The organism is uncultured Methanospirillum sp., assembly GCF_963668415.2.
In the GTDB taxonomy this organism is placed as follows: domain Archaea; phylum Halobacteriota; class Methanomicrobia; order Methanomicrobiales; family Methanospirillaceae; genus Methanospirillum.
The window spans coordinates 3,228,072-3,343,414 of sequence record NZ_CAXXDL010000001.1 but is presented as its reverse complement, the minus strand read 5'-3'; the positions used below and the strand labels follow the sequence as shown (position 1 = coordinate 3,343,414).

The 115,343-nt window shown below is 48.4% G+C and carries 98 protein-coding genes, 2 tRNA genes and 4 rRNA genes (2 of these 104 cut by a window edge); 44 read left to right on the top strand and 60 right to left on the bottom strand.

Going from position 1 to position 115,343, the window contains the following annotated elements; all coding sequences use genetic code 11:
• Both mtxX and ACHZA2_RS15725 read right to left on the bottom strand, forming a co-directional pair.
• Nucleotides 1-627 carry the 5' portion of a methanogenesis marker protein Mmp4/MtxX gene (mtxX, locus tag ACHZA2_RS15730; protein WP_319580484.1) on the bottom strand. 129 nt of this gene lie to the left of the window's left edge, so only the first 627 of its 756 coding nucleotides appear in the window; its start codon is at nt 625-627; its stop codon lies off the left edge, out of view.
• A complete protein-coding gene (locus ACHZA2_RS15725; RefSeq protein WP_319580483.1) occupies nt 609-1,625 on the bottom strand; it encodes a methanogenesis marker 2 protein in 1,017 nt (338 codons plus the stop codon). Before ACHZA2_RS15725 ends, mtxX begins: the two co-directional genes overlap by 19 nt.
• Before the next feature lie 74 nt (nt 1,626-1,699).
• Between ACHZA2_RS15725 and ACHZA2_RS15720 the strand changes: the two genes are divergently transcribed.
• Nucleotides 1,700-3,256, top strand: coding sequence for a replication factor C large subunit (locus ACHZA2_RS15720; RefSeq protein WP_394698604.1), 1,557 nt, complete (start codon nt 1,700-1,702; stop codon nt 3,254-3,256).
• Here ACHZA2_RS15720 and ACHZA2_RS15715 read toward each other — a convergent pair.
• Entirely contained in the window at nt 3,240-3,641 is a 402-nt protein-coding gene (locus ACHZA2_RS15715) for a UPF0146 family protein (RefSeq protein WP_319580482.1), read from the bottom strand. The genes ACHZA2_RS15720 and ACHZA2_RS15715 overlap by 17 nt on opposite strands.
• Nucleotides 3,642-3,658: 17 nt before the next feature.
• Between ACHZA2_RS15715 and ACHZA2_RS15710 the strand changes: the two genes are divergently transcribed.
• Nucleotides 3,659-4,207: an archaemetzincin family Zn-dependent metalloprotease gene (locus ACHZA2_RS15710; RefSeq protein ID WP_319580481.1), complete on the top strand. Its 549-nt coding sequence runs from the start codon at nt 3,659-3,661 to the stop codon at nt 4,205-4,207.
• A 124-nt stretch (nt 4,208-4,331) separates the two neighbouring features.
• The gene (locus ACHZA2_RS15705) at nt 4,332-6,272 is read left to right on the top strand and encodes a hypothetical protein (protein ID WP_319580480.1); all 1,941 of its coding nucleotides are present in this window, start codon (nt 4,332-4,334) and stop codon (nt 6,270-6,272) included.
• 138 nt (nt 6,273-6,410) lie between these two features.
• Here ACHZA2_RS15705 and rpl12p read toward each other — a convergent pair whose 3' ends face one another.
• The 8 genes from rpl12p to ACHZA2_RS15665 all read right to left on the bottom strand — a co-directional run bounded on the left by rpl12p (nt 6,411) and on the right by ACHZA2_RS15665 (nt 11,986).
• Nucleotides 6,411-6,719, bottom strand: coding sequence for a 50S ribosomal protein P1 (rpl12p, locus tag ACHZA2_RS15700; protein WP_319537950.1), 309 nt, complete (start codon nt 6,717-6,719; stop codon nt 6,411-6,413).
• Nucleotides 6,720-6,765: 46 nt separating this feature from the next.
• The gene (locus ACHZA2_RS15695) at nt 6,766-7,614 is read right to left on the bottom strand and encodes a 50S ribosomal protein L10 (RefSeq protein ID WP_319537951.1); all 849 of its coding nucleotides are present in this window, start codon (nt 7,612-7,614) and stop codon (nt 6,766-6,768) included.
• Nucleotides 7,615-7,616: 2 nt separating this feature from the next.
• Nucleotides 7,617-8,261, bottom strand: coding sequence for a 50S ribosomal protein L1 (locus ACHZA2_RS15690; RefSeq protein ID WP_319537952.1), 645 nt, complete (start codon nt 8,259-8,261; stop codon nt 7,617-7,619).
• Between the two features lie 63 nt (nt 8,262-8,324).
• Nucleotides 8,325-8,801, bottom strand: a complete 477-nt coding sequence (locus ACHZA2_RS15685) for a 50S ribosomal protein L11 (RefSeq protein ID WP_319537953.1) — start codon at nt 8,799-8,801, stop codon at nt 8,325-8,327.
• Between the two features lie 100 nt (nt 8,802-8,901).
• Nucleotides 8,902-9,381, bottom strand: a complete 480-nt coding sequence (locus ACHZA2_RS15680) for a transcription elongation factor Spt5 (protein WP_319537954.1) — start codon at nt 9,379-9,381, stop codon at nt 8,902-8,904.
• 2 nt (nt 9,382-9,383) lie between these two features.
• Nucleotides 9,384-9,575, bottom strand: coding sequence for a protein translocase SEC61 complex subunit gamma (locus ACHZA2_RS15675; protein ID WP_319537955.1), 192 nt, complete (start codon nt 9,573-9,575; stop codon nt 9,384-9,386).
• Between the two features lie 6 nt (nt 9,576-9,581).
• Nucleotides 9,582-10,670, bottom strand: a complete 1,089-nt coding sequence (gene ftsZ, locus ACHZA2_RS15670) for a cell division protein FtsZ (protein WP_319540885.1) — start codon at nt 10,668-10,670, stop codon at nt 9,582-9,584.
• A complete protein-coding gene (locus tag ACHZA2_RS15665; RefSeq protein WP_319580479.1) occupies nt 10,670-11,986 on the bottom strand; it encodes a D-aminoacyl-tRNA deacylase in 1,317 nt (438 codons plus the stop codon). Before ACHZA2_RS15665 ends, ftsZ begins: the two co-directional genes overlap by 1 nt.
• Nucleotides 11,987-12,052: 66 nt before the next feature.
• Here ACHZA2_RS15665 and ACHZA2_RS15660 point away from each other — a divergent pair, with 66 nt between their 5' ends.
• Nucleotides 12,053-12,226 carry a hypothetical protein gene (locus ACHZA2_RS15660; protein WP_319537957.1) on the top strand — a complete coding sequence of 58 codons (174 nt, stop codon included), beginning with the start codon at nt 12,053-12,055 and terminating at the stop codon, nt 12,224-12,226.
• 17 nt (nt 12,227-12,243) lie between these two features.
• Here the strand turns inward: ACHZA2_RS15660 and ACHZA2_RS15655 are convergent, their stop codons facing one another.
• Genes ACHZA2_RS15655 through dmpI form a run of 4 tightly spaced genes read right to left on the bottom strand, consistent with a single transcriptional unit; the run spans nt 12,244 to nt 14,019 of the window.
• Nucleotides 12,244-12,390 (bottom strand): hypothetical protein, encoded by a 147-nt coding sequence (locus ACHZA2_RS15655; RefSeq protein ID WP_394698603.1) that lies wholly within the window; start codon nt 12,388-12,390, stop codon nt 12,244-12,246.
• A 27-nt stretch (nt 12,391-12,417) separates the two neighbouring features.
• Nucleotides 12,418-13,239, bottom strand: coding sequence for a nitroreductase family protein (locus ACHZA2_RS15650; RefSeq protein ID WP_319580478.1), 822 nt, complete (start codon nt 13,237-13,239; stop codon nt 12,418-12,420).
• A 26-nt stretch (nt 13,240-13,265) separates the two neighbouring features.
• On the bottom strand, nt 13,266-13,832 hold the full coding sequence (locus ACHZA2_RS15645) for a flavodoxin family protein (protein ID WP_319580477.1): 567 nt from the start codon (nt 13,830-13,832) through the stop codon (nt 13,266-13,268).
• 1 nt (nt 13,833) lies between these two features.
• Complete coding sequence (gene dmpI, locus ACHZA2_RS15640) at nt 13,834-14,019, bottom strand: 4-oxalocrotonate tautomerase DmpI (RefSeq protein ID WP_319580476.1); 186 nt, start codon at nt 14,017-14,019, stop codon at nt 13,834-13,836.
• A 172-nt stretch (nt 14,020-14,191) separates the two neighbouring features.
• On the opposite strand from dmpI, the gene ACHZA2_RS15635 reads away from it, so the two are divergent.
• Nucleotides 14,192-14,599, top strand: a complete 408-nt coding sequence (locus ACHZA2_RS15635; protein ID WP_319537961.1) for a helix-turn-helix domain-containing protein — start codon at nt 14,192-14,194, stop codon at nt 14,597-14,599.
• Here the strand turns inward: ACHZA2_RS15635 and ACHZA2_RS15630 are convergent.
• From ACHZA2_RS15630 to ACHZA2_RS15615, 4 genes are all read right to left on the bottom strand, one after another.
• The gene (locus ACHZA2_RS15630; RefSeq protein ID WP_319580475.1) at nt 14,584-15,312 is read right to left on the bottom strand and encodes an epoxyqueuosine reductase; all 729 of its coding nucleotides are present in this window, start codon (nt 15,310-15,312) and stop codon (nt 14,584-14,586) included. The genes ACHZA2_RS15635 and ACHZA2_RS15630 overlap by 16 nt on opposite strands.
• A gap of 16 nt (nt 15,313-15,328) precedes the next feature.
• On the bottom strand, nt 15,329-16,945 hold the full coding sequence (locus ACHZA2_RS15625; protein WP_319580474.1) for a tetratricopeptide repeat protein: 1,617 nt from the start codon (nt 16,943-16,945) through the stop codon (nt 15,329-15,331).
• Between the two features lie 115 nt (nt 16,946-17,060).
• Nucleotides 17,061-17,774, bottom strand: coding sequence for a DNA alkylation repair protein (locus ACHZA2_RS15620; protein ID WP_319580473.1), 714 nt, complete (start codon nt 17,772-17,774; stop codon nt 17,061-17,063).
• A 58-nt stretch (nt 17,775-17,832) separates the two neighbouring features.
• Complete coding sequence (locus tag ACHZA2_RS15615; protein WP_319580472.1) at nt 17,833-18,429, bottom strand: hypothetical protein; 597 nt, start codon at nt 18,427-18,429, stop codon at nt 17,833-17,835.
• Between the two features lie 549 nt (nt 18,430-18,978).
• On the opposite strand from ACHZA2_RS15615, the gene ACHZA2_RS15610 reads away from it, so the two are divergent.
• The 4 genes from ACHZA2_RS15610 (at nt 18,979) to ACHZA2_RS15595 (ending at nt 23,546) form a co-directional block, all read left to right on the top strand.
• The gene (locus ACHZA2_RS15610; protein WP_319537966.1) at nt 18,979-19,794 is read left to right on the top strand and encodes an ATP-binding cassette domain-containing protein; all 816 of its coding nucleotides are present in this window, start codon (nt 18,979-18,981) and stop codon (nt 19,792-19,794) included.
• A 58-nt stretch (nt 19,795-19,852) separates the two neighbouring features.
• Complete coding sequence (locus tag ACHZA2_RS15605; RefSeq protein ID WP_319537967.1) at nt 19,853-21,031, top strand: proteasome-activating nucleotidase; 1,179 nt, start codon at nt 19,853-19,855, stop codon at nt 21,029-21,031.
• Between the two features lie 15 nt (nt 21,032-21,046).
• Nucleotides 21,047-21,532 carry a hypothetical protein gene (locus tag ACHZA2_RS15600; protein ID WP_319580471.1) on the top strand — a complete coding sequence of 162 codons (486 nt, stop codon included), beginning with the start codon at nt 21,047-21,049 and terminating at the stop codon, nt 21,530-21,532.
• Between the two features lie 307 nt (nt 21,533-21,839).
• A complete protein-coding gene (locus ACHZA2_RS15595) occupies nt 21,840-23,546 on the top strand; it encodes a histidine kinase N-terminal 7TM domain-containing protein (protein WP_319580470.1) in 1,707 nt (568 codons plus the stop codon).
• 206 nt (nt 23,547-23,752) lie between these two features.
• On the opposite strand, the gene ACHZA2_RS15590 is transcribed toward ACHZA2_RS15595, so the two are convergent.
• The gene (locus tag ACHZA2_RS15590) at nt 23,753-24,991 is read right to left on the bottom strand and encodes a proteasome-activating nucleotidase (protein WP_319580469.1); all 1,239 of its coding nucleotides are present in this window, start codon (nt 24,989-24,991) and stop codon (nt 23,753-23,755) included.
• A gap of 50 nt (nt 24,992-25,041) precedes the next feature.
• Between ACHZA2_RS15590 and ACHZA2_RS15585 the strand changes: the two genes are divergently transcribed.
• The 9 genes from ACHZA2_RS15585 (at nt 25,042) to ACHZA2_RS15545 (ending at nt 33,794) form a co-directional block, all read left to right on the top strand.
• Nucleotides 25,042-25,542, top strand: coding sequence for a multiprotein bridging factor aMBF1 (locus tag ACHZA2_RS15585; RefSeq protein ID WP_319580468.1), 501 nt, complete (start codon nt 25,042-25,044; stop codon nt 25,540-25,542).
• A 352-nt stretch (nt 25,543-25,894) separates the two neighbouring features.
• The gene (locus ACHZA2_RS15580) at nt 25,895-26,689 is read left to right on the top strand and encodes a 2-amino-3,7-dideoxy-D-threo-hept-6-ulosonate synthase (protein ID WP_319537971.1); all 795 of its coding nucleotides are present in this window, start codon (nt 25,895-25,897) and stop codon (nt 26,687-26,689) included.
• A gap of 1 nt (nt 26,690) precedes the next feature.
• Nucleotides 26,691-27,464, top strand: coding sequence for a 2-amino-3,7-dideoxy-D-threo-hept-6-ulosonate synthase (locus ACHZA2_RS15575; protein ID WP_319580467.1), 774 nt, complete (start codon nt 26,691-26,693; stop codon nt 27,462-27,464).
• Nucleotides 27,464-28,450: a 3-dehydroquinate synthase II gene (locus ACHZA2_RS15570; protein WP_319580466.1), complete on the top strand. Its 987-nt coding sequence runs from the start codon at nt 27,464-27,466 to the stop codon at nt 28,448-28,450. The genes ACHZA2_RS15575 and ACHZA2_RS15570 overlap by 1 nt, the downstream gene beginning before the upstream one ends.
• Nucleotides 28,450-29,274: a prephenate dehydrogenase/arogenate dehydrogenase family protein gene (locus ACHZA2_RS15565; protein WP_319580465.1), complete on the top strand. Its 825-nt coding sequence runs from the start codon at nt 28,450-28,452 to the stop codon at nt 29,272-29,274. The genes ACHZA2_RS15570 and ACHZA2_RS15565 overlap by 1 nt, the downstream gene beginning before the upstream one ends.
• A complete protein-coding gene (locus ACHZA2_RS15560) occupies nt 29,271-30,101 on the top strand; it encodes a prephenate dehydratase domain-containing protein (RefSeq protein ID WP_319580464.1) in 831 nt (276 codons plus the stop codon). The genes ACHZA2_RS15565 and ACHZA2_RS15560 overlap by 4 nt, the downstream gene beginning before the upstream one ends.
• On the top strand, nt 30,101-31,402 hold the full coding sequence (aroA, locus tag ACHZA2_RS15555; protein WP_319580463.1) for a 3-phosphoshikimate 1-carboxyvinyltransferase: 1,302 nt from the start codon (nt 30,101-30,103) through the stop codon (nt 31,400-31,402). The genes ACHZA2_RS15560 and aroA overlap by 1 nt, the downstream gene beginning before the upstream one ends.
• On the top strand, nt 31,378-32,793 hold the full coding sequence (locus ACHZA2_RS15550) for a shikimate kinase (protein WP_319580462.1): 1,416 nt from the start codon (nt 31,378-31,380) through the stop codon (nt 32,791-32,793). The genes aroA and ACHZA2_RS15550 overlap by 25 nt, the downstream gene beginning before the upstream one ends.
• On the top strand, nt 32,790-33,794 hold the full coding sequence (locus tag ACHZA2_RS15545) for a chorismate synthase (RefSeq protein ID WP_319580976.1): 1,005 nt from the start codon (nt 32,790-32,792) through the stop codon (nt 33,792-33,794). The genes ACHZA2_RS15550 and ACHZA2_RS15545 overlap by 4 nt, the downstream gene beginning before the upstream one ends.
• Before the next feature lie 54 nt (nt 33,795-33,848).
• Here the strand turns inward: ACHZA2_RS15545 and ACHZA2_RS15540 are convergent, their stop codons facing one another.
• The gene (locus tag ACHZA2_RS15540; protein ID WP_319580461.1) at nt 33,849-35,087 is read right to left on the bottom strand and encodes a hypothetical protein; all 1,239 of its coding nucleotides are present in this window, start codon (nt 35,085-35,087) and stop codon (nt 33,849-33,851) included.
• 106 nt (nt 35,088-35,193) lie between these two features.
• Here ACHZA2_RS15540 and ACHZA2_RS15535 point away from each other — a divergent pair, with 106 nt between their 5' ends.
• The 3 genes from ACHZA2_RS15535 (at nt 35,194) to ACHZA2_RS15525 (ending at nt 38,130) form a co-directional block, all read left to right on the top strand.
• Entirely contained in the window at nt 35,194-36,177 is a 984-nt protein-coding gene (locus ACHZA2_RS15535; RefSeq protein ID WP_319580460.1) for a hypothetical protein, read from the top strand.
• 91 nt (nt 36,178-36,268) lie between these two features.
• Nucleotides 36,269-36,766 carry a MarR family transcriptional regulator gene (locus ACHZA2_RS15530; RefSeq protein WP_319580459.1) on the top strand — a complete coding sequence of 166 codons (498 nt, stop codon included), beginning with the start codon at nt 36,269-36,271 and terminating at the stop codon, nt 36,764-36,766.
• Complete coding sequence (locus ACHZA2_RS15525) at nt 36,763-38,130, top strand: MATE family efflux transporter (RefSeq protein ID WP_319580458.1); 1,368 nt, start codon at nt 36,763-36,765, stop codon at nt 38,128-38,130. Before ACHZA2_RS15530 ends, ACHZA2_RS15525 begins: the two co-directional genes overlap by 4 nt.
• 41 nt (nt 38,131-38,171) lie before the next feature.
• Here ACHZA2_RS15525 and ACHZA2_RS15520 read toward each other — a convergent pair whose 3' ends face one another.
• A complete protein-coding gene (locus tag ACHZA2_RS15520) occupies nt 38,172-39,266 on the bottom strand; it encodes a cache domain-containing protein (RefSeq protein ID WP_319580457.1) in 1,095 nt (364 codons plus the stop codon).
• 243 nt (nt 39,267-39,509) lie between these two features.
• Here ACHZA2_RS15520 and ACHZA2_RS15515 point away from each other — a divergent pair, with 243 nt between their 5' ends.
• The 3 genes from ACHZA2_RS15515 to ACHZA2_RS15505 all read left to right on the top strand — a co-directional run bounded on the left by ACHZA2_RS15515 (nt 39,510) and on the right by ACHZA2_RS15505 (nt 46,314).
• Complete coding sequence (locus tag ACHZA2_RS15515; RefSeq protein ID WP_319580456.1) at nt 39,510-42,254, top strand: PAS domain S-box protein; 2,745 nt, start codon at nt 39,510-39,512, stop codon at nt 42,252-42,254.
• Nucleotides 42,255-42,334: 80 nt separating this feature from the next.
• The gene (locus tag ACHZA2_RS15510) at nt 42,335-45,496 is read left to right on the top strand and encodes a DEAD/DEAH box helicase (protein WP_319580455.1); all 3,162 of its coding nucleotides are present in this window, start codon (nt 42,335-42,337) and stop codon (nt 45,494-45,496) included.
• A complete protein-coding gene (locus ACHZA2_RS15505; RefSeq protein WP_319580454.1) occupies nt 45,496-46,314 on the top strand; it encodes a hypothetical protein in 819 nt (272 codons plus the stop codon). The genes ACHZA2_RS15510 and ACHZA2_RS15505 overlap by 1 nt, the downstream gene beginning before the upstream one ends.
• A 24-nt stretch (nt 46,315-46,338) precedes the next feature.
• On the opposite strand, the gene ACHZA2_RS15500 is transcribed toward ACHZA2_RS15505, so the two are convergent.
• Both ACHZA2_RS15500 and ACHZA2_RS15495 read right to left on the bottom strand, forming a co-directional pair.
• Nucleotides 46,339-47,028 (bottom strand): TRIC cation channel family protein, encoded by a 690-nt coding sequence (locus ACHZA2_RS15500; RefSeq protein ID WP_319580453.1) that lies wholly within the window; start codon nt 47,026-47,028, stop codon nt 46,339-46,341.
• Nucleotides 47,029-47,165: 137 nt separating this feature from the next.
• Nucleotides 47,166-47,867, bottom strand: a complete 702-nt coding sequence (locus ACHZA2_RS15495; protein ID WP_319580452.1) for a DUF4013 domain-containing protein — start codon at nt 47,865-47,867, stop codon at nt 47,166-47,168.
• 303 nt (nt 47,868-48,170) lie between these two features.
• On the opposite strand from ACHZA2_RS15495, the gene ACHZA2_RS15490 reads away from it, so the two are divergent.
• A complete protein-coding gene (locus ACHZA2_RS15490) occupies nt 48,171-49,598 on the top strand; it encodes a hypothetical protein (protein WP_319580451.1) in 1,428 nt (475 codons plus the stop codon).
• A 203-nt stretch (nt 49,599-49,801) separates the two neighbouring features.
• Here the strand turns inward: ACHZA2_RS15490 and ACHZA2_RS15485 are convergent, their stop codons facing one another.
• Nucleotides 49,802-50,902, bottom strand: coding sequence for a response regulator (locus tag ACHZA2_RS15485; protein ID WP_319580450.1), 1,101 nt, complete (start codon nt 50,900-50,902; stop codon nt 49,802-49,804).
• Between the two features lie 254 nt (nt 50,903-51,156).
• Between ACHZA2_RS15485 and ACHZA2_RS15480 the strand changes: the two genes are divergently transcribed.
• Both ACHZA2_RS15480 and ACHZA2_RS15475 read left to right on the top strand, forming a co-directional pair.
• Nucleotides 51,157-51,534: a hypothetical protein gene (locus ACHZA2_RS15480; RefSeq protein WP_319580449.1), complete on the top strand. Its 378-nt coding sequence runs from the start codon at nt 51,157-51,159 to the stop codon at nt 51,532-51,534.
• Nucleotides 51,535-51,576: 42 nt separating this feature from the next.
• Entirely contained in the window at nt 51,577-52,158 is a 582-nt protein-coding gene (locus ACHZA2_RS15475) for a flavin reductase family protein (RefSeq protein ID WP_319580448.1), read from the top strand.
• Here the strand turns inward: ACHZA2_RS15475 and ACHZA2_RS15470 are convergent.
• A complete protein-coding gene (locus tag ACHZA2_RS15470) occupies nt 52,155-55,535 on the bottom strand; it encodes a PAS domain S-box protein (protein ID WP_319580447.1) in 3,381 nt (1,126 codons plus the stop codon). The genes ACHZA2_RS15475 and ACHZA2_RS15470 overlap by 4 nt on opposite strands.
• A 122-nt stretch (nt 55,536-55,657) precedes the next feature.
• A complete protein-coding gene (locus tag ACHZA2_RS15465; RefSeq protein ID WP_319580446.1) occupies nt 55,658-56,128 on the bottom strand; it encodes a hypothetical protein in 471 nt (156 codons plus the stop codon).
• Nucleotides 56,129-56,279: 151 nt separating this feature from the next.
• Here ACHZA2_RS15465 and ACHZA2_RS15460 point away from each other — a divergent pair, with 151 nt between their 5' ends.
• Entirely contained in the window at nt 56,280-57,437 is a 1,158-nt protein-coding gene (locus ACHZA2_RS15460; RefSeq protein WP_319580975.1) for a TIGR04083 family peptide-modifying radical SAM enzyme, read from the top strand.
• Between the two features lie 18 nt (nt 57,438-57,455).
• Here ACHZA2_RS15460 and ACHZA2_RS15455 read toward each other — a convergent pair whose 3' ends face one another.
• Nucleotides 57,456-57,974, bottom strand: coding sequence for a DNA-deoxyinosine glycosylase (locus ACHZA2_RS15455; RefSeq protein ID WP_319580445.1), 519 nt, complete (start codon nt 57,972-57,974; stop codon nt 57,456-57,458).
• Nucleotides 57,958-59,124 (bottom strand): alcohol dehydrogenase-like regulatory protein ErcA, encoded by a 1,167-nt coding sequence (gene ercA / locus ACHZA2_RS15450; RefSeq protein ID WP_319580444.1) that lies wholly within the window; start codon nt 59,122-59,124, stop codon nt 57,958-57,960. The genes ACHZA2_RS15455 and ercA overlap by 17 nt, the downstream gene beginning before the upstream one ends.
• A gap of 201 nt (nt 59,125-59,325) precedes the next feature.
• Here ercA and ACHZA2_RS15445 point away from each other — a divergent pair, with 201 nt between their 5' ends.
• The 3 genes from ACHZA2_RS15445 to ACHZA2_RS15435 are packed head-to-tail and all read left to right on the top strand — an operon-like array spanning nt 59,326 to nt 63,522.
• Nucleotides 59,326-60,168: an AAA family ATPase gene (locus tag ACHZA2_RS15445; RefSeq protein ID WP_319580974.1), complete on the top strand. Its 843-nt coding sequence runs from the start codon at nt 59,326-59,328 to the stop codon at nt 60,166-60,168.
• A 7-nt stretch (nt 60,169-60,175) separates the two neighbouring features.
• Nucleotides 60,176-62,632, top strand: coding sequence for a chemotaxis protein CheW (locus ACHZA2_RS15440; RefSeq protein ID WP_319580443.1), 2,457 nt, complete (start codon nt 60,176-60,178; stop codon nt 62,630-62,632).
• Between the two features lie 38 nt (nt 62,633-62,670).
• Nucleotides 62,671-63,522: a protein-glutamate O-methyltransferase CheR gene (locus tag ACHZA2_RS15435; protein WP_319537998.1), complete on the top strand. Its 852-nt coding sequence runs from the start codon at nt 62,671-62,673 to the stop codon at nt 63,520-63,522.
• A gap of 4 nt (nt 63,523-63,526) precedes the next feature.
• On the opposite strand, the gene ACHZA2_RS15430 is transcribed toward ACHZA2_RS15435, so the two are convergent.
• The gene (locus tag ACHZA2_RS15430) at nt 63,527-63,793 is read right to left on the bottom strand and encodes a hypothetical protein (RefSeq protein ID WP_319580442.1); all 267 of its coding nucleotides are present in this window, start codon (nt 63,791-63,793) and stop codon (nt 63,527-63,529) included.
• 110 nt (nt 63,794-63,903) lie between these two features.
• Here ACHZA2_RS15430 and ACHZA2_RS15425 point away from each other — a divergent pair, with 110 nt between their 5' ends.
• Entirely contained in the window at nt 63,904-65,139 is a 1,236-nt protein-coding gene (locus tag ACHZA2_RS15425) for a hypothetical protein (RefSeq protein ID WP_319580441.1), read from the top strand.
• Nucleotides 65,140-65,155: 16 nt separating this feature from the next.
• On the opposite strand, the gene ACHZA2_RS15420 is transcribed toward ACHZA2_RS15425, so the two are convergent.
• The 4 genes from ACHZA2_RS15420 to ACHZA2_RS15405 all read right to left on the bottom strand — a co-directional run bounded on the left by ACHZA2_RS15420 (nt 65,156) and on the right by ACHZA2_RS15405 (nt 68,734).
• Complete coding sequence (locus tag ACHZA2_RS15420; protein ID WP_319580440.1) at nt 65,156-65,755, bottom strand: molybdenum cofactor guanylyltransferase; 600 nt, start codon at nt 65,753-65,755, stop codon at nt 65,156-65,158.
• The gene (locus ACHZA2_RS15415; RefSeq protein ID WP_319580439.1) at nt 65,752-66,222 is read right to left on the bottom strand and encodes a methylated-DNA--[protein]-cysteine S-methyltransferase; all 471 of its coding nucleotides are present in this window, start codon (nt 66,220-66,222) and stop codon (nt 65,752-65,754) included. Before ACHZA2_RS15415 ends, ACHZA2_RS15420 begins: the two co-directional genes overlap by 4 nt.
• Complete coding sequence (locus ACHZA2_RS15410; RefSeq protein ID WP_319580438.1) at nt 66,219-68,237, bottom strand: ATP-dependent DNA helicase; 2,019 nt, start codon at nt 68,235-68,237, stop codon at nt 66,219-66,221. Before ACHZA2_RS15410 ends, ACHZA2_RS15415 begins: the two co-directional genes overlap by 4 nt.
• 92 nt (nt 68,238-68,329) lie before the next feature.
• Nucleotides 68,330-68,734 carry a bacteriohemerythrin gene (locus ACHZA2_RS15405; protein ID WP_319580437.1) on the bottom strand — a complete coding sequence of 135 codons (405 nt, stop codon included), beginning with the start codon at nt 68,732-68,734 and terminating at the stop codon, nt 68,330-68,332.
• Nucleotides 68,735-68,753: 19 nt separating this feature from the next.
• Here ACHZA2_RS15405 and ACHZA2_RS15400 point away from each other — a divergent pair, with 19 nt between their 5' ends.
• The 4 genes from ACHZA2_RS15400 (at nt 68,754) to ACHZA2_RS15385 (ending at nt 73,267) form a co-directional block, all read left to right on the top strand.
• On the top strand, nt 68,754-68,915 hold the full coding sequence (locus ACHZA2_RS15400; RefSeq protein ID WP_319580436.1) for a hypothetical protein: 162 nt from the start codon (nt 68,754-68,756) through the stop codon (nt 68,913-68,915).
• A 118-nt stretch (nt 68,916-69,033) separates the two neighbouring features.
• The gene (locus tag ACHZA2_RS15395) at nt 69,034-69,411 is read left to right on the top strand and encodes a hypothetical protein (RefSeq protein WP_319580435.1); all 378 of its coding nucleotides are present in this window, start codon (nt 69,034-69,036) and stop codon (nt 69,409-69,411) included.
• Complete coding sequence (locus tag ACHZA2_RS15390; protein WP_319580973.1) at nt 69,369-71,246, top strand: NosD domain-containing protein; 1,878 nt, start codon at nt 69,369-69,371, stop codon at nt 71,244-71,246. Before ACHZA2_RS15395 ends, ACHZA2_RS15390 begins: the two co-directional genes overlap by 43 nt.
• A gap of 158 nt (nt 71,247-71,404) precedes the next feature.
• Nucleotides 71,405-73,267, top strand: coding sequence for a PAS domain S-box protein (locus ACHZA2_RS15385; protein WP_319580434.1), 1,863 nt, complete (start codon nt 71,405-71,407; stop codon nt 73,265-73,267).
• A 22-nt stretch (nt 73,268-73,289) separates the two neighbouring features.
• On the opposite strand, the gene ACHZA2_RS15380 is transcribed toward ACHZA2_RS15385, so the two are convergent.
• Both ACHZA2_RS15380 and ACHZA2_RS15375 read right to left on the bottom strand, forming a co-directional pair.
• Nucleotides 73,290-74,282, bottom strand: a complete 993-nt coding sequence (locus ACHZA2_RS15380) for a hypothetical protein (protein WP_319580433.1) — start codon at nt 74,280-74,282, stop codon at nt 73,290-73,292.
• A 203-nt stretch (nt 74,283-74,485) separates the two neighbouring features.
• Nucleotides 74,486-75,508 carry a hypothetical protein gene (locus ACHZA2_RS15375; RefSeq protein WP_319580432.1) on the bottom strand — a complete coding sequence of 341 codons (1,023 nt, stop codon included), beginning with the start codon at nt 75,506-75,508 and terminating at the stop codon, nt 74,486-74,488.
• A gap of 171 nt (nt 75,509-75,679) precedes the next feature.
• Here ACHZA2_RS15375 and ACHZA2_RS15370 point away from each other — a divergent pair, with 171 nt between their 5' ends.
• Nucleotides 75,680-76,666, top strand: a complete 987-nt coding sequence (locus tag ACHZA2_RS15370; protein WP_319580431.1) for a hypothetical protein — start codon at nt 75,680-75,682, stop codon at nt 76,664-76,666.
• 61 nt (nt 76,667-76,727) lie between these two features.
• Here ACHZA2_RS15370 and ACHZA2_RS15365 read toward each other — a convergent pair whose 3' ends face one another.
• The 4 genes from ACHZA2_RS15365 to ACHZA2_RS15350 all read right to left on the bottom strand — a co-directional run bounded on the left by ACHZA2_RS15365 (nt 76,728) and on the right by ACHZA2_RS15350 (nt 81,437).
• Nucleotides 76,728-77,507, bottom strand: coding sequence for a PHP domain-containing protein (locus ACHZA2_RS15365; protein ID WP_394698602.1), 780 nt, complete (start codon nt 77,505-77,507; stop codon nt 76,728-76,730).
• Between the two features lie 112 nt (nt 77,508-77,619).
• Nucleotides 77,620-78,009 carry a tetratricopeptide repeat protein gene (locus ACHZA2_RS15360; RefSeq protein WP_319580429.1) on the bottom strand — a complete coding sequence of 130 codons (390 nt, stop codon included), beginning with the start codon at nt 78,007-78,009 and terminating at the stop codon, nt 77,620-77,622.
• Nucleotides 78,010-78,114: 105 nt separating this feature from the next.
• On the bottom strand, nt 78,115-80,646 hold the full coding sequence (locus ACHZA2_RS15355; RefSeq protein WP_319580428.1) for a CARDB domain-containing protein: 2,532 nt from the start codon (nt 80,644-80,646) through the stop codon (nt 78,115-78,117).
• Nucleotides 80,647-80,768: 122 nt separating this feature from the next.
• On the bottom strand, nt 80,769-81,437 hold the full coding sequence (locus tag ACHZA2_RS15350; protein ID WP_319580427.1) for a hypothetical protein: 669 nt from the start codon (nt 81,435-81,437) through the stop codon (nt 80,769-80,771).
• A gap of 144 nt (nt 81,438-81,581) precedes the next feature.
• On the opposite strand from ACHZA2_RS15350, the gene ACHZA2_RS15345 reads away from it, so the two are divergent.
• Nucleotides 81,582-82,505, top strand: coding sequence for a DNA glycosylase (locus ACHZA2_RS15345; RefSeq protein ID WP_319580426.1), 924 nt, complete (start codon nt 81,582-81,584; stop codon nt 82,503-82,505).
• A 24-nt stretch (nt 82,506-82,529) separates the two neighbouring features.
• On the opposite strand, the gene ACHZA2_RS15340 is transcribed toward ACHZA2_RS15345, so the two are convergent.
• The 8 genes from ACHZA2_RS15340 to ACHZA2_RS15305 form a co-directional block, all read right to left on the bottom strand.
• Nucleotides 82,530-85,091: a U32 family peptidase gene (locus ACHZA2_RS15340; RefSeq protein WP_319580425.1), complete on the bottom strand. Its 2,562-nt coding sequence runs from the start codon at nt 85,089-85,091 to the stop codon at nt 82,530-82,532.
• Nucleotides 85,092-85,180: 89 nt separating this feature from the next.
• Nucleotides 85,181-85,462, bottom strand: a complete 282-nt coding sequence (locus ACHZA2_RS15335; protein ID WP_319580424.1) for a DUF1294 domain-containing protein — start codon at nt 85,460-85,462, stop codon at nt 85,181-85,183.
• Nucleotides 85,463-85,553: 91 nt separating this feature from the next.
• On the bottom strand, nt 85,554-85,991 hold the full coding sequence (locus ACHZA2_RS15330) for a GtrA family protein (RefSeq protein ID WP_319580423.1): 438 nt from the start codon (nt 85,989-85,991) through the stop codon (nt 85,554-85,556).
• A 310-nt stretch (nt 85,992-86,301) separates the two neighbouring features.
• Nucleotides 86,302-87,723 carry a PEGA domain-containing protein gene (locus tag ACHZA2_RS15325; RefSeq protein WP_319580422.1) on the bottom strand — a complete coding sequence of 474 codons (1,422 nt, stop codon included), beginning with the start codon at nt 87,721-87,723 and terminating at the stop codon, nt 86,302-86,304.
• 531 nt (nt 87,724-88,254) lie between these two features.
• On the bottom strand, nt 88,255-89,436 hold the full coding sequence (locus ACHZA2_RS15320) for an FtsX-like permease family protein (RefSeq protein WP_319580421.1): 1,182 nt from the start codon (nt 89,434-89,436) through the stop codon (nt 88,255-88,257).
• Between the two features lie 2 nt (nt 89,437-89,438).
• On the bottom strand, nt 89,439-90,116 hold the full coding sequence (locus ACHZA2_RS15315) for an ABC transporter ATP-binding protein (protein WP_319538020.1): 678 nt from the start codon (nt 90,114-90,116) through the stop codon (nt 89,439-89,441).
• Between the two features lie 12 nt (nt 90,117-90,128).
• Nucleotides 90,129-91,412 (bottom strand): hypothetical protein, encoded by a 1,284-nt coding sequence (locus ACHZA2_RS15310; RefSeq protein ID WP_319580420.1) that lies wholly within the window; start codon nt 91,410-91,412, stop codon nt 90,129-90,131.
• 376 nt (nt 91,413-91,788) lie between these two features.
• Nucleotides 91,789-92,253, bottom strand: coding sequence for a hypothetical protein (locus tag ACHZA2_RS15305; protein ID WP_319580419.1), 465 nt, complete (start codon nt 92,251-92,253; stop codon nt 91,789-91,791).
• 286 nt (nt 92,254-92,539) lie between these two features.
• Here ACHZA2_RS15305 and ACHZA2_RS15300 point away from each other — a divergent pair, with 286 nt between their 5' ends.
• On the top strand, nt 92,540-93,082 hold the full coding sequence (locus ACHZA2_RS15300) for a hypothetical protein (RefSeq protein WP_319580418.1): 543 nt from the start codon (nt 92,540-92,542) through the stop codon (nt 93,080-93,082).
• Between the two features lie 145 nt (nt 93,083-93,227).
• On the opposite strand, the gene rrf (ACHZA2_RS15295) is transcribed toward ACHZA2_RS15300, so the two are convergent.
• The 8 genes from rrf (ACHZA2_RS15295) to ACHZA2_RS15260 all read right to left on the bottom strand — a co-directional run bounded on the left by rrf (ACHZA2_RS15295) (nt 93,228) and on the right by ACHZA2_RS15260 (nt 100,727).
• Nucleotides 93,228-93,349: ribosomal RNA gene (gene rrf, locus ACHZA2_RS15295) — 5S ribosomal RNA — on the bottom strand.
• Between the two features lie 80 nt (nt 93,350-93,429).
• Nucleotides 93,430-93,551, bottom strand: a 5S ribosomal RNA gene (gene rrf / locus ACHZA2_RS15290).
• 3 nt (nt 93,552-93,554) lie between these two features.
• Nucleotides 93,555-93,626, bottom strand: a tRNA-Cys gene (locus tag ACHZA2_RS15285).
• 66 nt (nt 93,627-93,692) lie between these two features.
• Nucleotides 93,693-96,623 (bottom strand): 23S ribosomal RNA (locus ACHZA2_RS15280).
• Nucleotides 96,624-96,741: 118 nt separating this feature from the next.
• Nucleotides 96,742-96,814 (bottom strand) — tRNA-Ala (locus ACHZA2_RS15275).
• A gap of 75 nt (nt 96,815-96,889) precedes the next feature.
• A 16S ribosomal RNA gene (locus ACHZA2_RS15270) occupies nt 96,890-98,356 on the bottom strand.
• The 16S, 23S and 5S rRNA genes sit together here with 2 tRNA genes alongside, the layout of an rRNA operon.
• A 732-nt stretch (nt 98,357-99,088) precedes the next feature.
• A complete protein-coding gene (locus tag ACHZA2_RS15265) occupies nt 99,089-99,847 on the bottom strand; it encodes a dihydroorotate dehydrogenase electron transfer subunit (protein ID WP_319580417.1) in 759 nt (252 codons plus the stop codon).
• Nucleotides 99,840-100,727: a dihydroorotate dehydrogenase gene (locus ACHZA2_RS15260; RefSeq protein ID WP_319580972.1), complete on the bottom strand. Its 888-nt coding sequence runs from the start codon at nt 100,725-100,727 to the stop codon at nt 99,840-99,842. The genes ACHZA2_RS15265 and ACHZA2_RS15260 overlap by 8 nt, the downstream gene beginning before the upstream one ends.
• Nucleotides 100,728-100,783: 56 nt before the next feature.
• Between ACHZA2_RS15260 and ACHZA2_RS15255 the strand changes: the two genes are divergently transcribed.
• Genes ACHZA2_RS15255 through ACHZA2_RS15245 form a run of 3 tightly spaced genes read left to right on the top strand, consistent with a single transcriptional unit; the run spans nt 100,784 to nt 105,515 of the window.
• Nucleotides 100,784-101,659, top strand: coding sequence for a lactate dehydrogenase (locus ACHZA2_RS15255; protein ID WP_319580416.1), 876 nt, complete (start codon nt 100,784-100,786; stop codon nt 101,657-101,659).
• 11 nt (nt 101,660-101,670) lie between these two features.
• A complete protein-coding gene (locus tag ACHZA2_RS15250; protein WP_319580415.1) occupies nt 101,671-104,154 on the top strand; it encodes a DNA-directed DNA polymerase in 2,484 nt (827 codons plus the stop codon).
• Between the two features lie 5 nt (nt 104,155-104,159).
• Entirely contained in the window at nt 104,160-105,515 is a 1,356-nt protein-coding gene (locus ACHZA2_RS15245; RefSeq protein ID WP_319580414.1) for a cobyrinate a,c-diamide synthase, read from the top strand.
• A 27-nt stretch (nt 105,516-105,542) separates the two neighbouring features.
• On the opposite strand, the gene ACHZA2_RS15240 is transcribed toward ACHZA2_RS15245, so the two are convergent.
• A complete protein-coding gene (locus tag ACHZA2_RS15240) occupies nt 105,543-107,162 on the bottom strand; it encodes a putative manganese-dependent inorganic diphosphatase (RefSeq protein ID WP_319580413.1) in 1,620 nt (539 codons plus the stop codon).
• A gap of 95 nt (nt 107,163-107,257) precedes the next feature.
• Between ACHZA2_RS15240 and ACHZA2_RS15235 the strand changes: the two genes are divergently transcribed.
• Together ACHZA2_RS15235 and ACHZA2_RS15230 are read left to right on the top strand one after the other, a co-directional pair.
• Nucleotides 107,258-107,905 carry an SHOCT domain-containing protein gene (locus ACHZA2_RS15235; RefSeq protein ID WP_319580412.1) on the top strand — a complete coding sequence of 216 codons (648 nt, stop codon included), beginning with the start codon at nt 107,258-107,260 and terminating at the stop codon, nt 107,903-107,905.
• Nucleotides 107,906-107,969: 64 nt separating this feature from the next.
• The gene (locus ACHZA2_RS15230; protein ID WP_319580411.1) at nt 107,970-109,445 is read left to right on the top strand and encodes an RNB domain-containing ribonuclease; all 1,476 of its coding nucleotides are present in this window, start codon (nt 107,970-107,972) and stop codon (nt 109,443-109,445) included.
• A gap of 41 nt (nt 109,446-109,486) precedes the next feature.
• Here the strand turns inward: ACHZA2_RS15230 and ACHZA2_RS15225 are convergent, their stop codons facing one another.
• The 3 genes in view from ACHZA2_RS15225 to ACHZA2_RS15215 are tightly spaced (at most 20 nt apart) and all read right to left on the bottom strand, a layout consistent with a single transcriptional unit that may run on beyond the window.
• Complete coding sequence (locus ACHZA2_RS15225) at nt 109,487-110,845, bottom strand: hybrid sensor histidine kinase/response regulator (protein ID WP_319580410.1); 1,359 nt, start codon at nt 110,843-110,845, stop codon at nt 109,487-109,489.
• A 20-nt stretch (nt 110,846-110,865) separates the two neighbouring features.
• Nucleotides 110,866-113,286, bottom strand: coding sequence for a response regulator (locus ACHZA2_RS15220; RefSeq protein ID WP_319580409.1), 2,421 nt, complete (start codon nt 113,284-113,286; stop codon nt 110,866-110,868).
• A 7-nt stretch (nt 113,287-113,293) separates the two neighbouring features.
• Nucleotides 113,294-115,343: the 3' portion of a Cache 3/Cache 2 fusion domain-containing protein gene (locus ACHZA2_RS15215; RefSeq protein WP_319580408.1), read on the bottom strand. The gene runs 338 nt beyond the window's last position; the window shows 2,050 of its 2,388 coding nt (coding positions 339-2,388); its start codon lies beyond the right edge, outside the window — the gene reads right to left on this strand; it ends in the stop codon at nt 113,294-113,296.

Genomic DNA, 115,343 nt, shown 5'->3' with positions numbered 1-115,343 from the left:
GAGCAGTGTCCTGAAGATCAGGTTACCAGTTATACCATCAGGAGCGATGATTAGACCGCATTCGGCGATAGCATCCTCGATCAGGATCTCATAGTGTCTGGCCCCGGTGATTCGTGCGACAAGTTCAGCATCAGCCATACTCCGGTCCACTGCAGGATGCCTCCCTGCATCACCGAGTCGTCCACCAGAGAGGATACCGACGGTGCCTGAGAGCCCTGCGCCGACTGCTATCTCCTTTCCCTTTCTGATGAGTGATACCTTCTGGCTGATGGTCCATCCTTCATCAATTCCAACCGGGGCGAGGAAGAACTGCTTTCCGGCTGCAGACTCCAGGAGCACAATTCGTTCAAGATCCTGCACACCATATGCATGTTTGAGTGCTGAGAGGGTCTTGCTGGCAGGAAGGGTACCCCTGACCGCTGCAACGATCTGACCAGATGCCAGATCTGATACCAACATCTCCCCGGGAGAGTCTGCTGTTCTTACCTGGCAGGGAAAAGAAAAGTGTGATGCAGTGTCAGGATCTGTGTAACAGACAATGTTGTCTGCAACAGATGAGTTTGCGATACTCCGGGCAACCCGTTCTGGATCAACTGCAGCACCAATGCCTATGAGACCCTGGTGCATCTCTCCTCTGAACCCAGATGGGTTATCCCACCACATCCGGAGAAGTCAAACACACTTGTGTCTTCGTCCCCATGTACAATTCTGAGATCCTTTGAGTCATTCACTGTGCCGATAACCTGCGCCGTCATCCCAACATCAGAGAAGAGTGCGATGACTTCATCCCGATGCTGCTCTTTCAGCGTAAGTACAAAACCCATCCCGGGGTACATCCTGACCCACTGCTCAAAGGGAATATTGTGACTGTCATCTGGCCGTGGAATAGCAGCAAGATCCACTCGTGCCCCCATTCCTGATACCTCGAGAAGCATACCGAGTGTCCCGATGATACCAGGGTTCGAGATATCCTTCCCGGCAGTCACCAGGTGACGTGTACCGAGCACCTCAAGCACATGGATCTGTGCCCGAACCTCTGCTGCTGTCCGTAGAGTTGCACTGTCCCAGTTCAGGGCGCAGGAAGGATGAACCCTCCCGTCCATATCGATGGCAACAACAATCAGGTCACCCGCCTGTGCGGTACTGCTGTAGATGACCCCGTCGAGAGGTGCAACACCCAGAATTGCAATATCAATGACACTGTACGGTGTGTCAGGGTGAAGATGGCCGCCGACTATCGGGACACCAAACTGGGCTGATGCGTCACGCATCCCTGCAATAACGGCATCACGAATCGAACCAGATGATATTGAAAAGACATCAACCATCGCCAGGGGACGTCCACCCATTGCGGCTATGTCGTGAATATTAACAAGAACAGCACAATACCCTGCCCAGTATGGATCCGCATCCATGAGTCTGCTCCAGATACCGTCTGCAGCAAGGAGAAGGGCATCCCCATTATTTTGTATAACTGCAGCATCTTCTCCGAATGAAGCAATTACACCAGGACAGTCAAGCTTGAGATCATGTACCATCGCACCGATCTCACTCTTGCGTCTGACGCCTTCATACTCCCTGACTGCTTTGGCAATCAGTTCGGTGGAACAGGTGTACTCTCCCATGGCATCTAAGCTCTCTTTCCCGTTTCTGTCTCATCTGAAATAAACTGTCTGATTCTAGCATGTTTCCTCAGGAAATGGTAGATGTCGCAGTTAGAACACTGGCATGCGACGCTGCAATCCCCTGGAGGAGCGCTTTATCTGGTGCCATGCTGAATGGATCAGGAATGGACTGGGCAGAGAAATATCGTCCACGGCATCTTGCTGACCTGGTCGGAAATAAAGAATCCATACGCCAGATGGTTACCTGGGCGCAGACCTGGACACCAGACTCAGAGGCACTCCTCCTGTATGGCAAACCCGGGATCGGAAAGACATCAGCGGCCAATGCACTTGCCACCGACATGAACTGGGAGGTTGTTGAGCTCAATGCGAGTGATCAGCGGACCAAATCTGTCATCGAACGTGTTGCCGGTACAAGTGCCAGCACAGGTTCCCTGCTTGGATCAGGAAGAAAACTGATCATTCTTGACGAGGCCGATAATCTGCAGGGTAATGCAGACCGCGGCGGAGCACGAGCCATAGTTGACGTCATTAAAAAAGCAAGTCAGCCGATCATCCTCATTGCCAACGATCTCTACGGACTTGATAGCGCCATCAGGTCGCTCTGTATGAAAGTCCAGTTCAGGGCTGCCCAGGCAAAGACCATAACACCCAGGCTGAAAGAGATCTGCATCAAAGAGGAGATCTCCTGTGATATACATGCGCTCAGCGATATTTCAGACAGGGCAGGCGGGGATATCAGATCTGCTGTCACAATGCTCTTTGCAGCCACCATCGGGAGATCAGAGCTTAAGGAAGATGACCTCGCGACATCACGCAAAGATAACAGGTCTACAATTTTTGATCTGGTTGCTGCCACATTGCACCAGAACCCTTCACGTCCCCTGACAGATATCGCCTTTGAGGTGGATGAGACACCGGATACCGAGATGCAATGGATTGAGGGCAATATCGGGCTCATGAAAGATCAGGCTGCCATCTGCAGGGCATATCAGGCGGTATCAAGAGCGGATGAATATTTAGGCAGGACTTTCAGGAGCCAGTATTATACCCTCTGGCGGTACGCAACCGCAACCATGCTTCTCGGGGTGAACGACGCAGCCTGTGGATCGGGAGGGTACATGAAGATCATGCCCCCCGAGCGATGGAGACGGATGTCCACAGCTAAGCGGCAGAAGTCAGCGCGTGAACAACTCCTCTCACGACTCGGCAGGACCATGCATATGGCTGCAGGTACGGTCCGGAGCGGGTACCTGATGCCGGTCTCATTCCTTGCACAACAGAACCCTGACGAATACGCGGAAGAGTTCTCACTTGATCTTGATCAACTGGACCTCCTGATACAGGATTCAGAGATCGCCAAATCTGTTATCAAAAAGATTGAGGATCGCAGGAAAGAGGTAGAGAAAGAACTTAAAAAGAGACAGAAAGAGGAAGCAAAGACAGCACAAAAAGCGAGGAAAATCGCAGAGAAACAGGCACCTCTCCCTCCAGCTGCTCCCGCGAAGATAGAGGAGCAGACATCTGCAGATCTCAAGGAAGAGCAGAATACAGGAAAAACACCAGAAGAGAAGAGCGGAAAAGCAGAGAAATCACCATCACAATCCACGCTCTTCAGCTTTGGCGGGTAACATACAGACTAAGGGGCACTCCGCAGTCGATGATCCGGTGTGGGTGAGAATATCCTTCAAACCCAAGATGATACACCAGCAGATCGGCGTCACACCGGGATGCAAACCTGATGAGAGGTCCCATCATCTCTTCTATCGGCCTGATGGCAATGATGCATTCGACATCTGTGATGTTCTCATTAACCGCACAGACATCGAGAATCATGAATGGAACCAACAGGATTCCTGCTGGAATTGTAAGGTCGCTGCAGGTCACAGATACCCCTGCTCGTTGGATCAACTCAGCAGCATGGGTATTATGACCTGAACCGATCTCAAGAACTGAGCGGTATCGCCCCGCAATATATCGGGCAATTGACGTCTCAATATGTTTATACCCGCTCATTACTCAGATTATTGGGAATGGATATCCAAATATTCTGGGATCGGGGAGCACCACAGGGCCTTGAGATCCCGGTGGGACGTACCATCACCCAGATCCTGGATATCCCGGTGCAGGTATTTACCAATCCTCTCCTCTATAACGGATTTTCTATCAGCAGGCATCAGTTTGATGCTACTGCCATCCTCTCCTGTATTGATACCTACAAACGGAGGAACAATATCGAGGCACCCCTCCTCCTGGTGATCAATGACGATATCTTCAGGCCCGCATCACGGTACGTCTTCGGGCTTGCACGTCCCAGGACAGGATCAGCAGTGGTATCGGCAGCCAGGCTCAGGAATGAGTTCTGGGATCTTCCAGCCGACGATAAAGTACTGTGCGATCGAATCGTCTCCGAGGGTGCACACGAGATCGGGCATCTTTTCGGCCTTGAGCATTGTACTTTAGATGAACGCTGTGTTATGGCAAACCCTGGATGCCTTGATGATCTGGATCATAAAAAATCCTGGCTCTGCGACGAGTGCAAAGCCAAGCTACAGAATGCACAAACGATCTGCGTCAGGTAATATTCTCCAGACAATACCCTGGGGGCCGGAGATTATTCTGCCAGATTATCTGAATGGTATCTGCCAGAGCAAAGGCTATATGACGGGCTACGGCTAACAATTCTTCTAATACGGTGGGAAACACGTGAAAAATAATCCCCTGCCTTCAATTACCCAGAGCCAGGTCATCTGGTCAGCAGTTCTGATCATCCTGTGTGCATTCTACCTTATCTGGACACTCGGGCTGATGAACGGTGCACGGCTCGACGTACCCTACACCTATGATGGAGATGGTCTTGAGTACAATCTTCTTGTAAAGACAACCATTGAGAACGGCTGGTGGTTTGAGAACCCGATGACCGGGGCGCCCGGAACCCTTGAGATGTATGACTACGCAATCGGGAGTAACCTTGATCTCCTGATTATGAAGATCCTCAGTCTCTTTTCAGGCAACTATGCCGTGGTGATGAATGTATACTATATCCTCGGTTTCTTCCTGACTGCGCTTTGTTCACTCTATGTCTTCAGGCAACTCAGGATATCATACCCAATCGCAGTGTTTGGTAGCCTGCTCTTCTCGTTCCTGTATTATCACTTCTACCGGATCGGACACTACAATCTGATATCTTATTACATGATTCCCCTGATGGTGCTGGTGATCCTCTGGGTGTGCCAGGGAGAGCCACTCTACTTCCGTCAGGGAAGAACCGGTTTATTGTCAGGACTTACTCTCACTCACAAGGGCCTGATAGCAGCAGTGATCCTGCTCATCACCTCAACTCATTCTTACTACGGATACTTCGGTCTCCTGCTCCTCGCAGTTGGGGTTCTCTGGGCATACTCACGGACCTATCATGCCGCTGACTTTCTCAACGGGGCAATAGCATGTGTTGTGTTGATTGCAGGCATTCTTCTCAATAAACTTCCCTCGCTCGTGTACGGACTCTTCAACGGGCCGTCATTTGTGATGTCATACCGGTACGCATTTGAGTCAGAAACCTGGGGAATGAAACTGATTCAACTGCTGCTCCCGGCCCAGGGGCATCGGATCCCATTCCTTGCCGATATTGCCCAGAAGTATACAGAGTACCGCCCACTTGTGAATGAGAACGTGAGTGCATCGCTCGGTATAATCGGGAGCATCGGACTTGTCATCCTGCTCGGGTGGATCTTTCTCAGAGGATTCCCACTTATTCAGGCACGGCTCGCAAACAGGGCCACACTGGTGGATCACCTCTCACTGCTCACCATCGCATCGATATTTATCGGAACTATCGGTGGAATCTCTGCAATTATTGCACAGGTATTTCCTGAGGTCCATTCATACAACCGCATCAGCCTCTATATCGCCTTCTTTGCTATCCTGACAGTGCTGCTACTGCTGCAATTGATCTTCGAGCAGTACAGGACACAGCATCTCTTCTGTCCGGTATTTCTCATCCTGCTCCTGGCTCTCCTGACATTTGGTATCTTTGACCAGGTTCCAGCCGGATATGCACTGACTGCAGGTTCAGATCGTGAGAAAGAGTTTCAGATGCAGGCAGACTTTTTTGGCCAGATAGAAGAGAAGATGCCTGCCGGATCATCAATCTTCATACTCCCCGATATCGGAGGATTTCCTAACTCCAACCCACCGGGTAAGATCAAAGGCCTTGACAGCCTGAAGCCATATCTGCATACCCATACCCTGAAGTGGAGTTATCCGACCATGAAAGGAAGATTCTGGGATAACTGGCAGACAGCTGTCTGTGCCTCATCACCTGAAGATATGATGGGTCACCTCTTTGCCACCGGGTTTTCCGGACTGCTTGTTGACGGATATGGATATGCCGATGGCGGCGGAAAAACGGAAGAAGCCATCACCACTCTTACCGGAACCAAACCCCTGATGAGCAGCGACGGAAGGTATGCATTCTATGACCTGCGGAGTTACATGGATCAGAAGAAGGCAGGTATGAGCGAGGCACAGTTTGAATCTGCTAAACAGGAGTACATCAAGACGATGATGGCACGTCCTGAACTTCAGGACCCGGTATTCGGATCAGAAGTCAGAGAAAAACTGACAACACCAAAGACCGCACAGTAACCACCCTCTTTTTTCCTGAATCACAAACACACCAGAGATCAGGATAATTAAAAACAGACGCTTTAAAAATAGACACTGATTACAGATAGCGAATTTAAAAGTTCAGAATAACCGGAATTTCAGGAAAAGAAGAGAGGTTTATCCGAACAGGGCACCAAGCCCTGCCATACCGCTCTCTTCCTCTGCCTTCTTGTCTTCTTTTGGCTCCTCTTCTGCTGCAGCGGGGGCTGCGCCTGCTGCTGGTGCTGCTGCGGCTACAGCGACTGGTGCAACTGCTGCCTTGCTGATAGCGTCCTCGATGTCGACTCCATCAAGTGCTGCTACCAGTGCCTTTACACGGGATTCGTTAACTGCGATACCAGCGGCAGAAAGAACTGCCTGAACTGCGGATTCGTTGACATCCTTACCTGCCTTGTGCAGGAGGAGTGCAGCGTAGATATACTCCATTTATTGTTCACCTATAATTATTTGCGTATGACGATATTACTCAGTTTCATTGAACCACAGACTGCAGTGCCATAGCCTGTGACTGTGCCTTTCCGATGATTGCATCCATGACATCGTCGCTGACAACAGCAGCCTCAACTGCAACGTTACGTGCCTCACGAACTGCCTTGGTAAGCAGGTCAGCTGCAGTATCCTTTGTCGGGATTGAAGCGTTGAGTGAGAGGTTGAATGCCTGTTTAGCAGCGGTGATGATGTTGTTGTAGAACGCAACCTCGTCGATCGCGAGGACATCAGACTCGTAGACTGTACCTTCAAAGAAGGCTGCCTGCAGGAGCAGACCGACATCCATCGGTTTGACATCCAGCTTGGCAAGGGCGTCTGCAAGTTTCTTTGATATCTCCTGGCCTTCCTTGACGACCGTCTTGGTCTCACGGATGGTAACCTTGCCTGCCTCGATGGCTGCCGGGATACCTGCCTGCTGGAGTTCTCCTACGATCGGACCTGGTTTGAAACTGGTTGGACCTTTTTCGACGACGATATCGGTTGGTGCGAGTTCACCCGGACGTGCAGCCATCTTCGTCTTGGTCTTCTCAAGCATACTGTAGAGCTTGAAAGGATTGACATTCGTGAAGATGAGTGCAGAGTGTCCGTCGAGCTTGCCACCGAGATCCTTGATCTCCCCGCCCATCTCTCCGAGGGCGTGTTCGATCAGGGTGTTTCTCGTCATTCGAAGTTCTGCCCTGCCTTTCAGATTGCGACGGATGTCCTGCACCTGACGTGCGGGGATACCGTACATATCGACGAGGCCGGTAAGCTTGTACTCTTCCGAGAGCTTTTTGATCTCAGAGATCTCGTCCTTTTTCCACTTGGGAAGGTGTGCAGTGTACAGTGGCATTCTTACATCACCTTAACTGCCGGACCCATGGTGGTCTTGACATAGACCGAGCGGACCTGGAACTCACCTGATTCAAGTCTGTCCAGAACACGCTTGAGTACCGCGTCGATATTCTCGCCAATCTGTTCATCAGACATTGCCGTTGTTCCGACCTTCAGTGAGAAGGCCATCTTGTCTTTCGTCCGAACCCGTACTGAGTTACGAAGACGCTCGACAATCGGGCGGATGTCTACTCCGTCCGGAACTGGCTGTGGCATTTTACCCCGTGGACCGAGTCGCGGACCGAGCCAGCGACCGACAAGGGCCATTACCTTTGTCTCTGCAAGGAAGAACCGGTATTCTGATGCAACCTTTCTTGCCTCACGGGGCTCTCCTCCGAGTCTTTCGATCTCGTCAGGGCCCATGATCAACTCAGCACCTGCATCTCTGGCCTGGGTGACGATATCACCACTACCGAGGACAGAGATCTTGGCCTTGCTGCCATTTCCATGAGGAAGGAGAATTGTCTCGTCAATACGGTTTTTCGGTTGAGACATATCGATATTCTTCAGATTGATAGTTATATCGACACTCTCAGTGAACTTCCGTTCAGGCGCCGTCTCCTTAGCCTTCTGTATCGCGTCAATTATGACGCTCTTCTCTACCATTACGTTCCTCCATAGTTCTGCGACCGTGAATTTTAGCACGATCTTCTATGGCTCATAGCGAACCTATCCCTTGAGAACCGCGTCATGAACGCCCGTGTTGATCTCAGCTATGACATCTTTGGGCTTTTTGCCTGAAACAGTGACACCAAGACTGACACAGGTCCCAACAACTTCCTTGACGGCGTTCTTGAGATCATATGAAAGCATGGACTCCAGTTTCATGTTGGCAATCGTGACAGCGGCCTCCAGTGGAATGTTCCCCACGGTTTTGGTGTTGGGTTCTCCTGAACCCTTCTCAATGCCAGCCTCTTTCATAATGAGGGCAGTTGTTGGCGGAATACCGACCGAGATGGTGAAGTTCTTCTTCGCATCCACCTCGACACGGACAGGAACCTGCATCCCGTTGAAGGTTGCAGTCTTCTTGTTGATCTCGTCAACAACAGCTTTGACATTGATACCGAGGGGGCCTAGTGCAGGTCCAAGTGGTGGACCTGCAGTGGCTTTTCCACCGGGTACTAGTACCTCGACCACATCTGCCATTGTTATCACCCTGATGGGGCATGGTATGCCCTTTTGGGTTCATTAAGGTCGAAGGATAAGAATAAAAATACTTTGCGAACTGTGGAAAAAGAGTACGGAATTAATCATCCTCGCCACGGTCAATTATTCTGACGTGATCGCCTCTGACTGTGATCGGAATTGGAAGAACACTCTCGTACAGTTCAACAGTAATCTCCTCTTTTGAAGCGTCCACACGCTTTACAACCGCTTTTTCACCCTTGAACGGCCCGGCAATCAGTTCAACAATTGTCCCTTCATCAATACCGCTTACTGCCGGTTTTGGTGTCAGATAGTGACCGACCTCTTCGAGAGAGGTTGCACCTGGCAGGACAATACGCGCACTTGGAACCTGTTCCATAAGTTCCTGAACGCGCGCGAGAGGTTCTGTTGTCTCGACGAGGACATACCCTTTCAGCTCATCCGGGGCGATGACTGACATAACCTTGATCGTATTGCGGATGTCCCGGACTGCCTTGTCAATGTTGTCTGCTACACTACGCTCAGCCCGGTTTGTCGTCTTGACCGCGTAGATTCGGGTGAGGCGAGGTTCAGTTTCCATGATCAGTGCGGGAGGTATACAAAGAGCAGGTATACAATGAAACCTAACAGTCCGACAACCAGCACACCGGCTGCTGCCACGAGGGCGATCTTGGTATATTCATCGCGCTTCGGGAAGCGTGCAAGTTTCAGAACCCGCCAGTATTTGCGAAAGAGTTCTTCATTCAGATTTAGATTTATCTTAGGGGTTTCCATATGATATCACTTCAGAAAGTCTATCTCAAAGTGTCTCTGAAATTTCGGGTTACTTTTCTCATTTCTCCCATATATTTGTGGCGACCGTACGCCGGTCAGGATCAGGAGAGTTCTGATCGTACCCTGCATCGTGTTATCGATCTGGGCTCCCCAGATGATACGTGCATCAGGGTCAATCAGGTTGTATACCTCTTCTACAACCCCCTCTGCCTCTGCCATGGTCATGTCTGCACCGCCGGTGACGTTGACGAGGGCAGATGTCGCGCCCGATATATCGATATCCAGCAGGGGGGATCTGATGGCCTTGCGCACAGAATCAGCAGCCTTGTCAGTGGTGTCACTCTCACCCATCCCGATCATGGCAACGCCCCCCTTCTCCATAACTGCCCGTATATCAGCAAAGTCGAGGTTCACTAGACCGGGCACTGTGATCAGTTCGGTGATACCTTTGACTGCCCGCATCAACACTTCATCAGCAACCTTGAACGCTGCAGAGAGGGGAAGCTTGGGAACAACCTCCATGAGACGGTCATTTGGAACAACAATCACGGTATCAGCAACCTCACGGAGTCGTTCAAGTCCGGCTTCTGCATTCTCTGATCTGATGGCGCCTTCTGCCGTGAAGGGAAGAGTGACGACTGCTATAGTCAGAGCACCCTCTTCATGAGCCGCCTTGGCAACCACCGGAGCACACCCGGTCCCGGTTCCCCCCCCGAGCCCGGCAGTTATGAAGACCATGTCAGCATCATCGACAGCCCGGTGAATCTCGTGTTCACTCTCAAGAGCAGCCTCCTCACCAACCTGAGGATATGACCCTGCCCCAAGCCCCCGGGTCCGTTGCCTTCCGATGAGGATACGATGATCAGCACGGACAGTGGCAAGATGCATGGCATCGGTGTTCACTGCATACAGGGTGGTTCCAGGGATCCCTTCATCATGCATCCTGCTGATGGTGTTTGATCCCCCACCCCCGCACCCGATGACCGCTATCTTGGTCATCATGGACTTGAGAACCGCATCCAGATCGCTGTTGTTCTGCGGCGGTTCACTCTCTGCCTTTGCCCTGTTTAATGCCTCTTCGACAATTGATCTCATCATGTGCCCCATCCCGGTATGCAGATCCTCTTTTCTGTCACCCTCATCACCATCGAAGAAGTTATCTCCCTGCCCTCATGCAGCACTGTCTCGCCGGCCATAAGTTTTCCAAACGCAGGTCCGGGAGAAATACCAATATTTGCTGCTTTTCCTGGATCAAACCTTTTTCTGGAGATGATCAGACAGTCCCCATCAAATCTGCAGGTACAGTTCTTATGTAAGATTGATACGCAGAGATGTATTAATTCATTCGTAATCCAGGAGGCATTTTCCTGATTGGTAATGAATGTGGGGTAATAAGCAATGCCCTTCCCGGACAGATGAACTACCGGAAGAGTCTCAAGGCCTGAAGATAACCCGTCAGAATCTACTTTTGCTGCTTCCGCAATGAGTTCTGAAGGTATTGCCACCGTTGTTAAAGAGTTCCCGTTGTGAATGCCATGAACTGTAACTGAGGAACCAGAGAGTATCTCTTCTGCCAGTTTCCTGATGATGCAGTACTCATGAAACGAGAGGTTCCGCATGTTCTGCAGATCTGATTGCCCTACCACGATCATATCCCGCCCTGCAGCATACTCTTCGATTCTCCTGATATCATCACGGGAGATGGATTTTTTATCGATGTAGATGGCATCTGCACCGGTTCCGGAAATAACGGCATCGAACATAGCCAGATCAAGATGAACCAGATCCCGGGTCGGCATGATATGACCAAAACCACCCTTTGTGGTGAGTGTGATCTCGGTCTGCCGCTGTGCATAGTGGGTCCCACCAAACCCTGCAAGGTTAACGACTTCTTCAGGCTCTGCACCAATCACCGCACGAGCGACCGCAACAGCAGCATTACGATCCTGCCACTCATGCTCTGTACTCCCAACCTCGACAAAACAGGATGGAACCGGCAGATTTGTCGGACCATGATGAGTCGCCTCGTATGTTACTTCGTATCCTTCAGGAACTTCCCTGGCCAGGCGGTTCATGATCGCATGCATCATAGCGGTTGCGGCAGGAGTGAGCGTTCCCGGGCTGCCACCGAATACAGCTTCTCCATAGTTACCGGTGACATGGACTGTGAGCACCGATCGCGGCTCTTTACTTGCGTGGCGGGAGAGAAAGATGATAATATCTGCATCGGTGGAGAACGACGGTCCATCCAGATATATCAGTCGTTCATCAAACTGTCTGTGCTGGTACCTTCCCTGAAACTGGGGATTCCCGGCAAGCAGCAGCCGGACTTCCTCGTGAATCAGACTTCCGGCCTGATCGGCCAGAGAACTTACCAGCAGAATCTGGAATTGCTTTTTCCCGTTCTTCATCAGCATATCAATCCTGGGATCGGGAGATCCACAATTTTCTTCACGCTATGTACGCAGTATATACACATGAACACTGAGGAGATCAGATCCATTCTGGAGAAAGAAGGTATTACAAAAGAACTCCCCTGTGGCAGGGCATTTGAGATCTCTGAGAAGTACGGTGTCTCAAAATCTGACATTGCAAAATTTTGTAACGAGCAGAATATAAAGATCCGCGCCTGCCAGCTCGGTTGTTTCTAATTGGAGAATCTGTCAGATCAGGGACTATGAGCCCCTCGTCTACAGATACAGGCAAAGAGGGAGGGCTTAGTATCAGACATACCAACCATATCGCTGATGATGAGCCACTGCTTTGATGCATACAGGATGAATAGGAGGATATGGAGTCCGGGATTATCAGGCATGTGACAACCGACCGGCCTATCAAATAATTATTTCCAGGTTACCTTCACAGTATTGCGCTTTGGTACTCTTCTGAACCTGTACTTTGGATATCCCACCATCATAGCATAATGCGGGACATGCCCGTCCGGGATACCGATGCTCTTCCTGATCTCGGTAGATGACCTGAGAGCTCCCTGTACTATTCCGGCCCAGCATGTGCCAAGTCCAAATGTTGGTGCGATGAGATCAAGGTGTGTCATAGCGATCATGGCATCAACGAACCCGATGGGATTTTCTGCCGGGCTGTGTGCGATAACCACGTGCGGGGCACTATGACAAATTTTGTCAAGCCCATGTTCATACGCACTGACAAAGATAGGCAGGATCGGTGCGAGAACTTCTTCCGGATGTGTACTGATAATCTCGCGGGCCCACTCGATCACTTTTGCAACCAATGTCGCAACTTCATCAGGATCATATATGACCAGCCACTGTACAGACTGACCATTCATCCCGGTCGGAGCATACCTGGTGATATCAAATATCTGTTCAAATGTCTCTTTTGGGACCAGGTCCTTCCGGTAATCACGGACTGATCTACGGGTTGTGATGAGTCGTGCCATCTCTCCGGAGGTCGGGATCCGGTCACCGGAGAAATCAGGAACCGGCCCTGCATTTTCATACGACACCGTGATCGCCCCTTCAGGACAGATCGCCTCACACTGCCCACATCTGCCGCAGAACTCTTCAGTTCCTGGTTTAACTAGTATCTTTCCGTCAGACCCGATGTCGAGGATACCGTAGGCACATACGCCGGCACAGATAGCACATCCGGAGCAGGATTCAGAATTAATCAGAATATTTGTCATGTTTATCTTTCAAAAATGTAACCAGTTCAGGGGATCAGATCGATACCTGCCTGCCAGGCCTGTCTCATGAGTTCAGGATATTCGGTAGCCATCGCCTTATTACCGGTATCCAGGTCGACGCCGATAACCCGGTTTTTTGTTGAGAAACCGATCAGACCGAGGGCAAATTCAAAGGCATTCATGGCTCCGGTAAAGTAGGAGGCATCAGGCTGGTTCTGTGTATAGATACAGATGAGCGGGATCTTCCGTGGCAGAAGGCTGCCAAGATCCATGGTCAGGTACGGGAAGAGACGGTCGAGCCAAAGTTTGGTTTGAGCAGTAACACCACCGAAGTAGATCGGTGTTGCCACAATGACACCGTCAGCACCATCCATGAGCCCGTAGATTCGCTGCATATCATCCTGGAGTGGACAGGAAATATTATCCTCCTGTTTGCAGGCATAACAGGCCTGGCACCCTGCGATAGAGAGATCATTAAGCATGATAACTTCGGTTGATATTCCCTTGCTGTGGAGTGCTTTCTCTGCCTCCTGTGCAAGAATGAGGGTGTTCCCCTTACGAGGGCTCCCGATAAAAATGGGGACAGAAACCATTTTATCGCCGTTTTGAGAGGGGAGTTCCTCCCACACCGATAGCATCGGCCGGGTATTCTTTCACCAGTACGACAAAACTCTCTTCAGGTATCTTTGTGATCGCTGCAGTTGTTTTGGTGAGCGATCTGATCAGTTCTTCTTTCACCTCGGTTGCAAGTGGTGCAATTTCGACCGAGATCACTGGCATGTCGTCACCTCAGTACAGAATGAGATACTATTCCCGACAGCCATGGAAGATATTATTCTCTTACATTTGTCTGAAACGCTGTTTCTTGTCATAGAATTCAACTATACAATATGTAGTGACTATATTAATACACTGCAGATACGATACGTATAGTTAGTATCAATCAAATGCTATGAATCAGAAAGAAAATGAGTACCACTGCCCTGTCGAAGCTGCCCTTGTGGTGATTGGTGGAAAATGGAAGGCACTTATCATATGGCAGCTCAAATCAGGAACGTTGCGTTTTACAGAGATCATGGAGCGTCTCCCTATGGTCACCCCAAGAATGATGACCAAGCAGCTCAGGGAACTTGAAGAGGATGCTGTGATCACCAGGACGATATATCCTGAAGTCCCTCCACGCGTTGAATATGCCCTGACTCCTCTTGGGAGTTCAGTGGTGCCAGTCCTTGAATCACTCTGTGCCTGGGGTGCAGAATATCTTACCAGCCACGGGTGCCCGATCCCGAAGAAAAACTGTAAAAGTCAGGTACGTGTGGACGAACCTGAAGAGCAGGATCCAGTTCAGGACGACCCCTGAACATACCGTCGTGTATAAGGACAGGCCGCAATGCATACCCCACATACCTGGGCACTCGTGAGGCTGGTCGTTTGTGTCTCTTCACAATGAAGAAAACAGGCGTCTGCATCCCAGAACTGATCACGGTGAAGAACAGGTTCCCAGTTTTTGCCTGAGGGGGCTTTTACAGGACATGAATCCACACAGATGGCGCAGTCTCCACAGTACGAGTGAACAACCGGCTTGCCAGTAGTGAGCGGGGCATTTGTGCATACGGTAGTAAGCCTGATCGCTGAACCATATGTGCGGGTGACGAGGAGTGCACACTTCCCAATCCACCCGATGCCAGAACGTGTTGCAGCAGTCTTGTGTGGAAATTCAGCATGCAGATGATTCCGTTCAACCAGCGGGAGCGTGGGATCAATTGCAACAGCATGGTATCCCTGATCGCGAAGGTACCGGACACAGACCTCTGAAATCTGTGAGAGTTCCTGGTTCACCCGGGTGTATTCGAGAATATACTCATCAGTCGGACCACACCTGATCTCACGGACAACAACAGGGTTGAGTTGATATCCGATAGACACAGCAACAGGCAGATCAGGAAACGGGTACCCGGCAACTCCATCAAGAACTGCTGCACCGGTCGTTGCAGCGCCTTTACCTTTGAGAAGAACAAACAGTCGGGAGGTCAGCAGATTAGGCAGTTCACCTGCATTATTTCCCATTCTCATACAATACCATCTCAACTTACTCAGGAGACATCTCAGAGAGATCTCTGGCCTTCTGCTCTGACTCCGCTGCTTCCTTCTCTCTGCCAAGAGCACGAAGGATAACAGCTTTCTGATCAAATGCCCGGGGATCATCTCCGGACCGCCTGATAGCCTCATCGATCTCCATGAGTGCGGCATCATACTGTTTCCAGTCTAGATGAATCCGGGATTTCATGATCCAGGCCGCTGAGTGCTCAGGATAATGTGAACAGACCAGATCAAAATATTTTAGCGCTTCGTCATGGCGGGAGAGCTGATAGAGGGCAATACCCTTGTTCATTAGGGTTATCCCGTCACTCGGGTTAATCCAGAGAGCACGGTCAAGGTACTGGAGCCCTTCCTCAAACCTTCCGAGATCCAGAAGACAACGCCCTTTCTGGATGAGATATGTCATGTTATCAGGCTGGGCCTGTAGCGCAATATCAAAATTAATCAGTGCATTCTCGAGCAGATCACGTGACTGGCTCTTATCATAGAGGGAAAGCAATGCGATACCCTTGTTATACGATGCCTCTTCATCGGTCTGGTTAAGTAAGAGGAGGTGATCAAACACATGTAGTGCTTTTTCATACTGCTGCTGCTTCAGATGACTCATCCCCGCAGTTCGCAGCGACGGTATCGCCAGGTCCATCTCGCCGGACTGTTCCAGAAATTCAGCCTTCTTCTCCATCGCGTCACCGAAGAACCGGTCTTGCACTGGTACCTGTTCGTATACCTGTAGTGCAAGGGCATCGCGACCTACCGCCTCCAGAGTGGCTCCTTTCTTCATCAGGATAAGGCCAAGTCTCATCGGTTCATCGGCCGAGTAAGCATACGAACGGTCATATGCGGTTATGGCCTCGTCGTACCTGCCGAGACTCTCCAGGATCCCGGCCTTGTTAAACCACATAGCAGCCTGGTCAGGCTTTATCGCGAGGGCACGGTCACAGGCTTCAAGAGCATCAGTCAGATCTTCATGGTTGTCGCTCCCGGTTGCAATGAGGACAGAAACCTTCAGCTGCCAGGCATCGTAAAAAGCAGGGTTGACAGCAATCGCCTTGTCAACGTAGGATAAAGCCTCCTGCATCAGGTCAGGCATCTCATGATATGAGGCCTGACCAAAGAGCGAAAGTGCCCGGTTCAGGAACTCCTCTGCCTGATCGCCTGTGGGAGAAGAAGTTGACGATTCCGGAGCGGAGTGAGTATAGAGAGGTGGAGAAGCATCTACAAAAACCAGAGGATCTACAGGTTTTTCAACGATTTTACGTGCTTTTTCAATTATGGCTTCTGGAGAAAATCTATCTTCAGGAACGGCTGTTGCAGTTGCTATAGGCTTTTCTTCCGCAAGAGGAGTAATCCTGACCCCGCCGAATCGTTTCGCCTTAGCCCGGTCAAGGTTCTTCAGATAGGTCTGGTTTGCAGAATCAAGAAGAAGTGCATTTTCAAAGCAGACAATGGCCTGGTCGATATCTCCCGTTCTGGACAGGGCCACGCCAAGGGCATTCCAGGCTTTATGGTTGGTATGCTCCGCACTAGCTACTGCATGCAGTTTTTCAACTGACTCAGCAAACCTCCCCTCTTTAAATAACCTGATCCCGTCCTGGAATGCGTTCATTTCAGTTCAGCTGTATATGTTGATTAGGTTCATTATTGATTATCATATCGCTGATACGATCCTGTTCGGCTTCAGGGTTCTGAATTCCACTATATAATATCTCGGGCTTCCTGAATCACCAGTCTTTCTTCATTGCCAGTTTCCTGAGATCAGGAGGCATCAGTTCGATAGCGTACCGCAACGATGTTCTGGGCATCTTCTGTTTATTTTTCATAACATACTCGAAGATCACCTGCTGGTGCTTTCTACTTGCCTCCTTGAGCAGCCATCCATACCCTTTGCGGACCATATCATCTTCATCGGTGAGCAGCCGGTCTGCAATAGCAATGGACTCTTCAAGAAATTTTCCATGTTTGGCTGGTATGATCAGTGTCACGGCAGCAGCCCTTCTCATCCATCGGTTATCAGATGTAGCCCATAACATTAGTTCAGAGATGCATTCAGGGTACGAATCAACAAGGGTTCCAACGGCATGGTTACAGAAACCATCGCACATAGCCCAGTTGGTTATGTACGAAGAGATCCAGGAGCGTATGATCGGCAGATCTATGGGTGTGAGTTGGCCTGACATGGCCTCCATCCAGTTTGATACAACAAAGGCCTCCTCCATGTACCCGGATGAATAGAGTTCCTCACACAGAGCAAAAATCTCCTGCTTGTCCCGGTTTTTTACTTCAGCCCAATACTTCTTTGCAATTTTTCCGACGGTCGCGGTCTTAACACCATAGCAACGGATCTCTTCCTTGAAGAACCGTTTTGCTCCCTTCTGTAACGCTTCATCACTGTTTGCAGCAAATTCGCCGCGTACCTGCTCAATAATCAGATCCACACTGAAGATTGGAAGAGGAGAAGGATATGATCTCTGTAATATGAAAAAGTGACAGAGTTCATCCCAGGGAGAATGAACTTACTCCCATTGATGATGAGAACGAACTTCCTGAACCTGAACTGGAGCCTGAACTCCCTTTCTGGACAGCGGTGATATCATACGAGCATCCCTCACCGATCGGGAATATCGTAAAGTACCATGTTCCTACAGTAATGTCAAGAGTAACCGGAGAGGTGGCAGTCACCATTGAGGACTTTCCATAATCTGATCTGAAGGTTGAATTTTCCGGGAACTTGTCATTCTTCAGAGAATAGAGTTCAAATCCTGCGCCTGAAAGGCAGACCGCTTTCAATGTTCCTGCATTGCTGAAAGTGATCATCTGGACCGCAGACTGATTTTTCTGGAGAGAAGCCCTCGTTTCAGTCAGAACAACCGGATCCTGGCTGGATGAAGTACTCGGAGAGCTCGTAAACGATGTAGAAGAACCTATTGCAGTGAAACTTGCAGGAAGTGGATATTCATCAGGGTTCAAAGGTGGATGAAAGGGATCATATGAGTCTGCATACACAACTCCTGCGACAAGTATGCAACCGATAATGAGTGTCAGCAGGCAGGTTATACCAAGTAATCTGAATGGATAAATCATGGTTCTCATAAACTCACTCGTAATGGAATAGATCAGAGAAGAGGTTGAACAGTAATAATTAAAATGCTTGTATGAAGCAGAGAAGAACTGATAGTATCGGTATTTACTATTCTTCAGAATGGAGAGAAGGTTGTTTCGAGGAGGAAACAACCTTCAGTGTGTGGTTTCATCCATCAGTGGTTATTGAAGATCTCAAGATTTGAGCGGAGATATACTCCGGCTCCCAGGTGACCGCTGATTTACCCTGGGTTTGCGGTACATGTGAGCATACACATATCGCCATTACCATACTTAAAATTTGAATGAGAGGAGTCCATAAAAAATAAATATTAATATCAGCATTAAAAGCAAAGAAAAATTACAGAATATTCAAGATTTAAACGGAAAATTAAGATTTCTTTCAGAGGTTTTCTCTCATAATTTATCCGGATGAAACAACATTCCAAATTAGAACCATTTTTGCATCAGGTACGATGCGCTGTCGGGCATTGGGTGAGCACTTACAAAATCAAGAGATGGGAGAAGATCCAATAGAATAGTTCAGGTACTGATACACAGATGTCCCAGACCAAACCAACTGAAATCATCATATGTCCCCCCCTGTTTGATTGCAGAAACATCTCAATCTGCAGGGGAAAGAAACGGGTCCTTGACTCGTTCAGTCTCACAATACCCGACGGGGAACATGTGGCGATCCTGGGACCAAATGGATCAGGAAAATCCACACTCATCAAAGTGCTGTTACGGGAACTCTACCCGATGCAGGATGAAAAGCCACATACCTGTAGTATGTTCGGACAGGAACAATGGCACGTCTTTGACCTGAGGACACATTTCGGTGTCGTGTCAAATGACCTCCAGTTCACCTTCACCCAGAGTATCACAGGAAAAGAGGTTCTGCTGTCCGGGTTCTTCAGCAGCGTTGGTCTCTTCAATCATGTTGTCACCAGTGAGATGGAAAAGCGTACAGAAGAGATTGCACATTTTCTTGATATTGATCACTTGATGACCAGGTACATGTCTGATCTCTCATCAGGGGAGGCCCGGCGGCTTTTGATCGGACGGGCACTTGTTCATAAACCCCGGGTTCTCATCCTTGACGAGCCGACAAGCAGCCTTGATCTGCAGGCCCTCCATACATTGCGCAGGTACCTTCGCCAGATTGCCATTAGCGGAATAGGAATCATACTGGTTACTCACCAGATTCATGACATCATCCCGGAAATAAACCGGGTCATCATGATGAAAGACGGAAAGGTCTTCCGTGATGGCAGGAAAGAGGACGTGATGACCAGTGCGGCCATTGGTGATCTCTTCGGGATACCTGTCACAATCAAAGAAGAGAACGGGTATTATTACGCATCAGGTTACTAATCCTCAAAAAATCCCTAAAGAGAACCATTAAACCATATCCTCTCTACTTATGAGTATTATGGATTATCCCGACTCCTCCCTACCACGGGACAATGTGATACGGGATCAGTCCCTGGCCTATCAGATCCGGCTGCAGGAACTCGAAGCCCAGAACCTTGAGCTCTCAATCCGTAGCGAGGAACTCTTCAAAGAGAACGTGGTCCTGAAGCGTGAGAACAGCCAACTCAAACGGATGCCGCTGTTTGTAGCAGTGGTGGTTGATATCTTCCCATCAGGTGAGATTTACCTCCGCCAGATGGGCAATAATCAGGAGTATATCACCACCGTCTCTGAAGAACTCCAGCCAGAGGTCAAACCCGGATGCAAGGTAGCAGTAAATAATGCTCTCTCCATTGTAAAAGTCCTTGAAGAGACATACGATGCCAGGGTCAGGGTAATGGAGCTCGAAGAATCACCAGATGTGACATTCGAACTCGTCGGAGGGTTGAGCACAGAGATTGAAGAGGTACGTGAGGCTGTCGAATACCCCCTCACCAAGCCAGAGGTCTTTGAACGAATCGGTGTTGAACCACCAAAGGGTATCCTGCTATTCGGGCCTCCGGGAACGGGGAAGACACTGGTTGCAAAGGCAGTTGCCCACAACGCAAAGGCCACATTTATCCGGATGTCAGGAAGCGAACTGGTCCACAAGTTCATCGGAGAAGGGGCACAGATGGTTCGTGAACTCTTCACGCTCGCCCGTGATCGTGCACCGTCCATCGTCTTCATCGATGAGATCGATGCAATCGGCACGACCAGGACCAATGACGGGACATCCGGGAGTGCAGAGGTGCAACGGACTCTGATGCAGCTTCTTGCAGAGATGGATGGATTCGACAACAGGGGTGATGTCAGGATCATGGCTGCAACGAATAGGGTCGACATGCTTGATGCAGCCCTGCTCAGACCGGGCCGGTTCGATCGTATCATCCAGGTGCCACTTCCTGATACAAAGGCCAGGCTTGAGATCCTGAAGATCCACACCAGAAGGATGACACTTGACGGTGGTGTTGATCTGAATACTATTGCAACGGAGACCGAGGGATTCACCGGTGCCCAGCTGCAGGCGACCTGTCGTGAAGCAGGTATGTTTGCTGTCCGCAGGGATGCATGGGCAGTCACCGGTGACGATATTCATGAAGCTGTTGTAAAGGTCAGGCGGGAGGAACCCCGCTCAGACTCCCGGATGTACACCTGACCTTTCTTTTTTTGCATGAACCTTCTCCTCATCAGCAAACCCGGAATCCCACTTCTTCGATCCCTCAGGGAATCAGAGACTGCCTGGGATGCAATCAGGTTTTATGGCCCGGTGGGACTATCCATCGGAGTATACATCCCGGTCTCAACCCTTGCCGGTGCCCTCTCACTTGCTTCAGATCTCAGATATTTTCTCAAGAAATACACATCTGATCACCTTTTTCAGATCAAACCCGGAGTGTATTATACTGCAGCCCTGACGCGAAGCAGGTACTTAAGCAGAGATGATGATGTATCAGAAGACTGGCCGTTCAAACTCGTCTATTGGGTAGAGAACCTGGGAAAAGTGATCAGGGTCAGAAAAGAGGAATGGAACATCGAAGAGATGTTATACCAGACTTCAGAACCCGGGGAAGAAGATACAAAGCATGATGATGCAGATATCACATGCGGATACCTGCTTGAGATCTGGTGTACTAAACCTGAGTTCGAGATAGTGTAAGTCGGATTACCCTTTCAGGTCTTTAGGACAAGGTAGAGATCTGGTTGTCAAAAACAGACGCTGAAGATACCTTAATCCAGATAGGACGAAAGAGATTACCAGACCGCACTTTGAGATCTGGAGTACTGGATGCAGGATATTTTACTATCACATGCTCCGGGTTCCGATGCTTAGTGAATTAAGCATGAAACCCGACTTCCGGGATGGAGCCCTTCGAAGTCATGACGCAGGAAGTGTTTCCATATCTGATCTGAACTAACCGTATTATCCAGAGACCACTAAATCGATCAAACAACAGGTTTGGCACATGCTTATCCAGAACTCACCCTTTGTAGTTCCATTAATATTTTCTGCGATAATGTGCGGAGCTCTCGGAGTATACAGTTACAAGAACCTACACATCCCTGGTTCCAGGCCATTTACGCTTCTCATGGCAGGGGTTACCATCTGGCTCATCGGTAGTATCTTTGAGTACTCACTCCTTGACCCGGCTGCCCGTTACATTGCGGTTGTTTGTGAATACCCGGGGATTGTACTCGTACCCGTTGCCTGGCTGCTTTTTATCATCACCTATACCGGTAGGGATGCCTGGATAGAGGGCAGAAGAGCCTGGTTATTATTCATCGTTCCTGCCATTGTTGAGATTTTTGTTCTCACAAACCCTCTACATCAGTTGTATTACACATCCATATCAGTTGATATCATAGACGGTCTTACATACCCCGCATACACGCACGGCCCCTTATTCTGGATTCATACGATCTATTCATACATCCTCATCCTCAGCGGAATAGGAATCCTTGCAGCTGAACTCATCTACGCAAAACCAATTTACCGAAAACAACTGCTGATCATCTTCATCGTATGTCTGATACCCTTCTTCTTCAATGTTCTGTACGTGTCAGGGCTCTGGTCGGTGAAAGGGATCGATTTTACCCCTATCGTGTTCTTTATCACCGCTGTTGGCCTTTTTATCTCATCATATTTTTTTCAGTTTTTGAATCTTACCCCGGTTGCCCACAGCCTGTTATTGAAAAACCTGAAAGACGCTCTGATTGTGGTGGACAACAAAGATATCATCGTTGATGCAAATCCTGCTGCACTCAGGCATCGCAGATCAGGTGATATATCCTACTTGGGAGAAAGTATCACAAAGATATTCCCGTTTACCAAAGAAGTGCTGGAAAAAAACCACGGAGTCTCTGATTCACCAGGTCTTCCTGTTGAGTTACCAGTGAATGGCTCACCACGGTTCTATGAGATGGAATGCATTCCGGTCATCAATAATAGCGGTATCCAGATTGGTAAGCTGGTAACACTTCATGACGTTCATGAACAGACAGTAGCCACACGGATCATTCATAAATCCAACCAGAAACTTCAGCTCTTATCAGGAATAACCAGACACGATATCAAGAATCAACTATCAGTTCTCACCGGATACCTCTCACTGGCAGAAGATATTGATGGAGATGAGTTTAAGGCAGAGTATCTTGGGAAGCTAAAAGAAGCCACGCGAATGATAAACGAACAGATCGAGTTCACCTCTGTCTACCAGAATATCGGGCTTCAAAAACCACAGTGGTACGAGTTACATGCACTCATGGAGCAGGTGAAGACACAAATTCCGGGAGCTTCTGTGAAGTTTGTAAACGAACTGGACGGGGCCCGGATATTTGCCGATCCGATGCTTGAACGTGCCCTCTACAACCTGTTTGATAACACCATGAGGTATGGAAAAACGGCTGCAACAATCAGGTCTTACTATTACCTCGGAGATGATTCCATGAGATGGATAGTTGAAGATGACGGAATCGGTGTCGCACCTGAAGACAAAAACAGGATATTTAATAAGGGGTATGGAAATAATACCGGTCTTGGTCTCTTTCTTGTCAGGGAGATCCTTTCAATCACTGACTGTTCCATTACCGAGAATGGAGTGCCAGGTGGAGGAGCACGGTTTGAAATAAGTGTTCCACATGGACAATACAATCTCTGGCAGTCAGGTAGGTAAACCAGTCATCAGGTCTGAATCTTTTTTCTAATCCATCCTAGCTCTGCGTAGTGTCTTCAACACCCAGCAATCAGAGAACATAAAAGTTTGTGATGAGCAAACGGCCCGCAGATAATAATGGAACACTCAGAAAAAGAGTTCAATTGAGTTTTTTAGAGCACTTCATGAGAAGTCCTCCAAATTGGAGAACAAATGGGTGATGGTATTCAGGCAAACATCACACTGGTTGTCGGCTGGCGGGATTCACGCTCAAAGTCATACCTGAATTTGCTCAGTGCCATCATGAAATCATTCTGGCTAACCTTCGTATGCTCCTGTCTGATGGCAAACATTCCAGCCTCCATGCAGATGGCGTTGAGATCAGCACCGTTCCGCCCTTCTGTAAGGCGTGCAACCTCCATCATGTCAACATCAGAGTCGATGTTCATGGCTCTGGTATGGACCTGAAGGATGGCAAATCTGCCTTCAGTATCAGGAAGCGGAATCTCAATGATCCTGTCAAACCGCCCCGGCCTCAGCAGGGCTGCATCAAGGATGTCAATCCGGTTGGTTGCACCGATGATCTTGACATCTCCCCGCTGCTCAAACCCGTCCATTGCTGCAAGGAGTTGCATCAGTGTCCGCTGGACCTCGCGGTCACCAGAGGTCATAGCCTCGGTGCGTGATGCCCCAATCGCATCTATCTCGTCGATAAACACGATAGAGGGTGCTTTCTCCTTGGCAAGATCGAAGAGTTCACGAACCAGTCGTGCCCCTTCACCAATGTACTTCTGTACTAATTCAGATCCAACTGTATGCAGGAATGCTGCGTGGGTTTCGTGGGCTACTGCTTTTGCAAGCAACGTTTTCCCAGTACCGGGCGGACCGTAGAGTAGTACTCCCTTTGGCGGAGTGATCCCGATGTTGGCAAAGAGTTCAGGGCGAGTCATCGGCAGCTCCACTGCCTCCCTGATCTCGGTTATCTGTTTTTCAAGCCCTCCGATGTCCTCGTATGTCTCCCCCGGCAGTTCTACAACCTCCATCCCGTAGACCTGCGAGTCATAACTGCTTGGCAGTAATTCAACGATCGCCAGGGATTGCTGGTTCAGAGTACATCTGACCCCGGCTTTCATCTGCTCAGTATCCACCGACTGTGAGACCCGGACAAGGAACCGTGGTCCGGCGCTTGACCTGACCACTACGCGTCCAGAATCTATTACATCAGTGATCGTCCCAACAATCAGGGGCGGAGTCTTGAGGTGTTCAACCTCGCTCTTCAGTTTTCTGACCTCACGTTCATACCGGATCTTCTGGGTCTCGATATAACGCTTATCAGATTCCAACTGACGAATCTGCTCCTTCAGCTCCTGGTTCTGCGACTCCATCCCTGCTACACGCTCAACGAGGTACCGGTAAAGCTCCTCGGGCGTTTTCGGGTCGTCTGATTGGCGGCCAGTCTCTGACATCCGTCTGATTAGTTATATAGGGGAAAATGACTATATGATGATTGCGAAATATGCAGTGTGAAATGTGTGGGGCAGATAGTAAAGGCCCTTTGAAGCGGGTTCGGATTGAAGGGGCCGAACTTTCAGTCTGCAGTAACTGTGCCAGATATGGGACAGAAGTGCAGGGTGCTGTAAAATCACCTGCCGCCCCGGCCGGAAGACAAACCGGGTTTACACAGGCTCAGGCTCCCCAGGCACGTCGTTCCCGGGATCTTTTTGATCAACTTGGCGGTGACCTGGTGGAAGATTATGCAGACCGTATAAAGACTGCGAGGTTGAAACTCGGACTTTCCCAAAAGGATCTCGCACTCGCGATGATGGAGAAGGAACTCCTTATCAAAAAGATCGAGAAAGGGGAACTTATCCCTGAAGAGGCTGTACGGAGGAAGATCGAGAAGGAACTCGATATCAAACTGATAGAGGATTCTTCACTAGAATCACTTGATATTCATCAGTCCAGGATGACCACCACGATGGGCGACGTCATCAAGATCAAGAAAGTAAAAAGATAATTCACCTTTTTTTCAAGGGCAATCATGCGTGGATTTGAAAATACTCCAGTAATCGCTTTAATTTATTCGTGCCATGCTATGACATGGCATTATGTGAGAAATATTTTTATATTCTTCGCAGCGACCTTCTGGTAATGAAGAGCGATCGGATCTCTGCAGGGCCTCAGGAAGCCTGTTTGAGCGGAGTATCCGACTGCCTTTCTACGATGTCATCCGGACTGTCAGAGAGTTTCTGCGCTCTCCTGTCAGCAGGTGTCTGGCATCATTCTTTTTGGCCGTTTAGCGGTTTTCGCTATTTTACGTATTTTTGGTACTAGGCACGATCGCCTGTACCATATCATGGTGATCGATTATGAGAGGTAAAGATATCAGACTGGAACGTATCATGAACCGCAACACGAGAAAGACGATTATTGTCCCAATGGATCATGGGGTATCCCTGGGTCCCATCGAAGGGCTGATCGAGTTCCCGGATGCGGTCAACGCGGTGGCAGAAGGTGGAGCGAATGCAGTACTCGGACATATCGGCCTGTCCCTCTATGGACACAGGCAGCGTGGGCATGACGTAGGTCTTATCCTGCACCTGTCAGCCTCGACAGCCATCGGACCTGACCCTAACGAGAAGGTCCTCGTAAACTCGGTGACCAACGCGATCAAGATGGGTGCCGATGCTGTTTCTATTCACGTAAACATCGGAGCAGACTCTGAATCGCAGATGCTTGCCGACCTTGGACGTGTCTCGATCGAGTGCATGGAGTGGGGAATGCCACTCCTCGCAATGATGTACCCGAGGGGCAAGAACATCAAGGATGAGCATGCAGTTGAGCATGTCAGACTTGCAGCCAGGGTTGCCGCCGAGCTCGGTGTTGATATCGTCAAGACCAACTACACCGGAGATCCGGACACGTTCCGCGAGGTGACACGTGGATGTCCGGTTCCGGTCGTGGTTGCAGGAGGATCCAAGACCGACGATATCATCACGCTCGAACTTATTGAGGGTGCAATGGAAGGAGGAGCAGCAGGGATATCAATCGGCAGAAATGCATTCCAGCATGCTGATCCTGCCCAGTTCGTACGAGCCTGCGCCCTTATTGTACATGAAGGAAAGAGTGCACATGAAGCACTTGAGATCCTGAAGGGTGTGTAACATGATCGGCAAGCAGATCCGGATGGAACGGATCATGGACAGGAACACAGGAAAATCCGTCATCATCCCGATGGATCACGGGATGACACTTGGCCAGATCGACGGGCTTCTGCAGATGAGCGAGACCATTGCAGCCGTTTCTGATGGTGGGGCTAACGCCATCATCCTGCACAAAGGTCTGGTCAAGGCAGGACACCGCCGTCATGGGCGGGATATCGGGCTCATCATCCACCTGTCAACCGGAACAAGTATGAACCCTGATCCAAACGACAAGGTCCTCACCTGCACGGTCGAAGAGGCCATCTCTCTTGGAGCCGATGCAGTCTCGATCCATATCAATCTCGGAGCACAGCAGGAGTCCAAGATGATCGAGGATGCAGGGATGGTTGTCCGCGACTGTAACAGGTGGGGTGTTCCGCTCCTTGCGATGGTGTACCCACGTGGAAACGGCATCAATCCGACAGATCCCAGGCACGTAGGGCATGCGGTAAGGGTTGCCGAAGAACTTGGGGCAGATATGGTCAAAACAAACTACACTGGTGATGTTGAAAGCTTCAGAAAGATCGTTGAGGCAAGCTCAATACCGGTTTTTATCGCAGGCGGAGAGAAGGCAGGTGACATTGAGACTCTGAAGATCATCAGCGGTGCCACCCATATCGCAAATTGTGCGGGAGTATGTATGGGCAGGAACGCCTTCCAGCGTGATGATACCGCAGTGTTTGTTAGCAAGGTCTGCAAGGTTGTTCACGGGAAAGCAAAGCCGGAGGAACTCTGATGAAACAGGTCATCGTCGATGTCAGACCATGGAACAAAGAGCTTGCAATCACAGCCCTTGAGTCTGGTGCAGACGGGATCATGACAGATTCAGCGGCACAGGTCAGAGAACTCGGACGAATAACTACAATCGCACCTGACGGAGACCTGATTCCGGGAAAGGATATCACAGAGATCACAATCAGGAGCACCGAGGATCAGGATCAGGCAATGGAGACCGCAAAGCGGATGCCGGTGATCGTCCACACGCCAGACTGGACCGTCATTCCTCTCGAAAACCTGGTTGCAGTAGCGGACTCGGTTATCGCGGTTGTGAAAAATGTGCATGAAGCAGAACTGGCACTTGGCATTCTGGAAAAAGGGGTTGCCGGTGTTCTGCTTCAGACTGAAGACCCGGCAGTAATTCGCGATGTAACCAAAGTTGTTCAGGGACACGGATGCACGCAGGACCTGCTTCCCCTGACGATTACCGCAATAACACCTGCCGGGATGGGAGACCGGGTCTGTGTTGATACATGCTCTCTGATGACCGACGGTGAAGGGATGCTTGTCGGAAATACATCATCAGGCTTCTTCCTGGTCCATGCAGAGACGCTGGAAAACCCGTACGTGGCTCCCCGTCCGTTCAGGGTGAATGCAGGAGCAGTGCACGCGTACCTGAAGCTTGCTGACGGGAGAACTGCCTATCTTGCAGATCTCAAGGCAGGAGATCGGGTCATGGTGAACGGAGCAAAAGGCTCCTGCCGAGAGGCTACCGTCGGAAGAGTGAAGATAGAACAGCGTCCGCTCCTCCTCATAGAGGCAGAACACAAAGGAGCAGAGGTTACCATCATCCTTCAGAATGCAGAGACCATACGGCTTGCAAAACCTGACGGTTCTGCGATTTCTGTTGCAGCACTCAATCCAGGTGATGTCGTACTCGGTGCCCTCGATACGGCGGGAAGGCACTTTGGGATGGCTGTCAACGAGACGATCCTGGAGAAGTGATGAAGGTCGGGATCATCGGCGGAACCGGACAGATGGGGGCGTTCTTTGCCCGTGTATTCACCCGGGCCGGTCACGATGTCAGGGTTAGTGGACGGACAACACCAGTCACAAACAAGGACCTCGCGGCTGGATCCGATCTTCTGATTGTTTCAGTACCGATCCATTCCACTATTCAGGTGATCAGGGAGATCGCCCCCCTCCTAAAGGAGGGGCAGATTGTCAGCGATCTGACATCACTCAAGTCCGGCCCGGTTAGTGCGATGATGGAAAGTGATGCCGATGTCATCGGGATGCATCCGATGTTCGGTCCGACTGCAGACTCACTTCAGGGGCAGACGATCGTCATCACTCCAGGGCGATGTAAAGATGAGCAGGTCAGGATGCTCTCAGATCTTTTTTCGAGTCAGGGGGCACGGGTGACTGTTACCACGCCAGAACACCATGACAGGATGATGGCCGTGATTCAGGGTCTGACCCATTTCAAGGCACTCGTGATGGCAGAGACGATGCGACGACTCGGTATTACGCCCGAAGAGACCGAACTTTTCATGAGCCCGATCTACCGGATCGAAACTTCTGTTGCAGGAAGGATCCTGGCACAGGACCCGATGCTGTACGCAGACATTTTGAGCCAGAATCCCGAGGTTGCCAATGTACTTGACACCTGTTGTGAGGCAGCCGGAAACCTGAAGCAGGTCATCGAGTCAGAGGATACTGATGCGTTTGCTAATCTTTTCCTTACCGATCGTAGATGGTTTGGGGAGTACTGCAGCCGCTCTCTTGATATGACAGACCGTCTCATCGCAGCAATGGTGAAGGAATGAAAGTCATCACTCTCGGACCTGAAGGAACATTTTCACATGAGATGGCCACCCTTATCGGAGCTGATGAGATTGTGCTCGTCCCTACCATCGGCAGGGTTTTTGCAGAAGTGGTCAGGACCGGAACACCAGGACTGGTTCCGCTTGAGAACAGCGAGGCAGGCGGAGTCACCTCGACACTCGACTGTCTGATGCAGTTCCCGGTTATGATCACGCTCGAGTCTTACCTCCCGATTCATCACTGCCTGGCAGGGACGAAAGGGCAGATCTCCAGGATATACGCCCATCCTCAGAGCCACGAGCAATGCAGCAGGGTGATCGAAGATCTGAACGTTCCGGTGATTCACACCGAGAGCAACGCAGCCAGTGCCATTGCCCAGAAAGATGATCTTGGATCTGCTGCGATCATTTCAGAACGGCTGGCAGCCCGGCACAAGATACCACTCATCAGAACCAATATCGAGAACAATGCCTGCAACATCACCAGGTTTGTGCAGATACTTCCGGGAGATTCAGAGTCCTCACGGGCACAACATACCAGATCTGAAAATACAGGTGGAAGTCCGGAGAAATGTAGTATGATCATCGATCCTGATGAGAACAGGGCAGGGCTCCTCTATGATCTACTCACACCGTTCAAACGGGATGGGGTGAACCTCACCCGAATCGAATCACGACCATCCAAACGGAGTATGGGGACCTATGTCTTCTTTCTTGACATCCAGTGTGATGGCAGGTGGTGTGAAGCGGCAGCAGAGTTGCAACAGCTTGCCCCGGTAAAGCTCCTCGGTTGTTACCGCAGGTGGCATCAGACATCGGAAGGTGTGTAATGGATATGCACATCGGGAGGTGCGGCCCGGTTCATGCCAGGGTCAGGGCACCCCCATCAAAGAGTTTCACACACCGTGCTCTGATCATCGCCGCACTAGCAGAGGGGGTATCCTTAATTAAGGGGCAGCTTGACGCAGACGACACCAGAATTACTGCACGTGCACTTGCAGCGCTCGGAGTCAGGATTGTGTGGGAGCATGGTTTGATCACAGTATACGGAACCGGAGGAATGCTCCAAGCACCGGGTTCAGCGATAGATATTGGTGATTCAGGGACAAGTATGCGACTGCTTACCGCTGTATGCCTGCTCGCAGACGGTCCCGTCACTATGACAGGAAGTGCACGAATGCAGGAGAGACCGATCGGTCCGCTGGTTGATGCACTCAACAACGCCGGGGCATCCATCTCGTACCTGCAAACCCAGGGATGTCCCCCACTAATCATAGACGGTACGCTTGAAGGAGGAGATATCCAGGCAGATGGAAGCATCTCAAGCCAGTTCATCTCATCGCTGCTGATAGCATCGCCATATGCAGAAAAGGATGCCACAATCTCCCTTGTCGGCCCGGTTGTCTCGGAACCATACATCAGGATCACCACAGGCATGATGTCTCTCTTCGGGGTAACACCAGATCTGATAGGTCATAGCCCTCTGTCCTGGAAGATCCATGCGGGTATGGGATACAAACCGGTATCATATACAGTCGAAGGTGACTACTCTTCCTCATCATACTGGTTCGCACTCGCGGCAGTAACAAGAGGCAGCGTCACAGTTGAAGGGCTTACACAGGAGTCAGACCAGGGAGACAGGCGTCTTCTTGATATCCTCAAGCAGATGGGATGTACGATCACCTGGAATCATGACGGTGAAACCGGAGATACTATGGTCATGGTCTCATGTAACGGACCACTCTCCGGTGTTGATGTCGATATGGCAGACTGTCCGGACGTTGTTCAGACTCTTGCTGTCGTCGCAGCTGTTGCAGAGACACCAACCCGGATCACCGGCATCCATCATCTCAGGGCAAAAGAGAGCGATCGGATCGCAGCAATTGTTAAGGGTCTGAAGGAGCTTGGTATCAGGTGTGAGGCAGACGATGATGAGATCGTCATCTCGCCCGGGAAACTCACTGGCGGGATAATTCATCCCGAACGTGACCACAGGACCGCGATGAGTTTTGCCATACTTGGAACGGCAATAGGTAATGTCACCATCCTTGATGCCGGATGCGTAACAAAATCATATCCTGATTTCTGGGAGGAGTTCAGATCAGTATGGAAGACCGCAGGATCGTGCTGATAGGGTATCGTGGAACGGGAAAGAGCAGCATCGGACGCAACATTGCTGCAACACTCAAGTTTGACCATATCGATATCGATACCCTGATCGAGGAGACAGAAGGCAGAACCATCCCTGAGATCTTCGCAACCAATGGCGACAATGGTGGTGAAGAAGAATTTCGTGCGATTGAATCCCGAATCATAGACAGGCTTACTGATACACCTGTCGTGATCAGTACTGGCGGCGGTGCAGTTCTCAGGCAGGAGAATATCAGGGCTCTCAGGAGAAAGAGTCAGGTCATCCTTCTCACAAGCAGCGAGGAGATGATCGCAAAAAGGATTGCTGGAACCTCCCGCCCTTCTCTCACAGGACTCTCCATTGAAGAGGAGATCCATACAACCCTTGAAGAGCGGCAGCCATTCTACCGGGCAGCGGCAGATATTGTCTACGACTCGACCGGGAAAACACCAAAACAGGCTGCCTCTGAGATCCTGCAGATAATAAGGCCGGGTAAGCATTTTTCAGATGAGATCAATGCACGCCATAAACTCGTAAACTGGGTGCTCACCACTCCGATCCCAGCTGTAGCACATAAACCTCTCTTAGCCACCGTATCTGATCCTACGATCAGGCTGTATGGAATCCTGGGAAATCCCTGTATGCACAGTCTCTCTCCTCCCATCTGGAACAGGCTCTTTCAGGAGCTGAATATTCCTGCACGGTACACCTGGTTCGAATGCCCGGACCCGGCACGATTGATCCTTGCAGCAGAAAGAGCAGGAGTCAGAGGGTTGAGTGTTACTATTCCCCATAAAGAAACGGTAATTCCGTTGCTGGATGAGATAAAGCACGATGCAACAGTCATTGGAAAGGTAAATACAATCCTCCTGCTTGGAGGGAAGCGGTATGGGTATAACACGGACTGGAAAGGCATTTATCGTCCGCTCGAAGGTGTGGATGGTGATGTTGCTGTCATTCTCGGGGCAGGAGGCGCTGCAGCCTCGGCCGTGTATGCAGCCTCAATGAGAGGATTTACTCCAGTCATCCTCAATCGAACAGTCGAACGAGCGCTTGAGATGGGAAAACACTTTGGTGTTGAGACCGGGGCAATCAGCGACTTTGTGAAATATCACCCGGATCTAGTTATCAACGCTACATCGGTAGGAATGAAGTCACACAGATCTGCATCGAATATGACACCCGTCCCTGTGTCATCGCTTACACCTGACATGTATGTGTTTGACCTGGTTTACACCCCTGCTGAGACACCTCTTCTGCGGGGAGCACTTGAGAAAGGATGCAGCATCATCCCGGGAACTGAAATGTTTATTCACCAGTTGATTGAGCAGTTTAAAGTGCTGACAGGGATCGATGTCCCGGCAGACACCGTGCGGAGATGGTTACTCTGAACACATTTGGCAGATCATTCAGGGTGACGACGTTCGGAGAGAGCCATGGCGCCGCCATCGGGGCAATCGTTGACGGATGCCCACCAGGAGTGGAGATCTCTACTGCAGATATCCAGTTATTTCTTGACCGGAGAAAACCCGGTACCTCTGACCTTGTTACACCCCGCCGTGAATCAGATCTCGTTGAGATCCTCTCCGGCGTCTTTGAAGGAAAGACCCTCGGCACTCCGATCGGGCTTCTGATAAGAAATGAGTCGGCCAAGTCGTCTGATTATGACGAGCTCCGCGAAGTTTTCAGACCAGGTCATGCAGACAGGACGTTCTTTGAGAAGTACGGAATAAGGGATCACCGCGGAGGCGGACGATCCTCAGGGCGGGAGACGGCCGGACGGGTCGCAGCCGGGGCGATAGCTGCAATCTGCCTGAAGAAGAGGAAGATCTCAATTGCTGGAAGGATCGTCGAAATTCATGGCGAGTCAGATCCTGCACTCTTTGAGAAGGAGATCAAAGAGGCCAGGGATAAGGGAGACTCAGTAGGAGGAATCGTAAGCCTTACCATCTCTGGCTGCCAGTCCGGGCTGGGAGATCCGGTCTTCGGAAAACTCGATGCTCTCCTTGCCGGAGCACTCATGGGTATCGGCGGTGTGAAAGGGATCGAGATTGGATCAGGATTTGCAGCATCCGGGATGCTGGGATCTGAGCACAATGACCCGATGACACCAGAAGAATACCTTTCCAACAATGCAGGCGGGATCCTGGGCGGGATCTCAAGTGGGCAGGATATCACAATTCGGCTTGCAGTAAAACCTACGGCATCCATCTGTAAGCCACAGAACACGATTGACAAGACAGGAAATCAAAGGTCTATCACTGTCGGAGGCAGACATGATCCCTGCATAGCAATCAGGATCGTTCCGGTTGCAGAAACTATGGCCGCCCTCGTTATCCTTGACACACTGCTCGAACAGGAGAAGTATGCAGCCTGGAAAGAGCAGGAATAACCCTGATCCGTTGAGGATCTCTGACACTTCATTTTCTGCAGAATTACGAGGTTATTAAACCAACCAGGATAGCAGGTTCAATCCTATCAGGAATGATACACCTGCACCGATTGCCATGATCATGTACCACCATACCGATCCCCGATCATCAGGTTGCAGGCGGCGATCGATCCAAATAAGAATCAGAACTATGAGGCTGAAAAGGAGGAGCCGTACTGACACAAAACTACGAGTGAGTTCCATCGACCAGAAGAACTGGGAGACAAATGCAGAGGAGACCAGAACCAGAACTGTTGCAAGGTACACCTTTCTGGTCATCACAAACCCGGGAATAGATCGGGGAAGGGTAACCTGTAGCACCCTCGATCTGCCATACACACCCCCAAGCATACTACAGAACAGGGCAACAAAACAGACGACAACAAAGATACCATTGCCAAAGAAACCCAGATTGGTGACCATCAGCACGATTTCAAGTGTCAGATCAGATTCAGGTGCTCCAAGTCCGTGTTCATACAGGAACACGTACCCAACAGAGAGGTACAGGATGCAGAGCAGAAAGAGCGAAGCCATGCCAAGTGCAGCATCAAGTTTGATCTGCCCGAGAAACTCTCTCCTGTTACCAGGTACCGACGATCCCTTGAGATGGTTGACAAGCCAGACAGAGTAGAAGAGGAGTGAGAACCCTGAGCCCACACTACTCATAATGATCGAGGACTCGTACACACTCATAAAGGTGCTCAGATCGAGGAGTTTCAGAAAGATCACATCATGCCCCGAGAGTGGCATGGCAAAGAGCATTGCACAAAGGCCAACCATGATGATACCGATGGCACCCATCAGGAACTTTCTGAAGAACCAGTACGAGTTGACTGATACAAGAAGAAAAATAGTTCCAAAAATCACAAACACGAAGGCAATCGGCGGAATACTCACATGAACCAGTTCGGTCAGAAGCCTGGCCATCGCAAGCGACGAGAAACCAAGCATAAAAATCTCCAGATAATAGACACCATTGAGCAGCCAGACTGCCCAGTTTTTTGGCCCGGGAGTCTCGGCAATCCCTACAAAGATATCCTTTCCAGTTGCGAGTGTATATCTGCCAAGCCCGGTGATCAGGGCATATTTGAAGAACAGAGTTATTGCGATTATTCCGAGAAATGTATAACCTTCATCTGCCCCAAAGGTAATGAGTGAGAGCAGTCCGAGCCATCCGCTCGATGAGAGGGCAATAAGGATCCCAGGACCCGGAAGTGGGTATCGCACCGCACAACCTGACTGGGAATTATCCATAACCGATATATGATCAAGACTGATATGAAGACCGTGTTTCAGACTGCAGGGGAACAAACAATTTTCAGGGTCTAAACCAGGTGAGATAATCCCCAGGTAACCTACAATGAGCAGAACAAATCCGAAACGGGTCCACATGTTGGTTGTTTTTGTAGGATTAGCGGTGATTGTCATACTCCTAATAATTCAGAGTTCAGGTCAGGAAACTGGAGAAGACAAGGATGGGCCGGTTTTTCCCAGGTTGTATCATGACCAGGTCATCTTTGAGAGCAGGACAACGATGAATAATGCAGATGTGCTACTTATCAACACCTCTTCAGGAGAACAGTGGGATCTCTCTGACCATGAGGCCAATCAGTACAGACCAGATATTGACAAAGACCGTGCTGTCTGGCAGGACAAGCGTTTTGGGTACTGGAATATTTATCTGAAAAATCTTACTACAGGAAGTCTCACACAGATCACTAACCTTTCTGATCGGGAGACCACACCCCACATATCTGGTGACAGGATTGTATACATTACTGAGAGGAACGGGTCTCAGGATACTGCAATATTCAACATATCTACAGGAAAAGAACAGATGATCTGCATAGCGCCTGATGTTCAGTGGCAACCTGATATCGACGGAGACTGGGTAGTCTGGGAAGATTGGAGACGAGGTCCCAAATCTGAAGGGGACATCTATGCGTATAACATCCCTGAAAACCAGGAGATTGAGATCACAAACTCAACATCGTCCGACTGGTTTCCATCAGTATCAGATGGATGGGCGGTCTGGCAGTCAAACAGACGAGGAAACTTTGACATCATTGCAGAGAACCTGACAACCAAAAAGCAGGTTCAGATCACAACCGATCCTGCACGACAGTGGCTCCCTGCAATCTCCGGTGATATCATCGTCTGGACAGACGAGCGTAACAGGCAATGGGACATCTACGGGTATAATCTGTCATCAGGCTCTGAGTTCAGGATCACAACTGATACCGGTAATGATGCATGGCCCACAGTATCTGACAAAAAAGTTGCATACATCAGTTATCCGGAAAATGGCAGATCGAAGCTGGTGACAACAGAGATCTCCGGGTAACTATCACACGCCCATCATTGTTCAGACAATATTTTATATTGCGAACTATTGCAGTGACAACAATATATAAGAAAAGCACCGACCTGTAAAGGTGACAGAGACACCTCTTCTGCCCCATGATATTCCAATAGGGGCATTAACATCCATCATCTTCAGAAACCAGTCCGTTTTTCTGAACCATCATCTGCGAGCCCTTGATCTCTCCTGCGGCCAGTTCCCGATCCTGATGTATCTTATGAACCATCAGAACGTAACACAGGAGACACTTGCACGACATTTTCATATAGACAGAGGAACGATTGCACGATCTGTCAGGAAACTTGAGGACGCAGACTATGTTATCAGAACGATCGATCCTGAAAACAGGCGTGCAGTAAGACTCTTTCTTTCAGAAAAAGGAATCTCCATCATACCTGAACTGATTCGGATAGATGCCGAATGGGAGGGCACGGTATCTGCGTCTTTTATCGGCAATGAGAGTTCCCAATTCAGGGATCTCCTCCTGAAAGCAGCAGGATCCAGTATCAGAGGAGTCAGAGAGATCGGAGAGGATTATGTCTCATGTTGTACAGGAGGTGAGTGTGCATGAGTATGCCTGAAAATACCGTGGGTGTAAACCTGCTAAAAGGAGATCCCAAGGTTGCGATCCTCAAACTTTCTATTCCGATGATCGTAGCAATGCTGTTGATGTCGACCTATAACCTGGTGAATGCAGTCTGGGTAGCGGGTCTTGGTTCTGATGCTCTTGCAGCGGTAGGATTCATCACTCCCCTCTTTATGGTTCTTATCGGCCTAGGAAACGGGCTCGGGGCCGGGGTAACATCAGTAATTGCCAGGAGGATCGGGGCTGGGGACCGGGATGGTGCAAACGGTGCGGCTGTACAGGCAATCCTGATGATACTCGGCATCTCGGTGATCATCACTGTACTTCTGATTGCTCTGGCACGCCCGCTGATGATTCTCTTCGGTGCAGGAAAGACCGTTGACCTAGCAATCGAATATGGGAATATCGTCTTTGCAGGAACAATTCTCATCCTCTTCACAAATATCGCGTATGCAATCCTCAGAGCAGAAGGTGACACCAAACGGACGATGTATGTGATGGGAGCCTCATCGATCCTGAACATCATCCTTGATCCAATCCTGATCTATTACATGAAGATGGGTATCGCGGGTGCTGCGTGGGGGATGATCATATCTCTTCTGCTTGTCACAGTGGTTCTTCTTTACTGGTTTTTTATCAAACGGGATACATATGTGAACCTGTCGTGGAATGTTAACGTCAGGGAGACCAGGAATGTGAAAGACATGCTGGCAGTTGGACTGCCCGCGAGTTGCGAGTTCTTCTTAATGTCACTTCTTGCAATCTTCATCAATGCAATGTTGGTAATGGTTGCAAGTACCGATGCGGTTGCAGTTTATACAGCTGGATGGAGGGTTGTTTTCTTTGCAATCATCCCTCTTGTGGCCATCTCAACCTCGGTCGTTTCAGTAACCGGTGCAGCATACGGAGGGCGACACTACGAAAAGTTCCCGGTAATTCACAACTTTTCAATCCTGCTCGGTGTGGGAATCGCAATCATCATCAGTATTATCACCTGGCTCTTCGCCTCACAGATTTCATTCATCTTCACCTACACATCAGAAGGTGCACACCTTGCCCCTGCTATAGCTGCGTTTCTTGCAACAATGTGTATCTTTTACCCGTTTGTTCCACCAGGAATCATGTCCTCATCCATATTCCAGGGGACCGGACGGGGTCTGTCATCCCTGATCCTGAACCTACTCAGGAATATGGTCTTCATGGCGTCTGCGGCATACCTGCTTGGTGTTGTATTCGGGTTCGGAGAACACGGAGTCTGGTACGGGATCGTCATAGGTGATATCCTCGGAGGAATTGTCGGGTATCTCTGGGCACGGATCTACATCAGGCGACTCATGAAATATGCCTGACTCCATCCAACCTGTAATAGAGCGAAAAAGAAAAAACGAGATCAGGGATTCATAACCGCGACTCTCCATGGTATTCCATGGAGTGTCACGGTGGTCCATGCAACCTGAACTTCCTGATTTTTAAGTCCTGAATATGTATCATATCCGGCTCTGGCATTCTGCAGATGCACTGCTGTCTTGAGTAATGAAGGGGAAGCATTAAATTCCGGATCATTCCAGGCAGAGCGCCCAACCTGGTCAGACTCACTCTCCGAGAGGATTGTTCCTTCAGGCTGTTCTACCATGAGTGAATATCCAGACTCTTTAAGATATTCCATTGTATCAGGGGAGATGAGCACGGATGGAGAAACCAGTGAAGAGACATAACTGGTAACGGCCTTCTGCTTTGACAAGACAGGGTATGTGATAATGACAGCATCCTTCCCCTCAATAGTCTTCAGGTATGTACTCATACCTGGAGCAGGGTAGGAGAGTACACGAGCAATATGTGGTTGTCTGGAGAGATCAGTTCCAATTGAGGGCATATATGCATCTGGGTACACTGCTATAATGTGGCCGGACTTATCCAGAATTGAAGATTCATACACTCCGGTCTGATTACCAGCCGTGCTTTCAACCAGCGAAGACAGTAGAATGGTCTGGTTCTCTTTTGAATACTCTTTGCCACTCATATTCGCCGCAACATCAGCCAACTGCCCGTCGATGGTATCCAGTCTCTTTTGCAGGTCTGCTGCTACCCTGCCCAGTACCCTGAAGATCTGATCATCAGGTGCGGTCTTCTCCGTGCTCACAGCCTGGTACCAGGCCAGTTCATCCTTACCGCCTCCATTCAGTGGTGAGACATCCTCCACAGAGACCAGAGTTCCCCACATGTTGGCAGAGACCATGTCAGTCTGTGGAGTAGCAGTCCCTGATATCCGGAGACCATCAACTTCGTACTGACCTGGGAGATTGGTTGGAAGCAGTGTATCTCCTGTGTCAGTGATGATCCCGAAGAACCCACCTTCAAGATCCTGGTGTACCACCGTTCCGGTAAACTCAAACGAACCGGTTGTATCTGAACTCTGGGCACTGACACATGAGAAAAATAGCATCATGGTCAATACTGACAGAAATGCAAATCCAGAGAGTTTCATACATCACCTATTCTCTCATGACGAGATGAATATTTTCTGCCTTTGATCTCTTTTTGTCTGCACTCGGTGAGGGAAATCTTTATTAAAAATCAACCCGGATTACCTGATATTATGGATAAAAACCCGAAGAGTACATGAGGTTTTCATCCAGAATTGAGGATGCATTTACTGAATCAGGCTATATGATGAGAGAGTCTGACACCGCACTGAACAGAAACATTCAGGTACTGATCACATTCTACCATGATAGATCCGGAGTATCGTGAATTCAAGAAGACGCGGATTATCCTCATTACTTCAATTGTCTTATTTATCGTCCTCTTCTCTTCAATAGCTGCATTTCTATCAATCATTATAGTCGGGACTTACCAGACCTTTGAAGAGAATGAGATGAATAGCAGGATACAACGGTTTCAGGATGCCTTGAATAATTCGATGAAGACACTGGAGAACACAGCTGTTGATTATGGAGAATGGGATGCAACGGCCAGATATATCGAGGGAAAATACCCACAATTTGTAGAGGCAGAGATCAGTGATGAGACATTCAGAAAGATGGGTATCAATTTCGTAGGCTTTTTTGACCTTAAAGGAACTCCATTCTACTACATAGATCTCTCGATGCCGCCGGAAAAAGGTGAACTGATAAACCCAGATCTACAGATTTACCTCCCTCATGACAATCTCTCTCCTGATGGGAAGGATGTAATACCAGAAAAAAAGAAGTTCGTATTCTCAAATGAAGATGTTTCAGGGGTCCTCACATGTATCCCAATCATATATCATACACAAAATAAATCACCGGTCGGAACTCTTGTGATGGGGAGATATTTTAATGACCCATTCCTGAATGAAGTTTCACTTGCATTAAAGAAAAGGATCGAGATCATACCAGAAATAACCGGACGGGAACTATTTCCAGGGAATAGTCAGAGTCCGGAGATTCGAGTAATAACAGCCAGTAACTTTGAGATCTCTGCGTATCTGAAAATACCAGATAAACAGAGTGGTCAACAGGTGGTATTTGGAGTAACATATCCACGTGATATTTATCAGCAGGGAATCTCAACACTGGGAACCTTTCTTAGCCTGATAGCGTTTGTGATGATGGTGTTTACTGGCCTTACTGGGATCGGACTCTCATATTATATTAGACATGCAGAAAATGCCCAAAAACTGGTAAAACAAAAAGATAAGTCATATCATCAGATCATCAATAATCTTGAGGATGCTTACTTCAGGGCAGATCCTAACGGCATTCTAGAGATGGTCAGCCCGAGTGCTGCCAGGATGCTAGGATATTCAAACTGTGATGAACTTATCGGTGTGCGAATTGCTGACCTTTTTCAGAACCCGGATGAACGACCTGCACTCAGGGCAATTCTATTTGATAATTATCAGATACAAAACCATACCATTGCCTTAAAAAGAAAAGATGGTTCTATCACATTTGCTTCGATCCATGCCCATCTGATCATCTCTGACAAAGGGGTTGTAACCGGTATGGAGGGGACTGCCCATGACAGGACTGAGATCATCCTTGCAGGAAAGGACTCACTAGAACAGCAATCCGTGTACAGACTGATCTTTGATAGTGCCAATATCGGACTCTTTCAGAGCAGTCCGGAAGGGCAGTTCCTCTCTGTGAACCCTGCTTTTGCATCCATGTTGGGGTATGAAAGCCCTGAACAACTCAGGCAGTCAGTGCAGAACATACCCAGGGATCTATTTGTCAGCCCTGAAGAGGGAAAGGAGATCGTCGAATCATTATTGGAGGAATCATCACTGGAGAACCGTGAGATTCAACTCAGGAAAATAGACGGCTTGCTAATCTGGCTGAATATCAACATTGTTCTGATCAGAGATATCAACGAGCAACCAGCAGCCCTTTTTGGGACAGCCATAGATATCACCGAGAGGAGACATGCAGAGTATGAACTGAAGGAGAGTCAGCAGAAGTTTAAGAGTCTCTTCTATCTCTCACCGATCGCTATTATGGTCTATGATCAGGATGGACATTTAAATGATGCAAACTCTGCTGCGATCTCCATATTCGGCGTTTCAGATGCTAGTGTGCTCAACTCTGACAGCCTGTTCGATCACCCGCTGCTTACTACAGAAGAGCGGAGAGCGATCATGAACGGAAGGTCGGTGGATACCGACCTTACTGTTGATTATGATCTCATGAGATCCAGATTCAAGTTTCCTTCTTCACGGATAGGGACCGGTCATCTCCGCATGATAGTGAGTCCTGTTCCCCATCCTTCAATCGAGGGAGTGAACTGGTACCTGACCCAGATCATTGATGTGACTGATCGGAAGAAGGCAGAGATCGCCAGCCAGATCAGCGAGCAAAAATATCGTCAGGTCTTTGCCAATGTCTCCCACGGACTGATCCTCTTCGAACTGTTTCCCGAAGGCGAACCTGGGAAGATTCTAGACATGAATATTCAGGCAGAGAAGTTAATCGGAAGATCGCTCTCTGATATTCTTACTGATCAAGATATTCTAGGCAAGTACCTTAATGTTGAAGAATTAAACCTCGGCGAAGCAACACAGTCTGACGCAGGGGAGATATGTACCATAGAGATGGACCTGACGTCAGTTGATGATAAGGTCATACCCGTCTTTGTCACCTGTGTGCTCTTTCTAATCGGTGAGCAGCGGGTAGGGCTGACAATCATTGAAGATATCACCCAGAAACGAAAGTATGAGGAAGAACGTGGCAGGATGATCCAGCAGATCGAGAAGAACCTTGCCGAACTGGCAACCCTGAATGATGGGATCAAGAATCCACTTACGGTTATTACGCTCGTCGTTGATGAACTTGAGGAGTCTATCGCAGGTCCCGTACTTACACAGGTACAGGCTATTAATCACCTGATCGACAAACTCGATAAGCGGTGGGTTGAGTCAGAAAAGATCCTGCAGTTCCTGAGAAAACACAATTATCTGCAGGCGGGCAGGGACGATTACACTAAAAAGTGATCATAAATTTTCCTTATCTGACTCTCCGAACACCATAAAGTCTCTGAAGATAACAATATAGGGAGTTATCGGAGGCCTCTTTGTCATCCTCTCATCGTTCAGATACCAGAACTATTCTGCATGCCCTGTATAATCCTCATCAGCCTTTTTCTCTTATTCTATTCGGAGAAGAAGATAATCCAGGAACTGGGAGTAGTGCTGTTAAAGCAGGTTCAGGACAGGATCATCCATTTGCAAGTAATGCAGAGTACCTCACATCGCTGATCGGATCAGATCTTAAACAAAACGGAAGAGAACAATCTGCAGAACGCCAGGTCTCCTCATGTCGGATCGAATTCCCAACCTCAAAAGGAATTCTGATCACTTCTCCAGAACGTGGATCGCGGGCAGAAATTTCCCAGACAACTCCGGATGCACTGACCCTCTTCCAGGTTCCAGTACTCCTCTGTCAGCCAGACCTTTTGATCTCTCTCCCCGAAAGCAGCTCATCAGGGTTGTGGATTGAGGGGGGATCTCTTCGTTTCTGGAGAACATGTGCATTACTTGCCAGGGAGATGGTTATCAGGGGGCGGTTTCTCCCATCTTCCGGAGTGTACCAGAACGGTGGGGTCTGTACCAGATGGAAACTTCTTCCCTCATCATATGATTCACACCGGATCAACCAGTTGACCAAAACGATGCCTCCCATTCAGAAGCATTTTCTTAAATCTTCAGAGGGAGGTTCAAAATTCAGCAGAACGGAAACAATAACTCTCTTCATCGAATCGGTGATCGCCCGTATCATCCGTTGCTCAGAAGAGGGAGATCCCGTTGATCTAATCTCAAATTATTCTCCGATCGAGAGGCTGAAGTATTCCCAGGAACTGACTGCCCTCTACTATCTCCAGGGATGCGAACGCCACCGGATGCCGATCACAAATCCCCAGATCACGAATGGGTGGAAAGGAAAGTTTGACCAATGGACCGATACTGATGGTATTGATATCCCTGACGATCTCCCATGGACAGCAGTTGCAAAGATCGAAGAGATCACACCGGTCAGTCATTCAGTCAAAGAAACAGAAGAACAGTCGCATGAATGGGCGATCACATTCCTGGTGCGGTCTGCTGATCATTCAGACATCCTGATCCCTGCAAGCCGACTCGGAGAAGGAAAAAAAGTACCAATTCCCTTACCCGCGGAAGAAGAACTGAAGAGACTGCTAAAGAATACAGCGAAATCGGTGCAGAATATCGCGAACCTGACTGATTCACAAGTGACACCCGTATCTGAGTTCAATGTGATGATCAGGATTCCTGAGTCAGATCTGATCAGGTTCATGAGTCATGTTGTTCCCCGCATACGTGAGAGTGGGATTGAGATCATCTGCCCGGACTGGTGGGGAAGGCAGGCAGAGCCCGTACGAATACAGTTCTCCATACAAAGACAGCGGGAGAAAAGTATCACCTCGACGGTGGGGCTTGCGAGTCTGCTCCATTATGACTATCGGATAGCGGTCGGCGATGACTTCATTGAACCTGCAGCGTTCAGACAGATGGTGGAGCAGCAGACCTCGACTGTCAGGGCAGGCAGGCGTTGGGTGACGATCGATCAACCTGCACTTGAACTGAAGATCAGAACTATCGAGAAACAGTATAAAAAACACAGGGTATCGGTTGCCGAACTTCTTAAGATGATCGCACGTTCAGAAGATCCTGATTCAGATCTAGACATTACTCCGGGTGATGACTGGACCGGTGAACTGATCGCAGGTGTCAGGGAGGGATGGTATCATACTAAAGTTCAGATTCCGGACACCTTCAGCGGGACACTCCGCCCGTACCAGGAGACGGGAGTGTCATTTTTGCTTCGGTGCCGCTCGCTTGGATTTGGGGCCTGCCTTGCGGATGATATGGGTCTTGGCAAATCTCCACAGACGATAGCATACCTCCTTTCTGTAAAAGAGAGTGGAGACCTCACCGGACCAGTACTGGTAATCTGTCCTACCTCGATCATCGGAAACTGGGAGCGCGAACTGGCACGGTTTGCCCCTACGCTCACCTGTTTCATTCATCATGGCTCATCACGCCTGAAAGGGGATGCATTCCTTGATAAGGTGAAGTCGTCGGACCTGATCATCACCTCATATGCACTTGTTCCCCGTGACCTGGAACTCCTCTGCAGATGCTCTTATTCAGCACTTGTCCTTGACGAGGTCCAGAATATTAAGAACCCGCAGACAAAGCAGTTCCAGGCAGTGAGAACCCTTGAAGCGGATCACAGGATTGCACTCACCGGAACACCAATCGAGAACCACCTCACCGAACTCTGGGCATTGATGGAGACGATAAACCCGGGATACCTTGGTTCACTCTCTGCATTCCAGAAGATGTATGCAACCCCGATTGAGAAAGGGGGAGCAGATGAGAAAGCAGTAGAACTTCGAAGAATAATCAGGCCATTCCTGCTCAGAAGGGTAAAGACAGACAATACAGTCATATCAGATCTCCCGGAAAAGATGGAGATGGAGATCTATTGCACCCTTACCCATGAACAGGCTGCACTGTACCAGAGCACGGTGAATGGGCTTGCACATGATATCAAGTCGGTTGTCGGAATTGCCAGAAAAGGACGAGTGCTCTCGGCACTCACAAGGCTGAAGCAGATCTGCAACTATCCAGAACATGGTACCGTTGCAACATTGGAGCCGTCAAGATCAGGGAAAGTCCAACGGCTTGTCGAGATGCTTGAAGAGGTCAGGGACGAAGGAGATGCAGCGATCATATTCACCCAGTATGCAACCTTTGCAAAGGATCTTGCAAAAACTCTGCACCAGTCTCTTGAGCGTGAAGTGCTGCTCCTGATCGGATCAACACCACGGCTCAAGCGTGAGGAGATGATCGCCAGGTTCGCCAAATCTGACGGCCCTAAATTCTTTGTGATATCACTCAGGGCAGGAGGTACCGGTCTGAACCTCATGAGGGCAAACCATGTGTTTCACATTGACAGATGGTGGAACCCGGCGGTCGAAGATCAGGCAACCGACAGAACGTACCGGATCGGGCAGACAAAGACCGTACAGGTTCACATGCTGATCACAGCGGGCACCCTTGAAGAGCAGATCCATGAGATGATTGCACGAAAACGAGCCGTAGCAGATCAGGTCATCTCTGCTGGAGAAGAATGGCTGACAGAACTTCCTGACGGTGAACTGATGGATGTACTTCGCCTTCGTGAACAGGTCTTCGGGGATGATCTCTGATGGTGAGAAGCAGTGCAGATGAGAAGACCCGTCAGCAACTTCTCGGTGAGTCATGGTGGACAACAGAGTTTCTCAGTATGATGAGACCTGGAAAAGATACCACCCAGCTTGTGAAAGGAAGGCGGCTTGCAGAACGGGGTCAGGTGATTGTGAAAGGGTTGTACCCGAGCGGAGTTGAGACGGTGGTGCTTGAGGCAGTTGGCGGTTCCCATCGTGCAGCATTATGGATAGAAGACCTCGGGGATGACTGGGAGGTAGTATACCGGATCTTTGCAGCAAACCAGGATCAGTATACAAAACTTCTTTCAGGTTATTATAGCAAAGAACTCGACGAGATGCTGAAAGAGGCTGGCATTCATATCATACCGGCATCACTTGAGGATCTGGACTACCGATGCGACTGCGAATCAGATCACCACACCTGCAGTCACATTGTTGCCACCTACATGGCACTCGGAAACCAGGTGAACGCGGACCCCATGCTCCTCTTCCTGCTCCGGGGAAAAACACGAGATGAGATCGCTGCAGGCGTTTTGCAGTACACCAACCCCCAGCCGGTTGCCGGTGCAGAGGATGTCAGGGTAATACCCGCTGAAGAGGATGAGACGACTGATTTAACTGGATATTATGATCCGGGCCCTGAACTTGAATCCATGCAGATTCGTGATGTACAGCCATCACAGGACGTGACCGTCTGTTTCAGCCGACTCGGTCCTTCACCATATAAACTCGGGCGGACAGACCTTGCTGAGATCATCAGATCAATGTACCCGAAGGCTGCCCGATACGTGTACGAACTCAAAGATGAAGACGAGTAGTTATTACATACCCCTTTCTTAAAATCAGAAACTGGTGATATTGTACCTGACAGATATCATCCGTATCACGAACGTGATCACGATACAGGCCAGAAATCCGGTAGGGTATGGGATCATGAAATTCCAGCAGAAGGTGTACGCCGCCGCCCCGGCAAATGACGCGATGGCATAAAACTGGCCGGGTCTGAAGATTTCAGGAATTTTTGCAAAGAAGACATCCCTGAGCACACCACCGAATGATGCAGTGATCACTCCCATGATAGGGGCAACCAGCGGAGGGATACCGCTGGTAAGGGCATAGTATGTCCCGAGGTATGCCCACATCCCCAAGGCAATGGCATCAATCAGTGCAAACGAGCCTGATGTCCCGAACATGAGCCTGACAACAGCGTTGAAGAGATCGGTTTGGGCCGACTTTTCGCTTCCATATGATCCGGTACTGATCGGAACAAGCAGGATTCCAATCACACCCACAACAAGGATGCTTATCAGGTAGATCGGATCCTGGAGCCAGAAGAGAGGGTACCGTCCCAGAAGAATATCACGGAGTGTTCCGCCTCCCACGGCGACGATCACCGCAATGACCAGAGCTCCAAAGTAGTCAAGCCCGTTTCTTCGTGCATCATACACACCAGTAGAGGCGGACAGGATGATCGCTATCCACTGAACCACAGTCTGAAAAACCAAAAGAAATTCGGTGATTCCCGTATCCATATAACATTCCTTCCCTACAGGGCGTAATGTGGAGAGTCCATCCGACGCCGGGCAGGGGATGATACAGAATAGATATCACCCTGATGAGAGATTATCAGTTTTGGTCAGGTCACAAAAAGGGGAAGGTGTGATGCCGACTACTGGCCTGCATCGTAGAGGGTGGAGTAGAACCTGGCTCCAACTATCGAGAGGTATGGCATGATGATAAAGGTGAGCAGCCATCCAATGACAGGGATCAGGGAGAGAATACCATAGATAACGAAGAAGATTACGCAAAGAAGAATCAGAGCGATCAGATATGAACCCCACCCAATCTTTCCGATTCTCTCAATTATCTCGCTGAAGGCGAAGGCTGCACCCATGCTTCCGCTTCTGGCAAACTGAACCATCCCGATGATCTCAAACAGGCTGAAGATGAACATCACGATGAAGAAGATCAGGAATGAGATTCCCAGTGTTCCTACCAGCATGCCAAGGTATGCACCCGGGTTTGACACGTTCGTCATCAGCATGGTGAGAGCCCCGAATCCTCCACTTAACGAGAAGACCAATGCTCCGATGATGCAGGGGATGATCATATAGACAATTCCAATGATAAGCATCTTAATGCCGTCAATGAACATACCCAGGTAGTCTTCAGGTTCAGGAGCTGGTGTTACTCCCTTCATAATTCTGAGCGTATATCCCATGATAAGCGGGAAGATGACCGATGCAATAATGAGGATGATCCATCTGACCCACTTTCCGACGACTGCTTCTGATGCATAGCTGAATGCATCACTAATACTTCCAATCACATCCATGATGATCACTCGATGAGAGTATTCTGCCGTCCCCATATAAGATACTGCGTATAATAGTTACCATATAGGACAGGATTTACTGTGCTCTCCTTTTGCACCATATCAATACCATATCATGGAGATGATTAAAAATTAAGAGAATATTTGAGTTTTATATTTCGTGTGTCTAGGCAATTTTTTAGGCATTATGAACTTTCAGGTCCAGATCTCCAACCTGATCGTTACCAATTCTTTATGATTCTCTGATGAAAACAGGTCAGACTATACCAGATGTCCAGTATGGACATTCTGCCACATCCAACATGCGGTGGATCTGCTGTTTAAAACGAGCGTAATACCATGATACAGTTCAGTTATATTTCTGCAACCCTGCTTGCCCTGCTCATAATTACAGGTTTTGCAGGATGCAGTGCAGCTTTTGATAATAACCAAGAGGCAGGTCCAGCCGGAATGCCACCGGGACCAGGTGGTATGGGCAATGGCCAGGCTCCTCCGGACATGCCAGCCGGTGGAGCCCCATCTGCTGGTGCTCCACCAGGAGGCCCGGGTGGTAACTCTAATACAATGTACACCCTTGCCGGGAATTTCACCGTTGATGGGGAAACAGTATCTGAATCACATAGCACATTTACATCAGACACGGCTGATCTCTCTGCAATTTATGTGACCAACAAGGGGTCACTAACGCTCACGAACCCGACGATCAGTTCATCAGGTAACACATCAAACAATGACGCAAGCAGTTTTTACGGACTCAATGGGGCTGTACTTGCAAACAATGCCAGTACAGTTGTGATATCTGGGGGTTCCATCACGACAACAGGTAGTGGGGCAAACGGCGCAATCCCAACCGGTGAAGGCACTTCAATCTCACTTGAAAACCTTACGATCACTGCTTCTGGAGACGGAGGCCATGGAGTTATGGCTACCCTCAGTGGCGCTCTGACTCTTACCGATGTAGATATTACCACCACAGGCAGCCACGGAGCTCCCCTGGCAACTGACCGGGGTAGCGGGACCGTAACCGTTACCCGCGGTACGATCTTCTCATCGGGTGCTGATTCACCGGGTATCTACTCAACCGGTGTCATCAATGTAACCAAAGCAACAGTGAAATCTGTCGGAACCGAGGCCGCTGTAATTGAAGGATTTAATTCAATACATCTTATCAACACTACCCTGTCAGGTGGTGTAGAAAAAACAGGAGGAACCATGATCTATCAGAGTTTCTCAGGTGATGCTGAGACCGGAACCGGTGTCTTCACCATGGATGGAGGATCGTATGAACCGACAGCCGGACCTGCGTTCTTTGTGACCAACACCGACTCGGTGATAACCCTGAAGAATGTGAATTTAATAGGAACACCCGACCTGCTGATCAAGGCTGCCGGAACCTCGCGGTGGGGTACAGAAGGAAAAAATGGAGGGATCGTGATCTTCACCGCTGACAACGAGCAACTCACAGGATCACTCGTGACTGACGCGATCAGTTCAATCGCTGCAACCCTGAAGAACAGCTCCACCTTGTCTGGTTCGATAAACACATCAGCCCTCAACCTTGATGAGACAAGTTCTTGGAACGTAACGGCTGACTCGACACTCACCTCTCTCACTGATCCGGATGGAATAGTGGACAATACAATCTCCAATATCTTCGGAAACGGATTTACTGTAACGTATGACAAGAACCTTACAACAAACAATAATCTCAAGGGCAAAACCTTTACCCTGAAAAACGGTGGAACCCTTACTCCGAAACAGGCCTGAAACCAGAACCTGCCCGCTGACCCTATGCAGGCAGAAAACGTACTCCTTTTTGTTGATAGAGTCCGGCACAAGCCTCATGAAAGCGGGAAGGACCTGTGATTCGAAATTGTCTTTCTGGAACAGTTATATCAAAGAGGCTGGTCAATGAGGACGTTCAGGTAGGACAACCTCTAAAGAATTTATTAGAAGAGTGTAGGGTAGTATCAGGGAGATCTGGCCTTCTCCCTCGCATACCAGCAGAGAATAACCCTGCCATTCAGGGTTTGCTTCGTGCAGTAAAGGTCAACCTGAACCGGACCTTTCGGTCCCTGGTGAGTTGTGCTAAATGTGGCAGTCGTGCCATCAGGAGCAGCAGCATACTGAGAGATGAGTTCGGATGTGAGTGAAGGATCAATGGTAGAAATGGTTGCAGTAGTCATGTCAGTTTGAGTGATACCCAGCCTGTCACTCCAGGTCTTGTTCAGATACAGGATCTTTCCTTCTGAATCTGTGCAGATGATACCTTCAGGTGCATTATCGACCGCCGATAGAATCATCGCATCTGTCTCAAGCTTCTTCTCTGACTTTGAAACATCCCTGATATTACAGAGGATATAATCATTTTTTCCAAAGTTAATGCGGGTCAGGAATTTTTCAATGGGAAACACAGATCCGTCATGTGGTCTGCGTGCCTCCCAGACCAGAAACTGATCTTCACCTGCAAGAACCTTTTTCATGACATCAGGCCGTATAACGGTTGGGGATCCAGGTCCTGACAGATCATCGATCGAATATTTCAGCGCTTCATCACGGGTGACATGAAACATCTCCATCATCCTGGAGTTGACATCGAGGATCTTGCCCTCCTCGTTATGAATGATAACCGCGTTGTATGTCTTGTCGATGAGGGTCCTGATCGTCTTTTTTGACCGCTGCTCTTCTGTCTCATCTCTGCGATCAGAGAGAGCGAGTCTGAGTTTGTATGTAAGCTCGGCAAAGAGTGCTCTGGGATCTGCTCCTTTCTGTATGTAGTAATCCGCACCGCTGTTTGTCGCTTCCATGGCGATCATCTCACTCCCCCTTCCGGTGAACATGATAAAAGGGATAGCACTGTCATGACGTACCGCCTTCAGAAACTCCAGACCATCCATCCCCGGCATCTGGTAATCTGAAACGATTGCATCAGGATGGGTGGTGCTGATGATCTCAAGACCTTCTTTTGCTGTCTCAGCTGTAAGAACCCTGAACTCACTCGTCTTCTCAAGAAATAACCGGGCGATGTCCAGGAGTGCAGGCTCATCATCCACATACAGAACGGTCTTCACGATATGAGTGTATTATATTCACTTGTACATAAAGGAACCGTCATCATTAAGCCGGCATTACATGGTTCAGAACTGTGAATTTCAAATGATTCTGCTCACATACACAGAGATCGAGACAGGCAGAATCCCCATATCTAAAAAACTGAAATTCACGAAATTATTGGCGAAAACTTAGAAATAAGAGAATATTTCTCCACAGATCAAATCAATAAAATTATTATAATAATAAAGTAAGAATAAATCACGGGAAGCTGATGGGGTCTTCTTTTATACCTGAATTAACTGATACGGAGAATGAGGTCATTCGTCTGCTCGTCGAAGTCGGGCTGAAGATGAATGAGGCACGTATACTGGTTGTCTTCTTTAGGGGAGCAGAACTGACATCACGGGAAATTGAACGAATTGCCGATCTTCGCCAGCCCGAAGTGAGTGTTGCGATAACCGGCCTTACAAAGAGGAAGTGGGTTATAGTTGCCAGTCTGATTACCGCGAACAAAGGACGTCCGGTAAAGGTCTTTTCCCTTGCTGAGCCAGTTGATGCAATTCTTGATGAACTTCGCGATGGAATATGTGAAGGGCATGATCAGCAGATGATCATGCTCAGCCGGATCAGAGAGATCATCAGAAAATAATTCAATATACTTCTGTCCTGCATTCGGTAAGATGGAGAAACAATGGAGAAGATACAACTTCCACCCCAGCCGCCAGAAGTTACTCTCCCGGTTGTTATTGCAGGATCCCTGATTCATAGAAGGGAAAACTACATGACCCTTGGAGCATTCGGGATCATGTCCCTTCAGCCTCCGATCGTATACATCTCGTCCATGAAATCCCATTACTCAAACGAGGGGATCAGAGAGACCGGATTTTTCAGTGTTAATATTCCCCCGGCAGAACTCGTGCAAAAGGCTGACTTCTGCGGGCTTGTGTCAGGTCGTGATGTTGATAAGAGCGGGATCTTCACAACCTTTTATGGGAATGAGCGATCCGCTCCGATGATCGAGGAGTGTCCGATAAACTTTGTATGCAGGGTGATCAGGACTGTCGATCTCCCATACAATGAGGTCTTCATCGGAGAGGTCATTGAGTACTATGCAAGCACAGAATGTCTTGATGATGACAAGCCAGATCCTGATAAAATAAACCCGATGGTGCTGGCCGGACCATCATACAGGAGTCTGGGCCCTGCTGCCGGTGTTGCATTTGGAGAAGGCCGGGCATACCGTGCCCGTTTAAAACGGGAGAGATCGGGTTAAGACAATAGTTTTTCTGAATCCTGGCTGATGCGGTACCCGTCAGGAGGAACCTGGATCTCAAACCGGGCACCCTTTCCTGCCTCACCATTCTCAATGATTGTGATGCCGGTTATCTCAAGGATATCACGTGAAAGATTCAGACCAAACCCGGTGTGTTTGAAGTATTCTCGGTTAAAGATCTTCTGCTTGAACTGATCGGGAATGCCGACTCCGTCATCTTCACATATGATCGTATACCCTGCAGGGCCTGCTGACCCCGAGAACCTGATCTCAGATATCTTTTCCCCGTACCTGAGAGCATTATCGATGAGGTTGTGAAACACTTTCACAAGAAGGGGATCTGCGTAGATCTTCACGGAGTCATTGTCAATGAAAATCCTCACCGAAATCTCCCTGAATGCAGTGACAGCCTCGTTGATAGTCTCATAGAGATCAGCCCAGACAGGAGAGGCTAAACCGATATCCTGGTAGTCACGGGTGAAAGCAATCTGGCGCTCAATATTGTGAGCAAACACATCTGCTTTCTCAATCATTATCAGTGTATCAGGGCCCAGGGGATCCGTTCTGGCAATATCAAGTGTTACAAACATACCCTGGAGTTGGTTGACAACATCATGTCGGGTTATGTTTGACAGGAGATTGAGTTTCTTGTGTGCCAGAGTGATTGCATCCTTTGCTTTTTTCCGTTCAGTGATGTCCCCACTGACTACAAGCACTCCGATGATAGTTCCGTCCTGATCCCGCAGTGGGACTTTGTCGGTTTGAACCCAGATATGCGCACCATGTGCAATATGCAGGGGCTCGATGATACCAAGTTTGGCAATGCCTGAATTGATTACCTCCAGATCATCTGCATAGTACCGATCAGGAGTGGTTGGGAAGAGCTCAACATAATTTTTACCCTCTATCTCCTCGACCTGCATCCCGAAGGCATGTGCAGCAGCAGGGTTAACTTTGACAAAATTATTTTTTGTATCCTTGTACCAGATCATGGCAGGAACATTCTCAAGAATAGTTCTTTGCTCTGCGATCAGTTTGTGGAGCATCTGTTCTGATCGTTTTCTCTGTGTAATATCCTCAAAGATGATGACGAAGTGACCCTCTTCAGGCCGGTACGCAGATATGCTGTGCCATGAATCAAGTAGAGGCAGATATACTTCACATGTCTTTGGCAGACCAGACAGAACAACATTATTGTAGATCTCAAAGAGTTCAGGATTGGCATCCCTGATTCCGGGAATGAGTTCTGTGACTGTTCTCCCCTGAATCGTGGAGACCCCGAATATCCTTTCATACGCCTGGTTTACCTGGAGGTATAACCAGTTAGTGGGAGAGCCGGACTCATCATACATCATCCTGCAGTAGGCAAACCCTTCTAGCATATTTTCAAAGAGAGAACGATAGTGTTCTTCGCTTCTCCGGAGAGCATTTTCAGTATTTTTTCTCTCTGTAATGTCCCTGATGGTACCCTCTATCCTGACAGGAAGCCCGGCATTATCATAGATGATATGGCTGTTGATGGAGACTGGAACATGCGTTCCTTTGCGGTCAATAAGGACAGTTTCAAAATCATATACAATTCCATCCTTGATCAGTTTCTCGTTCAGAATTTTTTTCTGAACAGGATCTGCGTACAGGTCGAGGACAGAGTGGCCTACCAGTTCTGTGGGGGTATAACCGGCAAGTTTTAGACAGGAGGGTGAGAGGGTCTGGATAACTCCATTGATATCTGTCTGGTATAAGAGATCGATCTGGTTTTCAAATATTGACCTGTACTTCTCTTCACTGAGGACAAGTTGTCTCTCGATGTTTTTGCGCTCGGTAACATCAAAAACGGTGATAAGACCGGCAACCTCTCCTCTGATTGTTACAGAACTTGCATTCAGTTCAACCCACCGCTCTTCACCGTTCTTGTTTATGACGATGAGCTCAAACTGTCTGCTGCCAGATGCCATGCCAGCCTGCCTGGCAAGACCCAGTTCCTTCAATGACTCCTGATAATCCGGATGAATCAGATCCCAGAAGTGCATAGACAGGAGTTCAGCCTGCGTGTAACCGGATATCTCTTCAGCAGCAGGATTTGCATAGGTCCAGTAGTTACGCTGATAGGTTAGAATTCCGGCAGGGATCGAGACTGACAAGGTCCTGAACTTCGCTTCACTCTCACGGAGGGCGATCTCCATCTCACGTTTTTCTGTGATGTCATCGATAGCAACGATCACATGGGTACTACCTTCGATCTCAAGAGGTTCAGCATTGACACTGAGCCACCGCAGGTGTGGGCTGCCACCGAAAAGAAGGGTCAGCGGGAGAATCGCCCCGTGCACACTCGTCCCCTCCTTAAGCACGGTATCTATAGCGTTACGAAGAGGACATTCTGGGCATGCAGTTCCATACCCGCATCCATTCGGATGGTCCAGACTATGCTGACAGGATAACCCGTTGCCTACCCGGTTCCCGATTATCTCTGCAGGTTCATGGAGCACTATTGTTGAGATCACATCATTGATCTGATCGATCTTCAGGTCATGATCAAGGAGAAGAAGTCCGATGGGTGCCGCCCTGAATATCTTGAGAAAGTTATCACGTTCGAGGATTGCACGGGATTCGGCTTCTTTTCTCCGGGTAACATCACGGTTACTGGTTCTCCTCCCTGCAAAATTCCCATCTGAATTATAAACAGCCTGGCAGACATGACTGATCCACCTGACTTCTCCGTTTTTATGAACGATCCTGAAATCAAGACTCAATAGCCTGTAAGTCTGAATGTCGATCTGCTGATGAGTATCCCATTCAGCACGATCATCCCTGAATACAATAGTATTGATCAGAGCTGGATCCAGGCTGAACTCTTCCCTGGTATACCCAGTGATATCCTCACAGGAGGGGGAGATGTAGATCACATCACCAGTTGGCCCAAGCCAGTACATCCATTCATGTGTATACTCGGCGATTGTCCTGAACTTCTCCTCACTCTCTTTCAGACGGCTGATCGACTGTGATCGGGAGACCAAGATGTTGATCACCTGCGTAAGTTCGAGAAACTGGGGGCCTGACTCAGAGCCTTTCTTCAGATAGAAGTCAGCACCGGCATTGAGGGCTTCAATAACTACATCCTCATCCCCCTGACCGGTAAAGATAATAAACGGGATTGAGGAGTCAAAACTCCTGATCTGGCGTAAAAAATCGACGCCAGTCATGCCATGCATGTGGTAATCTGATATGATGACATCATAGGAAGTATGGGAGAGAAGGGTCAGGGCATTTTCAGCAGAGTCTGCCACATCTACTGTGAATCCACCGGTCATCTCAAGGAAATCTTTTACAAGATTGCGAAAGCCGGGTTCATCATCTACGTATAAAATTCGCACAGCCACCAAGCCCACCCAGATACAATCAATAGAATCAGAGAACCTATGAACTTATTCGATCCACAGAACTCATACGCATAGAATGACTCTGCTCACTTCAATGAAAAGAACACAAAAAGGGATTTGTATCAGGTATTCTTGGAATCCTTATGCGACTCATACCAGGAGTGCAATCCGTCAAAGTTGTTGATGACCTCGTCAGTTCCTTCAAGTCCCATCGGGCCGATGAACACCACTGGAATGTTCATCCACTCACGGTTGTATGTGCCGTAATAGGCGTTCAGCAGGTCTTGTGACTCATTCCCTGTAGAAAGGTTCACCACATGGAGATCTATCCCCGGGTGATCTGCTACATATGCCTCAATATACTCATGGGACGGGCCACAGGCACCACAATCAGGATCAAAGAAGAATGCCGGGGAGATATTACCCGGAACAATTGTGGTGCTGTTCGTCAGATTGTAGAGATCTGATGCTGTAACATTTGATCCATTCTCTGAAAATATGGTGGCACTGACAGGGAAGGTTGAGAGAGCCAGTACAGACAGGACAATAAAAATAATTCCAGAATATTTGTACGATTGAATTTGAACGCCCATAGATCCTCATAGCGAGATCGTTAACGTCAGAAAACGCCGTAGAAATTACGGTGTTCCAAATTATAAGGTTTCTTCACTCCATGGAGGAATATAATATCAGCCTCAGTTTTCTACACGTAACCCTATGAGGGAGAGGGAAGAATGTATGAGTATGAAGACCCCGTTCCATATCATGATCATCCCCACCCTTGGATGCCCTTCGCAGTGTCATTACTGCTGGAGCTCTGAGGAGGGATCACCGGTCATGAGTCTGGACACGGTAAGGGCAACCGTCTCGTGGCTTTCAGGATTTCGCGATGATCCGCTTACTGTCACATTCCACGGTGGAGAGCCGCTTCTCGCAGGACCGGACTTCTTCAGGTCTGCCCTCCCTATGCTGGCAGAAGGACTGGAAAAGAATACCCCGGCATTTGCTATTCAGACCAACCTGTGGAGAATGACCGATGAGATAGCAGAGATATTTGCTTCATACCACATCCCGATCGGATCAAGTATCGATGGTCCCGAGATGCTGACCGACTCACAGCGGGGAGAAGGGTACTACCAGAAGACGATGGCGGGATATGAGATAGCCAGGGCTCACGGGCTCGATGTCAGGTTCATCTGCACCTTTACCAATCGATCGGTGAAAGAGAAGGATGCAATCGTCAGGTTCTTTGAAGAGAAGGGTTTCACCATGAAACTTCATCCAGCCCTTCCGTCACTTCGCAGTGAGGAACCCGAACAGTGGGCTCTTCCCCCGGAAGAATACGGATCACTGCTCGTCTACCTGCTCGATCAGGCTCTTGAACATCAGGGTGACCTTGAGATCATGAACATAAATGATCTCTGCCGGTGTGTCTTTACAAGGCATGGGACTGTCTGCACCTATGCCGACTGTATGGCAAACACCTTTGCTATCGGACCTAACGGGAGTATTTACCCCTGTTACCGGTTTGTCGGGATGGAACAATGGGTGATGGGATCTGTCTATGACAGTCCGGATGTTGAAGATCTCTCCAGGAGCGAGGCCTGGAAAAAGATGCACGATTTCAAATCGTATGTTGATCAGGCATGCGGGTCCTGCCGGCATATATCCTATTGTCGTGGAGGGTGCCCTTACAACGCCATTGCACCTGACCAGGGGCGATTGTCAGGAGTTGATCCACATTGCATTGCATACAAGAAGATCTTTGACGAGATCTCGGACCGCATGAACGAGGAGATGTTTGCTGCTCCTCCTGCTTTCATGAGTCCTTTTTCACCATCGCAAAAAAAAGAGATGAAACCAGGAATTATGTCCCTTATTCACCGGATTGTAATGCAGTAGAAGAGACGACTGTCATCGTCAGGGAGTGATATACTCTTTGAGTACCATCCATGACCGGTACTTCTCTTCAAACCGGACAGCATGTGCAGGACTGCTGGATGGGAGGTACCCAATATGCACCGCTCTTTTTTCGTTATCAGAACCCTGCATCAGAGCCTGGTCAAGCCCTGCTTCCGCACGCCTTCCATTACAGAAAATGGCCCTGATGCCAGGATAGTGGATCAGGAGTGAACCAATGGCGGCCGGTTCAGGATCTCTGATGGCTGCGTCTGAACTCCCTGTCCGGGTGCATGAACCTACCACGTCCCACAGGCAAATACCCTGGGAGAGAAGATAGGAGAGCCGGGAGTGGTAGGAAATACCAGTGGGCATACAGGTCACAACCTCCATGATCCTCCAGAAGTCGTTGCGGGGATTCGCGTAGTACTGACCGGCCTGAAGTGAGAGGGCAGACGGGAAACTTCCGACTATCAAAACCCGGCAGGCTGCATCAACAACCGGTTCAAGACCGACAAGCCGGTCAGAGTGCTGACTCATAAATTCTTAGCAGATCTTCACGTTCGATCCTGCGGGGATTGGTTACCATGCAGGCATCCACTATCGCTTTTTCGGTCAGATCTGCAAGATGGGATTTCTGCACACCGACACCGGAGAGGGTGCCTGAGAATCCTACGGTTTTATAGAAATCTGATAGGCCGGAGAGAAGAGAACTCATTCGTGCTTCCCCCGAGCTTCCGGTCATATCAATCCCCATCAGCCTACCGATAGTGTCATACCGCTCCGCTGCTCCGGGATAGTTATAGTGGATCACTGATGGCAGGAGCAGGGCATTACACATGCCATGGGGCAGATCCAGAAACCCGCCAAGACTGTGAGCCATCGCATGCACGGCACCCAGGCTTGCATTCGAGAAGGCAAGGCCTGCATGCATACTCGCCAGCATGGTGTAGGCACGGAACTCAAGGTTTGCAGGTTCCTTCATGACAAGCGGCAGGTATGACCAGATCAGTCTGATCGCCTCAAGTGCATGAATATCTGTGATCGAAGAGTGAGCATTTGAAACATACGCCTCAACTGCATGGGTCAGGGCGTCAAGGACAGTGTGAAGCGTCAGGTCACGGTCAAGCGTCAGGAGTGTGGCAGGATCGATCAGTGCAACATCAGGAACCAGGGTTTTAGAGATGATCGCTATCTTCACCTTCCGATCCTGATCAGAGATGATGGCAAACTGAGAGACATCGGCACTGCTCCCTGAGGTCGTCGGAATACAGATGAGTGGTGGTGCAGGAATCTCAACTTTGTCCACCCCTTCAAACTCCAGAATGTGCCTGTTGTTTGAACTGACAATGCCAATACCTTTCGCACAGTCGATGGGCGAGCCACCACCCACCGCGATGATTCCGGTGCAGTGATTCTCCTTGTAAATCAGTGCTCCTTCCATGACAGATTCTGCACGTGGATTTGGCTGGACATCAGAGAAGACTGAGTACCTGATACCGGCCTCTTCAAGGCTCTGAAGAACATCAGCAGTAATGCCTGAACTGATGACACCCTGATCTGTGACTACCAGGACGGTCTCTGCCTGAAAAATGGAGGCAAACCTGCCAGCCAGAAGTCGTGCCCCGTTTCCGTACACGATCTCCGGAGCTACGAACTTTCTCAGTTCAAAGACTGAAGGATCGGCCATAATTAATGAGTAATATGAACATGAGATATAAAAGATCACGTATCCCTGAAACTTCCCAGGATATCAGGGACAGATCTGCGAGTACAGAAGAAGAGACGAACAGCATGAGTCACCCAATCTGCGAGACCCGGGGTCGAAAGAAAAATCCGGGAAGCGGTAATAATAAATATAAATGCCTCAGGATGTACGGTATAAGAGGGGATCCTGATAACGGTCACAGCGTTTGCTCATCATAAAGGAGGAACCGGAAAGACCACAACCTGCCTTCAGGCTGCGGGATTTCTGGTAAAGTCAGGTCGTCGGGTTCTGGTAATTGACACCGATCCCCAGGCCAATGCTACCCTCGGGCTTGGGATTCATCCTGACACACCGGCTCATAATATCTACCACTATTACTCTTCACAGAGCAGCCCTGATGCCGAGCCGATTCCGCTTGCCAACCTGATCATCCGCACAATATCCAATATCGATCTCATCCCCTCTCATCTGGATCTGGTTGGTGCAGAACCTCTGCTTTACCAGAACCCTGACCGGTACGAAATTCTCGCCAGAGATATCGTATCCCTGAAGGAGCGGTATGATCACATCCTGATAGATACACCTCCGTTTCTCGGCCAGTTCCTCCTGAACGGGCTTATCGCAGCGGATAGAACCGTGATTGTCTTCTCACCAGACAGTTTTGCCCTGAACGGGTACGAGAACATCAGGATGATCCTGACCGACATCGAAGAGATACTGAATAAGAAGATCCAGATAAGGATGGCTGTGCTCAACCGGTGGAGTCTCCCGGTACCTGAAGAATCATTCGTCTCAAAATTCTCTGCCCGGTTTAAAAGACAAACTGGAAAGCCTGAACAGGCAGATGAGATAAAACAGATCCTTGAGGAACAGATGAAACGTGAAGTGGGCACGGTAATTCAGGTTCCTGATAGTCTTCAGGTGGGATTGTCAAACAGACGGGGAATGCCGCTTGCGTTTTCAAATCCTGATGATCCTGCTGCAAAGGCATTCGAACAGGTGGCGCAGACTCTGGATCAGGGGTGATGATGGGATGACAGAGGAACAGGAGAAGAACCGTTCGGGCCGTCGGGCCCTGTTCACCGGGGCTGGAGTCTCAGTGCCCCAGATGGAATCCATTCCGGTATCAGAAGTAACCGAGGTTGTCAGGAAGATAAGTGAAGCTGAGGATTCTGCACCTCCGGAGATACCGGCAGTCTTTGAACCAATTGTCTCCCGGCTTATCACGCTGGTAAAGGCCATCAACCAGCAGAAGGCAGAGAATACAGACCTTCAGTCACGACTGCTGCTCAAAAGTGAACAGATATCCGGCTTGCAGACCGAGAATATTCAGCTCTCTTCAGAACGTGAGTCATATCTCAATGATCTGATCACCTCCCATACCGAGTTTGACAGGGCACTTGAGATCTTTCAGTACCACGACGTTCCGATGGTACTCACCGGCTCTGATCGGAGCCTATACGATGCAAACAATGCTTTCTGCACCCTCTTCTCAATAGCCCGCAGCAGTATAACCACATCACACCCTCCACTCAGTACCTATTTCCCTGACGATCTGATCATAACCGGACCTGATGGTGAAGCGTACTCAATCGTTACCTTAACTCCTCCCGTGGTCCCGTTCGACCACGAAGCGATATCTCTCGTTATCCTTGTAAAAACAACGAAGCCTCTGAAACCGACAGTAGCAGAGTTAACAACAGAGTCAGAGATAGAGAATAAATTCCAGGTGCCGGCTGATGAACAGCAGGATATCCCTGAACCTCTGCCGACCAAAATCAGTGCACTGGACCCAGCTTCACTGGCATTTGAACACTTCCCGATCCCGGCAGTTGTTGTTGATCAGTACCGCACCATTACAGCCTGTAATCAGGCATTCTGTTCTCTTGTTGGCAGAGGGAAAGAGAACATATATCTCCGTGATATCGGGAGCTGCGGCATCAGATACCAGGATGCAGAGAATATCGTAGCAGTGCTGAATGCTCCTGCACCAGGCCAGACAGAAGCCCTGATAACCCGTCCTGATGGAAGCGAAGAAGAAGTCTTCTTTGGAATTACCCCAGTGGGAGTCTCTGAAGACGAACCCCTTCTTCTGATTGCAGGGGTTCCGATAATTGATGATCAGGAACTTGAGCCTGAAGAGACGGAAACTATAGCTCTGCCATCAGCATCCACAATTGATCTGATGCTCAGGATGCTGCTGGACCTGAACCCTGCGGCAGCAGCACTTCTGGACAAGCATGCACGGGTGATGCATGCAAACGAAGGATTTACCGAGCTGACAGGAATCAGTCCGGCTGATCTTACCGGAACAGATGTTCGTGATATCGGTGTGACTGTCCCTGATGCAGTCCTCCTGCAGGACGCAACAGATGTGCAGTTCCTCCCTGATGTTATCAGACTCGAAACCACATGGGGAGTCCAAGAGAACTCAGGGATGGTTGTACCGGTCGGAGCATCAGGTACCGGAGTCTCTGTCATCCTGATCCTGCAACCGATCACTCAGTCAGATGAGAAGACCGGATATTCTCAAACAGAAACCAAGGCAAAGCCAGAGAAACCTGCACAACCAGAAGAAGAGAGGTCGGCAGTCCAGGCATCTGATACCAGTTCTGCAAACTGCCTTTCTGTTATCAATGATCTTCCTGTCCCGGTGCTTGAGACAGATATGACCGGGTCGATTGTAAGAGTTAATGAGAGTTTCTGTAAAATTGCCGGTACCGGGTCAGAATTTTTTACCGGGCAGATGAGGCAGAAAATCATGGTCTTTGAACCTCCAGGTATCGTGCATGCATCATTTCCCTCAGGCGAGTTCTGGTTCAGGGAGGCAGTCGGGACAAACAACGGGGAAGAAGCAGGTCAGAAGTTCTGGTACCTCGATGTCACCACTGAACACACCAGGATCAATTCGTTAGAGAAGAAGATCCTGTCCCTTGAGAGCGAACTGAAATTAATAAGAGAAGAGCAGGGAATCAGTACAGCATCAAGTCAGATTGATTCGACCGAGCAGATAGATATCGTTGAGTTCGAACTGAACGAAGACCGGTATGCAATAGATATCACCATGGTCAGGGAAGTAGTTGAGATTCAGCCAATTACTCCGCTTCCAAGGACCCCTCCGTATGTTATAGGGATCATCAATCTGAGAGGAGAAGTGACCCATGTGATTGATCTGGCAATACTGCTCGGGCAACGGTCACGCAGTGACCGGTCAGGACAGAAGATCATTATCATACCATCAGATGTGACAGGAGGAGAACATGTCAGCATCATCGTGGATAATGTCCAGAGTGTTACCGAGATCATGGGAAGGCATGTCTCAATGCTGGGTGACGACATCGCAACACAGATTAAGACCCACATCAAAGGGATCATAAAAATAACCCACGATGATGTTCTTGAGAAACGTAGTGAAGTCAGCCAGGAGACAACGCTCATTATCTGGCTTGACATCCAGAAGATACTGCATGACATTCAGGGATGTTCCTGAATAACTCTTTGATCCACTCATTTCACTCAGGCACAAATATGGAAAAAAAACTCCCAACCCCGGTTTTTCCCCAGATATCAGTACCCCAGGTAAGTGAAAAAGGGCTGCCCGAACTGATACAGGATGTCCAGAAGCGCCTGAAGATTCAGCTGACAAATTACAAACAGGACTACATCAAACGACGAATGCTCTCGCGTATGAACTCAACGAGATCAAAAGATTTTGTTGAGTATCACCAGTATCTTCGCACTCACCCTGAAGAAGAAGAGAAACTCAGAAACGCCCTGACCATCAATGTCACCAAGTTCTTCCGAGATCTGGAAGTCTTCGATCTGGTAAAAAAAGAGATATTTCCGGCAATTCTGAAAGACAAACGAAATATAAAGATCTGGAGTGCCGGATGCTCGTCAGGTGAAGAACCATACACCTATGCCATTATTCTCTATGAACTCGGGAAGACCGGTCCTGCATACAATGGGGCCATTATTGCCACTGACATCGACGAAGAGATGCTCAAGAAGGCAAAAATCGGGGCATACGAGAAGAATGCCCTGGAAAATATGACCGAAACGCAGATAACGAAACATTTTGACAAGAAGGAGGATGGAAAATTCTACATTAAGGATCATATAAAGCAGGTGGTCAGGTTCCAGGCCCATGACCTGATGATGTCTGGTCCGGTATCAAGAATGATAGATATGGTCTCATGCAGGAATGTTACCATCTACTTCAACGAGCAGCAGAAGAAAGACCTCGTGAAACTCGTGCATGAGAGCCTCGGCAAAGACGGTTTTTATATCATGGGGATGTCAGAGTACATGGCAAAAGACGTTGAGCACCTCTTCAAACCATACAAGCCGATGCTGAAGGTATTTCAGAAGACTGAATGAAAAATTAACCCCTTTTCAGCAGACTACGTTTCTTCGGGAGTGGATCCAGACCCGACAATTCTCTGTTTCTGTCCTCTTTTTCTTCATGGGCCTTGATCTCACCATACATCATATAAAAGTTGAAAACAACCCCGATGAGGATCAACAGGCTACCTATCCACAGCGCTATTCCTTTCGGACGGATCGCCTCGATCATCCACATGAGTACCAGGATTATTAACAGGCCAATGACGTAAAAGGGCCCCCATAGCCTGAGGTTCAGAAATTTCATCAGGTACTCCACATTGTGCTTGACATCTTATTAAATACTCTGATAAAAAAATGTCAGATAAATCCTGGCCATGAGTAAGTAGATATTTTTTCACGTTCTCACTTGTAGGTATGGAACGGGGAGAAAAGTATAGAAGAACAGGAGTACTCCTTCTTGCAGTCTCCATTGTAATTATGTATACAATGATCTGCGGTTGTGTCGAGGTCACCCCTCCGGCTGGAGAGAAAAATGCTTCAGCGTACGGATCTGCAGGATCTTCAGGAAGCCTTACATCAGGTCTTGAAAATAGAACACCTTCCCCGTTGCCTTCCGCTTCAGGAAGTCCTGCGGGGCAGGGATCAACACAGGTATCCGGACAACCAGAAACAGGCTCGAATACAAGCCAACTGACTCCGCCTGAAGTTCCTGTGGTAAAGGTTACCCCGCGAAGCCTTCAGGGTCTCCCAACCCCTACCGAAGCACATTCCTACTCTGCACTCAATAACCGGTCAGCCATCGGACCGAATGCAGAATTTGTCACAATATACGATATCAACCACTCCTTCTCAAATGATGCAGTTGCATACACCTACACAGTTGAGAATCCTCCCCTGTATGTGGATCTTAAGTTTGCTCCGATAAATGAAACCCACGTCATTTCATACGATAAACGAACAGGAGACAAAGAGGGGCAGATAGATCTCACGGTAAACCGTCCTCCAAGGGATGCCTGGTTTGAGATGAGGGTCTATAATCTCCGGGATGGATCTGAAGTACTGGCTGAAGGATTTGGAAAGACGTACAGTCAGTCAAATAAGACAGTTGTGTTGAGATCAAGTGGATCATACCAGTTTGATCTCCTCGGAAACGATGTGAATGCCACCGTAGTCCTGAAGGTACCGGTCAGTTCTGCCGCACTTGATCAGTTCCAGAATGTTACCAGTCTGATAGACACAAAAAAACATGAAGCAGGACTCATACCTGCAATATACCTCACCCTTTCAGATCTTCCGACTGACTGGAAGGTGTCAGGTGATGTCACTCACACTGCTTCCCAGTATCAGTCGATCTTTGTGAACCCGTCATCTGGATATAAACTTGAACAGACCATCAAAAAATTTGACTCAACAGACAAGGCCATGGCATCACTTGCTGATCTAAAGAGTGCAGCATCTTCAGATAATCCGGCTGCTACACTTATCGGCCATGGAGGGTTCCAGTTTGAAACAGTCCGGAAAACTGAAGTCGCATTTGTGCAGGGGCTCTACCTGGTTGAACTGACAAGTTACTCAGTACCGGCCGTCTCACTTACAGATCTTCAGCGATACGGAGTCATCATCGTATCACGGATAAATTCTTCTGGATAATCTAAGTCTCCTCTTTTTATTTCAGGAGTGAACTGAACTCCTGCAGATCATTGATGTTAGTGAAGGTCTTCAGTTCAGGATCGATCATTCTGATCTCAGAGACAGGAACAATCTGCCTTGAGAGGTGGTCGGTAATATCCCTAATCTTCCTGGCAGTATGATGCGAAAAGAACCAGACCAGTGCCTCTCTCCTGTAGACGGCATGAAGAGGTTCGAGGTGCCCGCTCTCCCATTCAGGGATGGCTACATCGGCATCCCCAATGCGGACAAAGAGATCTTCTATCACCGCAGACGAAATAACCGGCATGTCACAGGCGACAACGATGATCAGCTCACCTCTGGAATGGGAAAGGCTACTCCTTATCCCCTCCACCGGCCCTGTTCCCTTTTCGGTGTCAATTACACAGGGATATGGATATGAAGCGGTAACCTCCCGGGCCTGTTCTTCATCACGACAACTCAGGATGATCTCATCGGTGACAGAGCTCAGGACACGGATCTGCCTGTGTAAAAAAGTCTCTCCTTCATACTCAAAGAGATACTTAGCCCTTCCTCCGGCACGGGTTGCCATGCCACCAAGCAGGATGAGACCAGTTCGTGCTACTGAAATATTCACTCATGCTCCTGCATACCAGGCCCTTGCCGTGCAAGCCTCTTGATCGTTGCACCTTCAATCCGAAGCAGTTCCTCCTTTATCCAGATATCAGGAGTAAAACCGCCAAGCCCTTGTGAGGCTACCACGCGATGGCAGGGGACAAGAAGCGGGGTTATGTTTCTGCTCATGGCAAGTCCTACAGCACGGGGACTGGTATCTGCCTGTCGAGCAATCTCTCCATACGTCTGCACCGATCCATACGGGATAGCCTGCACCGCTTTGTAGATACGACCATATGTACCAGACTGGTCAGGCAGAAGAGAGACTAGAGGTTCAAAAGTTGTTGCTTTTCCTGAGAGATACCGGGTGATGACCTCAGGGACCGGGCCAGGAATACCTGTACGCTGAAACCGGATTCTGTGTACAATCTCGCCATCCCACGAGACATTGACGTACCAGAGCCCTAACCGGCACGAGCCCTCGCTCACTTCCACCCCCTGATCTGTTTTGAGAACTCTTCACATGAGCATGGGACGAGTTCTTCCTGGATCCATCCAGGCAGACGGGTACGAATCTGATCCTCCAGAAACCGTTTCTCTCCAAACACAAGCACACCCCGGTCTTCAGGAGTCCGGAGTACCCTCCCGAGAGCCTGTTGTACTTTGTTGAGAGCAGGTAATGTATAAGCGAGAAATTTTCCTTCTTCCCCATATCGCTGCGTGTAATAATCCATGATCATCTGCCTGACCCGGTTCCAGGGTGCCAGAGGAAGACCGATCACCATGGCGCCCGTAAGCATATCACCACGATAGTCCAGACCTTCAGAAAACTTGCCACCGCAGACTGCAAACAGAATACCAGAGCGTCCGGTTCTAGGAAGGTTCATGAACCGTGAGAGGAGTTGTCCGGCTTCAGAACTCTCTTTAGGCTCGATAAAAACTTCTTTACTGATATGAATCTCTATCTCCCTGACGATGGTCTCCAGAACCTGGTATGATGGGAAATATACAGCAAGGTTTCCGGGGCTTGATGCAAATGCCAGGATGTATTTGATAAGCCTCTGTGAATGTTCCTTGTTCTGCCTCATTGAAAAGGCAGACGTGATATCATTAGCACCAAGGATGAGACGGTTTTTCTTTGGGAACGAGTTGGGCAACTGAAATCTTTGGACAGGAACGTTGTCTGTCAGGGTCCGGAAATAGAGCTGCTGGTAACTGGACAAAGGTGTGAGGGTGCCGGAGATGAGGATCATACATGAATGCTCTTTCGCAAGTGCAGATAGGGCGGGAGCAGGATCAATATTTTGAGCTTTGAGTATGATCTTTCCCTGTTCTTTCTGGTACACTGTAAGGTATGACGGGTTGCGAAGCGAGAGAGTGAGACGGGAGAGAAACATGGTAAGCCGCTCAATGCCTGTCGCCTTGTAATCACCCTTCTTGGTACTCACCTCTTTCACGACATCGGATACCTCCATCAACTGATCCACGACCTCTTCCAGGCTGTTGTAAAAGGACTCCCTCAAAACCATTCTGGAAAATATGGCAGGGTCAAACCAGTCTTCAGCCTCCATCGAACGTTTGAGTCCGTCGATAAACCGGTTCACCTGAGGAATCAGGTGACGAATTGCCTCAAGGTTCTTCATCTCCTTCTTCAGGGTGCCGATCTCCCGTTCAGCAGCCTCCAGCGCCTGCTGATCTACAGACACCGAGAGGATATCCTGCATCACGTCACCACAGTTGTGAGCCTCATCAATGAGGAGCATGATTTCAGCGGGCTCACGCTGAAGGTTCAGATAGAGTTGTTCCCTGATCTGGTCATCAAAGAGATGATGATAGTTGAGTACCAGGAGATCGACATGCTGCGATGCCTGCACCATTACCTCATACGGGCAGAGACCTTCGCAGAGATCTCCGATGCATCCGGGCTCAACTCCTTTCGATGAGATGATCTCAGCTTTGCGACGGCACGATTCAGACGGGATTATCTTTATGTTTCCACTCTTTTCAGAGTAGACTGCAGTCTTACTCCTGATGAAAAACGGACATAGAAGGGGATGGTCAGGATCGTTCTTCTTGATCTGCTGAAGAATATAGGGATCTTTTGATGGATCCATTGCGCCCCGGTCTGCCCGTTCTTTGATGAGCGAGGTTGAGAATGCTTTGACAGCCTCGCATTTTCGGTATATATCACCGACCCCGCCAAGAGGACAGAGCGATCCCTTCCCAACAAGGTATGAATATTTTAGTCCGGGCTGTTTTCTGCGAATCAGATCCAGTTCTCTGATATAGGTTGTCATCTGCGAGATGGTCCGCACGGCAACGACGACCAGTCGATCTCCCCTCTCAGCAAGGAGGGAAGAAACAACGCTTGACTTACCTGAACCGGTTGGTGCATCAATCAGGAGAACTCCTCCGGAGCGGGCACAGGCTGCTGCTTCATTCAGCATATCCTCCTGCCCCGGTCGGTATGCCGGGTACGGAAACCACCGGTCAAGCTGGGTCATGCCATACCTGTTGATCTTTCTTCCTCTTATCTCTGTAAGAAAAGGATCCGGGTACTGTAGGAGTAATGGCGGAAGAGATGAATACAAAAAAGTTACAGGCCGTTTTCTTTAAAAATGGCTGTGTATTGCTTGTCTGTTCCCTTGATATGTTTTGTAACCCAGTCACGTAAAAAGGTCATGATCTCAAGGGAGAGTCCGAGCTTACCGGCCTCGAACTCCTTCTGAAACTTCTCGACCTCCTGGACGAAACCTTCATGCTCTTTCTTGTGAGCCAGGTAATTAGTGTACTTGAACTGCTGCATGTACTTCTCCTCTGCCTGGAAGTGGTAGACGGTATATGCGGCCAGTTCGTCGATGATCTGTGATACGACCTGCTTTCCCTGTTTTGCAAGCATCGCTTCATGAAGTTTATTGATAAGGTCGATGAGACGCTGATGCTGCTGATCGATCTCAGCAACCTGCACACTCAGATCATCAGACCATTTCATGATTGACATATGTGGAGGTGGAACGTCTATGCGGATAAGAGCATCTGTTCTGAACAACAATTCAAAGGGAATAACCGAACAGTTCGTGAAAATATTAATACAGAAGATTCAATCATCAACCGGAAGAGAAGCGACATCCCGCCAACATGACGATGATCGCGGTAGCAAGATATACCTGGTGGTGACATGATGTGGAAGTTCATTTGAGAGGTTTTCATGAATCTGTTATCCGCCATACCCACAGATACCCACTCTGTTCCATCAGATTCATGCCAGCCTGGAACCTAAAGGTATGATAACCTGATCACATGCCTCCACATCAGATATCTCTCACTACCTGTTGTATCCTGGTTATATTGGTTACATCACAGGGCATACCGAGTGCTTTGTGCGAGAGCACTGGAAACAGAACGTATGAGGAAAGTATTCTTCTCTCATTACCTGCCGTGATCACAACACCCGGAGTATACAATCTCACTTCAGACTTAATCGGGATGAATGGAACTGATGCAATCACAATCCTGTCATCAGATGTAATCCTTGTTGGAAGGGGCCACAGCGTGGAATCAAATGGGTCAGATTTTAACCAGACAACCGGAATCAGGATAGAGGGAAAAGGTGAAGCCATCAGCAACATCAGCATATCATCGGTAAGAATATCTGCTTTCACTCAGGAGTCAGAATAGAGAATGTATCTGATACAGCGATTCAGAACTGTTCACTGAATTCAAATCAGGTTTTCGGAGTAGCACTTACCAATGTATCCGGGGTCACCATCACCAGTTCTGATATTTCAGCCACCCATCCTGGAATGGGTGGATCGGGTGGAGATGGCATAAGGATTGATGATTCGAAGGGAGTCACCATCAGGTCTGCTCAGGTTACAGAAAGCGGGACAGGAGGGTCCGGAAACGGGATTCAGATAACCAGATCATCTGCCATCACCATCGACGGCTCGACAGTTACCACCAGTGCAGGATCCGGAGTCTCAACTGAAGGTAACACATCAGGACTTGTTATCCGCGATGCGATCATCACGGGAAACAGTGCGAATGGTATGAGCCTTGGAGAAGGATGTTCCGGCCCACAGATATCAGGATCACAGGTACGTGATAATACGTTGACCGGTATCGAGATCACCTCTTCAAAAAGTGGAATCCTCGCAGGAAATCTAATAGAGAATAACCAGGTCGGATTAAGCTTTAGCAATTCTGAGGATTTCAGTGCAAACAGTAACATCATCAGAAACAACAAAATAAACCTTGATGTTACCGGCAGCACACCCGCAGAATACTGGCACCATATCGACAAAACCAACCTTGCAGACGGCAGACCTATCTGGTACCTTCTCGGCAGTCATGATATCAGAATCAGTGCTGGAGACAGCCCCTCGTGTATCTATGCGGTGAACTGCTCAAACCTTACTATTTCAGATCAGGTACTGAGTAAGAATGGTGCAGGAGTTTTCCTGATCAATACGGATACGGCAAATATCTCACGGATATCATCTCTAGACAACACCTTCGGAGTCAGAATCGGGTATGGCAGCCGGAACATCAGGGTCACTGAGAGCAGTACAGAGACAAACCTCATCGCCGGTTATGCAGTTGCAGACAGCCAGAACATCACCTTCAGATCATGCACTGCTCAGGACAATCTTGTCGGCTTCTTCTGTACAGAAACTGACAGACTACTCATGGAGTTGTGTGATGCACACAACCAGAAGGGGCTCCGACGCCGCGGGCCATCAGGTTTTTTGATTTCAGACTGCAAAAACGTCTCGGTGATGAACAGTTCTGCCATGCATAACCAGTTTGATGGAGTATATCTCAAAGATTCACCGGGTACAATTATTTCAGGTACAACCCTCTCTTCAAATGATATTGCAGGGATCGCTTCTCTGGCAGAGGGAGTACTCCTTTCGAACTCAACTATATCAGTCAATGGTGCCGGAGGTTTACTCATTTACGGCAACTCTTCTTCCGTCCAGGGCAACAGGATCCAGGAGAATAAAGGAAGAGGCCTTATCATCGATTCAGCAACCGGAACAAGGATCTGGAACAACTTGTTCAACAACACCAGAAATGTTGAGATGACAGGGATCAGTACGAACACAGAATGGAGTATTACACCCAAAGTTGGAGCTGGAGTAACCGGCCATATGATGGTTGGTGGCAACTACTGGGGATCACCTGACAACTCAGGACTGTCTGATACCTGCATCCCTGATACAGATGGGTTTTGTAATATTTCGTATAAACCGGGTTTGAATGGGATCGATCTTCATCCGATCAGTTCCAAAACTCCAGAGGGTACAAACTCATCAGCTGTGATTTCAACCCTCTCAATATCAGATACACAGTATGACATCGATCAGAATGGCCAGGTAAACCTTCAGGATGTCATTGCACTGATGCAGGGGATTACATCAGGAACGATGATTGGATCATCCTATGATTTTAGCCAGGACAGCAGACTCAACCTTCAGGATGTTGTTACATTATTCAACCTGGTCTCCTGATCAGGGCTACTTTTTTTCGGATCTGTGCCTGGGTATGCTCACATAGATAGAGAGCACTGATAGGAATAGAGAGTCAGGAGACTGACTTGATGGTGATACAGAAGAGATGGAACTACGTATAGATGAGATAAAACCAAATTCAACCTTCTGAACATATTATGGACTTATTATACTACTTTCTGGGAATAGTCCTCATCCTTCTACTCTACCTGGTTTATACAAGGCAGATTCCATCTCTTAACAGAGAGACACAATATTTTCAAAAAGTTTTGAGTGCAGCACCGTTTCCTGCAATTATTACAGGATTATCAGATAAAAAAATTCAGATGATCAATGAACGGGCTGCTCACCTGTTTGAAGTTCCAGTTTCAGGAACCACACGCCCAAACGCTGTGGATTTTTTTAGTACACCTGAAAAACTGGAAGATATTATTCAGGCTCTCCTGAACAACGAGAAGATCGTAGATTATGAACTCAGGCTGATGACACGCCATGGCAGGGAATTCTGGGCTCTTCTCTCAGCCAACCTGATAGCGACCGATAATACTACTACGGTCTTCATGGCGTTTGCTGATATCACCCATCAGAAAGAACTTGAAGCGGTAACACTGAAGAACAAAGAATTATACAAATCCATAATCCGAACATCTCCTGATAACATAACCATGGTTGATACACTCGGTAAGATCTTCATGCTCTCCCCGGCAGCCTTCCAAATGTTTGGGTATTCTCTGCATGATCATTACCCATATGGCACACCCTTTTTCGACATGATCCATCCGGCAGATAGGGGGAGGGCAAAACAAGATATCAGGCGGCTTAAAGCGGGAGATAATACCGGACCAAGCGAGTACAGGGCATGGAAGAAAGATGGATCTATTATCTATATCGAAAGTCATGCTGAGGTCATTAGGGATGACCAGGGAAGACCAGACAGTATTCTTTACATCATCCGGGATATTACCAGGCGAAAGGAGTCGGAAAAAATTATCAGAGAGAACGAGGAGAAGTTCACTACAATATTTCAGGAAGTTCCCGATCCTCTCATCATCTTCAGAAATGACGGCGTAATTATTGATCTCAACAGGCAATGCGAACAGTGGTTTTCAGTTGAGAAAAAAACCTGCATCGGATCGCATCTCCAGAAGATATCCCTCTTTCCGACAAGGGATACTGAAACTGATCTCGCCAGTATCATCCTGAATCTCTCACCTGGGGAAAAAATAGAGACACAGATCTCTCTTCCCGATGGGAGTCGGCGTCATACCATCCTTTCAACACAATCCATCACCATCAGTGGTAATCCCGCTAAACTTCTCCTGATTAACAACATCGATGAGATAAAAAAGGCTTATCAGGCTCTTGCACTGGCAAACAACCAGATCAATCTTTTAACAAGTATCACCAGGCACGACATCCTGAACAAGGTTATGCTCATATCGGGATACAGTGAGATCCTCAAAGAGGATATTAAAGAAGACTCAGTGATTCAGACCCTTGAGATCATATCACAATCAGGAAAAGATATCCAGAGTTTGATAGGGTTTACAAAGGAGTATCAGGATCTCGGTGCCTTACAGCCAAAGTGGCAGTCTATCCACTTCATTATGAGAAAGCAGGTGATCAGATCTATGATTGCTGATATCACTCTAGTTCTTCCTGATGTAGCTTTGGAGATCTTTGCAGATCCGATGCTTGAAAAGGTACTCTACAACCTTGTGGAAAATTCCATGAGGCACGGAGGGAAGATATCCGGAATAACAATGTTCCATGAATTTGATGGAGAAGACTGTATCCTCAACTATACAGATGACGGGTTAGGCATTGCAGAAGCGGAGAAGGAGATGATCTTCAGGAAAGGGTATGGAAAAAACACCGGGCTCGGGCTCTTCATCATCAGAGAGATCCTGATTCTGACCGGGATTACCATCACAGAGACCGGGACACCAGGCAATGGGGTCAGGTTTAAATTGCGCATCCCTGCAGGATCATTCAGGATTACATCAGAAATAGAAGGTTGATCGAGATCAGGCTAAGGTATTGTTATCCAGCTATTCTTTCACACATCGAGAGTTCAGGGAAGTACCTGCTTATCTGATACCCGATATCAGAGAGAAACTGCATGACTTCATCTGATGATCGAGCATGGAAGGATCCGGTAAGAGAGGGTGATCTCTCTACAAAATTTTCATATTCTGACAACTGAGCTTCTCCATGCAGTATCCAGAGAAGGGGAAACGGGGTCAGAAATCCGGGTGACGGTATGAGAGCAGGGGAGGCCGGACCATACAGACTGAGCGTTACGATAAGACCCTGTATCTCTATTCTGAACATATTGTCTGGTGAATCATCGAGGAAGTACCCGATGATCAGGCTGTCAAGATCACGTATTACCAATGCAAATGGATATTCTGTATATGATTCACCAGCTTTGACTTTGCTGACGCCCTGCATGAAGGAGCGGACGATGAACCGATCAACAGAGTCGAGCCGGTAACAGAGCGCTCCGTACTCCAAGCATGGATTAAACCAGTCCCTCATGGTTTCAAGGCAGGATTTACAGGCATTTATCTGCCCGAGTAGTGAGGAGGTATCACGGTCGTCATCACCCATAAAGCGCCAGATTCCCTTTTCATCAAAGATAAAATCAAGGTTTCGCAGGGTAATCTGTAGTGAGTCCAACTTTGAGATCTTTTCATTAAGTCCTGGCATCGATTCACACAGATCCAGATCCACGGATTGTGATATGATCTGCACACGATCAGATATGATCTCAAGTAGTCTGAACAGGCCTGGTATGGTTATTCTTCCAGCCGGGTTCACTGTGGAACCAGTGATCGTGGATCGGTAGGTAAAAGGTATGTTTTCTCTCTGTAGTAGCTCATCCAGAGGTGACTCTAGTTGATGCCGGGCATGACGGAGAGCAAGACTGATGACCCTGATGACCTGAATCGCCTGGTTTGATGCAGTAATTCCACGAACGATCTTGTGTTTACGATCTGTCACCCGTGACAGGCAATAATCTGCTTCGACCATTTCTCCTCATTATTTTCTGGCCTGCACGGACTGCAGAATCCGGCAGGCAGATGATTCTTTCTCTGGTTGTATTAACCATAATCATTATCTCATGTAACTATGGAGAAGCAGGAGGTGTATAGGGAGGCTTAAACGCATGAGACTGGAAACATCGATCAACAGGAAAAAGGATTATTTTTTGAAATCTGCTGCGATTCCGGTTATCAGGTCGAAAGACCGAAAGTCTTTCGTGCAGTTTCAAGGGTATCACCGGTCTTCAGACCTCCACCGTACAGGATCTTCATAGCTTCCTTGTCTAGTTCACTCAGTTCACGGTTCATTCCCTCATTCCGGTAAAAGAAACTATCTTTGTTCTTATATGAAACACCGTGAAGACCCATGCTGTAGAGAAGCCCTTTCAGGATATAGTATCTCTGTTCTTCTTCGCTCAGGGTGTTGACAAGATAGACGTAATCATCATTCACGATACCGATGAGTACTCCATTCTTGTTCTTGATCAGATGATCACTATCCTTTTTCTTATCATCATAGTACTGCTGCAACATCTTGTCTGTGATGATCTTGATGTTGTAGTAATTGTACGGGACCACCTCGTAATTGGACTGCAGGAAACCAAGTGTTACTTCTTCATCCTCAAACTCAGTAGTCCCGGATAGAGAATTAAAAAGTGTGGACAGGTTTTTGACGTATGATATCTCCGAGTCAGTGTAATATCCGTCCAGCCAGAACTGGTACTTTTTATCCGACTTGAAAAGTTTGATCTTTGAATTATCAAGCCCGAAAGTGATATCCAGTAGATGAAGAACTACATCCTCCTTATCAAACTCCTTCCCAGAAGTTCCGGTCTCCCGTTCAACCTGCATCAGATCTCCACGGAGAATCAGACCTTTGGACGATACAATACCGAGAACATAATCCTTGTCATTCTTTACCAGGTACTCATCAGGACCCATCTCTTTCTGAAGCTTCTCCAGCTCAAATGCAGGTACAATTCTGATGTTGTAATATACATCACTGGTTTTTGAATCATCGGATCCGGCATGGACTGTTGACTTCTTTTCAGATTCACCAGATTTTATCGTGCTTCCACTATCCGCCCCTGTCCCGTTGACAGAATGATTCTCTGTAACACCACTGTTTTTTTCTCCGGTCTGAGCTGTACATCCTGCCAGGAGCACCGCAAGAACCAGGGTGAAAAGTACCAGATGAACGGCTTTAATCCTCACAAATTATCTATTAATCTCAGTTATATTTCACCATTTTGCCTCTCCTGACTACATAATAGGAGCAATATTAGAATAGAGAATATGAAGATAGGCAATTATGAATAGAGAACAATATGCTCCCATAGATTAAATTTAAACAAATTTTATATGGATTCATGAAACAGTTCTTGTATGAGGAATTACCAACTCCCGGTTCACTGCTGCTTTATCCTTCTGTTGTGTTTCGGAGTGGCAGGAGTTGGTACAGGGGATACAAATATTTCACCGGAAATTAGCACTTTATACGAAAACTCAGTTTTATCTGATACCATTTCATCAACAGGAATAATATTCAGGAATGAGTCGGATGCTCTCTATGAGATCAAAGTGGTCTCCCCTGAACTGCTGAAAAAAATTCAGATAAACTCAGGAGCAGGAGATCAGATTCTTAAAGCAGGCCCGGGTATTACGCTCGGTATCTCAACCCCTCATGTTCTCTACATCAGAGGTGACCTGCAGTCTGATGAGTATCTGCTCAAGAACAGGAACGACACGGACACCAAAGATAAAATCTCCGATCATATGATTGCGATTTTGTTCGGACGGGACAATGCAAATATTACTCTTCTTCAGACCGATCTTGATTACATGTTCTGGTTTGACGAAGAATACACCAGTGATGATATTAATACAACCATTGCATTTGCGCGGGCATTCAATAATCTTTCAACTACAACACAGTTTGAAGATGAGTCAGTACTCAAAGGGGAATTAAAGAACAATTATGAGAAGATCCCATACCACTATTATCAGATAAAGATCACAACCCGTCAGTTTCTCGATAATTACAAAAAAGACAAGTACAAATCCTCATCCGAAGAACTTCTCAAAGACAAGAGCGGTAGATTGGTAGGTATCCTGGCACCTGGATATGTCTACCTCTGGGATGGGCTTGAAGGAAAAGATCGAAGATATTTTATCACGAAATCTCTACTATGGAACCTTGGGCTTCACGGAGAGACAAGTACTGAACCGGACAGTTTCTTTTACACCCGGGCAAACTCTTCAGCAATGCTATCTGATCTGGATAAAGATGCCATTCAACTATTGTATGGTGGAAGGCTGATGACCGGAATGAATGCTGATGCAATCAGGAAGGCTCTTGATATCAGCCTGTAAAAACCATAATTATTTCCAGAACAATGGTAACATAGACATACAAAAACCTGCAGATTATCGTCTATTCGAGATAATGATCAGGTATGACCCTCCGCGTCCGGTCTGGATGAGCACATGCCTGAACCAGATTCTTCAGGGATCCCGGTTTCGTATAGAGCATGGTATAGATGCAACCTGGAAACCGGGAGTATGGATCTTCTGAGGAGAGTGTATGCGAATCAGATCCTGCAATAACCCCCCAGGATCTTCTACCTGTAGGCCACCCATGTCCGTCAGTGAGAGACTCAACAACCCTGATACTTGATGACTCTACTATAGGGAAGAGTAGTTCAGATTCAAGGTGTAGCAGTCCTTTCCCGCGTCTCCGATCGATATGTGCAGGGATCGCTACTCCGCCACTTGTTATGATACGACTGATGAGAGCAAGAGCCCCAACCGCTGCAGTACATGATGAATCACCCCTCGCATCTGCAGGTGATCCAATATTGGTTAGAAAATTCTCGACAAATGACGTTGTTACTGAAGGATCAAACAAAGCCAGGATGTGTATGCCATCTGCTGTGGTAATCTCAACACCAGGGATGAGAATTAATGGACGAAATGAAGGGATCTTGTCATGTTTCAATGTTGAATAGGCTTGTTTCAGCGGATCAATCCACCTGCCGGTGTTATGATCAGTAATGGCAACAAGATCGATCTGTTGTTTCATATAGGCACAGAGCCATTCAGACTCTGAAACCCCTTTCATTTCAGGAGTGTCACAGGAAGCGGGGGTATGAGTGTGAAGATCACATTTCAGCCACCGATACCCAGCGGAAAATTCCTTTTCCTCACTCATCATTCAGGTTGAAGTTACCTAATCCGCATCAAAGTTTTCACTATATTCTCTGAACTATCCGGATGAATCAGGAGAGAGTAGAGAGGATACAAATAAGAGAGGTACAGACGATAACCTAATGAATCAGCAGTAAAAACAACGTTACTCCAACAATAAGAGCCAGAACCGCGAACCCGACGATATAATACATACGTGAAATCTTTGCTGGCTTCTTCATATTCTCCGACTTCAGCTCCCAGAGAATTTTGAGTTTCCGGTTGTTTCTCCCCCTATTTTGGAGATACACAGGATTATCAGGAGCCAGCAGAAGAGCATTTTTAAAACAGGTATCAGCATCTTCATATTCTCCTGCCTGCGAATAGACCACCCCTAGTGCGTTCCAGGCCAGATGATACTGATCATCCACTTCGAGTACATCAAAGAAGAGATCAGCGGCCTGCTGGAGATTACCTGTGTGCCAGACTTTTTTTCCTTCACGAAAAAGGGAGTTGGGATTTGAGTTCATGATGATAGTGGAGAAATAATTACAGATAGGAATAATCCAATGCATCCGGATTAACGAATCAATAAATATGTGGTAAAGATATAAAGGAAAAAGCACGGCTCCTGTTTATTTCACCACAACCGGACTTTTTCCTGTTGCAATATTATTATCGCGGTTCGTATCAGGTAACTCGGTTGAAGAGTCTGCAAAGATTACAAAGTAATAACTTCCCGGGGTAAGCGATGCAGGGATTGGAACCTCAGTATCACTTACCATCTGTTTTCCTGATGCGAGACTATCAATCCTGCCTTTACCGACCAGATAACTTGTCTGCGGGTTGAATTCTTTATCAGAGGAGAGGTAGAGAGAGACATCAAATGCTCCTGCATCAGCTTTTCCTGCATTTTGTAGTGTGGTGGTGGCTTTGAAGCTACCACCAGGTGTTCCGGAGGTTCCTGATGACCTGACCTTTACCACCAGATCTGGAAGAAGTTGCGTAGAGAGATTTGAAGTGACCTGCTTTGATGCAGCAGATGTAGTTGGTATTGCTGTGGGTGCTGATGTAATGCTTGTTGGTACAGCGGTCTGAATCGCGGTAGGCACCGGTGTCGCTTTGACCGTTGGGATTGGATTTGGTGCAATTGTCGTTGGTACCGGTGTAGGAACTTCAGTAACCACAGGCGTTGGGGTGGGAATTATAGTAGTAGGTACAGGTGTTGGTGTTGCAGTTGGTGTAGGTGTCTGTGTCAGAGTTGTTGTAGATACAGGAGTACCAGTTCGGGGTTGGATTGAAGTCTGTGTGACAACAGGTGTAGCCATGATAGTGATCGGAGAGTCAATAGCATGGGAGTTGTTCGTCTTATCACTCTCTGTGACAGCAGTCTGGCTGTCTGCCAATGCAACAACGTAGTATGAACCCGGAGTGATATTTTGAGGAATCGTTGCCGCCGCTTTACCCTGGCGAGCTTTACCAGCCGCAAGATCAGGCACATCACCGAATCCTAATTCGATATCATCATCAGATACAGTTCCATCGGTGGAGAGGAACACAGTTAACCTGAATGTCCCGGCGTCACCATCGCCGGTATTACGGACAGTAGTATTGATCTGGATCTCCTCACCAGGGGTTGCTGTTTCCGGAACTGTAACTGCATCAACAACCAGGTCAGGAAGTTTAGAGATAACCGATTCGGTAGATGGTTCTGGTGTGGATTCGACGGTCATCACCGGCTCTGATGTCTGGACAGGAGTTGTAAGCACTGTAACCGGTTTTGGGTCCGGGGTTGGAGTCAGAGTCAACACCGGTGACACTACCGGAGTAGCAGTCACTTTTGGCGTGACCAGAACCGGGGAAGGAGTCTGAGATGGTGTGGGAGCAGGTGAGGATGTTTGTTCATAACCCGGAACAGAGGGTTTCGTGATGGTGATCAGAGAGTCTGCCGAGTGGGCATTATTTGTTTTATCGTTCTCCCGGATTCTGGTTTGGCTATCCGCAAGCCCCACCAGATAATATGAACCTGCTGCCACATTCAGGGGTATGGTTACTATCGCAGTGCCCTGACGTGCCTTACCAACAGCGAGATCAGGAATATCCCCGTACCCGAGCTCGATATCATCATCTGATACCGTTTTGTCCCTGGAGAGGTAGACCGAAACCCTGAACTTTTCGGCATCAGCATCACCAGCATTACGGACTGTTGTATTGATGGAGATCTCTTCACCCAGTATTGCAGTTGCCGGACCAGATACTGAATCGAGTACAAGGTCTGCCCGCTTTGTGGAGATCGGTTCAACAACCGGCGTGACTGGCACAGCCAGCTGGATACTGCCACGCTGGGTACCGGTGCTGGTATTCACTTCAGGGATATTCACCTTTGCCGCTGCGGTTTTTCCATTGTTATCTTTGCTGATCTCCCTGATCTGGCGGTTCGGATCGATGTATCCACCGATGTAATAGTCTCCGGACGGAATTTCTGCTATCGGGAAGTACCCGGCGATAGTCTTCTTGGTTCCCGGGAGGAGGTTATCCACCAGGTAGAATCCTATTGGAGAGTCTTCAGATGAGACAGGCGTACTGTAAGAGCCATAGAATGAGATGAAGAAGTTACTGGTCGGTTTCACTCCTTCATTACCAATGACTGCTGTTATCTCCACCTGCTGGGTAACCGGGTTCACTGCGGCCTGAAGATCATATAATACCATATCCGGACCGGTCGGATCAGGACTGTTTGTCATATTGACATCAGACTGGATCATCTTCTTGAGTTGATCCTCACTATCAGTCGGTCTTGCTGTCGGGACCGGAGTCACCTTCAGGTTTGCTAGTGATCCAACCTTTTTGAGATAGGGATTGTCTATAAGAGGATCGAGTTCTTTTGCCTTTGCTAGACTCTCCTGGGCTTCCTTTGTCCGGCCAAGCTCAATGAGGGTTTTGCTTCGCCACATCCAGGCACTTGCAAGTGTTGGATCCTGAGAGACTGCATTGTCAAGAAGGGTGAGAGCACGATCAAAGTGACCGAGTGAGTATTGACCAACCGCTTCCTTGATCCAGTACTCGGGATAATTTAGGTCAGTTGTAATATTCGCGGCACTTCCCATCCCGATAGAAAGTGCAAATATTAGGAGAAAAAGAAAAATATGCCTGCAGCCAGTTTTCACAGATATTCACCTGATACTCATCATACCTTGCTCTTCCGGCCTTGATATCTCTTTGCACAAAGCAGATATCGATCTGATCCAGATTTTTCAGCCAAAGCAGAGGATGAATAAAGGAGATGAGATCAGGCACCAATACTGGCCAGACTACATGGAGAGTCGGCATACACCCAGTATGCACGCATTGGAACCATCATCCGTGAGTCGGCATGAGTATCATTGCCTCCATTGATGATAGAATCTTCAGTCTGCTGCTTTGCCGGATCCCAGCCGATAACCTGAGTCCAGGTCTTCCTGATAGAGAGGAGGGAATCCCGTGCCGAAGCATCTGAAGCACCTGAGAATCCGACAAGGTTCCAACCGGTCTGAAGATCCTTTACCGGGGGGACCTGAAGGGGATCAACCGAGTACGAGAGAGTTATTTTGTCAGGTTTTGCAGAGTAGATAAAGTACCCGTCAAGCGGTGAAAGTTTGTCCTGTGCGGTGAGGTCCTTCCATCCCTTGCCTACTGGATCATACGTCCATATACTTCGCCCTGCGGAATCAACATGAGCAAAGAGGGATGCAGAGTTCTTATCTTCAGAGAGTCTGCGGGGAATTCCGACCAGGTTCCAACCGGTCTGCAGTTCAACCATGCCAGAGTTGTAATCAGTGCCTGTACCTGCTACACTTGGGGGTGCTGCCAGCGTGGCTGAGACGTTTCCTGCTGGCAGGACCGCTGAAGTATAGTTATCTGCAACAGTACACATGGTAGCAAGAGACAAAAGAAGTGCCATCCCCAGGATCCAGATCATGAACCTCATCGTTGTATCACCAGAATTCCGCACATTATCAATATTTATCCGTATTTGTGCAGAACTATTTGGCTCTATCGTTCCAATTGCCAGAATGGAGCAGGTTAGAGAACTGATATCAGGCAGAGTGAACCTATGCAGATTATGAAGACCTACAATATCAGGAGAGACCAACTTCCATTTGATCTGGATCTCACACTTGATTGTGGGCAGGTCTTCAGGTGGCAACGCATCAAGAACACATGGAACGGTGTTGTCGCAGGAAGAGTAGTGACAATCAGTCAGGATGGACCGATTCTCACATATGACGGAATGGATGAGGCAGACCTGGTCAGGTACTTTACCCTGGATCTCAACGTTCAGAAAATCATCAGTCAGATTAGAAGATCAATAGCAGTATACTCTGGTGAAACAAGAAGGAAGACAGATCAGCATTTTGAGACAGCAGCATCTGCGGGTGCCGGTCTTCGGATCATCAGACAGGATCCATGGGAGTGCCTAATCAGTTTTATCTGTTCACAGAATTCGAACATCCCTACTATAACAAAAAGGATCTCTCTGATCTGTGAACGGTATGGACATCCACTTGGAGACAGCAGGTTCAGTTTTCCATCACCTGCCGACCTGGCAGAAAGAATGGAGGATGAACTCAGGGCCTGCTGCACCGGCTATCGTGCACCCTACCTTGTAGGAACAGCACAATACATAATCAAAGACCCGGATTTTCTGTCACGTATCGCCATATGTTCCATGTACGATGCAAAACAGGAGCTGATGAAATTACCGGGTGTCGGGCCGAAAGTTGCAGACTGTGTTCTCCTCTTTGCGTATAACCGGTATGAGGTTGTACCGGTTGATGTCTGGATCAGGAACATCATTACCCATCTCTATCCAGAGGTCAGAGAACGGAAGTGTAACAGGAAAAAATGTTCGTACGATGATATCGCTGATTTTTGCAGAGATTACTTTGGGGATTACGCCGGATATGCCCAACAATTCTTCTTTGCTGCACGACAGGATCTCCAATTAGAGAGAGGAACTACTGACAGAGACACAGACAAAATGTAATCCTAAAATCGGTAGCTTGTTCAGTCAGGAGTCACCCCTGCATAACCCACGTTTCCAGGTTGCAGTTGTGAGCACACCCCATGCACACGCTCTTATGGCATCTTTACGTGTGTTTAATTCTTCTTGGTTCAGATGTGGATTTCTGACGGCATCAGACCATAGTGAGGTCATCTCCCATGCATACTCTGACCCCCGCCACCTCGCATCGATCACCCCGAATTTGACCCCGACATCTTTAAGGGTTTTCAGATTATCAATGAGAGAAGTTTCTGCTGAGTTAAAGATGTGCGTTCTTCCACTTGAATCAATCACGATAGGAAATTCCTGACCTTTCTGATCCCGGAGTGCAGATCCAATCTCTGGGTCTCCAGATAAAATCGGTCCGCCGGGTTGATCCTCGGTGATCATAGCTTCAATCAAACCCTGAACCATGACAGCAACAGAAGGCGAATGATCTGAAAAGTCTGCCTTTTCAAGAGTCTCTCTCACCTCATCTCCTGACAATTCACAGGAGAGAGTACAGAACTCAAAATTTATATGAACGGCAAGTGAACAATGGTTCGTGATGTTGAGTCCGCTGTATCCACTGATCTGTATATCAGGGGCAGAGGCCAGTATCGTTTCGGCGACTCCTATCCCGTCCACCATCATATATTTCACACCTGCCTTTTTCATTCGTGGTAGTACCTCGATGAGATGATCCATTTCAGAGCGGAGAAGAATCTTTGGCAGTTTTATACCGATTACATCAGTTAGTGAGGGGCTCTTAGTAAAAAGAGCAAGTATTGTCTCAAGGTGATCCGAAGATCCAACCGTATCACGGGGAGGATACCACTCAATATATACTCTGAAAGCCCCTGCTTCCACAGCTGAAAGGGCTGATACCGGATCTGATACCAGTATTACAAGTTGCATCTCATCGCAACAAGACTGAAATACGGGTTCTGAATCCAGTTTAGTAATACACAAATTTGCACGTTTTTTTACAATTTGTGTGGTTTCTGATGCAGGAATGTATGATTGTATGATGGTTGCTTCTGCAAACTCCAGAATCTCCCTTCGGATTCCATTGAGCATAGAAACCGGTGCAAACAAACCATCGGGGCAGGAGATATTCAGTTGTTTCATCGTAAAAAGAGTACCTCCGGTTTTTTTGATTGCATCACTGATCTGATCTGAACTCAGGGGACGTGAGCGTGCAGGGCTGAATCGGGCCTGGGCTCTGAATATGAAGGGAAGATGGATCTTTTTTCTTGTATCAATCTCTCCGGATATATCAACCACTCCATCAGTCGAGATGTTGATCTCAAGAGATAGATCTATAGAACCATGATACAAAGAATCAGGATTAGTCGTGAGATGTTCCAGAAGTTTTGTGGTTCTTCCCCTGCTGGTGAGATAGATATGATCACCACGATGACAGGAGAAATTTGAGTCCAGAAATAACTGCCCATTTCTGATGAAAGGATCATGACGAAGCACAAAACCCTGTTCACTGGTTCTGCTGATACAGACCAGACCATCGCCTCGTTCGGGAACCAGGTCACCTGCCGGTTTCACACTCAACAGCCCATCATTTGTCAGACCCGTGACAGTTCCGACAAAAAGGCCTCTTTTTCCAGGAAGGTTCCTACCCATCACAGTCTCACAGGTCTCATCATTCAGATACCCAGTTGTAAATCCGCGTGAGAAGACCAGGGCCAGATCATTCTCGTCTTCAGATGACGGAGAAAACGTGCCTGACATGAGGGCATCAAGGGCACGACGGTAGACCGACACTACTGTTGCTCCGTATGAAGGAGATCTCATGCGGCCTTCGATCTTTAGTGCTGCAATAGGTAATGAGGAAACTGAATTAAGAACCGGATACACGGAGAGATCACGGGTTGAAAGCAGATACTGATCAGGAAGATCAACCGGCCTTGGTTTTATCAGTTTCCCATATTTACCGCGGGTCCCCCTGATAATTTGATATGGTTTTCTGCAGGGTTGGGCACACATTCCCCGGTTTCCACTCCTCCCACCTATGACGGCGGAAAGCAGGCACTGACCGGAGTAGGCATAACAGAGAGCTCCATGCCCGAATATCTCAACCTCCCCACCAGTCTCTTTCAGAGATTCTGCAATATCCCTGACCTCCTGCGCCGGTAGTTCCCGTGCCAGAACAATGCGGGTACATCCCTTCTCGAGGGCATATCGGGCCCCTTCCCGGTTGTGAACAGCCATCTGGGTTGAGGCATGGAGTGCCGGAACTCTGGAAAGATCGGAAAATAGGTTTGATGCAATGGAGAGTATCCCCAGATCCTGGATGAGAATCGCATCAACACCGATGGAGCAGAGATATTCCAGATATCTGACAACCTGGATAAGTTCTTTATCATGAACTAATGTGTTTACTGTGACATAGACCTTCACTCCCCGGAGATGAGCATATTTTACTGCATTTTCAAGGGCCTGATCATCAAAGTTACCTGCAAAGTGGCGGGCACCAAATCTACTACCACCAAGATATACCGCATCTGCACCTGCTGCAATTGCAACCCGGCATGCCTCTGCTGTACCAGCCGGAGCAAGAAGTTCGATCACCAAAGAACACCAGGATCTGTAGAGTTCACCAACATATGGCTAACAGCACTAGAGAAGATCAGTTGGAATAAATTCTGTTCAGACGTCACTTACCATCCCCGGGTCAGGAACAGCGTGATCAGAATCACATGAAGGATCATGATTATTGGAACCAGAAGAGAAAATCGCATCTTCTGGGTTTTATGTCTAAAGATCTGAATCGCCAGAAAGGCACCAAAAGGACCGAAGAGAGATCCAATCAGGAGGTTCTTCTCTGAAATCCTCCATCTATCACGTCGTGCCTGCACCTTATCATACCCGTAGAGGAGAAAGATGCCACCATTCACAAGAGCGTAGGCCGCCTCCAGGTATGGCAGCAGTTGATCAGACATAGTACCCAATGATTAACCGGGCTGTGACCTATAGATTACCCCTCATAAAGGACGATTACCAAAGAAACCTAAAATGAGAGATAATTTGATATTACTTCCAGATTCTGAACGTTATAGTTGTCTGTGCATAATAGTTCCACAGAAACGCTACGATAGTCGCCCCTGCTTTGGCAATAAGATAATGAACCTGAAAAATTTCAACGCTTATGGAAAGGACTGCAAGATTCAGGGAAAAACTACTTGCTGCAATGATCAGAAACGATGAACCCTGTCTTACATAATTCTTGCTCTGGTTGCGATAGTTCAGTGATTTATTCAGGGAATAACTTAGTAAAGAACCAGTACAGTATGAGCCCGTAGCTGATACCAGATACCAGAGTCCTATCTTTTCAGTGAGAAACCAGAGCAGACCGATATCGACACAGGTTGTAAAGATCCCAATAAGAAGGAATGCACCCAGGTGCTCTCCAAGGCAGGAGAGAAGAACTACATTCTCCTTCTCCCCAGTATTGCAGGGAAAATCAGGCATCTCTGCCCCCTTTAAACTCAAGACAATAAATCCTTGTCAAGGTTTGCTGAGTACATCTCATACTATTGGGATACGGCACATGAACAGGAAAATCTGACAACCTGAATTACATCAGGGAGGCAGGATATTAACAATCAGCAATTGGTAGAGTTGAAGGGCACAACCTGCCGGTAGGAAATTGTATTAAAAAGTTAGTCGCAGTCTTTCAATTTACAGATGATAACGAGAAGGGAGAGAGACTCAAAACGAGTTTAATTTATTAAATTGAAAAAAAGAGAAAGAGTTTGTTACACCGAACTCTCAGTACAGATTATAACCTTCTACTTGCACAGAATCCACCAACAATCAGGGATATGAAGAGAATCCCTATTGGTAGTGGTGACTTCGTCGCGACTGGGACAACTGTCTCTGTTGACTGGATGGGGCTTTGATCAGATGGTGCAGGATCCTGGGGAGTCAGCACAGCAGAGATCGCTGTGGTCTGACCTGAAGTGATCGAGATGTCACGTGCATACCAGATGTATCCATCTTTAAAGATAGTGAGATTATACTCACCAGGACTGACACTTTGGAGGTTCAGCGGACTGCTCCCCCGGTACACATTGTTGAGAAGGACACCAGCACCGGTTGGGCTGGACTGAACATCAAGTGTTCCTCCATCTGTCCTGGATGACGATGAACCAGAGACCACAGGTTCCAAAGCCGCATTAACTGTCACAATCTCATTTCGGTACACTGTTATTACAGAGGTATAATCATAATAACCAACGCTGGAGATCGTGATCTGATAACTTCCTGGTGTCAGACTTGAAATTCCCAAATATCCAGATGACGGTGTTCTTCCTTCGTAATTATTGTTCAGGTACACAGTTGCATCGGTCGGGGTGCTGATCACCTGAATCGCCCCATTATCCCGATCATACCTGGGTGCATACAAGGGGCTTGATTCGTACCGGTAATGGCCAGGATCCGGATTCGAGTATCTGCCATAATAATAGTTGGGATCCCCTCTGTGAAGCAGAATATCTGACATGATAGGATCAGGATCATTGTCACCAGGGACATGTGTCGGCTCACCATACCATTGTTCCGGGGTTGGGGTAACAGTTATTGTAACGAGGGAGACTGTCGGTACCGGGCCTGGATGAAATCTGCCGTCAGGATATTCAGGGGAAAATGGTTCACCAGGATTCATAGGTTGAGTGAAGGTTGGAGTCGGAATTGGGTTTATTGGATTCAAACCCGGACCCTGGTAAGGATCATTGGGTTGACCAGATATTGGGGTAACCAATGGAGTGGGTACATCACTCATAGCCGGAGAAGGAACAGGACTAGGACTGCCCGAACCAGGACCAAAGTGTGTGCCATTCAGAAATCCTTGAGAAGGTGTTGTAATTGGAGTAGGAATATCACTCATGACCGGTGAAGGAACAGATATGTGAGTGCCCGAACCAGGACCGAAATGAGTTTCATTCTGAAGCCTTTGTGAAGGTGTTGCAATTGGAGTTGGAACATCACTCATGACCGGGGTAGGAACAGGACTAGGACTGCCCGAACCAGGACCAAAGTGAGTACCTGTTGAAAACCCTTGAGTAGGTGTTGCCGTGGGAGTCGGTACATCACTCATAACCGGGGAAGGAACAGGACCAGAACTGCCCGAACCGGGATCTATATGAGTACTATTCTGAAACCCTTGTGAAGGAGTTGTCATAGGAGTTGGAACATTACTCATAACCGGGGAAGGCACGGGACTAGGACTGCCCGAACCAGGACCAAAGTGTGTGCCATTCAGAAATCCTTGAGTAGGTGTGGTTAAAGATGTTGGAACATCACTCATGACCGGAGAAGGCACGGGACTAGGACTGCCCGAACCAGGACCGATTTGAGTACCTGTCAAAAACCCTTGAGTAGGTGTGGTTAAAGATGTTGGAACATCACTTACAACCTGGCCTGACGAAGGGTTCATTTGGCCACCAGTAAGGCGAGTTACGGTTGTTCGTGTACTTCCGGGTATTGCAGAACTATCATTCTCCTGGGAAGAGGAACCAGATTGAGATGACAGGGTGGCTTCTCTGTTCTGATCCGAAGACAGGTTTTTTTCTCCATTAAGATGGGAGATAGTGCCAGAAGGTTGCAAAGTATTTGACAAGGTTCCTGAAACTGAATCCACATCTGCATTGACACAACTGAAAGTTATAGCAGTAATGAGAAGAAGCCCTAAAAAAAATTTATGAGAATTCATGATATCAACAATTATTATGAGTTAATCTGCCCGTAGTGCTTCAATCGGATCCATATTTGCACCTCTCCATGCCGGATATATACCAGATATAATGCAGATAACCAGGCCAATAGCCATTGCATAGGGAAGGTGAATCAGACTGTCAACCGTGAAGAAGTACTTAGTATTACCCACCATAACCTGAATAAATACATATCCTATAATCAGACTGAAGGTCATCCCTGCTAATGCTCCAAGCACTCCAATTAGTGTGGCCTCATAGAGAAAAATTCTGAGGATCTCTTTCTTCTGAGTACCGATACTACGCAGAACACCGATCTCTCTGATACGTTCAGTCACTGACATCATCATGATGTTGAAGATGGAAACCGCGGCCACTAGTAATGAAATCCCAGCAATGAGGGAGGCAAAACTGGTAATCGTAGTAACTGATGAGGATATCATCGTCACAAAGCGGCTGCTATCCTGAACTCTTACAACCTCTTCTCTGCGGTTCATCTGTTTATCTATCGCATTCACTGCTTCTGATGCCTCATCGATATTATCAAGGATAATATTAACCTGGTTGTACTCATCAGTAGCACCGAACATCGACTCATATTTTGATTTTGTCATTACCACAGCACTGTCTGTGTTCAGATCCATGGACATTCCACGGGATGCGATGACTCCGGCGACCTTTAACCCCTGACCAGAAACCGTAAATTTGCTTCCGGGCTCAAGATTATTATCAGAAGCGAAGGTAGCACCAATTAAAACCGAGCCATCACTGCTGGGATATCCGCCTTCAGATATATTTTCCAGAACCCTCTTCATAGCCGGGGTTTCAAGGCCGTAAATAGTTGTACTCCACTCATCCTTGCCTTTCTGTACTTTGGCACGTATTGAGTGAACTCCATATGCATACCCATATTGATCAGCTACTTTCAAGATATTTTTATACTGGGCTTTTGTAAGATTGTCAGTAGTTCCACCACCACCAGGAGCACCACCTCCTCCGCCTTTTCCACTATATGGATTAACGGTAAGTTTATCAGCCATTGACGAAAGGGAATCCTTTACAGAATAGGTCATATTTGTCCCCAACATACCCATTGATGCGATGGATATGATTCCTATTGTAATTCCTAATGCAGCAAGGATGGATCTGAGATAGTTAATTTTCACATTTCTCAAAGCCATTGCAAAGATGATATCTTTCATTGCTACACAACTCTCCCATCTCTGATGGTAACTATCCGATCTGCCTGTTCAGCAATTGTCGGGTCATGAGTTACAATGATCAGGGTTTTTCCTTTTTCATTGAGTTTTCTGAGCATACTCATTACCAGAACTCCAGTCTTGGAATCAAGGTTCCCGGTTGGTTCATCGCAGAGAAGTATCTTTGGATTATTAACGAGGGCTCTGGCAATGGCAACCCGTTGCTGCTGACCACCGGATAGTTCAGGAGGTTTATGTTTGGCACGATCCTCATTGATTCCGACCATTGCAAGAAGTTTGGCTACTCTTCCTGACGTGTCTTTTTTGCGATACTTAAGTGTGTATGGGTATTCCACATTTTCATATGCAGAAAGAAGAGGAAGAAGGTTGAATTTCTGGAAAATGAATCCAATGGTAACCAGACGAAGATCGGTCAATTCATAATCGGTCATATCCCGGACCAATTTTCCCCCAATTTCAAGGTCACCATACGTTGGCACATCAAGACACCCGAGCTGGTTAAGTAGGGTTGATTTCCCAGACCCGGATGGCCCGATTATCGCAACAAATTCCCCTTTCTTAATAGTAAGAGAGAGATGGTCAAGAGCGACCACATCTCCGGAAGGCAGGGGATAAATCTTGCTTACATCAGTTAATCGGACGACGATCTCATCTTCCGCCATGATTCGTCCGATTTATTTTACATTTAATGAAATTTTCCGCCCTTTCATCTTCCGCTTCCAGAGCACCCAGATGACGATGACAACTATGAGGATGATAATGCCATAGATGATCTCCATAATCGGAAGACCGCTCAAGCCCGAACCCATTCCAGATAAGGGGTTCATTGGATTTACTCCTCCAGTACGTGATGAAGAAGAACCGCTACTTATGCTACCTGATGAACTGCCAGACTGGGTCGTAGAGGGTGCTCCTCCTGATCCAGGCGGACCTCCCCCTTCAGGCATTCCTGCTCCACTAACAGCAGATCCCTGAGTACCACCAGAGATCTTCTCCATATCAAGTGAGAGAGATTTAGAGAACTGGTTCCCTGACGCATCCTTAAACTGGATTACTACCGGGACGATTTTTGAACCAGATGGGATCTTTAGATCAAAACTCTCGTAGTCACCAGCACTGATGGTACCAATGGCATATTTTTCATTTGGATTGCCATTTTCTCCGGCAGAACTCTCCAATGCAACAACTACTCCGTAAGCATCAGATATTCCGGCATTTGATACATCACCGGATAGTGTTGTCTGACCGGATTCGGTAGCAACTTCAATGTTGTTGATCAGTGGTTCTGCTGCGAGCTTATCAGTTCCAAGCGTTATTGGTACAGAATATGAAGTCTGGTGTGAGTTCATCCCACATGAGTATGTAACATTAAAATTCAGGTTGGAAGAATCTGATGGAGTAATATCAAAGAGAACGGATTTTTCTGAGTGTGGATAGAGATCACCAATGAAGAATGATGTCTGGTTACACAGGATTCCATCACCTATAGGGATAATGGATATACCCGTCATGTTCACGCTTTTCGCATTTCCGACATGCAGGGTTATTGAACTCTTAACCCCTTTTGCATAGTTCTGAGGGATCCCTGAGACGAAGAGTTCTAATTCTGGTGTTTCAACCCTGACAGGTATATTATATCGCAGACTTCCTGCATCCTGATAATTCAGATAAAACGCAGGATAATAAATGTTCTCGGGCTGGTTTGCTACAATTGAGAACGAGAACTGCATCTTGGTTCCCGCACCTATTGTCCGGGTACTCTGGTAGGTTTCCGGATTCAGGACAGTTAATTCTTTTGAGATTAGACGGCCATCGCTGATGATTACATTACTTGTGCCAGTGTTTTCCACTGTCACAGTAAGAAGACCTATGTCCCCGGTCATCAGAACTGAAGGTTCAATAACTGCATCAGTCACTGTCACCTTCCCAGCAGCATCAATTGTCTCATTTGTCGCCATAGCCAGGCAACATTGAGAACCTGCAATTAAAAGAATCAATAAGAATCCAAAAACATAACACTGGATATGTGTAGATAATCTTGATGACCCAACAGATTTCTGAATCGATTTTGCCGATCCACTAGATATTTTCTGATTTTTGTTTCGCAAAAACATATTCAACCCCACGAACCTAAGAGTATCCTTGTATTATCATAACTAATACTTTCTGCAACCAAGTAGGATGATATTCAGACATCCATATCATCATAGGATCTATCATAGAAGAGCAATTATGATTTGGATATTAAAAGGTGATTGGATTGCTCTCCCCAGACTGGTATCCAATATCCGGGCAGACAATAAAAAAATAAGATTCTGATGTATCAGAAGATATTTACTGTGCAGGCTTCTGACCGTCAGTTGGAGGAGTCGGACGGGCATCAGGGTGTGCTTTGAAAAATTCATCAAGGAGTTTTTGTGCACTAGTAGTGTCTCCACTGTCTAGTGCAGCCTTAATCTGCGATACATCGCTGCCCTTTGAAGCAAGTTCATCGAGAATCTTTTTCAGGTGATCAGCATCCATAGGTTGCATCTGTGGCTTTGCATCAGGGTGTGCTTCTAAGAACTTGTCAAGAAGGACCTTTGCCGCATCCTTGTCACCCTTGTCCATTGCTGCCTGAATTTCTGAAACATCGAAACCCTTTTCTGTAAGGTTCTTCAGGAGACCACTCATATCTCCCCCGGGTCCGCCCCCTGCTGGGGGTGCTTGAGGGGCTTCTTCAGCAACAGCACATGCTACAAAAACACCGAGCACAATGCAGGCCAGTGCAATAATCCACATATTCGATTTTTTGCTCATACTTACATCTCTTAACAGAATATCCAAAGATATTCACGTCGTTACCAGTAATCGGTATACATCACGAGGAATAAACTAATCTAAACCGGCGAGTAAAATATTCAACTGTATGGTTCATTGTTAAGACACTGTCAAATGAAGGATTTTTTTAAAAATAATCCTAGAAAATGTTTATTCGGGCTTTTTTTTTTTATTTTTCCATCAGGGAGTCTCTAAAAAATCGCATTGGAGGAACAACAATACATGAGCACCTTCCTTTTATAGAATTATAGAGGAATCATATCCTATGGGATCTAACCGGAAGATTACAAGGATAACATTTCTTCTCACAATAATTGGGTGTATTATCTTTCAGATTACAGGAGTGTACGGAGATGAGCAGGCAGAGACACCCATCCCACAGGTTGTTATATTCAAATTAACCGATACGGATGGAAAGAATATCGACCATGTCTCCCTGATGAAACTTGGGGAAAATTACAAGGACGGAAATTCTCGACAGGTTTTAAGCACGCAATTTATCCGGGATGCACAGGAGCTGGTCTGGACACCATGTAACGAAAATTCCTGCACATATATATCACTTCCAACTTCAGGGGGAACTACTGGTAGAGACGAACTTGTACTTGAAGTTGTATTATCAGATCCCTCAATTGATTTGACAACATGTTATGCTGATCCTACCTGTGAAAGGCTTCGGGGTGGAACCAGTACAATAAGTGGGATGGTTGATGGAATGTTTAAAACGGGTAAACAATATGAAATATCTATTAACAGCCTTAAACCTGGGATCAAAGAGGGATATATTGTAAGTGAGAGCACTAATTAATCAGATATATGATAACGGTTCACCTTTTTGACAGATTTCACTGCGAAAACAGAGAGAGTAGTAAAAATATTTTTCTATCGGACTGAACCGACATCTGTAACCGAATGTTACAAAGACTGTACAATAGAGTTTACGATTTGTAGAACAATAGCAGCGTAAGGGTTCTCCCGAGGACTCGCGTACCTCAGTACTGGCTCTTACGTGAGGTGTCTTAACTTCCGGGTTCGGAAAGAGACCGGGTGTAGCACACCTGCTTTGGCCGCTATTGAAAGCCCCTGTTGGACTGAACCAACATCTGTAACCGAATGTTACAAAGACTGTACAATAGAGTTTACGTTTTTTTTGAACAATAGCAGCGTAGAGGTTCTCCCGAGGACTCGCGTACCTCAGTACTGGCTTCTACGTGAGGTGTCTTAACTTCCGGGTTCGGAAAGAGACCGGGTGTGACACACCTGCTTTGGCCGCTATTGAGAGCCAAGGTCCGGATTTGAACCGGAGTATAGTTGATCTGCAGTCAACCGCGTGGCCGCTCCGCCACCTTGGCCTAGCTTGAGTTAGTCAAGACTATGTATTGGAATATGCTGCGTTTAGAATTTCGTCTGGGTTTGAAGAACTGGAAGAATAAGACTGTTAGTAATCGCGGACTGAACACGTCGTTGCCTTCGTGCGTACATCCCGATCCTATCAACCGGATCTTCTATCCGGGTCTTGTTGAAGTCTCTTTTTGGGGTAAGTTTCAAGCTTAGATGCTTTCAGCTTTTATCTCTTGGCGCGTAGCTGCTCGGCAGTGCCTTGTCAGACAACCGATCGACCAGAGGCGCCGAATGAAAGTTCCTCTCGTACTATTTCATTCTTCCCTTCAGACTTCTGACACTCCTTATAGATAGTAACCGACCTGTCTCACGACGGTCTAAACCCAGCTCACGATCCCCTTTAATAGGCGAACAACCTCACCCTTGGCTGCTGCTGCACAGCCAGGATGGAAAGAACCGACATCGAGGTAGCAAGCCGCCGGGTCGATATGTGCTCTTGCCGGCGACGACTCTGTTATCCCCGGGGTAGCTTTTCTGTAGTCAATAGCCCTCACCAAAAGGGCGTATTGGTTCGTTAGACCCGAGTTTCCTCTCGCGATTGCTTGCTATGCGCAATCGCGTCAGGCCAACTTATGCTCTTGACACTCTCCAGCGGGTTTCTGACCCGCTTGAGTTGACCTTAGGGCACCCTTGATATTTTTTCGAGGGTGTGGCGCCCCACCCAAACTGCCTACCTATCGATGTCCTGAAACAATTCAGTTAGAATTACAATAAAACCAGGATGGTGTCTCATCGTTGGCTAACCAACTCCCACAAGAGTTGGATCGACGCCTCCCATCTACCCTGCGCAGGTAATACCGTAATCCAACGACAGGCTGCAGTAAAGCTCCACGGGGTCTTCACTTCCCATAAGGAGTCACTAGTCTCTGCACTAGTACAAAAGGTTCAACGGATTCGTGTTAGGGACAGTAGCGCTCTCGTTATTCCATTCATGCAAGTCGCCAATTAAGCGACAAGGTACTACGCTACCTTAAGAGGGTCATAGTTACCCCCGCCGTTTACGAGTCCTTCGTCCGGTTGAACCCGGTGTTCAGATACTCGCACTGGGCAGGAATCACAGACTATACTAGTCCTTTCGGAGTTGCAGTCTGCTATGTTGTTATTAGACAGTCGGAGCGCCCTTGTCACTGCGACCTGCCCAATCTCTGGGCAGGCACCCCTTATCCCGAAGTTACAGGGCTAATTTGCCGAGTTCCCTTAACACGATTAATTCCGACACGCCTTCGCCTTCTCAGCGAGGGGCACCTGTGTCAGTTCTTGGTACGGACTGCATCCACCCTTTTCACGGGCTCCTGGAATTTGCTCTGTTACCCCATAACGGGTTAGCAACCTTCTCACCATTACGGTACTCCGAGTCGCATATACCGCTTAGACGGGACGACAGTCCCGCTGAGCATATCCGGAAGCGTCAGGATTGTCTGGAGCAGGTACAGGAATATTAACCTGTTTCCCTTTCGCTACACTCGAGTTACGGTGCAACTTAGGACCGACTAACCCTCGACTGACGAACATTGTCGAGGAAACCTGGCCCCTGCGGCGGTATGGATTCTCACCATACTTAAGCTTCTACTACTGCCAAAATTTTCATTTCTACACGGTCCACAGGACCTTACGACCCTGCTTCCGCCCATGCAGAACGCCTCTCTACGCCATCATACTTACGTATGGTCCGTGGTATCTGTGGCAGGCTTAAGCCCCGTCCATTTTCAGCGCCCTGAATCTTGACTGGTAAGCTGTTACGCACTTTTTAAAGGGTAGCTGCTTCTAAGCTCACCTTCCAGTTGTCTTTGACCCAGGACCACTTTCAGTGTTTACACTGAGCCTGCACTGAGGGACATTAACCACGGTCTGGGTTGTCTCCCTTACGCATTACAAGCTTACCCCGTAATGCGGACTTCCGACCATCTTAGATGACAGGGAATTTGGAGTTTGACAGGAGAGGGACGACTTTCGTCACCCACTTCCCCAATCAGTGCTCTACCTCACTGTCGATCTCCGGTCAGGTCATGCTACGGCATGTTTCGAGAGGAACCAGCGGATGCCTGGCTCGATTAATCTTTCACTCCTATACGCAGGTCACGCGAATGATTTGCATATCAAAACCGCTTGCGATCCTCCACGCACCTTTCGGCACGCTTCAATCTGCCCACGCATAGATCGCCAGGCTTCGGGTCTTATCCTGTTGACTCCGCGCATTATTAATACGCCGTCCCACACCTTACGGCTACGGACTTGTTGGTTTCCCTTCGGTTCCTTCCTTTTAAGAATTAACCTTCGCCAGCAGAATAAACTCTTTGGCCCGTTCTTCAAAACGTACGTTATGACACCGGCATTCAAACCCGTACTACCGCATCACTGCGGATTCCTTCGCTTGAAAGATCCTTTCGCGCCATAACACGCTATCACCTGTCAGTTTCAGGCACTTTTCAACACCTTTCTAGGGTTGCTTTTCAGCTTTCGCTCACGCTACTATTACGCTATCGGTTTTGGGGAGTATTTAGTTTTGGAGGTTAGTGACCCCCAGATTCACGCGGGAATTCCGACCCACGTTACTCAGGACTCCGCCAGAGCACATTTCCATACACATACGGGACTGTCACCCTCTGTAGTATGCCGTTCCAGACAACTTCTGTTCTGGAAATATGTCCCATACGGCGGGCCTATCAACACCACATCTCCCGAAGGATTCAGTTTGAACTCTGTCGCTTTCGATCGCCTCTAATAACGACATCCCGTTTGGTTTCTTCTCCTGCCCCTACTAAGATGTTTCAATTCGGGGCGTTCCCCATCCTATACAGGATTGATACGTAACGTATCAGGATGGCCCATTAGGGAATCCCCGGTTCATAGGCTCCATGCGCCTACCCGGGGCTTATCGCAGCTTGGCACGCCCTTCGTCGGCTCCCAAACCGAGCCATCCACTGACAGGTATAAAGCTCGTCCAGTTCCGTCAAACCCATTTAACGTCCTAAACGCAGCAATTCCTATACACGGCCTATCATCGCCCCGATTTCACGGGGTCTCAAGCCCTTCCCCGGCGATTTGCATCACCTGGTGCACTGGCAGTGGACCCGTGGGGATTTGAACCCCAGGCCTCGGCGTTGCAAACGCCGCGCTCTTCCAACTGAGCTACGAGCCCACCATTTTATTTGGAATACTGATGGTTTTATGGTCTGTCCGGCACCCGTTGCAATAATACCGCTTATAAATCGTTAGGAGGTGATCCAGCCGCAGATTCCCCTACGGCTACCTTGTTACGACTTAACCCCCCTTGCGAAACCCAGATTCGACAGCGCCATTTGGCGTCGCCTCATCAAGACCTCACTCGGGTGGTTTGACGGGCGGTGTGTGCAAGGAGCAGGGACATATTCACCGCGCTATGGTGAAACGCGATTACTACGGATTCCAGCTTCATGCGGGTGAGTTACAACCCGCAATCCGAACTTAGACTGGGTTTAGGAGATTGCCTTCACCTTTCGGTGTCGGAACCCATTGTCCCAACCATTGTAGCCCGCGTGTAGCCCGGATAATTCGGGGCATGCTGACCTACCGTTGCCCATTCCTTCCTCCCCTTTAGCAGAGGCGGTCCCAACGATGTCCCCATCGACCCGAAGGTCAAGCTGGCAATTGTTGGCGTGGGTCTCGCTCGTTGCCTGACTAAACAGGATGCTTCACAGTACGAACTGACGACGGCCATGCACCTCCTCTCAGCTAGTCAAGTAGAGTCTTCATCCCGACTATCATTCAGCTGTCTTATCCGGTGAGATTTCCGGCGTTGAGTCCGATTAAACCGCAGGCTCCACCCGTTGTGGTGCTCCCCCGCCAATTCCTTTAAGTTTCAGCCTTGCGACCGTACTCCCCAGGCGGCGCATTTCACGGTTTCCCTTCGGCACCTCAGTGACACGTGGTCACTGACACACCTAATGCGCATCGTTTACAGCTGGGACTACCCGGGTATCTAATCCGGTTTGCTCCCCCAGCTTTCGTCCCTCACTGTCGGAGCCGTTCTGGTGAGATGCCTTCGCCATAGGTCGTCCCACCGGGATTACAGGATTTCACTCCTACCCCGGCAGTACCTCTCACCTCTCCCGGTCCCTAGAACTGCAGTTTCCCCTGAACGCCCATCAGTTAAGCCGATGGATTTCTCAAGGGACACACAGATCCAGCTACGGACCCTTTAAGCCCAGTAAAAGCGGCCACCACTCGAGCCGCCGGTATTACCGCGGCGGCTGGCACCGGTCTTGCCCGGCCCTTTCTTCACCAGTTGTTTACACTGGTGGACAGCCACCCTGTGGTGGCACTCGGGGTTTCCTTATCACGGTTGCCCGCATTGTAAAGTTTTCGCGCCTGCTGCGCCCCGTAGGGCCTGGATTCGTGTCTCAGAATCCATCTCCGGGCTCTTGCTCCCACAACCCGTACCGATTACAGGCTTGTTGGGCTTTTACCCCAACAACTACCTAATCGGCCGCAGACTCATCCTGAAGCGACGGATCTTTCATCCGGAGAACATTCCAGTTCGCCCGGACTATAGAGCATTACCCCCAGTTTCCCGGGATTATTCTCTTCTTCAGGGCAGATTGTCCACGTGTTACTGAGCAGTTCGCCGAGGTCTTGCACCTCTCGACTCGCATGGCTTAGTCAAACCCCGATAGCAGTGGCCTCTGGCAGGATCAACCAGAATTTGTTTGGTTACTTTTCGCAACGCACACTTGCTCGGACTATTGGCGGGTGCGGACAGATGTCCACACCATCAGTATTCCTATGTCGAACCCGTTGCAACATCGCTGTTCACAGTTCGGGCTCCCATCTAAACGGCCTCTAACGTTGTGTTCGAAGGCTTATATACCTTTGCAGGTATTAACCCCCAAACAACAACGTTTGAGCCGTATGCCACGTTCGTGGTGAGCGTGGGATACAATAGTGGATCCCGGATACATATAAGGATTACCAAAACAATGGAACAAAGGCAGGTTAAACAACAATTTTGGATTGAGTAAATACTTCGTATTTTCATTTTTGGTTAAACTTCACCAGAAAGCGCATTAGGCAATCCAAACTGCCAAAGGTGAAATGAATCAGCAAAGACAAAAAACTCCAGTGAGATCTGAATGAATGAGATTAAAAGAAAAAAAGACCACGATGCAGAATATGGCAGTTTGTTGATGTTAGGAGTACCAGCATACATAGCGTGTCAGCGCAGTGTAGATTCTGCCATATCCCACATCGTGGATTACGTACTTTTGTTGTATCAAAGAGCGTATAAGGTTTCTCATTCGAAAGGGCCGAAATAACTAAGGATACGGATGATTTTTTGAGAAAGAGATATTATTTAAACAATTTGGTTAGTAATGACAAATTATCATCAAGAGTTGAAAAGAGAAGAAAGATCCACGCATCCTGACAATTTAGAAGATTAACATTTCCTCCCACTGGCATCCCGGTGATACCTTCCCAGTTCACTCATGAGAAGAATATCACCCCGGAATACCGGACCATCTCTGCAGACACACAATCCATCAGGATCCATACAGCATGAGCCACACAACCCCACACCGCATTTCATGTACCTGTGGAGACTGAACTGTCCTTTTTGTGAGATTCCTTTCGCATCAAGTATCTCAAGAACAGATTTCATCATAAGTTCCGGACCACATACGCAGATTGAATCGTACAATGAGAGATCCATATCGCGCAAAAGACCTGCCACATACCCGTGATACCCTGCTGACCCATCATCGGTAGAGAGCATAAGATCTGAACATGTGTCCAAAATATTGGTATAGAGAAGATCTGAAGCAGATCTTGCCCCAAGCAGAAAAGTTATCCCGAGATGCTGTTTTGCAAGAGGTAGGAGAGGAGCAGCGCCCAATCCTCCGGCGATAGCCAGAATTCTACCTTCAGGTGAGAATCCATTTCCGAATGGCCCGCGTATACCGATCAGGTCACCGGGCTTTACCATCCCCAGTGCCCGGGTTGCATCACCAACCTCCTGGACTGTAAGAGCATCAGGTGCAGAGAGTGCCATCGGGATCTCATCAACCCTCGGAATCCAGACCATCACAAATTGACCCGGCCTGGCATCAAATTCCTCTTCAAAAAAGATTGTTTTGACAGATGGTGTCTCCTGAATAACCCTGGTTACTGTTGTCATGATCGGTAGATTATCACTCATGTGCGCACCCCACAATCTCACCAGGGGATAAACCATCTTCACTATACAGATTTGCAGAAATTTCTCTAAACAGCCCTGGGTTTCCCCGTAATGCAGAGCCAATCTCCACCGCAGATGCACCAGCCATCATCATCTCAAGCACATCATCTGAAGACGAGATGCCACCGCACCCGATCACCGGGATCTTGCATGACTCGTACAACTCGTACACGCACCTGACAGCGATGGGGAATATTGCTCTCCCGGAAAGTCCGCCGAATCGATTGCCAAGTACCGGGCGTCTGACTTCGGTTGAGATACGCATCGCCTTGACCGTATTTATCGCCACGACAGCATCGGCCCCCCCGTCTTCTGCTGCCTTTCCAATCGCGGTGATATCTGTTACATTAGGAGTGAGTTTCACCCAGACTGGTTTGTGAAACCTGGCAACTGCGGCAGTGCAAGCCTTCACCAGATCCGGATTGGTTCCAATCTGTGCACCATAACCAGAGGCATGGGGGCAACTGACGTTCAGTTCAAAAGCAACCGCAGAATCAGCAAACCATGATGCAACTTCACCAAACTCATCAGGACTCCCGCCAAATATGCTTACAATAACAGGCTCGTCCTTCAGGAGTTCCAGTTCCCCTATGAACTTGCTTGACGGGTTAGGAAGCCCCATTGCATTAAGAACACCGTCCTCTAGAACCACAAGACACGGCCCTGCGTGGCCGAAGCGTGGTTCAGGACCGATGGACTTGGAGACCACTGCCCCCGCTCCTTCGCGGAGCATACGCGCGAGTGATGAGCCACAGGTACCAAGAACACCAGCGGCAAGGATGAGATGGTTGCGCAGGGCAACCCCCCCAACCTCAACCGGACCGCTCTGAAGTCGAATCATCATCAGAGAGATCGATATGATGGTAGTTATGTATTCGCCATACGTAAGAGTATGGCATGACAAGCCTCGCCATTTTCGGAGCAGGAACGATCGGAGGAGGAGTAGCAAACCTTCTCAATGCCCGTGGCCTGGTCAGCCGGCTGGTGATATTTGACAAGAATCACGACCTCCAAGAGGCACAGAGGCTTGACATTCTGCATACCGGAAGGGAGATTGAGATCTCTACAGACCCGGAAGAGATGCATACCTGCGATGTTGTCATCTGCACTGCAGGATTGCCAAGAAACCCCACTGTCAAAACACGGGCAGACCTTCTGCATACAAACCTCCCTGCAGCCGAGAGTTGTGCACGATACCTGAAGGGGTTTTCAGGAATTCTAATCGTGGTAACCAACCCGATGGATATCATCACCTGGCATCTACATACCCTTACCGGAATTCCAAAAAACCGAATTATCGGATTTGGTGGTCAACTTGATACCGGCCGATTCTTCTACGAACTCAGGCTGCAAGGGATAGCAGGTCCTGGCATCGTATTTGGAGAACATGGTGAACATCAGGTTCCGATCTTTAGCAGGCTGGAAACTTCAGTGTCTGAACTGAAACGTGAAGAAATTCTCAACACACTCAGGGGATCAAGCATGGAGATCATCAAAGGAAAGGGAGCAACCGAGTTTGGTCCGGCATGGCACATATCTGAACTGGTCAGGATAATCCTATCTGATGCTAGAATCTGTATACCCTGCTCCTGTGTTCTGGATGGTGAATACGGCATAACAGGCTGTTCTCTGGGTGTACCAGCAGTAATTGGGAGGGAAGGCATCTGCAAAATTGAGGAGTGGACCCTCGACTCATGGGAACAAGCCCATATACAGGCAGCAGGAGCATTTGTTTCAGGCCTCTGCAAGGGACTTGGCAGAGAGGAAAGATGAACCCGGATAATATGACTAGGAATCACACCTCCATAAACCAGAACTTTAATGATTTTACCTCCGGCAAACCAGATGAAGGCAACGAAATACTACTCGGGGTGAATCAGGTCGAGTACTCAAACGGCCCTGACGGTCCGGTTATCCATCTCTACGGAAGGGAGACCAATGGAAATGCCCGTGAGATCATGATCACCGGGTTCAGACCATACCTCTATGTCAAGGCTGATCAGCTCTCGAAAATACCGCTGCCATTGCAGGTCATCAGAGTGGAGGAGACGCCATACTGGTCAATCCACCGGGAAGAAGTTCGCCGGATGTACACCCAGCGACCCACAGATGTCAGGGATGTGCGAACGGATTATACCCACTTTGAAGCAGACATTCCGTTTGCTACCCGTTTTATGATCGACCGGGGAATCACTGCAGGTGTAAAAATCCCAAGAGATCAGTATCAGGTACCGTACGAACAGGTGATCCCGGACGATGTAAAAGCCCCAACCCGGAGTTGCATACTTGACATCGAATGTCAGGATGACAAGGGCGGACTTCCTGACCCCGAACGTGATGCAATCATCTGTATCACTGCGTGGGACTCTTTTGATGATACCTATAAAACATTCATCCTGCAGAACCCGTCGCTGACAATAACACCAGATCTCATCCATTCTTCAGGCCCGCTGGAGAGCGGGTGTTTCAACAGATCCTGCCATGAAGTGCTGATATATGCAACCGAAAAGGAACTGCTCTCCGGGTTTGCAGTTTATATCAATGAAAAAAATCCGGATCTACTGACCGGATGGAACTTCATCGATTTCGATCTTCCTTTCATTCTTGGAAGGATCAAAAAACTCAACCTCCCGACTGATATCCTGGCACGGCTCAAGGGCCCATCTGAACGGAGTACCATAAGGGGAAGAATTGAGTTTGATCTTCTTGCAGCATATAAAAAGATGCAGAGTTCAAAACTCGATTCATACCGACTGGATGCAGTTGGTGAACGCGAAGTAGGTGATGTAAAGGCATTCCACTACTCACCGGGAATGACAACATCATTCTGGAAAGATAGTCCTGCCCAGCTCATCGAGTACAACTACAAGGATGTAGAACTCTGTGTCAAGATCAACAGGAAAAACAGCATCATTGAGTTCTATAAGGAGATCTCCAGGTATGTCGGCTGTCCGCTTGACCGCACCCTGAACTCATCGAATGTCATAGACATTTACATCCTTCGTAAGGCATTTGGCAAGTTTGTCCTTCCATCAAAAGGATATGCAGCCGGAGATGAGTTCGAAGGTGCGACTGTTTTTGATCCAAGCCACGGTCTGAAAGAGAATGTCGTGGTCCTTGATCTCAAATCGCTGTACCCGATGGCAATGATGACCATCAACGCTTCCCCTGAGACGAAGGATCCAAATGGAGAACTTATCGCTCCGAACGGAATACGATTCAAAGCAGAGCCTGACGGACTGACAAGAAGTATCATCAGTGAACTGCTGAAAGAACGCGATGAGAAGAAGAACACCAGGAATTTGTACGAGTTCGGCTCTCAGGATTATCATCTCTACGACATGCAGCAGAACGTGATCAAAGTGATCATGAACACATACTACGGGGTGAGTGGATATTCCCGGTTCAGACTGTATGACAGAGAGATCGGTGCTGCAGTCACCTCAGTTGGCAGAGCCATCATTGAACATACCAGATCGATCATTGAGGGTAAAGGATACTCGGTCATCTATGGAGACACAGATTCCTGTATGGTCCAACTCCCAACCGGGGACCTTGAACAGACCATCCGTATCGCGAGGGAGATCGAGAAGGAACTAAACGGAAGTTATGACAAGTTTGCCAAAACTGCACTTCATGCTGATCATCACTTCTTCTCAATCAAGTTCGAGAAGGTATACCGCAGATTCTTCCAGGGAGGAAAAAAGAAACGGTACGCAGGAAATCTCATCTGGAAAGAAGGGAAAGATGTGGATGAGATCGACATGGTCGGGTTTGAAGCAAAGCGATCAGACTCTCCACTTCTCACAAGAGAAGTGATGAAAGAGGTGATGAACCGGATCCTGAAAGGTGCAGAACTTCCCGAGATCAAGCAATATCTGGGAGCGGTCATCAAAAAATACCGTTCCGGCGAGTACCCGTTAGATGAGATAGGAATACCCGGAGGGATCGGGAAAGGACTGGCCGATTACGATATCGCTGACGCTCAGATCCGTGGTGCCAAGTACGCAAATGATAACCTTGGGATGAACTTCGGTAAAGGAAGCAAACCGAAGCGTCTCTACATCAAGGCTGTTACTGGCAAATATCCAAAGACTGATGTCGTCTGCTTTGAGTACGGAGACCAGGTCCCCCCTGAATTCGTGGTCGATCGGGAACTCATGCTTGACAAAACTATCAAACAGCCAATCTCACGAATCCTGGAGCCAATCGGGTGGACCTGGACAGATATGGATCCAACACGGACCACCCTTTCAGACTTCTTCTGATATCGATGAATGAAGAAGTCGGAACAGTATCAATTCCCAGGCTTGTTATAGCAGGAATCCACAGCAACTGTGGAAAAACCACAATTGCACGAGGACTGATGGCTGCGCTTGTAAAACGCGGGTTCGTTGTGCAGCCATTCAAAGTTGGTCCTGATTTTATTGATCCCAGCCATCACACCCGAATCTGCGGCCGCATTTCACGAAACCTCGACCCTGTGATGATGGGAGAACAGACAGTCAGGGAGACATTCATCAACACCTGCAAAGGAGCAGACATCGCAGTCATTGAGGGTGTGATGGGGATGTTTGACGGGCTTGATGGAACTACGGAAGGAAGCACCGCCCACATAGCCCGTCTTCTCCATGCTCCTGTAATCCTGGTCATACCAGTGAAGGGAATGTCAGGAAGCGTGCACGCCATGGCGGAGGGATTCAGCAGGTATGATCCTGATGTTATCGTCTCTGGTGTGATCCTGAATATGGTCGGAAGTCCCCGACACAAGACCATCCTTCAGGCAAGAAAAAGTGTCGAACAGTTGGGATATATCCCGGTCACAAGGGATCTCGAGATCGGAAGCAGACACCTCGGACTTGTGATGGGGGAGGAACTCCATGTCCCGGAAGGCCTTGCCAGCATGCTGGAAGAGCACGCAGATGTTTCACGACTAATTACCATTGCCAGAACTGCTACACCGCTATTAAAAACCGAAGACAACGGGAGTGTACATACCGGATCTGTCCACATCGCGGTAGCCAGCGATCCTGCATTCTGTTTTTACTACCAGGATAATCTGGACAAGCTGAAGAGGTTTGGAGCAGAATTGATCTTTTTCAGCCCGATGAGTGATGATCTCCCGGAGGCAGACCTGATCTATCTCGGCGGTGGATATCCCGAACTGCATGCTCCTGCCCTTGAGTCAGGGCCATGCAGGAATCAGATCCGTACCGCTGCAGAAGATGGCATGCCCATCTATGCTGAATGTGGCGGGCTCATGTACCTTGGCAGAGGGGTGAACACAGATGCCGGATCGGCCCGATGGGCTGGTGTTCTTCCAGTAGAAGCATTCATGGAGAAACGGTTCCAGGCTCTCGGATATACCATCGGCGAATCAATAGGGGGGCCATCGGTAGCCCCTGCAGGAACACCGATCAGAGGACACGAATTCCACTACTCCCGGCTTGACCCGGATCAGGACGCCAGATTTGCAATAACCCTTTCCCGGGGTACAGGAATTATGGATGGTCGGGATGGTATCTTCGTCGAGAACTGTATGGGCTCATATACCCATGCATATTTTTCTGACGACATGACAGTCGGATTGATCAGAGCAGCACTCAACTATAAAGACAAACGGGCATGAAATGACTGCAGAACAAAAAGAGTTAGGTCAGAGAGCATTCCGAAGTTTCTGACCAAACACAGGGAAGAAATCCTTTTTTCGTGACATCACACCAGATAGTTCAACAGGCTGATGATCATACCCGATCCGTTCGAGAACTCCCGCATCGCCGGCTCCATATAGATAACTGATCTGACCAATCACATCGGTGAAGAGAACAATATAAAGATCAGCACTGGTCTTCTGTTTTAGTATTGTGAGGGTGTCTCTGATCTCACTGTCATGAGAAGTATGGTACCGATCTGACGCGGTCATAACCTGCCCGATAATTACAGCCTTATCGAAGAGAGTATACTCTTTCACATCCCGGGTCAGTAATTCTTCAAGGGGAACCTGATCAAGATCCATCCCTTTCTGAATGAGAGTGCTCCCGAATTCAAGGGGGTCACGGGCAGCCAGGCGGGAGAGGTACTCAACCGCCTCCCGATCACGGGCAGTTGTGGTTGACATCTTCAGCACTAGCGTGTCTGAAAGTATTCCTGCGAGTAGCAATGTGGCGATCTCTTTCGAAGGAGTTACTCCCTCCTCGATGTACCGGAGTGTGATGATCGTGGATGTGGATCCCACCGGTTCATTTCTGAACTGAATCGGGCGTAGCGTAGAGATGGTTCCAAGCCGGTGATGATCGATGATCTCAAGAACTTCGGCCTCCTCTATGCCCTCTGCGGCCTGTGCAAATTCGTTGTGATCAACCAATATGACCGACTTATGGATCTCTTCAACAAAGGAGTTCCGAGAGATCATACCAAGCAGACGATTGTCCTCGTCAACCACACACGCAGTCCTGTACGGTGAATTGGTGACTACACGGGTTGCAGCAGAGAGAGAGTCATCCATGTGGACGATCTCTACATCTGTCCCCATGATAGCAGTTGCCGGGTGGGAAAGGTGAATCATTCTCCCGACACTGAAGGCATCAAGATCAGTCTTAAGAAGTGTAACCTGGCGTGACTTCGCCGCATCATGCAGGCGTTCACCGATAGGAGCACCTTCAGCGATGATCATCGCCCCGATTCCTGCTGACACCAATGCGAGTTGGGCTGGTTCATTATCACCGACGATGGCAACATCTTCAGAGCCAAGACGGGAGAGAGATACGTGGAGGGCATCAATCACGATGGCAACCTGTCCGTCGAGGCTCATATGGGCACTATGGATAATATCGGCCTGAAGAATGCGGGCAAGTGTCTCGGTACTGATGGGGCCGACACGGAGTGGCTGGCTGGCATGAGGAGAGACATACGCACGAGCAAGACCATGCTCACTAACCAGACCAAGCAGATGCTCATCAGCGTCAACAATCGGGATGTTCCTGACATCGTGCTCGTCCATCAATGCTGCCACATCAATAGCAGCCATGTCATCTGGTGCCCGCTGGGGATAGAGGAAAGGAATGTCCCCGACCACAGGCTCAACACTCTCGACGAGTACCGGTGCCGGGAGACTTGCTTCATTCAGGACATACTGGGTCTCTGCATTGATCTCACCGCAGCGGCCTGCAACATATGATCCTTCTCTGACCATTGCAAGCAGATTTGCATACGCAATAGCACTGGCGATACTGTCGGTATCAGGCTGGCGATGGCCGAGAACATAAATGGACTGCATAACCTGCTCCAAGGTTACGCCCTGGCAGACATATAGTATTGGTTTGATTCATGCAGATTGATATATCTCGTCACCTAATTTCAGAGTACCAAACCATGGCAGATGATGTGAGTCTCGGGGAGGCAGCAGGATCGGCACTGGAAGCTGTTACCATGCTTGCAGGATATGCAGGATCGCTATGCCTCTTCATAGGAGGACTGACCACGTTCTTTGCGGTTCCGTTTCTGGGACAGATTACGTACCTGAATGGACCAACCGGCACCGGATTTCTCTATCTTCTTCTCGCAGGAGTTTCTGTATACATCACATATATACGAAAATTTTTCCTGCTGTATGTTAGTGGAGGGATTGCAGCACTTGCAGCCGGGTATGACATCCTCAATGGAACCCGCATCGGGTATGTGATGCAGATGGCACTCGGGGGCGGATTATCAGCCTCAATGGGAGGAAATCAGGATCCCATTGTATCTGGTATGATGCAGAATGCGGGATTTAACATTCCCACCGCATGGATGGTTCTTGCAGCAGGTCTGTTTATCCTGCTCGTGACACCAAGTCTTGCACAGAAAAAGAATGAGGAGAAAACCGGATCTCAACCTGCCAAATCAAAACGTGATCAGATCCTGGAAAACCGGATGAAGGAACTGGACAACCTGATCCTGATTTATGAACGTGGACATATTACAAAGGAAGAGTTCACCAGACTGAAGACGGAGATCATGAGCCGTGACCGACTCAAGTAACTGCACGAAGATAGATCGGTTCGGACGTATCTGTTCATTGATCACATAGAGGAACTATCACATCATGCAAAAAAATCCCCAGGTAGATCTCAAAAGCATTGCATATGATGCAATGGTAAAATACGGGTTTGAACCATATTTCTCAAAAGCGACTTTGACAGAAGTCCAGTTAATAGCAGAAGAGCGTATTGAACCCTGGCCACAAGGAACCCGGGATCTCCGGCCCCTGCTCTGGTCATCGATCGACAACATCGACTCCATGGATCTCGATCAGATCGAGTACTGTGAGCCCGGTAAAAACGGTGAGATCCTCATTAAAATCGCAATTGCCGATGTTGACTATTTTGTACATAAGGATTCTCATACCGATCGGCATGCATCACATAACGGAACCTCAGTGTACACAGGAATCGAGACATTTCCGATGCTTCCCGATCCTCTTTCGAAGGGTATCTCCTCACTTCTCCCAGGACCAGATCATCTTGCCATGGTGATCGAGTATGCAGTCATGCCTGGCGGGACGTTCATGCCAGGCAATATCTACCGTGCTGTTGTTTCCAATAAAGCTAAACTCATCTATGAGGAGATTGGCGACTGGCTTGAGGGAAAAACAGGCGTTCCAGAATCGGTTCGATCAGTTCCGGGACTTAAAGAACAGATCCAGCTGCAGAACTCAGCAGCCCAGAGACTCAAGCAGCATCGTCGTGAACAGGGAGCACTCGATCTCGGCACCCTTGAAGCAAGCGCAGTTGTAAGTCAGGGCGAGGTGCTCGATCTGGTTGTACAGGATCAGAACATGGCCAGATGCCTGATCGAGGAGTTCATGGTGGCAGCGAATGGAACAACTGTGGCATTTCTTAATAAGTCAGCGATGCCGATGATCCAGCGTATCGTCCGGACACCCAAAAATTGGGAGGGAATCCGGATGACTGCTGCGCAATACAGGGAAAAACTGCCCAAAGCACCTGACACACGGGCACTTGCAAAATTTCTGATCAAACGCAGAAAGGTAGACCCAGAACGGTTTCCTGATCTCTCACTAACAATAGTGAAACTCATGGGGCCGGGGGAGTATGTCCCGCTCATTCCGGGTGAACCACCAATAGGACATTTCGCATTGGCGGTAACAGACTATACCCATGGAACTGCACCGAACCGCCGGTATGTTGATCTCATCATTCAGCGGATCGTCAAGTCAGTACTCGACAATCAGAAGAACCCATACACAAATGTGGAACTACGGGAACTGACTGCATGGCTTACCGGTCGGGAGAAAGGATCAAAGAAGGTCGAACGGTTTATGCAGAAAGCAGCAGCTGCTGTGTTACTTCAGGGAAAAATCGGTCAGTTGTTTGAAGGGCTTGTTACCGGTGCTTCAGAAAAGGGCACATATGTACGGATACTCAGCCCTCCTGTTGAAGGAAGGGTAGTACAGGGATCCAGAGGACTGTATGTAGGACAGAAGGTCAGGGTACGTCTGCTCAGAACTGATCCCTACCAGGGAAACATAGACTTTGACTGTACAGGGAAGATCAAGTGACAGAGACTGAAGAGGACTCTGGATGTTCTCTTCAGAGATATTCACGGAGAGGGGGACGAGATGTTTTCGGCAGATGAGGGATCAATGCCCTTTGAGTCCATTATTATAACCTCAACAGGACAGCAGATCTCAAACCGCGCCCCTACTCCGGGGGTCCCGATCTCGGAGATGGTGATACCAGTGATGGATAAAATCTCCCGCGAGAGGAAGAGACCAAGACCGGTGTTCTTCCCGTACTGAAATGTGAAAATCTTCTCTTTTTCGTCGCTAGGAATTCCCACTCCGTCATCCTCGCAAAAGAGGGAGAACGAGTTATCACGTTTTTCAATACTGAACCTTATGAGGGTGCTTTTTGTACCATACTTCACCGAGTTATGTATCAGATTTGCAAACACTTTCTCAATAAGCGGATCAGCAAAGATTCTGATGCCATGGGGAATAGTGTTCTCCATCCTGATCTGATTCAGCGAGGTGTGGCGCATGGAGTTTTCAACAAGTTCCTGAATATCCTGCCAGACAGGAGATTTTATTCCTATGTGTTGGTACTCATCGGTAAACCGTACTGTTTCAACAGTCTGGCCGACGATCTTCATTGCTTTCCTGACAAAAGTCCAGGCATTTTCAGGGTTTACTTCCCGATCAGAATAGGCCAGTTCAAGATATCCCTGTAGCGAAGTCAGCTGGTTGAGCAGATCATGGCGGGTGATGGTTGCCATGAGTTGGAGTTTGTTATTTGCACCAGCCAGGGCGGTCTCTACCTTCTTCCGCTCTGAATTCTCGAAGATCAGATCATTATTCGACTTCTGGAGTTCCTGGATAGTATTTCGGAGTTCCTCATTCAGATAATTCAGTTGATCATGTGTCTCCTGCAGTTCGGAGTAATTCTTTACCGCTATCTCATATGTTGAGAGGAGAATATTCAGGACCTGCCTGCGGTTTGCTGCAATCTGGTGTGACTCACCAGCAAAGGAGACATCCAGAGGAAGAGAGCAGTTCCCGGGATCAGTATCCCTTCGGGTCAGATATGTACTTACAATTCTTCTGTTAATCCCGGATGGATCAAATGGTTTGATGATAAAATTATCAGCGCCTGCAGCGAGACCCTTGATAACATCGATCGGATCATAGAGGTTAGTTACCAGAATGACCGGGATCTCCGCAATCACAGGGTTGGTTTTTATTGCAGTGCAGAGGGTGTACCCGTCCATCTCAGGCATAAGAACGTCTGTGAGGATCAGATCAGGTTGTTCCTGCGATATCAGAGTGAGTGCTTCAACCCCGTTTGACGCCAGTGAAATATCATACCCCTCCTTTGCAAGGATATACCGGAGATACTCTGCCTGTGTCCGGTTGTCCTCAACAATCAGTATCTTTTTTGGTAATGTGGCAGTCGTATTCATCTATCCCTCCTGCATGTTATCTATCCGGTACCAGGGTGGTCCTTCCCTGAAATGAGTTCACCGATGACCGTAAGGAAGGAATTCTTCTCAAAACTGCTCTTTACCAGATATGCATCTGCACCCACCGCCATCCCATGCTCCCGATCCTCTGCAGAGTCAAGAGATGTGACAAGTACCACAGCAAGGCGGGCATAGCGATCATCAGCCCGGATCTTTTCCGTGAGAGTGAACCCGCTCATCCGGGGCATATCGACATCAGATACGACCATATCAAACTCATACTCCTTAAGTTTTGCGACCGCATCAACACCATCAGACGCGGTATGCACCAGATACCCGGCCATCTCCAGAATTCGCTTCATGAGGGCCCGGGAGGTCACTGAATCCTCGACGACAAGAATCCTTCTCCCGTCCCGGGTACTCTCCTGTCTTCGCTGAACGGGACGACCGGAGGTGAAAGCCTCCTGAATCAGTTCGATAGGATCAAGGACCATAGCCACTTTCCCGTCTCCAAGTATGACCGCACCCGTGATCCGTTTCACACGCATAAGGAGGTTGCCGAGCGGTCTGACAACGATCTCCTGAACCTGGATAACCTCATCAACCACACAGGCGATCTGTCTGCCACCATACTCCAGTGTAACAACAGAAACCGGGGCAGAACCGGTAAGACGAGGACCCGGATCAGGAATCCCAAGCGCCTGGGTGAGCATGACAACCCGTACAGCCTCTCCATCAATTCTGGTAACCAGCCGCATCCCCTGATACTGAAATGAAGTAGGGTCTGCTCTGATGACCTGCCGTACCTGCTGGAGCGGGATCACATAGGTCTGGCCACCGGCACTGATCACAACACCCCTAAGGGTGGCGAGACGGACAGGCAGGACGATAGTGATCGCTGTTCCCTTCAAAGGTTCAGACGAGATTCTCACTTCTCCCCCGAGTCTGCTCACTACATCATCCACAATGGCAAGACCAAGACCCCTGCCAGACAGTTCACTGACTTCACGACATGTAGAGAGCCCTGACCTGAAGATGAGCCAGAGTGCTTCCTCATCTGTCAGATGTGGTTCCTGTCTCGAGGTGATGACCCCTTTCTCAACCGCTGTCTGACGGACCATGGCACGATCTATACCAGCACCATCATCAATCACCTCGATACTGACCTTGCTTCCTGAATGTGGTGTGACCCTCACCTTGAGGAGACCGCAATCAGGTTTTCCCCTCTCATGCCTGATGTCTGGTGTAGCAAACCCGTGATCAATGCAGTTATGGATCAGATGCATCAGGGCGGGTTTCAGTGCTTCAAGGATACGACGATCCATCTCCATCTCGCCTCCTTCGATCTTCAGTTCAACCTGTTTTCCTGTCTCATGCGAGTAATCGCGGACAAATTTGTAAAATGGAGACAGTATTGTTGAGATGGGAAGGAGAACTGCATCATGAATAAGGTCAGAGATCTCGCTTGTGCTTACCTCAAGGGCTGACCTATCCACCTCGGTCGCACGGATATGGCGGGATAGGTCATGCTGGAGATTGACGACAAACTCATGATCAAATTTTATGAAACCGATGATCCGCTCAAGAGGGAGAAGGATGTCAGGAGGCAGCGATGATTTCTGTACTCCGTATGTGAACTCACGGATCTGGTGAAGATCACCTTCGATCTGTGAATGGTTCCATCTCCAGAGCGAGAATATACTCATCATCTCTTCCAGTTCCCGCAGTCGGTGAGTAATATACAATCTAGTCGTCAGCAGATCATCAGAGCCTGCAATCAGACGGTCCAGTTTATGTGAAGCGATCCTGACCGTATCACTGCCCTGGATCTGGCCGGGAATGCTGCGCCCACCCAGTGGTACCTGCTCCTGAAAAGTAGTGGTGCTGGATACAGGAGAGTAATGGGCTGATGAAAAGGAAACCCCGTAGACAGATGAAACCGGAGGATCAGAAGATAGCCGCTGATCAGCTGTTCCTTTTGCAGGGAAGACAACCTCTACGGGCAGATCCGGGGCACCATCAGGTGAAAAGATCTCTCCGGTTTTTTTCTCGGCCACAGCAGCCCGGAGGGCACACACGATCTCTGATGAGATCAGATCTGACGAGGTCCCGGGGGAGAGAAGTGCATACATGGCTGAAACCGAACGCTGAAGCAGATCGAAAATATCCGAGTCTGATATAATCTCCCCCTTTTTCAGCGCTGAGAATACATTCTCAATATTCTGACAGATCGATTCGATTCCTTTGAGGTTTACGGCTCGTGCTGCACCTTTGAGGCTGTGGGTTTTTCTGAAGACCTGCTCAATAAGATCAGCCTGATCTTCTATTACAGCCTTTTCAAGACTGATGAGACCCTGGGAAATGTCTGTGAGGATCTCATCAGCCTCTTCGCGAAAGGTAGCAAGCAGCCACTCATGGAACTCTTCGTCAGAACTGATCATACCTGGTTCAGACGTGATACTGTTCGGTGATCTTCTTTAATCTTACACCAAGTTCGTGCAGATCCTCTGCAGTTTTTTCCGCTTTTCTGGTGGTTTCAAGATTTTTCTGGGCAGCATCCCTGATCTTCTCGATCGCAAGGGATATCTGGTCCATCCCGGCTACCTGGTCCTGAATAGAGGTTGCAATCTCAAGTGCTTCCTGTGATGAATCAGCACTTGTACGAGTGAGAACCTCAATCGCTTCCCTGGCATCACTTGTCAGCCTGGCAGCATCGGCAACGGTTTTTGTACCCCGCTCGGTTGAGACCACCGTTGACGTGACACCACGCTGGATATCGGTCAGAATTGTTCTGATATTGGCAGTCGCCTGTTTTGACTGCTGGGCAAGGTTATGGATCTCATGTGCAACCACAGCAAATCCTTTCCCAAACTCACCAGCCTTTGCTGCTTCTATTGAAGCATTCACAGCAAGAAAGTTGGATTGATCAGAGATTTCAGTGACGGTGGCTATGATCTCCCCGATAGCCTGGCTCTGTTCTGAAAGTTTGATGACATTGATCCCGATCATGTCCATCTGCCGTTGGATATGATTCATCCCATCAAGGATCTCCTGCACTGACCGTTGTCCTTCTCCAGACACCTGAATAGCACGGAGAGCTTTTTCAGAAACAGCTTTTGTCTTCTGGTTAGCAAGTTCGGTCTTCTTTCTGACAGCCTCCACAGTGTCAGAGGTCTCATTCACAGTCGCAGCAGTCTGATAACTTGCAGAGGAGAGCTGGGTTGTAACGGTCAGGATCTCACTTGAAGCCGAAGAGAGCACAGACACACCCTCGTACAGTTCTTCGGTGATCAATTTCATGAGCCTTGAGAGTTCGATACCAATAGTGTTCAGGGCATCACGGTACGCAACAAACTCACCGGCCACCGGGATCGTCTCATCAAACCTGGCTGTGAAATCTCCTGACGCATAGAACCTGGCAAGGCGCATCGCCTCATTCACCGGTTCGGTGATCGTCTCAAGAGTCTTGTTGAACCCGGCGATGATCATCCGGTACCCGCCTGAGAACGCATTCTCATCACCACGTACCGAGAGATCTCCGGCACGGGCAACGTTGGTGAGTTTGATCGTCTCTTTGTGAAGGTGATCAAGGGACTCAACCATCATCTTCAGAGCAGGTCTGATCTCATCGCTCTCATCAACCGGTTCAGAGAATTCTAAGATGTACTCACCGGTTGCAATCTTCTTGATCGTTTCCACAACATTGGTCTGAAGATCATCAGCAAACTCATCCATTGTGGCAGCCATGATCCCGATCTCATCCTGACGCTGGATATTAAGCCTGGCTGATACATGGCCGTTGCGAAGTTCTTTGATCATGACTACCACCTGCTGCAGGGGCAATGAGATCGAACGCCCGAACATGAACGCGATGATGGCACCGAGCAGGATGGAGGCAGTTACAAGTGCAAATATGGTGTTTCGAAGGGTATCGATGGGACCTGAAAAATCAGAAAGATCGGCACGGGAGACGATGTACCAGTCCAGAGGTTCATAGTAGGTGTATGCATCAAAGACCATCGTCCCGTTGATGTTATGAGCAATGGATCCTTCCTTCTTCCCAAACATCTCCTGGATATAACTCATATCAGAAAGATTCTGCCCGGCAAGAGCTGGATGTATCAGAACATTGCCTGAACCGTCGACAACATACATGTACCCGTGTCTGCCGACAGTCGTCTCATTGATACTTTTCTTGACGATATCAAGAGTCTGACCCTCTTCAGTTCCGGCAAAGAGTACACCAATAACCTCGCCGTTCAGATCTTTTATCGGCTCATAGGCTGTGACATAGTTTTTACCGAACAGATCACGCCTGCCATAATAGGTCTCACCTTTCTTGACAGCCACATCATAGACATTATCGGTCAGATGAGTTCCGACTGCTCTCTCCCCGTCAGTACCAATGACATTTGTTGAGATGCGGACTGCGTACGAGTCATTATACACCTGAAAGACGGTAGCAGCCCCACCCACAAGTTCTTGCACCTTGTCAACG

Bases quoted from the DNA above. Each gene is read 5' to 3' on its own strand.
- ACHZA2_RS15725 (WP_319580483.1), bottom strand. From the start codon at position 1,625: ATGGGAGAGTACACCTGTTCCACCGAACTGATTGCCAAAGCAGTCAGG.
- ACHZA2_RS15720 (WP_394698604.1), top strand. From the start codon at position 1,700: ATGGTAGATGTCGCAGTTAGAACACTGGCATGCGACGCTGCAATCCCC.
- ACHZA2_RS15715 (WP_319580482.1), bottom strand. From the start codon at position 3,641: ATGAGCGGGTATAAACATATTGAGACGTCAATTGCCCGATATATTGCG.
- ACHZA2_RS15710 (WP_319580481.1), top strand. From the start codon at position 3,659: ATGGATATCCAAATATTCTGGGATCGGGGAGCACCACAGGGCCTTGAG.
- rpl12p (WP_319537950.1), bottom strand. From the start codon at position 6,719: ATGGAGTATATCTACGCTGCACTCCTCCTGCACAAGGCAGGTAAGGAT.
- ACHZA2_RS15695 (WP_319537951.1), bottom strand. From the start codon at position 7,614: ATGCCACTGTACACTGCACACCTTCCCAAGTGGAAAAAGGACGAGATC.
- ACHZA2_RS15690 (WP_319537952.1), bottom strand. From the start codon at position 8,261: ATGGTAGAGAAGAGCGTCATAATTGACGCGATACAGAAGGCTAAGGAG.
- ACHZA2_RS15685 (WP_319537953.1), bottom strand. From the start codon at position 8,801: ATGGCAGATGTGGTCGAGGTACTAGTACCCGGTGGAAAAGCCACTGCA.
- ACHZA2_RS15680 (WP_319537954.1), bottom strand. From the start codon at position 9,381: ATGGAAACTGAACCTCGCCTCACCCGAATCTACGCGGTCAAGACGACA.
- ACHZA2_RS15675 (WP_319537955.1), bottom strand. From the start codon at position 9,575: ATGGAAACCCCTAAGATAAATCTAAATCTGAATGAAGAACTCTTTCGC.
- ftsZ (WP_319540885.1), bottom strand. From the start codon at position 10,670: ATGAGATCAATTGTCGAAGAGGCATTAAACAGGGCAAAGGCAGAGAGT.
- ACHZA2_RS15665 (WP_319580479.1), bottom strand. From the start codon at position 11,986: ATGAAGAACGGGAAAAAGCAATTCCAGATTCTGCTGGTAAGTTCTCTG.
- ACHZA2_RS15660 (WP_319537957.1), top strand. From the start codon at position 12,053: ATGAACACTGAGGAGATCAGATCCATTCTGGAGAAAGAAGGTATTACA.
- ACHZA2_RS15655 (WP_394698603.1), bottom strand. From the start codon at position 12,390: ATGCCTGATAATCCCGGACTCCATATCCTCCTATTCATCCTGTATGCA.
- ACHZA2_RS15650 (WP_319580478.1), bottom strand. From the start codon at position 13,239: ATGACAAATATTCTGATTAATTCTGAATCCTGCTCCGGATGTGCTATC.
- ACHZA2_RS15645 (WP_319580477.1), bottom strand. From the start codon at position 13,832: ATGGTTTCTGTCCCCATTTTTATCGGGAGCCCTCGTAAGGGGAACACC.
- dmpI (WP_319580476.1), bottom strand. From the start codon at position 14,019: ATGCCAGTGATCTCGGTCGAAATTGCACCACTTGCAACCGAGGTGAAA.
- ACHZA2_RS15635 (WP_319537961.1), top strand. From the start codon at position 14,192: ATGAATCAGAAAGAAAATGAGTACCACTGCCCTGTCGAAGCTGCCCTT.
- ACHZA2_RS15630 (WP_319580475.1), bottom strand. From the start codon at position 15,312: ATGAGAATGGGAAATAATGCAGGTGAACTGCCTAATCTGCTGACCTCC.
- ACHZA2_RS15625 (WP_319580474.1), bottom strand. From the start codon at position 16,945: ATGAACGCATTCCAGGACGGGATCAGGTTATTTAAAGAGGGGAGGTTT.
- ACHZA2_RS15615 (WP_319580472.1), bottom strand. From the start codon at position 18,429: ATGAGAACCATGATTTATCCATTCAGATTACTTGGTATAACCTGCCTG.
- ACHZA2_RS15610 (WP_319537966.1), top strand. From the start codon at position 18,979: ATGTCCCAGACCAAACCAACTGAAATCATCATATGTCCCCCCCTGTTT.
- ACHZA2_RS15605 (WP_319537967.1), top strand. From the start codon at position 19,853: ATGGATTATCCCGACTCCTCCCTACCACGGGACAATGTGATACGGGAT.
- ACHZA2_RS15600 (WP_319580471.1), top strand. From the start codon at position 21,047: ATGAACCTTCTCCTCATCAGCAAACCCGGAATCCCACTTCTTCGATCC.
- ACHZA2_RS15595 (WP_319580470.1), top strand. From the start codon at position 21,840: ATGCTTATCCAGAACTCACCCTTTGTAGTTCCATTAATATTTTCTGCG.
- ACHZA2_RS15590 (WP_319580469.1), bottom strand. From the start codon at position 24,991: ATGTCAGAGACTGGCCGCCAATCAGACGACCCGAAAACGCCCGAGGAG.
- ACHZA2_RS15585 (WP_319580468.1), top strand. From the start codon at position 25,042: ATGCAGTGTGAAATGTGTGGGGCAGATAGTAAAGGCCCTTTGAAGCGG.
- ACHZA2_RS15580 (WP_319537971.1), top strand. From the start codon at position 25,895: ATGAGAGGTAAAGATATCAGACTGGAACGTATCATGAACCGCAACACG.
- ACHZA2_RS15575 (WP_319580467.1), top strand. From the start codon at position 26,691: ATGATCGGCAAGCAGATCCGGATGGAACGGATCATGGACAGGAACACA.
- ACHZA2_RS15570 (WP_319580466.1), top strand. From the start codon at position 27,464: ATGAAACAGGTCATCGTCGATGTCAGACCATGGAACAAAGAGCTTGCA.
- ACHZA2_RS15565 (WP_319580465.1), top strand. From the start codon at position 28,450: ATGAAGGTCGGGATCATCGGCGGAACCGGACAGATGGGGGCGTTCTTT.
- ACHZA2_RS15560 (WP_319580464.1), top strand. From the start codon at position 29,271: ATGAAAGTCATCACTCTCGGACCTGAAGGAACATTTTCACATGAGATG.
- aroA (WP_319580463.1), top strand. From the start codon at position 30,101: ATGGATATGCACATCGGGAGGTGCGGCCCGGTTCATGCCAGGGTCAGG.
- ACHZA2_RS15550 (WP_319580462.1), top strand. From the start codon at position 31,378: ATGGAAGACCGCAGGATCGTGCTGATAGGGTATCGTGGAACGGGAAAG.
- ACHZA2_RS15540 (WP_319580461.1), bottom strand. From the start codon at position 35,087: ATGGATAATTCCCAGTCAGGTTGTGCGGTGCGATACCCACTTCCGGGT.
- ACHZA2_RS15535 (WP_319580460.1), top strand. From the start codon at position 35,194: ATGAGCAGAACAAATCCGAAACGGGTCCACATGTTGGTTGTTTTTGTA.
- ACHZA2_RS15525 (WP_319580458.1), top strand. From the start codon at position 36,763: ATGAGTATGCCTGAAAATACCGTGGGTGTAAACCTGCTAAAAGGAGAT.
- ACHZA2_RS15520 (WP_319580457.1), bottom strand. From the start codon at position 39,266: ATGAAACTCTCTGGATTTGCATTTCTGTCAGTATTGACCATGATGCTA.
- ACHZA2_RS15515 (WP_319580456.1), top strand. From the start codon at position 39,510: ATGATAGATCCGGAGTATCGTGAATTCAAGAAGACGCGGATTATCCTC.
- ACHZA2_RS15505 (WP_319580454.1), top strand. From the start codon at position 45,496: ATGGTGAGAAGCAGTGCAGATGAGAAGACCCGTCAGCAACTTCTCGGT.
- ACHZA2_RS15500 (WP_319580453.1), bottom strand. From the start codon at position 47,028: ATGGATACGGGAATCACCGAATTTCTTTTGGTTTTTCAGACTGTGGTT.
- ACHZA2_RS15495 (WP_319580452.1), bottom strand. From the start codon at position 47,867: ATGGGGACGGCAGAATACTCTCATCGAGTGATCATCATGGATGTGATT.
- ACHZA2_RS15490 (WP_319580451.1), top strand. From the start codon at position 48,171: ATGATACAGTTCAGTTATATTTCTGCAACCCTGCTTGCCCTGCTCATA.
- ACHZA2_RS15480 (WP_319580449.1), top strand. From the start codon at position 51,157: ATGGGGTCTTCTTTTATACCTGAATTAACTGATACGGAGAATGAGGTC.
- ACHZA2_RS15475 (WP_319580448.1), top strand. From the start codon at position 51,577: ATGGAGAAGATACAACTTCCACCCCAGCCGCCAGAAGTTACTCTCCCG.
- ACHZA2_RS15465 (WP_319580446.1), bottom strand. From the start codon at position 56,128: ATGGGCGTTCAAATTCAATCGTACAAATATTCTGGAATTATTTTTATT.
- ACHZA2_RS15460 (WP_319580975.1), top strand. From the start codon at position 56,280: ATGAAGACCCCGTTCCATATCATGATCATCCCCACCCTTGGATGCCCT.
- ACHZA2_RS15455 (WP_319580445.1), bottom strand. From the start codon at position 57,974: ATGAGTCAGCACTCTGACCGGCTTGTCGGTCTTGAACCGGTTGTTGAT.
- ercA (WP_319580444.1), bottom strand. From the start codon at position 59,124: ATGGCCGATCCTTCAGTCTTTGAACTGAGAAAGTTCGTAGCTCCGGAG.
- ACHZA2_RS15440 (WP_319580443.1), top strand. From the start codon at position 60,176: ATGACAGAGGAACAGGAGAAGAACCGTTCGGGCCGTCGGGCCCTGTTC.
- ACHZA2_RS15435 (WP_319537998.1), top strand. From the start codon at position 62,671: ATGGAAAAAAAACTCCCAACCCCGGTTTTTCCCCAGATATCAGTACCC.
- ACHZA2_RS15430 (WP_319580442.1), bottom strand. From the start codon at position 63,793: ATGAAATTTCTGAACCTCAGGCTATGGGGGCCCTTTTACGTCATTGGC.
- ACHZA2_RS15425 (WP_319580441.1), top strand. From the start codon at position 63,904: ATGGAACGGGGAGAAAAGTATAGAAGAACAGGAGTACTCCTTCTTGCA.
- ACHZA2_RS15410 (WP_319580438.1), bottom strand. From the start codon at position 68,237: ATGACCCAGCTTGACCGGTGGTTTCCGTACCCGGCATACCGACCGGGG.
- ACHZA2_RS15405 (WP_319580437.1), bottom strand. From the start codon at position 68,734: ATGTCAATCATGAAATGGTCTGATGATCTGAGTGTGCAGGTTGCTGAG.
- ACHZA2_RS15400 (WP_319580436.1), top strand. From the start codon at position 68,754: ATGCGGATAAGAGCATCTGTTCTGAACAACAATTCAAAGGGAATAACC.
- ACHZA2_RS15395 (WP_319580435.1), top strand. From the start codon at position 69,034: ATGCCTCCACATCAGATATCTCTCACTACCTGTTGTATCCTGGTTATA.
- ACHZA2_RS15385 (WP_319580434.1), top strand. From the start codon at position 71,405: ATGGACTTATTATACTACTTTCTGGGAATAGTCCTCATCCTTCTACTC.
- ACHZA2_RS15380 (WP_319580433.1), bottom strand. From the start codon at position 74,282: ATGGTCGAAGCAGATTATTGCCTGTCACGGGTGACAGATCGTAAACAC.
- ACHZA2_RS15370 (WP_319580431.1), top strand. From the start codon at position 75,680: ATGAGGAATTACCAACTCCCGGTTCACTGCTGCTTTATCCTTCTGTTG.
- ACHZA2_RS15365 (WP_394698602.1), bottom strand. From the start codon at position 77,507: ATGATGAGTGAGGAAAAGGAATTTTCCGCTGGGTATCGGTGGCTGAAA.
- ACHZA2_RS15360 (WP_319580429.1), bottom strand. From the start codon at position 78,009: ATGAACTCAAATCCCAACTCCCTTTTTCGTGAAGGAAAAAAAGTCTGG.
- ACHZA2_RS15350 (WP_319580427.1), bottom strand. From the start codon at position 81,437: ATGATCTGGATCCTGGGGATGGCACTTCTTTTGTCTCTTGCTACCATG.
- ACHZA2_RS15345 (WP_319580426.1), top strand. From the start codon at position 81,582: ATGAAGACCTACAATATCAGGAGAGACCAACTTCCATTTGATCTGGAT.
- ACHZA2_RS15335 (WP_319580424.1), bottom strand. From the start codon at position 85,462: ATGTCTGATCAACTGCTGCCATACCTGGAGGCGGCCTACGCTCTTGTG.
- ACHZA2_RS15330 (WP_319580423.1), bottom strand. From the start codon at position 85,991: ATGCCTGATTTTCCCTGCAATACTGGGGAGAAGGAGAATGTAGTTCTT.
- ACHZA2_RS15325 (WP_319580422.1), bottom strand. From the start codon at position 87,723: ATGAGTAATGTTCCAACTCCTATGACAACTCCTTCACAAGGGTTTCAG.
- ACHZA2_RS15320 (WP_319580421.1), bottom strand. From the start codon at position 89,436: ATGAAAGATATCATCTTTGCAATGGCTTTGAGAAATGTGAAAATTAAC.
- ACHZA2_RS15315 (WP_319538020.1), bottom strand. From the start codon at position 90,116: ATGGCGGAAGATGAGATCGTCGTCCGATTAACTGATGTAAGCAAGATT.
- ACHZA2_RS15310 (WP_319580420.1), bottom strand. From the start codon at position 91,412: ATGGCGACAAATGAGACAATTGATGCTGCTGGGAAGGTGACAGTGACT.
- ACHZA2_RS15305 (WP_319580419.1), bottom strand. From the start codon at position 92,253: ATGAGCAAAAAATCGAATATGTGGATTATTGCACTGGCCTGCATTGTG.
- ACHZA2_RS15300 (WP_319580418.1), top strand. From the start codon at position 92,540: ATGGGATCTAACCGGAAGATTACAAGGATAACATTTCTTCTCACAATA.
- ACHZA2_RS15265 (WP_319580417.1), bottom strand. From the start codon at position 99,847: ATGAGTGATAATCTACCGATCATGACAACAGTAACCAGGGTTATTCAG.
- ACHZA2_RS15260 (WP_319580972.1), bottom strand. From the start codon at position 100,727: ATGATTCGACTTCAGAGCGGTCCGGTTGAGGTTGGGGGGGTTGCCCTG.
- ACHZA2_RS15255 (WP_319580416.1), top strand. From the start codon at position 100,784: ATGACAAGCCTCGCCATTTTCGGAGCAGGAACGATCGGAGGAGGAGTA.
- ACHZA2_RS15250 (WP_319580415.1), top strand. From the start codon at position 101,671: ATGACTAGGAATCACACCTCCATAAACCAGAACTTTAATGATTTTACC.
- ACHZA2_RS15245 (WP_319580414.1), top strand. From the start codon at position 104,160: ATGAATGAAGAAGTCGGAACAGTATCAATTCCCAGGCTTGTTATAGCA.
- ACHZA2_RS15240 (WP_319580413.1), bottom strand. From the start codon at position 107,162: ATGCAGTCCATTTATGTTCTCGGCCATCGCCAGCCTGATACCGACAGT.
- ACHZA2_RS15235 (WP_319580412.1), top strand. From the start codon at position 107,258: ATGGCAGATGATGTGAGTCTCGGGGAGGCAGCAGGATCGGCACTGGAA.
- ACHZA2_RS15230 (WP_319580411.1), top strand. From the start codon at position 107,970: ATGCAAAAAAATCCCCAGGTAGATCTCAAAAGCATTGCATATGATGCA.
- ACHZA2_RS15225 (WP_319580410.1), bottom strand. From the start codon at position 110,845: ATGAATACGACTGCCACATTACCAAAAAAGATACTGATTGTTGAGGAC.
- ACHZA2_RS15220 (WP_319580409.1), bottom strand. From the start codon at position 113,286: ATGATCAGTTCTGACGAAGAGTTCCATGAGTGGCTGCTTGCTACCTTT.